Origin of the sequence: Bradyrhizobium sp. sBnM-33 (genome assembly GCF_032917945.1) — a bacterium.
Taxonomy (GTDB): domain Bacteria; phylum Pseudomonadota; class Alphaproteobacteria; order Rhizobiales; family Xanthobacteraceae; genus Bradyrhizobium.
In genome coordinates this window covers 170,645-283,434 of the sequence record NZ_CP136624.1, presented here as the reverse complement: position 1 = coordinate 283,434, position 112,790 = coordinate 170,645, and the positions used below count along the sequence as shown (strand labels likewise).

Sequence of the window (112,790 nt, the reverse complement as noted above, 5' to 3'; positions counted from 1 at the left end):
CAAGACCCACGCCGAACTCGGCATGACCGGCGAGATCGTGATCGAGTAGCGCCGTTTAGGGTATCTCGTACACCACCATCTTGTCGGCGATGCCGCGCAGTGCCGCTTCCTTCTGGATCGGCCGGATCGCCTCCTTCGCCAGGATCGTGGCCACAGCGGGCGATTCGATCACAGGCCCGGTGATGTGGATCTCCCGCGAGGTCGACAGGCTTTGCACCCGTGAAGCGATGTTGACGGTCTGGCCGAAATAATCCTGCCGTTCGTTCAGCATCACCGCCAGGCAGGGGCCTTCGTGAATGCCGATCTTGACGATCAGGTCCTCCCGGCCGCGCTCGGCATTCAGCGTCGCCATTGCCGCCCGCATGCGCAGGCCCGCGACGATCGCATGTTCCGGCCTGATGAAGGTCGCCATCACCGCATCGCCGATCGTCTTCACGACCGCGCCCTTTTCTGAAGCGATGATTTCGAGCAGCGCGTGGAAATGCGCCCGCACCAGGTCGAAGGCGGCGAGATCGCCGACCCGCTCATAGAGCGCGGTGGAGCCCTTGAGGTCCGTGAACAGGAAGGTCAGCGAGGTGATCTTGAGGCGCTGATCGACGTTGAGATTATCCGCCTTGAAGACGTCGCGAAAAGTCTGGTTGGACAGCATCCGCTTGGCGGTCAGGATCGGCTTGCGCTTGCCGAGCAGCTCATGGAGCGTGTCGTTGGCGACCCAGACCGCGGGCAGCACTCGGTGGTCGGTCTGGTTTTCGAGCGACAGCCGTAGCGGTCCCGGCCGCATCACCGTCGAGCCCGTGGGCGCCTGCAGCTTGTTGAAGACGATCGAAAACTGTTGCCGCTCGCGGGTCGGCTCGCCCTGTACATCGAAGAAATGCGCCGAATGCGTTACCGGCTCGAACACGATCACGAATTGGTTGGGCAATTGCAGCGACAGCACCGCCTTTTCGCCCGCCGGCAGTTCGATCGCTTCGAGCGAAACCTCGTCGATCAGTCGCTTGATCGATTCCTCGCTCAGGTCCATCCCCGAGCTCCAGAACATCTGGCGGTTATATTCCCAGATCGGCAGCGTGTTGGGATCGTGTGCGGCAATGCGCCTGACGCGCGGGCTGACCGTGAAAGCGACCTCGACGCGGTCGTCGACTGATGCTTCGTAACCCTGGGCGCACAGCGCGCAATTATAATCGTCGTGGCGGAGGGATTTCAGGGTATTGTGCGCACCGAGCACGCCACCGCAGCCGGGGCACAGCACATTCCAGGTGAGATCGAACAGCCCGAGCCGCGCCGAATGCAGGAAGGCCGAGATGACCTTTTCCTCGTCGAGCCCGTAGCGCGCGGCAAAATCCAACAGGTTGATCCGGTTGAGCTCGCGGTCCTCGCCCTTGGCGATCAGTTGCGAGATGGCGTCGACCACCGCCGGATCGGCGGTCTGCTTCAAGACTGCGAACTGGGCCTGGGTATCGCTCATGCTGACAACCTAGATGACGCTCCCGCGGCGACTGCGCAAGGTGCGTTTCCTTCTCTGACGCATTTTCTTCGCGCTCTCCGGCAATCCCGGATCAAAAAAAGACTACCGGGGCGTGATGACAAATATCGGCGAACGGTCGGGCTGCGTCGTCACCACGCCGATCGGCATCACCGGCTCCTTGTCGAACAGCGTGACGCGAAACGCGCCGATCATCTTCGCCAGCGCCAGCGTGGCTTCAACCAGCGCAAAATGCGCGCCGATGCAAACGCGGGCGCCGACGCCGAACGGCAGATAGGCGAAACGATCGGGCGGCGTTCCCGTCATGAAGCGGGACGGGATGAACGCGCTCGGATCGCGCCAGAGTTTCTCGTGCCGATGCAACAGCCACGGCGCGATCAGGACAATGTCCTTCTTCTTGACCGGCAGGCCGGCGATCTTATCCGGCCCAATCGCCGCGCGTGCGATCAGGAACGCCGGCGGATAGAGCCGCATGGTCTCATCGATCACCGCGCGGGTAAATTTCAGCCGCTCGATATCGAACGCGTCATTGATCGTCGCGCCCTGCACTTCGCTCGCCACCTGCTCCTGCGTGGCAGGATCGAGCGCCAGGAGATAGAGCGCCCAGAACAATGCGGTCGCCGTCGTATCATGGCCGGCGAGAATCATGGTCGCGACCTGATCGCCGAGTTGTTCGTCGGTGAAGGCCTCGCCGGTTTCCGGATCGCGCGCGTCGCCCATCAGGTCGAACAGGTCGCACGCCGGCCCGCCCTGTTGCTTGCCGGCGGCGCGGCGTTCGGCCATCAGCATGCCGACAAACGCGGTCCATCGCTTGCGGAAGCGGCTGCGTGCAATGTCCTGCGGGCTTGGCCAGCTCAACGGCAGCAGCAGATCGAGGAAATGCGGGCGCGCCAGCCGCTCGCCATATTCCATCACGAAATCGCGCAAGGCGGCGCCATGGCGATCCATCCCGAACGAGAACATGGTGCGTCCGGCGATCTCGAGCGCCATCCGTTGCATCGCCTCACGCAGGTCGACGTGCCCATTGCTGGCGGCTCTGAGCTTGGCGACCGTTTCGTCGATCGCCGCCAGCATGTGCGGAACGAGCGGCATTACCGCGCGCGGCGTGAACGCCGGCGCCAGCGTGCGGCGCTGATGCTTCCACGCGCGTCCTTCGGCAATCAGCAGGCCTTCGCCGAGGATTGGACGCAGCACCCGGATGCCGGCTGGCGTGCGCGTATAATTCTCGTAATTGTCGACCAGCACATGCTTGATCGCATCCGGCGCGTTGAGAATGAACGTGCTGCGTCCGAAGAACCGGCCCTGGACGATATCTTCCTCATAGGCCCGCTGGCCCCAGCTACCGATCGGGCTTTCGCGGATCGCCTTCATCCGCCCGAACACGGTCATGTCGTCGGGCGCCCGCGGCGGGCTCGGCGGCACCAATGGAGCTCGCGCAACCGTCATGTCGTAGGTCTCGGCTATGCTCATCGGCGCCACTCTCGTAGCCCGGATGAGCCAACGGGTCGCGCGAAATGCGCGCCCGATGACAGGCTCCACGATATCCGGGACCAACGCCCCCGCATATCGCTTCGCTCATGCGGGCTACGGCTCCAACTATGTATTCGATCCGGGCGCCACAAAGGCGCACCCGTCAGGAAACAGCTAATAAGTCAATTCGGCAACCGCAATCCGGTTCTCGGAGGCCGGCCAAGCCCGTGCCACGATCCGCTCGGTGTTGAAGATGGTCACGACGGGCCTGCCGACCTCCGACGCCGGAAGCCGCAAGGTGGTGACCGAATCGGCTGGCACGCCTGATTTCACGTCCTTTGGCTCCTTGCCGTCGATCAGCACCACATCGCGTGGCAAGCCGAAATAGCCCCGCGGGCGCGACATCAGGACCACCGCCCCCGCACCGGCATCGGCCGTTCCGAGCGGGCGTGCGGCGCGCAGATGCACAATCTCGGAAGAACGCGGAAACGGCGAGCGATAGATGTGCGTCGTGGTCGAACCGGCCGATGTCAGCACGATTTCCAGATACCAGGTCGGCTCGACCTGCGCCGGACCCCAGCGGCCATCGGCGCCGGTCTGCGAAGAGTGGATCAGGCCGCCGAGCCGTTCACCGGTCTCGGCAGAGACGCGATAGATTTCGACCATTGCGCCAGCCACAGGGCGGTTGGTGACGACGCCCCCCGGCGAGCCCGTCACAAGTCCGCTCAGTTTGACGTCAGCTTCCGGCACGATCTCGATGCGTGACGGCTCTACGCCAGCGATAAATTTATAGATCTCGCGAAACGCGCGCGGATGAAAGGCGACTTCGCGGTGATCAAGCGCGCCGAGCACCAGATTGGTCGCGCCCTTCAGCGCAGGACCATCTGATGTCACGCCGGTCGGCGTGCCCGGCTTGCCGACGAAGCGTCCGTCGGGTTGCGCATATTTATCGTTGCCGTCGCTGCGCAAAGTGAGAAACGCCGTGCCCGGCGTCGCCTCGCTGTCGCCTTCATTCAGGCCACGCAAAAATGGGCCGCGGCCGTTGAACTCGTTATTGATGCCGTCACCCCAATCATAGATGCCGTGATTGGGAACGCCGCACAGCACGGCATGGCTCACATCAGCTCCGCCGCCATTTCTGATGTAATTGCGGATCGAATAGCCGCCGCGCGAATTACCGACCAGGGCGATGCGCGCGGCGCCGGTACGACGCTGCAGTTCCTTGACGGCCTCGCCGAGCTCGCGGCGCTGGTCTTCGGTCGAGGAACGGTTCGGTTGCTCCACTTTGTCGTCACTCCGCGCCAGCGGGTCGGTGAAATTGATCGCCAGCACTCGCTCGCGCGGCACGCCATTCGATTCCATTCGCCACAGCGTCGTGATCCAGAGCGCCGCATGGTCGCCATTGCCATGCACAAACAGGATCGGCGGAACGGCTGCAGGCGCGGTCTGCGCCCGCGCCTGCAGACCGAGGAGCGGAAGACCGCCCGCCAGCAAGGGCAACGCTCCGGCACTCTTGAGGATCAACCGCCGCGACAGCCGCATTCCGAAACCTCCCGTTGCTTTTCAATACCTTAGCTGTGCGATAGCACCCCCGATAGTGCTGCTTCGACTGGACAGGCCGGGGCTTTCGCAGGCATCACCTTACATTCGAACGGAATCAAGCCGGTGACAAAACGCCAACGGAACCGATCATGACCGACCAGCCGAAACGTTCGCGTCTTGCGACTGACGGGATCGCAGCGCCGTTGCGGCACGCGGTGTTCCGGCGGATCTGGCTCGCCAGCCTCGTTTCCAATCTGGGAATTTTGATCCAGGGCGTCGGCGCGGCCTGGGCGATGACGCAGATGACTTCTTCGGCCGACAAGGTCGCGCTGGTGCAGACCGCGCTGATGCTGCCGGTCATGCTGATCTCGATGCCCGCCGGCGCTATCGCCGACATGCACGACCGCCGCATCGTCGCGCTGGTCTCGCTCGGCATTGCTCTTGTCGGTGCAACCGCGCTCACGGTGCTGGCGTGGCTCGGCCTCGTTACGCCGAACATCCTCTTGGCGCTGTGCTTTGTCGTCGGCAGCGGCATGGCGCTGTTCGGGCCGGCCTGGCAGGCCTCGGTGAGCGAGCAGGTACCGGCGGAGACACTGCCGGCGGCGGTCGCACTCAACGGCATCAGCTACAACATTGCGCGCAGCTTCGGTCCGGCGATCGGCGGCATCGTGGTCGCCACATCGGGCGCCGTGGCCGCGTTTGCCGTCAATGCGGTGCTGTATCTGCCGCTGATGGTGGTCCTGTTTCTGTGGAATCGCGCCAACGAGCCGTCGCGCCTGCCGCGCGAACGGCTCAACCGCGCCATGGTCTCCGGCGTGCGTTACATCACCAATTCGCCATCGATCAGGATCGTGCTGACGCGCACGCTGGTCACCGGCATCATTGGCGGCTCGGTCTCGGCGCTGATGCCGCTGGTCGCCCGCGATCTCCTGCATGGCGGCGCGCAAACCTACGGCATCATGCTTGGCGCCTTCGGCATGGGCGCCGTGTTCGGCGCGCTGAATATCGGCGAGGTCCGCCGGCGCATGAGCGGCGAGGCCGCGGTGCGCGCCTGCGCGATATCGATGGCCGGCGCGATCGCGGCGGTCGCCCTGAGCACCAACGCGGTCCTGACGGCGATTGCGCTCGTGCTCGCCGGCGCGGTGTGGATGCTGGCGGTCGCTCTGTTCAATATCGGCGTGCAGCTTTCAGCGCCGCGCTGGGTTGCGGGCCGCTCGCTGGCGGCTTTCCAGGCGTCGATCGCTGGCGGCATTGCGGTCGGAAGCTGGGGCTGGGGACATCTCACCGACCTTGCCGGCGTGGAGATCGCGCTCCTGGTTTCGGCCGGGCTGATGCTGATCTCACCCCTGCTTGGCATCTGGCTGCGCATGCCGCCGGTCGGCGCGCGCAACGAGGATGCCACCGAACTGCTTGCCGATCCCGAAGTGCGGCTGTCGCTCACGGGGCGCAGCGGACCGCTGGTGGTCGAAATCGAGTATCGCGTCGCGCAGGATAACGCGCGCGCGTTTCACAATGTGATGCAGGAAGTGCAGCTCAGCCGCCAGCGCAACGGCGCCTATGGCTGGTCGATCGCGCGTGACATCGGCGACCCCGAATTATGGACCGAGCGCTACCATTGCCCGACCTGGCTCGATTATCTGCGCCAGCGTAACCGTGCAACGCAGTCGGAGCGCGCCCTGCACCAGCGCGCGATCGACTTTCATCTCGGGCCGGAGCCGATCCGCGTCCGCCGCATGCTGGAGCGGCCGTTCGGCTCGGTCCGCTGGAAGGAAGATACCCCCGACCGCGCCGCCAACGAGGTCTTGCCGGTAGTCGCAACCGCAGCAGGCAGCAGCACCTGATCAATCGGTAAGGGCGACGCGGCGCGGCTATTGGGCGCAGAATGGCGCGGGAATAAATCAGCCCAACTTGATTCAGCGTATTGCCGACACCGCGCCACCAATTTCCTGCGACTAAAGTGCAAGACGCCGGCGCGCATTCGCCCCGCCGAACGCGACAGGTCCTGCTTCGCGCCTGCGAAATGGCAACGTTGCCCTGCCACTTGAGCGATTCATAAGGAGCACGCGCACTTCCCGCTTGCCAAAATGCCGCGCAAGCCTTTGACTTGTCGTTGAGACAAACAAGCCTGCGGCGACAGCGGGCGACATCTCAACCGGGAGGAACTCATGAGCAAGCGTAGCGATACAAAAACGACGCGGCGCCGTTTCCTGACGGCAGCGGCCGCCGGCGGTGCGGCGATTGCGATGCCACAAGTCAGCCGGGCGCAGACGGCGACCCTGAGGATGCAGGGCTCGTGGGGCAAGGCCGACGTCTTCAACGAGATGGCCGAAGATTATGTGAAGCGCGTCAACGAGATGGCGGGCGGCCGGTTGCGCATCGACTATCTGGTGGGCGGCTCGGTCGTGCACCCGTTCCAGGTATTCGACGGCGTGCATGGCGGCCAGATCGACGCGGCACATACGGTGACAGTTTACTGGTACGGCAAGCACAAGGCCGCATCGCTGTTCGGCACCGGGCCGGTGTTCGGCTTCAATGCCAACGAAGGTCTTGGCTGGATTCACAACGGCGGTGGCAAGGAGCTGTTCGAAGAACTCCAGACCCAGATCATGAAGGTCAACATCAAGAGCTTCTTCGCAATGCCGATGCCGACCCAGCCGCTCGGCTGGTTCAAGAAGCCGATCACCAGCGATGCCGACCTGAAGGGGCTCAAGTACCGCACCGTGGGTCTGGCCGCCGACCTGTTCCAGGTGATGGGCGCCTCTGTCGCGCAGCTTCCGGGCGGCGAAATCGTGCCGGCCATGGAGCGCGGCGTGATCGATGGATTCGAGTTCAACAACCCGACATCGGACCGGCGCTTCGGCGCGCAGGACGTCGCCAAGAACTACATGTTGGGCAGCCACCATCAGGCGACGGAATACTTCGAGATCATGTTCAACCGCACGAAATACAATGCGTTGGCGGCCGAGCAAAAGGCGATCCTGCAGTATGCTGCAGAGGCAGTCTCTTCCGCCAACGAATGGAAGGGGATGGACTACTACTCCAAGGACCTGCAGGAACTGATCAACAAGGACAAGGTCAACGTTCAGCGGACGCCCAAGTCCGTGTTCGATGCGCAGATCAAGGCATGGGACGGCTTGATCGCCCAGCTCGGGTCGGATCCATTCATGAAGAAGGTGATGGATTCGCAGAAGGCATGGGTGCGCCGCGTGGTTTACTACAACATGACCAACGCAACTGATTACCGTGGCGCCTTCGAGCATCACTTCCCGGGTGTGCTCAAGGTTTGACGAGCTCGCGGCGCTTGATCGGCGGTACGAATAATGGGCGGCGCGGTTGACGCGCCGCTCAGCCAGCAACTGGGGGACATCCGGATGTGCGATTTACAGCGAGTTCAACTCGCATGAGGAAGTTTCTGTTTTTCATCGATGAACTCAGCACCTGGGTCGGCAAGGCGTTCGCCTGGCTGATTCTCGTCCTCACGCTCGGAGTCAGCTACGAGGTGTTCATGCGCTACGTGCTGCGTGCGCCGACCACCTGGGCGTTCGACATCAGCTACATCACCTATGGCGCGATGTTCCTGATGGCCGGCGCCTATACGCTCTCGCGCAACGGCCATGTGCGTGCCGACGTGGTCTACCGCCTCTGGTCACCGCGCACCCAGGCGACGATGGACCTCGTTCTCTACATTCTGTTTTTCCTGCCGGCGATCGCAGCGCTGATGTATTCGGGCTGGAATTATGCCGATATGTCGGTTCGCTTCCGCGAAGTCAGCATCTTCAGTCCGGCTGGCGTGCCAGTATTTCCGCTGAAGGCGCTGATCCCGATCACGGGCCTGCTCCTGCTTCTGCAAGGCTTCGCTGAAATCATTCGCTGTGTGCTGTGCATCCGCACCGGCCAATGGCCACAACGCCTGCACGACGTTGAGGAAACCGAGAGCCTGATCATCCGCGAGCATCAGCAGCAGCAGGCTGCGGTGGAGCCGAGTGAGAAGGGAGCTGGCGCATGACCGACCCTCAACTCGGCATGCTGATGCTGGGGCTTTTCATCTTCATCATCATGCTCGGCTTCCCGATCGCCTTCACGCTGATGGCGATGGGCGTCTCGTTTGGCTACTATGCCTACTACACTCCCGGTCAGGAGTTCTTCCAGAACCGCATCTTCACGCTGCTGGTGCAGAAGACGTTCGAGGTCACGTCCAGCGACGTGCTGGTCGCGGTGCCCTTGTTCCTCTTCATGGGCTATCTGGTCGAGCGCGCCAATATTCTCGACCGCCTGTTCTACTCGCTGCAACTGTCGATGAAGAACGTGCCGGGCGCTCTGGCGGTGGCCACGCTGATCACTTGCGCGATGTTCGCCACCGCCACCGGCATCGTCGGCGCCGTTGTCACGCTGATGGGGCTGCTGGCTTTGCCCGCCATGCTGCGAGCCGGCTACGACACCAAGCTGTCGGCAGGCGTGGTCTGCGCCGGCGGCTGCCTCGGCATCCTGATTCCGCCGAGCATTCTCCTGATCGTCTATGCGGCCACCGCCGGCGTTTCGGCGGTCAAGCTTTATGCGGCCGCGTTCTTTCCGGGGTTCCTGCTGGCTCTGCTCTACATCCTTTATGCGATGGCGCGCGCGATCATCAATCCCGCGCTCGCACCGAAGCTGCCGCCCGAGCAGACCAACGTGCCGATCTCCACGGTGATCTGGGCGCTTGCCACATCATTCCTGCCGCTCGCGCTCCTCATCGTCGCCGTGCTCGGCGCGATCCTGTTCGGGCTGGCGACGCCGTCCGAGGCGGCTGCCGTAGGCGCCCTCATGAGCATCGTTCTGGCGGCCGCCTATCGTTCGCTCAACTATACGATGATGCGCGAATCGGTATATCTGACCGTGCGCGCGACCGCGATGGTCTGCTACCTCTTCATCGGCTCATGGACGTTTTCCGCGGTGTTTGCCGTCCTTGGCGGACAGACGGTGGTCGAACAGTTCTTCGCCTCGATGAACCTGTCGCCGATCCAGTTCCTGCTGTTGACTCAGGTGATCATCTTTCTGCTCGGCTGGCCGCTGGAATGGACCGAGATCATCATCATCTTCGTGCCGATCTTCCTGCCGCTGCTTCCCAACTACGGCATCGATCCGATCTTCTTCGGCATCCTGGTCGCACTGAACACGCAGACCGCGTTCAATACGCCACCGGTTGCGATGGCCGCCTTCTACCTGAAAGGCGTGGCACCGCCCGAGGTGAAGCTCACCGACATCTTCTCCGGCGCGCTTCCCTTTGTCGGCCTGGTCTTCTTGACCATGGCACTGGTCTACATCTTCCCGGAAATTGCGTTGTGGTTGCCCAGCTATCTCTACGGATCGCGGTGAGCCAGTCCGGTAAAGCGCTGAAAGGGTGCGCATGAGTCTCAATGCGCTCGGGCTTGCGGAAGCGGCGGCCGGCATCCGCGACGGTCGGCTCAGCTCAGTGGAGCTCGTCGCCGACTGCTTGAAACGCATCGACGAGGCCGATCGCGACATCGAGGCGTGGGCATTCCTCGATCGCGACTACGCGATGCGGCAGGCCGAGGCTGCCGACGACCGCCGCAAGCAAGGCAAGGCCACAGGCCCGCTGCATGGCGTGCCGTTGGGCATCAAGGACATTTTCGATACCGGCGACATGCCGACGGAGTTCGGATCAAGCCTGTGGGCGGGACGCACGCCGCGCCGCGATGCAGTGGCCGTGGCGCGGCTGCGGGCGGCAGGAGCCGTGATCCTCGGCAAGACGGTGACGACCGAGTATGCCTATTTCAATCCGGGCAAAACCCGAAATCCGCATAACCCGGATCACACGCCGGGCGGATCGTCATCGGGCTCCGCCGCGGCGGTTGCGGCGCTGATGGTGCCGGGCGCCATCGGCTCGCAGACCAACGGGTCCGTGATCCGCCCCGCCGCCTTCTGCGGGGTGGTTGGCTTCAAGCCGACACACGGTCTCATTCCACGGAGCGGCGCGCTACTGCTATCGCGGGCACTCGATCATGTCGGCGTGTTTGCGCGCTCGGTCGACGACGCAGCACTGCTGGCGCAGACGCTTGCGGGTTTCGACGAGGAAGATCCGGATACGCGCCCCCTTGCCCCTCCCCGCTTTGTCGACTTGGCGGCAAGCGAGCCGCCATTGCCGCCGCGGTTCGCTTTCGTGCGCTCGCCCGCGTGGAAGCACGTCGAGCAGGTGACGACGGAGGCGTTTGCCGAACTGGTGGAGGCGCTGGGCGAGCACGTTTCCGAAGTCGAGGTCGGCCCGAGCTTCGACCGCGCCATCGAGATGCACCGCACTGTCATGGAAGTGGAGATGGCGCACAACCTGCATCGCGATTTCGAGCAGGGGGGCAAGTCCCTGAGCAAGATGCTGCGCGCGCTGATCGAGCGCGGGCGCCAGGTTTTGGCCGTCGACTACACCCGCGCCTTGGCCGGCAGCGCGCCGCTCAACGCGGCGCTCGACGGCGTGTTTGACGAATACGACGCGATTCTGACTCCGTCTGCACCGGGCCCGGCGCCGCGCGGCCTCGACAGTACCGGCAACCCCGTGTTCTGCTCAATGTGGACTTATCTCGGGACGCCGGCGGTGACGCTGCCGCTGCTGCAATCGGAAAGCGGCCTGCCCATTGGCGTGCAGTTGGTCGGGCGCCGCGGCAACGATGCGCGGCTCCTGCGGACGGCCAACTGGCTAATCAATACTCTCGGAAAACGCGGCCGCGGCACAGCCGCGCCTGCCAAGACCAGTGCCAAGACCAATGCGCGTCGCGCGAAAACAAGGAGCGGCCGATGACGAATTTCATCACCGGACTGATCGGCGTTGCCGGCGTCTGCGCGTTTCTCGGCATCATGCTCTGGTGGATCAAGGCGGTGCCGCTGATCGTCATCTGCGTGTTGGTGATGGCACTACTGAGTTACGATTTCTACCAATCGCTCCGCACCAACGGGAACGGCACGGGCTAAGCCGCGACTGCGGGCTCTACTGCCCGGCGCTCGTCAGCTTCTGCTGGCAGGCCTTGCTGATCCGTGAGCGGTTCTGCTTCAGGCAGGCGAGAATGACCTGATCGCCAGCCTGCATCTGCGCCCGGCAATACCGCGAGACGTCCCGCGCGCACTCGTCATGCCCCTCTTTTTTTTGTGTTTGCGCCGACGCGCTTGAGGCCATCAGGATCAGGGGAATGACGAAAAGGATCTTGGTCATTTGCTATGCCTTCACACCAGAGAAACGCAATCAGGGCGTTCTATAGCGTTTTCGAGCGAGGTTGGAACCGGTTCGCGTCAAGAAAACGCATCAAAACAGGAATCCAGTCCGCCAAAATCCAAGCCGCACGCATTTGTGAACGCTCAAATGGCCCAACCGTTCGCGTTGTGAACGCCGCGAAACGAAAAACGCCTGCGTCGCATCGACGCAAGCGTTTTCGGAGCCGCCGAAGACCAGGGGTTACTGCGCGGCGAGCTTGCCCTTCTTCGCCCCGAGATCGCGATCCATGACGGTGCGGCAGCCCGCGCTCAGGTCGGCGCGATGCTTGATCATGCAAGCGGTGATCTTCGGAATATTCGGGATTTCCGAGCTGCAGAGGCGGAATGCGTCGCCGGTGCACATCTGCTGCGCTTCAGAGCTGAAGGCAAAGCTCACGGTCGAGGAAGCGGCGGCGAAAGAGGTGGTCAAGGCCAGCACTAGACTGACCTTGCGAACGGCATTGAAGAACACTGCGGTCATTGTCGGCTCCTGTTGGCTCGGCAAGCGAGCCCGTTGTTGATGTCAGGAGCATGCGCCGGGAACTGCGGGCCGACTGTGACTGACCTCACTCGCGCATAAGGCGCTCATCTCCTTCGTCTAGAGCCTTTTCGGTTCTGATTGAATCAGAACCGGGCTCTAGATTCTTGTTTTGACGCGTTTTCTTGACGCGAACCGGTGTCCACTTCGCTGAAAAACGCTCTAACCGGCGCTTGTTCGCGAGACGTTAAGACATTGTTGGCATTAATGGCCCGTTGCGTGTGTGTACCCCGAGTATGTGGAAAGAGTAGCGATGCGTAATGCGTTGGGCCTGATGCTGGCCAGTGTAGTGACGGCGCTGGTGATCACCGGCGTTTGGTTCTGGACCTCCTCGCCGCGAGCCGATGCGGCTGCACCCCAAACCGTCGCCGCCCGTGCGGCCGAGCCGGCACCCGCCGCAGCCAGGCCCGCACTGCGGGACGACGTCGAGACCACGGCCTCTCTCTCGAAGCCGGCCCCTGCCCCCGTGCCGATTCCCGCAGCCCAGCCGGCGCGATCGGCCTGCGCCAATCCCGACGCACTCGGCGTCAGCCGTACCGTCGTGATCGACACCACCGGCGGCCCCGGCTTCGGCTTCCTGCAATACAAGCAGTTCGACTTCCTGACCGACAAAGAGGTCGTGCTGACCTTCGACGACGGCCCGTGGCCGACCACGCCCGCCGTGCTCAAGGCGCTATCGGATGAATGCACCAAGGCCGTGTTCTTTCCGGTCGGCAAGCACACGACATATCATCCGGAGATTCTCAAGCAGGTCGCGGCCGCCGGCCACACCATCGGCTCGCACACCTGGTCGCACACACATCTCGACGGCAAAAAGCTGACCGAGCAGCAGATGAGAGAAGAGATCGAGAAGGGTTTTAGCGCCGTGAAGATGGCGCTGGGCACGGCTCCCGCGCCGTTCTTCCGCTTCCCGGGGCTCGCGCACACGCAGGCCGCGCTCGGCTATCTCGGCACGCGCAACATCGCGATGTTTTCAGTCGATGTCGATTCCAACGACTTCAAGTCTTCCGGTCCCGACCAGGTGATCCAGAACGTCATGACCAAGCTCGACAAGCAGGGCAAGGGCGTCATCCTGATGCACGATCTGCAGAAGAGCACGGCGCAGGCCTTGCCGACGCTGCTGCGCCGCCTCAAAGCCGGCGGCTACAAGGTCGTGCAGATGAAGGCCAAGGAGCAGCTCGAAACCCTGCCCGAATATGACGCGATGCTGGTCAAGGACCAGAAAATGCCGGCGGTCGCCAGCCGCCCGATCAGCAGCGTGGTGCAGACGGTTTCGCAGTAAGCCGACAGGCTCAGGCATCATTCAACAAAAGCGCGCCCTCGGAATAGTCCCGAGGGCGCGTTTTGCTTTGGCATTTTTACCAATAGATCCCGTGGCGATGCAGCTCGCGGACGATGCGCGCTTCGATCCAGTGGTGCTTGCGGCGCGGCTTCATACTCCTGGACATTGAGGCCGTTCTCCGGAACGCGGGCCTCGCGGGCGCCGCGTTCACGGACGCAGCCGCGGCGGGCCGATATACCCTGGCCGCCTTGGGCGTGGCCGTCTTGTTCGTGTCAGTCCTGAGTGTCTCAGCCTTCGGTGTCTCAGCCTTGTGCTCGATCGCCGGCCGCTCAACATATTTCGGCGGTTCCGGCGGCTGCGGGGCTTCAGCGGTTTTCGGCGCATCGACGGCCTTCGCGGGCGCCTGCTCGATGCCACCCAGCGACAAGCTCCGATCCCCAGCCTGAGCCGCGGCGGATGCCAGAACGAATCCTGCGATGAGAATGAGTTTACGCATGTTGGTGTCTCCCCTTGAGGTCGAGGCAGAGACTAGGCCAGGCACGCGGTCCTTTATGTGAGACAGGTCACGCAAACGCATCCGCCAACGAGCGCCCATCGTTCAGGAAATTTTCTGAAAAAGCGTGGTGCCGCAAACAGGACTCGAACCTGTGACCCCGTCATTACGAATGACGTGCTCTACCAACTGAGCTATTGCGGCGGACCGAAGCGGCGTTCCGGGGTGAGCCGCGAACGCCCGCACCTGATATCGGGCAGCGCCCCGATTGGCAAGAAAAACGGGCCTAGCTGCCGCCCCATCGTGACAAAAATCCCCGCCAGCCGCCGGCCTGGGCCTTGGGCGGGGCGATTTGTTCCGCGAATTCGTCCGCTGGGCCGTCCTCGTCGATGCCAGGATCGTCGGGGGCTCGAATGAGGGGGATCACGGCGGGAATCGGGGTTGGAACCGTCTTTGGAATATCCTGGCGGGAACGGAACAGCGGCGCCGGTTGGCTTGGTGCCGGCTCGGCCGGCTTCGGCGGGGCTGGCTCCGGCGGGGCTGGCTCGGGCGTCGGAGCGGTGACCGCTTCCGGGCGGGTGGCCTCGGCCGGAGCCGCTTCCATGCCAGCAGCCGCCGGCGGCACATTGTCCTGCGCGGCGGGCGGTTCGGGCGTGACGGGAGCAGTGGGCTCGGCGGGCTGCTCGTCCACGGCCCCAGGCGGCGCAATCACGACGGCGCGGCGCGGCGTCGCCAGCATGGCTTCTTCGAACGGGGAGGATTCAATCGCGGCGCCCTTGTCAGACGGCAGCGCCGCGACAGGCGTCTGCCATTGAAAGGCATCGAGCCGCCCGGTGACGGGGGAAACCGGCCGCCACCGGTCGCTGACATAACCGTCGGCGGTCCAGGCCGGATCGTGCAGCGCGCGCACCGCGCGCAAGGTCCAAGCGCGCGCGCGGCCGCTATCGCCATGCTCGGTGCGCTCGATCTCGGCCATCAACAGCGCGACGCGCTGTGTCGGCTGAGCGATGAAGGGCGCCAGCGCCTCGCGCGCTTTGGTAAATTCGGAGGCGTCGATCGCGGCGCGCGCAATCGCCAGCGCGCCCTCGATATGGCCCGGTGTTTTCGCCGCCAGCGTCTCGACCCGCACCAGCCGTTGGCGTGCGGAATCCCCCAACTTCACATGGGCATAGGCATCGGCCAGATCCGGATGCGGTTGCGCCAGCCACGCCGTCTCGACGAGACGCATCGAACGCCGCACCTGGTGCGCTTCGCTCTCGAACTTGCTCGCCAGCACCGCGGCGGGCACCAGAGTCGGCGCCAGCTTGACCGCTTCCATCACGCTCTCGCGCGCCAGATCGCGATCGACCTTTTCGAGCTCGAGCGCGCGTGCAGTGAGCAGCACGCCGCGCTGCCGGCGATAGGTCGCCTTGTCGATCAGCCCGGCCGACTGATTGTTGTCGAGGATCTTTAGCGCGCCGGCCCAGTCGCCCTTGGCGCAGCAGAAGCCGAGCACGGCGTGCGAGGCCCATGACGACGATGGCGACAGCTTTAGCGCCTCCTCGGCGAGCATGACCGCGGCGACGGGATCGTCGGCGCGCTGCGCCTCGATGAACAGGCCGCGCAGACCCAACAGCCGCGTGTCTTCACGCTCGGCCATGGTGCGGAAGGCGCGCTGCGCGCCCTCGCGGTCGCCGTCGAGCTGCGCCGATTGCGCATGCAGCAGCAGGGCCAGCGGATCATGCGCCGCGTGCTTTCGCGCGGCATCCGCGTGAATGCGGGCAGCCGCGGAATCGCCATGGCCGATCGCGAGCAGGCCTTGCGTGATCGCATGCCGGCCGCGGGCCTGACGACGTTCGCGCCGGTTGCGGCGGATACGTTGCGGCGTGCGCCACAGGCCGCGCAGGATCGCCCACAGCATCATTGCCGCGACGACGACAATGCCGAGCCCCAGCACGAACACCGGCAGCGTGGTCTGCACGCGATAGCCGCCCCATGACAGCACGACATCGCCGCTCTGCTCGGCAATCCAGGCCGCGCCCGCTGCACCGAGCGCGATCAACACCAGGAACAGAATGATCCGGATCATCGAAATCCTTATTGCGCCGGTTTGGCGAGCACAGCCATGGCATCGGCTGCAAATTGACGGGATGCGGCCAGCGCAGCGTTGCGCGCATCGGCCCGTTCGAGCCACTCTTGCGCCGCGGCGCGATCGGCCGGCTCCAGCGTCTTCAATTCCCGCCGCGCCTCGTTGAAATCATTGCGCAGCGCAGCCGCCGTAATCCGCGCCACCACGGCGCCGCGGTCCGTGCCGGCGGTATCGGTGCGTTCGATCTTGACCAGCTTGGCGGCGCCCGCCTGCAGACGGTCGACGATGCCGGTGCCGGTGGTGGCGGCGCTCTGTTGGGCCGGCAACAGTTTTGGCATCAGCGCCAGCAGTTCCGTGCTCAGCTTGCCGGCGTTCGGCACGCCGTTCTCCGCAAATTGATCGAGCGGCCTTAACGCTTCGGGATTGGGCGCCAGCGCCTTGGCTGCGGCGAGCGCCGTCGGATAGGGATCGCCGATCCGGACCAGCACATCGAGCAGCGCTGCCGATACCACACGGCGCAGCGGCATATCATCCGCAGGTTTGGCGTCGGCCGTCGTGTCGGCAAGCTTGCTGCCTTGTTGCGCGATCTCGGCGCTCTGCGCCCGCATCTGGCTCTCGATCTTGGCGATGCGTTCGGCAAACGCGCTGAGATCAGGCGACACGGTGCCGTCGCCACGCGGCGCCGACTTCACCTCGTTGATGGCAGATGCCAGCTTCTCGCCTTGCGCGCGTACCGCCGCGACTTCACCGCGCAGCGTCGCGACGGATTTTTCAAGTGCCTCAGTGCGCGCGGCAGCGGCGGGATCAGCTACGGGTTTGCCCACCTTGGATTCGAGGCCGGCGATGCGCGCGGTCAAACCGTTGATGGCGGCGGCGTTGAGCTGCGCGGTCTGCGATACGGAGGCTGGCTGAATCGCGGGCCAGCCTAGCATCCAGCCGACGCCGATCACCAGCGCTGCCGCGGCCGCGCCGGAAACCGGCGCGATGACCCAGGGTGAGACAGGCCGGGACGGCGGCTCCGCCACCCGGGACTCCTCAACTGGAGGCTCCCCAACCGGCGCTTCGGCGATCTCGGGCGCGGGTTCAGCCACAGGTTCGGATGGCGCCTCGCCAGAATTCCTGGTTTCGCTCGATACTTCGGAGGCATCGAGATCGATGGTCGGCGGCTCACGCTTCGGCCGACCCGATTCGGGCAACGATCCAGTGTCTTCGGGCCTGTTATCGACCATCACAGCGGTTCCCTTGAGGTAGTTAGATGCCGGAACTTAGTAGAATCGAGACGTCTTAGAGCATGATCCGGCCGTGGCGGCACCGGTTTTCCGATTAGACCATGATCAGACTTAAAGATTAGGACCCGATCGAGCCTGCAACGCCCGGTCCAGCGCCTCGAACAGGGCGTTTTCATCCGGCGAAACCGCAGTCGTGACCTGGGTCGCGCCGGCATCCCGCAACACCGCGGCGACGCCTGCCGAAATGCAGCACTGCGGCAGCGCCAATGCCGAGATTTCGACACCGCCGAAGCGCGCCGCCTCCAGAAACGCACGCGCGCTGCGCCGCGAGTAATGCAGCACGGCTTCGACCTCATGCGCCACGAAAGCGTCACATACTTCGGGCGGCAGGCTGGGCACGGGCACCATCCGGTAGGTGGTATGCGTCACCACCGTAAAACCCTTTTCGCCGAGTTCACCGGCAAGGTCGCGCGCGAGATCGGCGCCGGCAAGGTACAGTATCGGGCTCGCCTTCTTCAGTTGCTTCGATTTCGCGCTCGCCAGCACCAGATCGCGCAACGCGCCGGCGTCGCCCTTTGAGGCGATCACTTCGCCGAACCCCGCATCGCGGGCCGCCGCCGCGGTATTTTCTCCGACCGCGAACAGCGGCAGTTTGAGAAGCCGGCTGTCGGCAAGATGGGGCACGATGGCGCGCAGCGCGTTGGCGCTGGTGGCGATGACGGCGCCATAGGTCGCGTCCGCATCGTCCTGGAACGGCACCGGCTCGAACCGCAGCATCGGCGCGCGCAGCACGTCGACCCCTCGCGCGCGGAGGGACTTCTCCGTCATCTCATCATCCGGACTTGGTCGCGTCACGAGAACGGCCATATTTCAGATCTCCGCCAAACCGGTTTCGGGCACGCCCAGGCGATTGCACGTTGCGACCTCGTAGTGCTACCCGGTTACGGAAGCGTTGTTTTTGGCGATAGCGCAAGGGTTCAAATTGGACAACGACAAGCCGATGCTGGTGCTGGGTATCGAGACCACCTGCGATGAAACCGCAGCCGCCGTGGTCGAGCGCCAGCGCGATGGAAGCGGAAGGATTCTATCCAATATCGTGCGCTCGCAAACCTCGGAACACGCTCGGTTCGGCGGCGTGGTGCCGGAGATAGCGGCGCGCGCCCATGTCGACCTGCTCGACGGGATCGTCAGCCAGGCCATGAAAGATGCCAATGTCGGCTTCGCGCAATTGTCAGCGGTCGCGGCCGCCGCAGGTCCCGGCCTGATCGGCGGCGTGATTGTCGGCCTCACCACCGCCAAGGCCATCGCGATGGTGCATGACACCCCGCTGATTGCGGTCAATCATCTCGAAGCGCACGCGCTGACACCGCGGCTCACTTGCGCGCTCGCCTTTCCCTATTGTCTGTTTCTCGCCTCCGGCGGTCACACCCAGATCGTCGCCGTGGTCGGCGTCGGCAAATATGTGCGGCTCGGCACCACCGTCGACGACGCGATGGGGGAGGCTTTCGACAAGGTCGCGAAGATGTTGTCGCTGCCCTATCCGGGCGGGCCGGAGGTCGAGCGCGCGGCGGGAAGCGGCGACGCCAAACGTTTCGCCTTTCCGCGGCCGATGCTCGGCCGGCCGGATGCGAATTTCTCGCTGTCGGGATTGAAGACGGCGGTTCGCAATGAGGCCAACCGCTTGATGCCGCTGGAGCCGCAGGATGTCAGCGACCTCTGTGCCAGTTTTCAGGCCGCGGTGCTGGAATCGACCGCAGATCGGCTGAGCGTCGGCTTGAGACTGTTTCACGAGCAATTCGGCCCGCCCCGCGCGCTGGTCGCCGCCGGCGGCGTCGCGGCCAACCACGCCATTCGCGGCGCGCTGCAGGATGTCGCCTCGAAGGCGCAGACCACGCTGATCATTCCGCCGCCTGCGCTCTGCACCGACAACGGCGCCATGATCGCCTGGGCCGGCGCGGAGCGGATGGCGCTGGGATTGACCGATACGATGGATGCGCCGCCGCGCGCGCGCTGGCTGCTCGACGCCAACGCAACCGCGCCGGCCGGCTTCGCCAACACGCGCGCAGGATTCTGACATGACGTCCTTCAATTCCGTCGCGGTGATCGGCGCCGGTGCCTATGGCACCGCGCTCGCCTGCGCCGCGGTGCGCGCCGGCCGCAAAGTCGTGCTCTATGCGCGAAGCGCCGAAAGCGCCGCGCAGATGCAGACGACGCGAAAGAATCCAAAATTATCCGGCGTGAGCCTCGACAGCACTATCGGCGTCACGGCCGATATCGCGGCCGCGGCGCGCGCGGACATCGTCCTGCTTGCGACACCTGCGCAAAGTTTGCGCGAAGCCGCTACAACACTTGCGCCGCACGTCGAACCGAAGACACCCGTCGTCGCCTGTGCCAAGGGAATCGAGCGCGGCACCCACAGGTTCATGACCGAGATCATCGCCGAGACCATACCGGATGCAATCCCTGCAATCCTGTCGGGACCGAACTTCGCCGATGATGTGGCGCTAGGCCTTCCAACTGCCGTGACGCTTGCCGCAAGAGATGAAAAGCTGGCGAGCTTTCTGGTGCAGGCGCTGGGCTCGTCGACCTTCCGGCCCTATCACACCTCCGATGTCCGCGGCGTCGAGATTGGTGGGGCGGCCAAGAACGTGCTGGCGATCGCAGCCGGCATCGTGGTCGGCCGGCAGCTCGGCGCCTCGGCGCTGGCCGCGCTGACCACGCGCGGCTTCAGCGAGCTCGCGCGCCTCGGCCGCGCCTGCGGCGCGCGCGGCGAAACGCTGGCGGGCCTGTCGGGGCTCGGCGATCTGATCCTGAGCTGCTCCAGTCCGCAGTCTCGCAATCTGGCATTCGGTATCGCGCTTGGGCGCGGCGAGCCGCCGAACCGCGACAAGCTCGCCGAAGGCGAATTCACCGCGCCGGTCCTGATCGAACTGGCAGCTTCGCAGAACGTCGATATGCCGGTATCAAATGCGGTCGCGGCGATCCTGAGCGGCAAGGTGACGATCGACGCGGCGATCGAAGGCCTGCTGACGCGGCCGTTCAAGGCGGAGGAATGATTTCTCCTGGTCATGCCCGCGCTTGCCGCGGGCATCCACGTCTTGGATAATGGCCTCGGAAGGAAGACGTAGATGGCCGGGACAAGCCCGGCCATGACGAGAGATGGTGGGCGTCATGAATTACTGGTTGGTGAAATCCGAACCCTCGAGCTGGTCATGGGACCAGCAGGTCGCGAAGGGCGCCAAGGGTGAAGCCTGGACCGGCGTGCGCAATTTCACCGCGCGGCAGAATCTGGTGAACATGAAGAAGGGCGACAAGGCCTTCTTCTATCACTCCAACGAGGGCAAGGAGATCGTCGGCATCGCCGAGGTCATCAAGGAGGCCTATCCCGATCCGACCGACAAGACCGGCAAATTCGTCTGCGTCGACATCAAGGCCGACAAGCCGTTGAAGACGCCGGTGACAATGGCCGCGATCAAGGCCGACAAGAGGCTCGCCGACATGGCGCTAGTGAAGTATTCGCGACTGTCGGTGCAGCCGGTCACGGCCGAAGAGTGGAAGCTGGTCTGCAAGATGGGCGGGCTGTAGCGCGCTCTTACTTCCCCTCTCCCCTTGTGGGAGAGGGTGGATCGAATGAGCGTCAGCTCATTCGAGACGGGTGAGGGGTCTGTCTCCGCGGAAAGAACCCCATCCGGCGCTTCGCGCCACCTTCTCCCATAAGGGGAGAAGGAAGAACCGGGGCGGATGCACGAGGTTGTCATTGCCGGGCTTGACCCGGCAATCCATCGTCTCAGAAGAATCCTTTTTGATGGATGCGCGGGTCAAGCCCGCGCATGACGAGGCGCGTTACGCCACCGCCGCGGCCACCACCACCTGCGCCAGCAGCGCCTCGCGCTTGGCTTGCGTGCGATAGCCTTTCATCGTCGCGGCAAAGCGCTCCAGGATGCCGTCTTCGAACGCGGTGACAATGGTGTCGTGGACATAGCTCTTGCGGCAGATCGCCGGCGTGTTCGACAGTTCGTCGGCCGCGGCGCGCACGGCTTCGAGCACCTGCTTCTTGCGGCCGCGGGCGCTCGCTGCCGGTGAAATCCGCGACAACGATTCCAGCACCACGGCCGATGCCATCAGCGTGCGGAAATCCTTCAGCGAAATCTTGATGCCGGCGATCTCGCGCAGGAACGCATTCACCGTGGTGGTCGAGACCGCGCGAACCGTGCCGGAATTGTCGCGGTACTGGAACATGCGCTTGCCCGGCACGGTGCGCAGGATGCCGATGGCGCGCACCAGCTTGGCCGCATCGCACTCCTTGCGGACGGCCTTGCCGCCCTTGGCCTTGAAGGTGAGGACCAGGGTGTCGTCTTCCAGCACGACGTTCGACTTCAATAGCGTGGTGGCACCGCGGGTGCCGTTGAGGCGGGCATAGGATTCATTGCCCGGACGGATCGCTGTGCGCGCGATCAACTCGATCACGGCCGAGAGCGCGAACTCGCGCGTCGGCTCGTCGCCGGAAAGATAGGCCGAAACTTTCCGACGGATCTTCGGCAAGGCCGCCACCAGCCGCGCCAGGCGATGGGCCTTGCGGTGCTCGCGGACCTTTTCCCAATCGGCATGGTAGCGGTATTGCAGCCGGCCCGCGGCATCGATGCCAACCGCCTGCAGGTGCGAATTCGGGTCGGCCGAATAGCGCACTTCGCGATAGGCCGGTGGCACCGCCATCGAATGAAGGCGTCGGATCGTCCCGGCGTGGCGGATCTGCGTGCCATTGGCGCGAATAAATGAGTAACTTTTCCCGCGCTTGATACGGCGGATGGTCAGGCTGTTTTGACCGCCGAGTTTGAGGCCAAGTTCCTGTGCCAGCGCTTCGACGGAGGCGATGATGTGCGGCTTTGCCGCGGATGACTTGGGCAGTTCCTTCGGCAGTTGCCCAAGCGCTTCGGCCAATGCAACGGCGGGATCGGCGGAAGCGGGCCGCGTAGCCTCGAAATTCTGCTGATCCATCATGTCCGTTGTCGCCTTACTCCGCCTGTTTCGCCGGTAATGCCGTTTGTTGTGGCTTGTTCCGGGAGGCCGTCGGCCCCGGGGTGGCCATTTAGGGGGTAACGGACCACTTTGCGAGTCCCTATTCCGTCATTTACGGTTATAAGATACCGTTCATGGGAGCCATTCCGTCGATAACGTTGATTTCGCCCTGAGCAGACCTGCGAAAATGGTCTGACCTTGATCCGCGACAAGGCCGGGAACCGGCTGGCCGACCAAGGTCGCAGACGTTCCGCCTTGTCCGGGCATCATCCCGCGACGCATAATCGCTGCAACAATCAGGGACGACTTGTGGCCGCCGAGCATCCGGCCGCAATGAGTGGGAGGAAAAGATGTCCGAGAAGATTTACGACGTATCCGCCGATTGGGCTAAACGTGCCTACATCGATGACGCCAAGTACCGCGAAATGTATGCCCGCTCGGTCTCGGACCCCAACGGCTTCTGGGCCGAACAGGCCAAGCGCATCGACTGGATGAAGCCGCCCCACAAGATCGAAAACGTCTCCTTCGCCCCCGGCAACATCTCGATTAAATGGTTTGAGGACGGGGTCCTGAACGCCGCCTGGAACTGCATCGACCGCCATCTCGACAAGCGCGCCAACCAAACCGCGATCATCTGGGAAGGTGACGACCCCTCGCAGTCCAAGCACATCACCTACCGCCAGCTGCATGACGAAGTCTGCAAGATGGCCAACATCCTGCGCACGCGGAACGTCAAGAAGGGCGATCGCGTCACCATCTACCTGCCGATGATCCCGGAAGCGGCCTACGCGATACTGGCCTGCGCGCGGATCGGCGCCATCCATTCCGTGGTGTTCGCCGGCTTTTCGCCCGACAGTCTCGCCCAGCGCATCACCGATTGCCAATCCAAGGTGATCATCACCGCCGACGAAGGATTGCGCGGCGGCAAGAAGGTGCCGCTGAAGGCCAATGTCGACGCCGCGATCGAGAAAGCGGGTGGCGTCGATTGGGTCGTCGTCGTCAAGCACACCGGCGCTGCCGTCGACATGAATCCAACGCGCGATTTCTGGCACCACGAAGTGGCCAAGCTGGTGACGACGGAATGTCCGTGCGAGCACATGCACGCAGAAGACCCGCTGTTCATTCTCTATACGTCGGGCTCCACCGGTCAGCCGAAGGGCGTGCTGCATACCACGGGCGGCTATCTCGTGTTCGCGTCGATGACGCATCAATACGTGTTCGACTACCACGATGGCGACATCTACTGGTGCACCGCCGACGTCGGCTGGGTCACCGGCCACAGCTACATTCTCTATGGGCCACTGGCGAACGGCGCCACCACGCTGATGTTCGAGGGCGTTCCGAACTATCCGGACAATTCGCGGTTCTGGAATGTCATCGACAAGCACAACGTCAACATCTTCTACACCGCGCCGACCGCGATCCGCGCGCTGATGCAGGCCGGCGACGGTCCCGTGCAGAAGACCTCGCGCAAGAGCCTGCGTCTGCTCGGCTCAGTCGGCGAGCCGATCAATCCGGAAGCATGGGAATGGTATCACCGCGTGGTCGGCGACGGCCGCTGCCCGATCGTCGACACCTGGTGGCAGACCGAGACTGGCGGCATTTTGATCACGCCGCTGCCGGGTGCGACCAAGCTGAAGCCAGGCTCTGCAACGCGGCCATTCTTCGGCGTGGTGCCCGAAATTGTCGATGCCGACGGCAAGGTGCTCGAGGGCGAATGCACCGGCAATCTCTGCCTGGCCAAATCCTGGCCGGGGCAGATGCGCACGGTCTATGGCGACCATGCGCGTTTCGAGCAGACCTATTTCTCGACTTACAAAGGCAAGTATTTCACCGGCGACGGCTGCCGCCGGGATGCCGACGGCTATTACTGGATCACCGGCCGCGTCGACGACGTCATCAACGTATCCGGCCATCGCATGGGCACGGCCGAAGTCGAGAGCTCGCTGGTGGCGCACGCCAAGGTGTCGGAAGCGGCCGTGGTCGGCTATCCCCATGACATCAAGGGTCAGGGCATCTACGCCTATGTGACGTTGATGGCCGGCACCGAGCCGACCGAGGAGCTGCGGAAAGAGCTGGTCGCCTGGGTGCGCAAGGACATCGGCCCGATCGCGTCCCCCGACCAGATCCAGTTCGCGCCGGGCCTGCCGAAAACCCGCTCCGGCAAGATCATGCGCCGCATCCTGCGGAAGATCGCTGAGGATGAGCCCTCCAGCCTCGGCGACACCTCGACGCTCGCCGACCCTGCCGTGGTCGACGACCTCGTCAAGAACCGGCAGAACAAGAAATCGGCGCCGGCGTAAGGCTGGCGCACCTCACGTCTCTAGCTTTGGCATCGGAGACGCCCAAGCTCCCACGTCGTCATGGCCGGGCTCGTCCCGCCCATCCACGTTTTGGTGCGGAGAGCAAGACGTGGATGCCCGGGACAAGCCCGGGCATGATGAGTTTGTGGGCCTATCAGGGAAGACTGAAGCAGCAGGACCCGCGACAACCCGCCGTGCTCACGCGCTTGTCAGTGGCGGGCCCGCCTCCGCGGGCATTTCGCCGCCATGTGTTGTTTTCCGGTCATTTACTTTATTTCGAACATTTTCTTTGTTCCGCCCTCGAAACCAGTCTCAAGGGCCGACGGTGAAACCGGTCGGTGAGTTCGCGCGACTAACAATCGTCGGCGAGACCGCGAGACGCCAAGGCTGCGAACGCCACGGCTTCGACCGCCAAGGTTTTCGAACGCCAAGGCTTGAAAGGACACTTGAAGGCCCCCGAGAGGGGCGGGCAAAGTGGAGCTGGGGAATGTCGAAGAGGATTGCGGTGGCGCTGGCTGCCACCATCGGTGCGAGCATTGTGATGTCCTCGGCGGCGCAGGCGCGGCCGGAACTGGTCGATGTCAGCGGCGATTACGCGCCGGGCACCATCGTGGTGAAGACCCATGAGCGACGTCTCTACCTCATTCTCGAGTCCGGACGCGCCATGCGCTACCCGGTCGGGGTCGGCAAGGCCGGCAAGCAGTGGTCGGGCACCACAAAGATCGACGGCAAGTATCTCAACCCGGCATGGTCGCCGCCGAGTGAAGTCAAACGCGACAAGCCTGACATGCCCGACGTGATTCCCGGCGGCTCGCCGCGCAACCCGATGGGCGTCGCGGCGATGACGCTGGCCGGCGGGGAGTATGCCATTCACGGCACCAACGTGCCGGGCTCGGTCGGGGGCTTCGTATCCTACGGTTGTATCCGCATGCTCAACGACGACATCGCTGATCTCTACCAGCGCGTGCCAATCGGAACCACCGTGACCGTCACGCGCTGATCGGCTGAACGATTGAATCGTAAGAGCCGCGCGGTCGCGCGGCTTTTTCATTTCATTTGGATAAGGGTTGGCTTGCGTTCGCACACCAGCCGTTGCGATGACCGCCGCCATAAGGGCGCGCGTGACCTGCCGCCAGCATCGTGCTCGAAATATTTGCGGTGTGCCTCGTCGCTGCGTCGGCGACAACCCGGCCGGAATATTTGTCCGGCCCGATATTCGAAATGGTGACTCCGCCGTCGCCGAGCAATCTGCGCAACGCGCCCGTCGCAGCCTCTGCCATCTGCAGTTCCTGTGGACAGGATGCCTGCAACTCGGGCGCATCGATGCCGCGCAGGCGAATGCGCGTGGTGGGCTCGAGACCCGTTTCCAAATGAACGCGCGCCTCGAAGGTGTCGCCATCGATTGTGCGGATCACATCGACGGAATAGCGCTGGTTGGAATTTCCGGCGCGTTTCCACACCATCTCGGCATCGCGCGCCGCCTGGCTGTCGGCTGAACTCGGCAACAACCGCCGCACCCAGTCCCGCACCGGCAGCGTCGTCGCCGACGCCACGCAAAGCACGAATACCCACGGCAGCGCTGCCGAAAACCAGCGGCGAAAAAGACCCCGGCGCGGGGTCCGGTATGCATTCGTTCTCTCGTATGGGGGCATGTTCCCGACTAAGAGCTGAGTCGGGTCGTCCGGCAAAGGCCCAGTGCCTATTCTTGGCCCTCAAAAATCCGACGCGATTCCTTTGCGCTCCCAATCGCCGTAGCGGGTCGGTTCCGGTCCCTTCGGACCCTGGAATTCCTTCTGCTGCGGCGTGGCGCTGGCCGCGGCGGCCTTGCGGCGCGCTTCGGCCTCGGCGAGCGCGCGCTCGGCCGCGGGCGTCAGCTTCTTGCGTTCCGCAACCGGCGCGGGGGATGAAGAATTGTCTGTCATCGCAACTTCTCCCATAGCACGGGATGGGCGCACAGATGACATCACAATCGAGAAATTGTCTGTGGCGATTCTTACATTTGGCATATTCGCATGCCAAATGAGCGTTTCATTTCCTTGGCATGAGCCGAAACCTTTCCGCCTTCCGAGACATTGCTGCTTCATGCCCCCTTCAAGATTCGCAGTACCTTCAGAAGTGCCCGGCCTCGCGGCGCGGCGGATCGCGGCTGACATTCTCGACGGCGTGCTGCACAAGCATCGCACCCTCGACGATCAACTCGACGGCACGGGCGCTCATCCCGGACTGAAAACGCTCGCCGATCGCGACCGCGCGTTGATGCGGCGGCTGGTGGCGACGATCCTGCGGCGGCTCGGCACGCTCGGCCATGTGCTGTCGCGCCTGCTCGATCGCGGCATTCCGACCGATGCGCCGCGGGCACAGAGCGCGCTTCTGATCGGCGCGGCGCAGATTCTCTGGATGGACGTGCCCGATCATGCCGCCGTCGATCTCTCGGTACGGCTGGTGCAATCGGACCGCCGCGCCGCAAAGTATGCCGGCCTCGTCAACGCCGTGCTGCGCCGTTGCGCCCGTGAGGGACAACCGCTGATCGAGGAAATCAAGTCGCAGACGCTTGATGTTCCGCCATGGCTGCTCGCGCGCTGGATCGGCGCCTATGGCGAGACCACCGCGCGGGAGATGGCGCGCGCCATCGGCCACGAGCCGTCGCTTGACATCACTGTGAAGGCGGACGCAGCGCAATGGGCGAGCCGCCTGCATGGCGAAGCCTTGCCGACTGGAACCGTGCGCACGCTGCTGCAGGGTTCGGTGACCATGCTGCCCGGTTTCTCCGAGGGACAGTGGTGGGTACAGGACGCCGCCGCCGCGCTGCCGGCGCGGTTGTTCGGCGATGTCGCCGGCAAGAGCATCGTCGACCTCTGCGCCGCGCCCGGCGGCAAGACCGCGCAGCTCGCGCACGCCGGCGCGCGCGTCACCGCGGTCGATCGCTCGCCGGGGCGCATGGCACGGCTGCGCGACAACCTGGCTCGGCTTTCGCTCCAGGCCGATGACGTGGTGACCGATGCGGTCGAATGGCAAGGCAATGGCGGTTACGACGGCGTGCTGGTGGATGCACCATGCACCTCCACCGGCACCATCCGCCGTCACCCCGATGTCGCTTGGCTGCGTCAGGAAGCCGACATTGCGGCGCTATCCGCGCTACAGAAACGGTTGCTGCAAAAGGCGGTCGCGCTGCTCAAGCCGGGCGGGACGCTGGTCTATTGCACCTGTTCGTTGGAGCCCGAGGAAGGTGAGCAGGCGGTCGCGTCCCTGCTCGCTACCGAATCGGGCGTGCGTCGCGCCCCGATCGAGGTGGACGAAGTTGCGGGCCTCAGCGAAATCGTGACCGCAAGCGGCGATTTGCGGACCCTGCCCTGTCATTTGCCCCATGCCGACCCCCGACTCGGCGGGCTGGATGGATTTTACGCGGCGCGACTGGTAAAAACCTGATTTTAGACCGGAATCTTCCCGCCTTCGAGTGATTCGTCCCTCTTCAAGATGGTGCCTTACCGGCGTTTCCGGATTAAAAGGATTCGTCAGAATACCCCTCCCTCCTTAAAGCCAAGGCACGGCGTGTCGGTCGCTCAACGCAGACGCATCTCGACGCTTATCATGAGCCGCTCGGCGCGGACCGTGATCGCGCGCGCGACCGGCGCAACGGTGGCGGTATCGCGGCTGTGGCCCGGCCGCGCCGACCGGCTGATCATCGCCCCGCATGACCTGCGCACCGCCGACGCCACCCGCGCCGCGGAAATCTATGCCGGCCGCTTCGTGTTCGCCGGCAAAATCGTTACCTGCCATGGCCGCTCGGTCTTCGATCTCGAGCCGCCGTCGGAAGATTGGGAAGTCGCGCTGCTCGGCTTCGGCTGGCTGCGGCACCTGCGCGCCGCCGACACCGCGCTGACCCGCGCCAATGCCCGCTCGCTGGTCGATGACTGGATCTCAAATCCGGCGCGCAAGCGGCCGCTCGAACGCCGCCCCGACGTGCTGGCCCGCCGCGTGATCTCGCTGTTGTCGCAGGCGCCGCTGGTGCTCAGCGACACCGACGGAAAATTCTATCGCAAATATCTGCGTGGGCTGACCCGCGAAATTCGATATCTTCGCTACACGATGCTCGACATCGCCGACGGTGTGCCGCGGCTGCAGGTCCTGATCGCGTTGTGCTACGCCTCGCTGTGCCTGGCCAATCAGGCGCGACACATCCGCTCCGCCACGCGGCGGCTTTCCGACGAGTTGCAGCGCCAGATCCAGCCCGATGGCGGGCACATTTCGCGCAACCCCGGCGCGCTGGTCGAACTGCTCAGCGATCTCCTGCCCCTGCGCCAAACCTTTGCCGCCCGCAACATCGCGCCGCCGCCCGCGCTGTTGAATGCGATCGACCGCATGATGCCGATGCTGCGCTTTTTCCGTCATGGCGACGGCAGCTTTGCACTGTTCAACGGCATGAGCAGCGCGCCCTCGGACCTGGTGGCGACGCTGCTCGCCTATGACGACACGCACGGCGTGCCGATGGCGAACATGCCGCATACCGGCTTCCAGCGGCTCGACGCCGGCACCACGACTGTGATCATCGATACCGGCCCACCGCCTCCGCCGAATGTCAGCCAGGAAGCGCACGCCGGATGTCTCTCGTTCGAGCTGTCTTCCGGGCCGAGCCGGATCGTGGTCAATTGCGGGATGCCCTCGACCGGCCGGGATAATTGGCGCACGTTTGCGCGCAGCACCGCAGCGCATTCGACCCTGACCTATCACGACACGTCCTCGTGCCAGTTCGTTGAATTGTCGGCGATGAAGCGCCTGCTGCAGGGCGCGCCGGTCGTCAGCGGTCCGGCCAACGTGGAAAGCTACCGCGAGTCGGTGGCCGACGGCGATCTCCTGACCACCTCGCATGACGGCTATCTCGCCCGCTTCGGCGTCGTGCATCGCCGGGTGCTGATGATCTCCCATGACGGCGCAAGACTCGACGGCGAGGACACCGTTTCGCCGGCGCCGGGGACGCGCATCAAGGGCGGCGATACCGATTTTGCCCTGCGGTTTCACCTGCATCCCGCGGTGAAGGCCAGCCGCCTCAGCGATGCGCGCGGCGTCATGCTGGTATTGCCCAGCCGCGACGTCTGGACCTTCGAGGCGCTCGACGACAAGGTCGATCTCGAGGACAGCGTGTTTCTGGCCGGCAATGACGGCCCGCGCCGCACCGCCCAGATCGTGATCCGCCAGGATTCCCGCCACGCCTCCTCGGTCCGCTGGAGCTTTGTCCGATCGAGCACGTCGGCGGGCGCGACCGCCGCCCGGCGTCATGCGCGGCGCGAGCCGGAATTGCCGCTCTGAGCCCCTTCCCGGCCAGATCTCCACACCCGGATTTGGCGCCTTCTGGCGGTTTCATGGCCGGCCAAACCATGCTACCGGGCTGGCCTTAACAGCCAGGAATCCAGCCATGACCGACCATCCGCGCCGTGTGACCCGCGCCCTGTTGTCCGTTTCCGACAAGACCGGCCTGATCGAATTTGCCAAGGCATTGGCCGGACATGGTGTCGAGCTCGTCTCCACCGGCGGCACCGCGAAGGCAATCGCGGCGGCCGGACTGCAGGTCAAGGACGTCTCGGAGCTGACGGGCTTTCCGGAAATGATGGACGGCCGGGTCAAGACGCTGCATCCGAAGGTGCATGGCGGTCTGCTCGCGGTCCGCGACAACAAGGAGCACGCCGACGCCATGAAGGCGCACGGCATCGCGCCGATCGATCTGCTCGTCGTCAACCTCTATCCGTTCGAGGCGACCGTCGACAAAAGCGCCAGTTACGCCGACTGCATCGAGAATATCGACATCGGCGGGCCGGCGATGATCCGGGCGGCAGCCAAAAACCATGACGACGTCGCCGTCGTCGTCGAGGCGCAGGACTATCAGGCCGTGCTCGACGAACTCGCCGCTAACAAGGGCGCAACGACACTCGCGTTACGCCGCCGCCTCGCCGCAAAAGCCTATGCGCGCACTGCCGCCTACGATGCTGCGATCTCGAACTGGTTTGCTACTCAGCTCAAGGACAACGCGCCGGATTTCCGCGCCTTCGGCGGCCGGCTGCTCCAGTCCTTGCGCTATGGCGAGAACCCGCACCAGACCGCGGCGTTCTATGCGACACCCGACAAGCGGCCCGGCGTCTCCACCGCGCGCCAGTTGCAGGGCAAGGAACTGTCCTACAACAACATCAATGATACCGATGCGGCCTACGAATGCGTCGGGGAGTTCGATCCGAAGCGCACGGCGGCCTGCGTGATCGTCAAGCACGCCAATCCCTGCGGCGTTGCGGAGGGACCCGATCTCGTCACCGCCTATCGCCGCGCGCTGGCCTGCGACTCGACGTCGGCCTATGGCGGCATCATCGCAGTCAACCGCACGCTGGATGCGGAGGCCGCGCGCGCTATCATCGGCATCTTCACCGAAGTTATCATCGCGCCCGACGCCACTGAAGAGGCGATCTCAATCATCGGCGGCAGGCGCAGTTTGCGCCTATTGCTCGCGGGCGGTCTGCCCGACCCGCGCACGGTCGGCCTGACCGCCAAGACGGTCGCCGGCGGCTTGCTTGTGCAAAGCCGCGACAATGCCGTGGTCGAAGACATGGACATCAAGGTCGCGACCAAGCGTGCACCGACCGACGCCGAACTGCGCGATCTCAAATTCGCCTTCCGCGTCGCCAAGCACGTCAAGTCGAACACCATCATTTACGCCAAGGATCTCGCCACTGTGGGCATCGGCGCCGGCCAGATGAGCCGGGTCGATTCCGCGCGCATCGCCGCCCGCAAAGCGCAGGATGCTGCGGCCGAAATGAAGCTTGCCGAACCGCTGACCAAAGGCTCCGTTGTCGCATCCGATGCGTTCTTCCCCTTCGCCGACGGCATGCTGGCATGCATCGAAGCCGGCGCAACGGCGGTGATCCAGCCCGGCGGTTCGATGCGCGATGAAGAAGTCATCAAGGCCGCCGACGACCACGGCATCGCCATGGTGTTCACCGGCGTCAGGCATTTCAGGCACTGAGCGACGAACACGCTCCACCAGTCGTTCCGGGCTCGCTCCGGGCTCGCATTCGCGCGACCCGGTGGCTCGCAATGACGATGTGGCGCAGCGACGGCGACAAATCCAGGTGTCGGGCAAATCACTTCTGATTTTCCGAAATCGTGTCAAGCCCAGGAATCAAAAATATTTCGCTTAACGTGCGAGGCAAATCAGTCGCATAACTCCGCCGTCTCACCCATTGAGGGGCGCTCGCGATCGTCACGAACGTGCGGTGAGATGCGATGGACGCGAATGGCGCACAAGACGTAGGCGCCCGACGCGTACGGTGAAGTCGTGTGGTCCTGATGTCGCGGTGCTGGCATTAAGTCCCAGGAGAAGCGAAGCTTCTCGGGGGCGACGGTGGCAAAAGAGCCGTTCGCCGGGGAGAGCACGAAGTAAGCCGTAAAGCCATTGCGCAGGGAAGGCCGGGATGCTCCCGCTGTACCTGTATGCTCGTGTGCGTGTTCTTTTGCGCACGTTGCACACGAGACCGCGGGTGCGGCGCGCACCCGGTCTTCCCTGCGCCCTCTGAATGAGAGGGCGGGAAGTTGAGAGAAAAACTCGGGCACAGTGTGTCGCGAGATCGCGAACTCATATTCAGTCGTCATCACCCGTGAAAGCGGGTGATCCAGTATTCCAGAGACGTTCGTGATTGAACTGATAAGCCGCGGCGTACTGGATCCCCCGCCCGCGCGGGGGACGACGAGCCGATCCAATCGCTCGCCCTCACTCCCTCACCCGCGCCAGCAGCGCGAGGCCCGCAACGAAAAACACCACCAGCAGCGCCATGCCGGCCTTCTGGCTTGCGGTGACGGCCGTGACCGTGCCGATCAGAAGCGGGCCGATGAACGAGGTCACCTTCCCGGTCAGCGCAAACAAACCAAAATATTGCGCGATGCGATCCTTCGGCGCGAGGCGGATCAGAAGCGTGCGCGACGCCGCCTGCAGCGGGCCGCCGGCCGCGCCGATCAGGCATCCGAGTACGAGATAGGCGCGCTCGGCGGCGCCGGAAAACAGTGCGCCGCCCGGAGCTGGTGGGACGACCTGCACGAACAGGATCGAATCCTTGTCGACCAGCAAGATCGCGGCGAGCGCAACCAGCAGGATCGAGAGACTGCCGGCGATGACGCGCTTGGGTCCCAGCCTGTCGTCGAGCTTGCCGCCGAGCCAGGCGCCAAAGGTGCCCGCGATTGCCAGCAGAATTCCGAACGTCCCGATCTGGATGGTGTGCCAACCGAACGTGCCGGCGGCATAGATGCCGCCGAACGCAAACAGCGACACCAGCCCGTCGGTATAGATCATGTTGGCGAGCAGAAACGTCGCCATCGATTTCTGCTTCGGCAATTCGCCGAGCGTTCGCCTGAGCCCGCTCAATCCTTCGCGCAACGCCTGGCGGATCGGGCGCTTGGCCGGATAATCCGGTGTGAACAGGAACATCGGCGTCACGAAAATGATGAACCAGATGCCGGTCAAGGGACCGGCGATGCGATCACCCTGATGCGTGGCCGGATCGAGACCGAACAACGGCGCCAGGCCGAACAGTGTACGCCCGGTCTCGGGACTGGCCGCCAGAAAGCCGAGCACCAGGATGAGGCTGAGGATACCGCCGATATAACCGGTCGCCCACCCGGTGCCGGACAGCCGCCCGATTCTGTCCGGCGGCACCAGCGTCGGCATCATCGCGTTGTTGAAGACGGTGGCGAATTCGACACCGATGCTCGCAATCGCATAGGCCAACAACAGCGGCGGGATGACGCTGGGGTCACCCGGCTTTCCGAACCACATCAGGCAAGAGCCGATCACCAAAAGCGACCCGAAGCCGGCGATCCACGGCTTGCGGCGGCCGCTGGCGTCGGCGATGGCCCCCAGCACCGGCGACAGCAGCGCGATCATCAGACCGGCGGCGGCGGTGGCGAATCCCCACAGCGCCTGCCCGCTCGCAGGATCCGGCGCGACGAAGCCCGCGAAATACGGCGCGAAGACAAACGTGGTGATCAGCGTGAAATAAGGCTGCGCGGCCCAATCGAAGAAGATCCAGCTCACGACCGCGGCGCGGCGCGGATACGCCTGCGGAATCTCGGCGCCAACTGCCTCGGAAGCGATCACCGCCATGTCGGATATTTCCTTCAAAACTCTCGCGAAGCGTTTTGCGTGCCGAATTCAAACCCATATAGCATGCGTCACCAACGCTGGCGCTGTTGCCCACGCGCCACACAGGCTCAAACTGCGGCGGATTTTCGATGACGATCTTTCCAATCAGCCGGCGCAAGGCGATTGCCGCAATCGCGCTGATATTTGCCTTCGGCGCGACCGCCTTTGCGCAGGAACGCCGCTCTTATTCGCCCTCGGACCTCTCCGCCGTTCGCTCCATTCCAGCCGAGCACGGCATGGTGGTCGCCCAGGAAAGGATCGCGGCAGAAGTCGGCGCCGACATTCTCCGGCGGGGCGGCAATGCGGTTGATGCCGCGGTCGCCACCGGCTTTGCGCTTGCCGTCACGTATCCGCGCGCCGGAAACATCGGCGGCGGCGGCTTCATGGTGATCCATTCGGCCGAGCGCAATGAGGACGTCGCCATCGACTATCGCGAGACCGCACCGGCCGCAACCACGCGCGATATGTTTCTGGGACCGGATGGCAAGCCCGATACCGACAAGTCGCGCAATTCCGCGCTCGGTATCGGCGTGCCCGGCACGGTGGCCGGATTGGCGCTGGCGCTGGAGAAGTACGGCTCCGGCCGCTTCACGCTCGCGCAAATCCTCAAGCCCGCCATCGAGCTCGCACGAGACGGTTTCGTGATCGCCGACGACACCGCCGACACGCTGCCGGACATGTATCGCCGGATGGCGCGCTGGCCGAACTCGGCCAAGGCGTTCTCCCGCGACGATGGCACGGCGCTGCGAGAGGGCGACCGCCTGGTTCAGGCCGATCTCGCGGCAACGCTGTCGGCGATTGCCGAGCAGGGACCGCGCGGATTTTATGCGGGGCCGGTCGCCGAACGGCTGGCAAAAGCCGTGCGCGATGCCGGCGGCATCATGACGGCAGATGATCTCAAATCCTACGAGGCCGTGATCCGCAAGCCCGTGCGCGGAAACTATCACGGCTACGATATCGTGTCGATGCCGCTGCCCTCGTCCGGTGGCACGGTGCTACTGGAGGCGCTGAACATTCTCGAAGGGTTTCCGATGGCGGACATGAAGCAAGGCTCCGCACCTTCGCTGCATCTCATGATCGAGGCCATGAAGCGCGCTTACGCCGACCGGGCGCGGTATCTCGGCGATCCCGCCTTCGTCAACGCGCCGGCGAATCTCCTGATCGCGAAGGACCACGCGGCAAAGCAACGCGCCAGCATCGACCTTGCGCGCGCTACGCCCGCTGACGCGTTGTCCGTGAGCCCGCCGCGCGAGGGCAGCAACACCACTCATTATTCCGTCGTCGACTCCGGCGGCAATGCCGTCAGCAACACCTATACGCTGAATTTTTCCTATGGCGTCGGCCTCGTCGCCGATGGCACCGGCGTGCTGCTCAACAACGAACTCGACGACTTCACCGCAGCACCCGGCGCGGCGAACGCATTCGGCCTGGTCGGCTTCGAAGCAAATTTGCCGGGCCCCGGCAAAAGGCCGCTGTCGTCGATGTCGCCAACCATCGTGCTGAAGGACGGCAAGCCGGTGCTGGTGACGGGTTCGCCGGGCGGCAGCCGCATCATTTCAGCCGTGCTGCAGGTCGTGGTCGACGTGCTCGATTACAAGATGGACGTCGCCGCCGCCGTGGCTGCACCCCGGCTGCACCATCAATGGATGCCGGATGTGGTGCGCGTGGAGCGCGGCTTCCCGCAGGAAACGCTGGATGCGCTAAAGGAGAAGGGCCATCAAGTGATCGAGCCGCTCGGCCAGACCTCGGCCAATTCGATCGCCGTCACGCCCAGCGGCCTGCTCGGCGCCCCCGATCCGCGGACGAGAGGCGCGGCGGCGGTGGGGCAGTAAGCGTTGGGATAATGAGGCACACTCGTGAGGGACGTAGATTGTAAGGGACGCACGAGTAGAAGGGTTCCCTCCCCCCTTGCGGGGGAGGGTTAGGGAGAGGGGTACCACTTGCTCCGCTGCTCGACGCATAGCATGGACAAGGCTCTCGGCTTCGCCGATCGCTTCGCGACGTTATTGATACAGGGTCGCGTCGTGTCTGCCGTCCGAGTGTGTGGCTACCCCTCTCCCCAACCCTCCCCCGCAAGGGGGGAGGGAGCCGTTCGTTCGTGCGTCCATAACTGGAGGCTCTCGTCATGACATCCCTCAAAGGCAAGACGTTGTTCATCTCGGGCGCCAGCCGCGGCATTGGGCTGGCGATTGCGCTTCGCGCCGCGCGTGATGGCGCCAATGTCGCGATTGCGGCGAAGACCGCTGAGCCGCATCCGAAACTCAAGGGCACGATCTACACCGCGGCGGAAGAAATTCGCGCCGCCGGCGGCAAGGCGTTGCCGGTGCTGTGCGACATCCGCGACGAGGCGCAGGTGATCGCGGCGATCGAGCAGACCGTCGCCGAATTCGGCGGCATCGATATCTGCGTCAACAACGCCAGCGCCATCAGCCTGACCAACTCGCAAGCAACCGACATGAAGCGGTTCGACCTGATGATGGGGATCAATACCCGCGGCACGTTCATGGTGTCGAAATACTGCATTCCGCACCTGAAGAAGGCGGAAAACCCGCACATCTTGATGCTGTCGCCGCCGCTCGACATGAAGACGAAATGGTTCGAGCATTCGACCGCCTATACGATGGCAAAATTCGGCATGAGCATGTGCGTGCTGGGCCTGTCAGGCGAGTTGAAATCCGCCGGCGTCGCCGTCAACGCGCTATGGCCGCGCACCACCATCGCCACCGCCGCGGTCGGCAACCTGCTCGGCGGCGAAGCGATGATGCGCGCCAGCCGCACGCCCGAGATTATGGGCGATGCCGCGCACGCGATCCTGACCAGGCCGGCGCGGGAATTCACCGGGCAGTTCTGCATCGACGACAAGGTGCTGTACGCCTCCGGCGTCAGGGATTTCGAGCACTACCGCGTCGACCGGTCCGTGGCGCTGATGTCGGATTTCTTCGTTCCCGACGACGACGTGCCGCCGCCCGGCGTCACCGTGCAGGCGCTGCCCTCGGTTGGGGCGGCGCAGACGTCGCGATAGGCGCCTGGAGGAGCAGCCGTGAAGCGGTCAGCGCCCAACCACATACGGCCCGCCCTTCTCGAGGGCGCGCGCATAGGCCGGCCGCGCGTGGATGCGTTCGAGAAACGCCATCGCTTTGGGATGGCCCTGCTCCAGCCCGCCGCGCGCCGCGGCGGCTTCCAGGGGAAAGCTCATCTGGATATCGGCGGCGGTGAATTCGTTACCCGCGAACCATTCGCTCTTACCGAGCTCGCTCTCCCAATAATCCATGTGCTGCTTGAGTTGCGGATTGACCAGGGTGGTCAGCGCCGTATTGGAGACCTTGCGCACCAGCGGCCGCAGCAGCGCGGGCGCGCGCTTCGGCATCAGCGTGAACAGCAGCTTCAGAAGCAGCGGCGACATCGCGGAGCCTTCCGCATAGTGCAGCCAATAGGTGTAGCGCAGCCGCTCCGGCGTGTTCGGCGGCGGGATCAGCCGGCCGTTGCCATAGGTGCCGACGATGTATTCGCAGATCGCGCCGGATTCGGCGATCGTATTGCCCTTGTCGGTAATAACGGGCGATTTGCCGAGCGGGTGAATGGCGCGCAGTTCCTTCGGCGCGCGCATGTCCGGCTGGCGCTGATACCGGACGATCTCGTAAGCGACGCCGAGCTCTTCGAGAAGCCAGAGCACGCGCTGGGAGCGCGAGTTGTTGAGATGATGAACCGTCAGCATGGCGTCCCCCCAAGGTTGGCGTGGCGTTGGTGCCAGCCGGGGAATGGAAAGTCGAGATGGGCTTGAGCCAAGTCTCCATATTTACCCGGGCGATATTGACACGGTTAATCTACCCGGGTAAATATGCCGTAGAAAATCCAGAGTACCTCGAATGGCCGACACGTCCCGCCCCCTGTTCACAGCCTTCATCGGCCCGCAACGCCTGGCAGCCGGCCCGCTCGCCGAAGTCGCGCTGGCGGTCATGCAGGCTTCCCGCAGGCCTGCGGTGCTGCCGATCATCATATTCAGCGACGCGACTGGCCAGCCGATCGATCTCGACCTTCGCGGGACCGAGGGCGACGTTATTGCCCGCCTGCCGCAACCGGCCTCGCCTCCGGATGTCGAAGCCGATGAGGCTGCGGCGACTGAGCCGCGCGGACGGGGGCGGCCCAAGCTCGGCGTGGTCGCGCGCGAGGTGACGCTGTTGCCGCGCCATTGGGAATGGCTCGGGGCGCAGCCCGGCGGAGCGTCGGTCGCGCTGCGCAAGCTCGTCGACGAGGCGCGCCGCGCCAATGGCGATGCGGATCGCGCCCGCGCGGCAAGGGACGCCGCCGATCGCTTCATGTCCGTGATGGCCGGCAATCTCGCCGGCTTCGAGGAAGCCTCGCGGGCGTTGTTCGCCGACGACCGGCGGCGCTTCGTCGCTCTCGTCGCCGGCTGGCCCGACGATATCCGCGACCACGTCGTCAAGCTCGCCTTCAGCGATCGCGCCGAGCCATAGGCGCGATCGGCCTTCAGCCGAAACTTCCAACACCTCTCGCCTGCCCCGCCTTCCAGAATATTACGATCATCATGATACTGTGGACGCGCCGACTGCCTTGCGCCACAATGCGCCAAAACATCCAAGGAGACGCCGTGAGCTCAAATCCGCAATTCCTGTTCGATTTCGGCAGCCCTAACGCCTTCCTCGCCCATGAAGCGATCCCGGCGATCGAAAAGCGCACCGGCGTGAAGTTCGAATACGTCCCGATCCTGCTCGGCGGCATCTTCAAGGCCACCAACAACAAGTCGCCCGCCGAAACGCTCGCCGGCATCAAGAACAAGCGCGAATTCCACGCGCTGGAAACCGAGCGCTTCGTGAAGCGCTTTGGGGTCAAGCCCTACGTCTGGAACCCGTTCTTCCCGGTCAATACGCTGAACCTGATGCGCGCGGCGGTGGCGGCCCAGTTCGAGGGCGTGTTCGAGAAATATGTAGATGCTGCCTTCCACCACATGTGGGTCGAGCCAAAGAAGATGGATGACCCCGAGGTCGCGGCCAAGGCGCTGGCCTCGTCCGGGCTCGATGCCGCCAGGCTGCTGGCGCGATCGCAGGATGCGGATGTAAAGGCCAAACTGATCGAGAATACGCAAGACGCGGTCGAGCGTGGCGCGTTCGGCTCGCCGACGTTCTTCGTCGGCAAGGAAATCTTCTTCGGCAAGGAGCAGCTTCGCGAAGTCGAGGAAATGATTTCGGGTAAATAGCCGCCCCGATCAGACCACATGGTAGGCGAATGGTGAGTGGCGAATAGCGAATAGTTGGGAGTAGATTGCAGCCGGCATCTTCCTACTCGCCGTTGGCTACTCGCAATTTGCCCATTCCAAAATCAAAAAAGGAAAGTTGATCCATGCGTATTCTCGTGGTCGGCGCCGGCGCCATCGGCGGCTATTTCGGCGGCAGGCTGCTTCAGGCAGGAAACGACGTGACGTTCCTGGTGCGGCCGAAGCGCGCTTCCGAGCTCGCAAGCGCAGGTCTTGTCATCAGGAGTCCCGCCGGCGACGTGACGCTCAACAGCCCGCCGACCGTGCAGGCCGACAAGCTCACCGAGGCATTCGAGGTTGTGCTGTTGAGCTGCAAGGCCTTCGACCTGGAAGATGCGATCAAGTCTTTTGCTCCTGCGGTCGGGCCGCAAACCGCAATCATCCCGCTGCTCAACGGCATGCTGCACCTCAAGGTGCTGGACAAGAAATTCGGCGCCGACCGCGTGCTCGGCGGTCTCTGCGCGATCGCGGTGACGCTCAACGAGGCCCGCGAAGTGGTCCAGCTCGCGCCGCTGCAGTCGCTCAATTTCGGCGAGCGCGACGGCTCGATGTCCGAGCGGGTGCGTGCGATTGCAAAAGTGTTCGAAAGCGGCAAATTCGGTGCCGTGGCCAGCGAACACATCATGCAGGACATGTGGGAGAAGTGGGTTTTCCTCGCTTCGCTGGCGGCCTCGACCTGCCTGATGCGCGCCTCGGTCGGCAACATCCTGGCGGTCGCCGGCGGCAAGGATTTTCTGCTCGGCATGCTCGATGAATGCAGCGCGATTGCAAAGGCGTCGGGCTACGAGCCGAGCGGACCATTCTTCCAGCGCACCAGCGGCTTGTTGACCACCGAGGGCTCGCCGATGACCGCCTCGATGTTCCGCGACATCAAGGCGGGACTGCCGGTGGAGGCCGATCATGTGATCGGCGATCTCGTCGCGCGCGCCGACGCGGCGAAGATCCCGGTGCCGAAGCTGCGCATCGCCTATACGCATCTGAAGGCATATGAGAAGCAGCGGGGCTAGTTGGACCCGTAGCCCGGATGAAGCGCAGCGTAATCCGGGGACGTTCGTTCGCGTTGTTCGAGTTAACCCGGGTTGCGCGGAGCCTGTCATCGGGCGCGCATTCGCGCGACCCGTTGGCTCCACCCGGGCTACGCCGCGTCAGAGATACGCGAGATAGTGCGCGAGCGCCTCGATCTCTTCCTCGCTGAGGGAATAGGCGACATCCGTCATCGCAGCCATCGCGCCGCCGGATCGCTCTCCTGATTTGTACTCGCGAAGCGCCTTTACCAGATATTCCTCGCGCTGGCCGGCGACGCGGGCGACCCCCTTGGTGCCGGCGTAGCTATCGGTGTGGCACGAGGCGCAGCGCCGGCCGGCGGCCGCCTGCGCGCCCTTTTTGGAGAGATCGGGGTTTTCGTCAGGCTTGGGCGCTTTCGGGGGTTCGAGCGAAGCGTAGTAGGCGCCGAGGTTGCGAATATCCTCATTGCTGAGCTGTTCGACGATCGGCTGCATCTGCTCGTTCTTGCGAGTGCCGGCACGAAAGAACACGAGCTGCCACTGGATGAATTGATCAGGCTGCGCCGCCAGCGAGGGAATGTTCTCGATCTGCGAAATGCCGCCCTCGCCATGACAGCCGACGCACAGCTCGGCTTTCGCCTTGCCGGCGGCGATATCGGCGGCGTGGGCGAGCGGCACGCAAATCATGAGCGCCAGCAGCGACCCCATCAATGCACTTCGCATTTTCAACTACTCTCCGCCCTGTGCATCAAACAACAAAGGCTGCGGCCACCCGTTCCCCGGGCAAACCGCAGCCTCGGCCACGTCAAATCCTACTTCTTGGTGTAGCTGATGCGATAGATCGCACCGGCCCAATCGTCGGACACCAGGATCGAGCCGTCCTTGTCCAGCAAGATATCGTTCGGACGGCCGAGATAGCCCTGGTCGCCTTCGAGCCAACCGGAGGCAAAGAGTTCCTGCTTGGCGTTCTTGCCGTCGGCATCGACGATGACGCGCTTGATCCGTGCGCCCTGATACTTATGCCGATTCCAGGAGCCGTGTTCGGCGATCAGAATATTGTTCTTGTACTCGGCCGGGAATTGATCGCCGGTATAGAACTTCATGCCGAGCGGCGCGACGTGCGCACCCAGATTTACCACGGGCGGCGTGAATTCCGAACACTTGTGACCCATCGCGAATTTCGGGTCCGGCATATCACCCTGGTGGCAATAGGGATAGCCGAAATGCTCGCCGATCCTGGAGATCATGTTGAGCTTGTCGCTCGGCATGTCGTCACTGATCCAGTCACGGGCGTTCTCCGTAAACCAGTATCGCCCGCTGCGTGGATCGATGTCGCCGCCGACGCTGTTCCGGACGCCGAGCGCCCAGATCTCGGCATTGCCGGTCTTGGGATCGACGCGGCGGATCTGCGAAAGGCTGGTCGGCGGAATGCCGATGTTGAAGGGAGGTCCGAACGGCAGATAGAACCAGCCATCCTTGTCGACGGTGATGTATTTCCAACCGTGGGCGATGTAGGACGGCATGTCGTCATACACCACCTTGCCGGCGCCGAGGTTGTCGAGATTGGCCTCGGCATTTTCATATTTGATCAGCTTGTCGACCGCGATGACGTAGAGCGCGCCGTCGAGAAAGGCGAGGCCGGTCGGCATCTTGAGGCCCTTGAGAATGGTCTTGACCTCTTTCTTGCCGCCATTGTCCTTGATCGCATAGACATTGCCGAGGTCGAACGAGCCGACGAACAGCGTGCCCTTGTCGCCCCAGGCCATCTGCCGCGCTGACAATACATTTGATGCATAGACTTCGATCTTGAAGCCGTCCGGCAGCTTGATCTTCTTCATCATGGCCGCCAATTCCGCGTCCGAGGCGCCGGTCGGCGGCCCCGACGGCGGAGCGAGACCCTTTTGCTCCTCGGTCTCATCACCGAGGAACCAGTCCGGTGGCGGGTTAGTCCAGAAATCCTTGGTGCCGGACTCGTATTTCTTCAGGACCTTCTGTTGCGCGCTGGCCTGGCTGATCCCCGCGACAACGAGGATGGCTGCGAGCGCAAGAATAGATCGATTGAAAGCCGATTTCATCACGTCGCTCCCCTATGCAGCCTGGCGGCTGCGCCTGTTACTATTTTCAAAGTTCGAGAGGCGAATTTGGTCTGGTGAAGTAGGACAGACTGAAAAATGGTAGCACATCCGCTGCCCGAGAGAAGCGCGTGCGGCGCGGCTCTGTCCGACCAAGGCAAATTGTGAGACGGATTGCCAAGCCGCGCGTTCAATCCGCTTTTGCGCGCGCTGCATCGCAATATTCGTATTGAGCTTACGCGCCTCTCTGCTGCAAGACGCACGAGTGGGCGGCGTTCCACATCAAGTAATCGCGTGCATGTCGGCCCAAGTGACCTCGAGTGATAAACGAACAACGCAATTGTGGCCCATTTCATACGGGAGTGGATGAATCCGTGAGAGAATCCCGTCCTGACAAAATGTCTGTCTCCCCCTCCGCCGGGTTTGAGCGAGCGTCCGTATGGCCAACAAGCGGATCATCCTGCTCTCGGACGGCACCGGCAATTCCGCCGGCAAGGTCTGGCGCACCAATGTCTGGCGCGTTTTCGAATCGCTGGACCTGACGAGTTCGCAACAGATTGCGTTCTACGACGACGGGGTCGGCACCTCCTCCTTCAAGCCGTTTGCGATCCTGGGCGGCGCCTTCGGTTTCGGGCTGAAGCGGAACGTGCTCGACATCTACAAATTTGCCTGCCGCAACTACCGCTCGCATCTGGACTATCTGGCGCTTGAGGCTGCCGCTGCGAAGGCCGAGGATCGCGAGGAGAGATACGGCCCCTGGCAGAGCGACGACATCTTTGCATTTGGATTCAGCCGGGGCGCCTTCACCATCCGCGTAGTCAACGGACTAATTTGCGAACAGGGCCTGGTGAAGTACCAGACCGAAGAAGAGCTTGATCGAAAGGCCGCCGCGGCCTACCGGGCGCACCGGGCAGAGACGTTCAAGTCGCAGTTTCAGGTCGAATGGGCATTTCGAAAGCTGCGCAACCTGTTCGTATCAGCCAAGCACGACAAGAACGAGCGCCCGGTCGATCACATCGGCTTTCTCGGGCTTTGGGATACTGTCGCCGCCTACGGCCTGCCCATCGACGAAATGACCCGCGGCGTCAGCCGCTATCTCTGGCCGCTCGAACTGCCGGACCGGCAGCTTCATCCGTTGGTGCGAAAGGCGTGTCACGCGCTTTCGCTCGACGATGAGCGCACCACGTTTCATCCGCTGCTGTGGGACGAGAGTCCGGAGACCGTTGTCACCGGCACCCGGAAGACCAGTTCGGAACGGATCACGCAGGTCTGGTTCGCCGGCGTGCATTCCAATGTCGGTGGCGGATATCCGGACGACTCGCTCGCCCATGTGTCGCTGACCTGGATGTTATCAGAGGCGCGCAGCCGCGGGCTGACCTTGAAGGCAGCGCCGGGAGCCGACCCCGACGCCTTTACGCGGGTGCGGTCGACCCAGGACAAGGACGGCCGCATCTACGATTCCCGCAACGGGCTCGGAGGTTACTACCGCTACGGGCCACGGAGCGTAGCCGCGCTGTCGGATACGAAATTCTCAGACGACAAGCGCGATTGCGTGAAGATCGCAATGCCGAAGATCCATGAAAGCGTATTCGACCGGATCTCCGTCGATGCGCATCTCTATGCACCGGTCTCACTGCCGCCGGTCTATGAAATATTGACTTACGACGAGAGGATCGTCGCCCCCGACAAGCTGACCGTTCCGTCGGGCAGACCGAAATATGAGAGCCTGGCCACCGCTCGTCAGCGTGAGTTGACCCAGGAGCACGTCGTCGGAAGTTCGATCTGGCGGCGACGCATCATCTATTTCCTGACCGTCATCGCGTCGCTCTATTTGCTGACCTATCCGCTTACATCCACCGCGCCGGCCGCCGCCGAATTCACCACGCCGTTGCGGCCGCTCTCCGACCTCATTCGGATGGTCGGGCTCGCCTTGCCGGGCGCGGCCTCACGCTGGATCAATGCCTATGCGAGGGAGCCGCTCTGGTTTGTGCTGTGCGCCAGCCTTGTCGCACTGCTGCTATGGTTGAGCGCCAGCCTTAAGGACCGCATCACCGACCAGATGCGCCGCGCGTGGCGGGTGAGCCTTGCAAAAGTCGACCTGCACCGCGGCGAATCCAAACCCAGGTTCGGCCTGAGCACATCGCAAATGGTCGTGCTGGCTGGCCTGCTTGTTGTCGCGCTCTATCCGCTACCGGGCTGGACCGGCTACAGCTTGCCAAAGCTGTCTGCCTCGCCGCAGACCTTCATCGACCGGATAACCCATCCCTATTTCCAGTTCTTCGCCGTTGCCATCCTGGTCACCATGTTGCTCCGCGACAGGACAATCGCGCGCTTCAGACTGAAGGACGCCTACCGGCGACTGCTCACCAACATCAAACTCAAGGTCGCGCCAGCATTCTTTGCGGTTTTCTTCCTGGTCGGCGGCATGGCTTTCGCCAGCCACTATCTTTTCAACATCCGCGACAGCCTTGGCCACGTCTGCCAGCCAGCGGAAAAGCCAATCACGCTAGAGGTGTGCGACCCCGACGATATGAAGCTGTGCAAGCGGGCGTCTGACGGAAGCTTCCCTAGCACCTGCACGTCGGCGGCGTGCCGCGGGATCGATCTCGCCGCATTCAATACCGCCAACCTCTGCACGCCCGCGGGCGTCATGCTCGAGAGACGCGGACATTATCAGTTCATCCTGGAGAAAGATGGCGACTGGTCGTTTCTCGGCACGCCTTCGGGCCCGGGTGGAATGCCGCTGCGCGCATTCCTTCCCAACTGGAAGAAGGACGGTGTGACCGATCCGACCGTTCCACTGGGCCGATTCGCTTTACTGGCGGCAGCTTATCCGCTCAAGCGAACGCTCGACCGGCCCTTTGGCCACGTTATCCTGCGCTACGGCGAGACCGGCAATGAGGAGAACTTCATCGATGGCGAGCCGACGAACGGCCGTATCGAAGAGAAATTCAGGGCGACCCGGGACGGGCAATTGTTCGTCTATCTGAACCAGCCGGTCAGCGGCATCTTCCCAGGCCTGTTTGGCGGGGTGAACTCAGGCAAGGCCAGGATCTGGGTCTACCGCATTCCGAGGTGAGCCTGCCGAGGGCGCATCCGGTTTGCCCCGCACCGCAAACGAACGGCCGCCAAATGGCGGCTGTCGTTGGGATCCAGTGTTTGCCGATTTTAGAAATCTGGAGCGGGCGAAGGGGCTCGAACCCTCGACCCCGACCTTGGCAAGGTCGTGCTCTACCACTGAGCTACACCCGCATCCGAGATGGCGGCGATCGCTCGCCGTCAACGGCAGACCTATGCCAAATGCGGGCTGCGAATGCAACAGTCCGCACACGGTCCGAAGCTTTTCCGGATAATCCGATTTCTTTAACAATAGGCTCGAATCCGTCCGAAACAACGCCAAAATGGAATTTGTCGGCCTTCGGGCCATCGCCGGGAACCAGAAATCATCTGTCGGCGCGCGATCGCCCGGTTCGCGGCGGCTGGCCCTCCGCCCGACCAGCCGTTTCAGAACGCCGGCCGGAGCGGACGCACCCCTTCATTCCTACATGTTCCACGGTCGGCATAGTTGGCAGAGAGCGGCAAAGTCGGAACCAATTGATTTTTGCGGCCAAGCCGCCATCTAGCGAACGAGAACTTGGGTCCGGACCGTGCTAGAAACCAGCCGGACCCGCAGCCGATATTCTGCGTTCCTTTTCGAGACACCAGGCGAGGATACCGTGACGATAGTTGAGCAGGGCGGCGGCCCGGCGCCGCAGGCAGCACCCGATCTGATCAAGGAGACGACCACCCAGACCTTCGTGAAGGATGTCATCGAGGAATCGAAGCGGCAGCCGGTGCTGATCGACTTCTGGGCGCCTTGGTGCGGTCCCTGCCGTCAGCTCACACCGGTGCTGGAAAAGGCGGTTCGGGCCGCCAAGGGTAAGGTCAAACTGGTCAAGATGAATATCGACGAGCATCCGGCCATTCCGGGCCAGATGGGCATTCAGTCGATCCCGGCGGTGATCGCTTTCGTGGGCGGCCAACCCGCCGATGGTTTCATGGGCGCCGTGCCGGAGAGCCAGGTCAACGCCTTCATCGACAAACTCACCAAGGGTATGACGGCGCCGGGCGAACCCAACATCGCGGAAATCCTGCAAGAGGCCGAGGCTGTGCTGGCGGAAGGCGACCCTGCCGCCGCAGCCCAGATCTATGCCGAGGTGCTCGGCTTCGATGCCACCAATATCGCGGCGCTCGCGGGACTGGCGAAGTGCTACGTGACGACGGGTGCGGTCGAACAGGCCAAGCAGACCCTTGCGATGGTGCCGGAATCGAAGCGCAATGATGCCGCCGTCAAGGCGGTGCAGGCCTCGATCGACCTTGCCGAGCAGGCGCGGTCGGTCGGCCCGGTGACCGAGCTCGAACAAAAGGTCGCCGCAAACCCGCTCGACCATCAGGCGCGATTCGACCTGGCGACCGCGCTCAATGCGCTCGGCAAGCGCACGGAGGCAACCAACCAGTTGCTGGAAATCGTCAAGCGCGACCGCAAGTGGAACGACGACGGCGCGCGCAAGCAGCTCGTGCAGTTCTTCGAGGCGTGGGGCGGCGCTGACGAAGCAACTGTCGAGGGACGCAAGCGGTTGTCGACGATCCTTTTCTCGTAGGGCTACTCCACACGCGTGGACCATGGTTTTGTGAAGAGAACACACGCCAAGCCAACGAACTGACCGGGACTGCAGATGCCGATCAATGCCGAATACCGCGGACCCGGCGAGCTTCCCGAAATCATTCCGGTGTTTCCGTTGCCGGGCGCGCTGTTGCTGCCGCGCGGCCAGATGCCGCTCAATATTTTCGAGCCACGCTATCTGGCGATGGTGGATGACGCGCTACGCGACGGCTACCGGCTGATCGGGATGATCCAGCCGGACATTTCCCACACCATAGACGAGGCCAGGCCGGCGCTGTTCCAAGTCGGTTGCGTCGGCCGCATTACCCAGCTCGCCGAATCCGGCGACGGCCGTTACATCCTTGAATTGACCGGGGTCGCCCGCTTCAAGGTAGTCGAGGAAATCGCAGCACTGACTTCGTACCGGCAATGCAAGGTGGATTTCTTCCCCTATGCTGACGATTTCGTCGCGCGCAAAGGCGAGGAGGAAGTCGACCGCACGGCGCTGCTCGACGTGCTGAACGATTTTCTCACGGCCAACAATCTGAAGGTGGATTGGGAAGGTATCGAGAGCGCGCCGAACGAGGCGCTGGTCAACGCGCTCGCGATGATGTCGCCCTATGGTCCGGCGGAGAAGCAGGCGATGCTGGAGGCGCCCGACCTGAAAACCCGCGCCGAGATCCTGATCGCGGTGACCGAAATGGACCTCGCCAAGAAGCGCACCAGCGGCGACACAGGGCTGCAGTAACCCTCTAGTACCCCGCCACCGCGAGCACGACGACGGCGCCAAGGGCTTTCCAGCCGAAGCCGCGGCCGCGCGACCACCACGCATTGGCGGCGGCGGCAAAAGCGTAGACCGCGACGATCGTTGCGACGATCCAATGCCGCGCGCTCTCCGATCCAAACGAGGGCGCGGCAATCAGCAGTACGCCGCCGCCGATCCAGGCCACCGTACCCGCCTGCCATACCAGGCGGATGAGGGTGCGCAGGCTTTCGGGCTGAATGGTCGCCCTGGCGAACACCTTGGTTTCCCCGAGCACGCCGTGAATCAAGGCCACCGCTATGCCGGCAACGCCGGCGCATTGCAGAATGAGATCGCGCATCGATAACGTCTCCATACAGCACTGTATGGTTATGCGGCGCATTCTGGTGCTTGTCAATACAGTGGTGTATGGTGTTCGCGGAACCCGGCATGAGCGATCAACTATCGGCAAACGACTGGCTCGATCAGGGCCTGAAGACGTTGGCGACCCATGGCTTCACGGCGCTGAAAGCGGAACCTTTGGCCAAGACGATGGGAGTGTCGCGCGGCAGCTTCTATTGGCATTTCGCCGATATCGGCGCGTTCCATGCCGCCGTCCTGGCGCGTTGGCATGAGGTCGCGGCCGAGCAGATCATCGCCGATGTCGAGGCGACCTCGAAGGACGAGAACCCGCTCGCGCTGCTGCTGCGCCGCGTGTTCGGCGAACGGCTGATGCTGGAACGGGCGGTCCGCACCTGGGCGAGCGTCGATCCCGCCGCCCGCGCCGCCGTGCAGGCGATCGACCGGCGCCGGCTCGGCTATGTCGAAGGTCTTCTGATGCAATCCGGATTGTCGACGGATGTGGCCCGCGCCCGGGCGCAAATCCTGTATTGGGCATTTCTCGGCTTTGCGCTGTCGGATCAGCCATTGCCGAAGGCACGACAACAGGCCGTGGTCGACGAATTGGTACGGATGTCAGCGTCATGACACCTCGCGATTTGGTATGCTAAGGACTACGCCTATCTGGAGACAGCAAATGACAGCCCCGCCCGAACGCCTCGACGGCACCGTCGATCCAAAGTTGCTGGAGATCCTGGTCTGTCCGGTGACCAAGGGTCCGCTCGAATTCGATTCGAGCCGGCAGGAATTGATTTCGCGTTCCGCCAAGCTCGCCTATCCGATCCGCGACGGCATCCCGATCATGCTGCCGGAAGAGGCGCGGAAGATCGAGTGATAGCAGACGTCTCCGTAGCCCGGATGGAGCGTAGCGCAATCCGGGGTCTTTCAACTCGCGCGTTCCCGGATTTCGCTTCGCTGCATGCGGGCTACGACAAGAGAAACTACAGCGCCTCGCCCTTCAACAGCCGCGGCACCTCGCCCGACAATCCCGCCGCCTGGCGGATGAACAAATTCTTCAGCGGCGGCGCGCGATCGACGAGGCCGAGGCCGATATCGCGCACGGTGCGCAACAGCGTCGATTCGTTCGAGAACAGAAAATTCAGCGAGTTGGTCGCAACTCCCATCGCCATGGTGTCGAACCGCCGCCAGCGCTGGTAGCGGTCGAGGACATCGGCCTGCCCGGGATCAATGCCGAGCCGCGCCGCGTCGACCACGACTTCGGCCAGCGCCGCGACGTCCTTCAGGCCCATGTTGAGCCCCTGCCCCGCGATCGGATGAATCACATGCGCGGCGTCGCCGACCAGCGCTAGCCGCTCGGCGACGAATGAGCGCGCGACGAAATAGCCGAGCGGAAACGCGCGCGGCTTGTCGAGCGCCTTGATCTCGCCGAGATGCAACCCGAAGCGCTTCTCGAGCTCATCGTGGAATTCGGCTTCGCCAAGCGCGGTGATGCGCGTGGCTTCGCTTCGGGTCTCGGTCCACACCAGCGACGAGCGCTTTCCGCTCAGCGGCAGGATCGCGAACGGACCCGCCGGAAGAAAATGCTCTTCGGCGCGGCCGTGATGATCCCGCTCATGGCCGACAGTGACGACGATGCCGGATTGATCGTAGTCCCAGCCATGGGTGGCAATGCCGGCGCGCTCGCGCAGTCTTGAGCGCGCGCCGTCGGCGGCGACCAGCAGGCTTGCCTCGATGACAGCGCCGTCGGCGAGCGTCACCGTGACGCCATCGGAACGTGAATCGTAGGTCGAAACGGCGGTAGCCTGGAGATCGATGCCTTCGGCCTCGGCGCGCTCTACCAGCGCATCGATCAGCCGGCGATTGTCGACCATGTGGGCAAACGGCTCGCCGGGCTCGACATCTCCGGCAAACGTCAGGAACACCGGGCGCGTCGCGTCATCCAACCTGGAATCGGTGACGACCATGTCGAGGATGGCTTGCGAATCCGACACCTGATTCCAGACGCCGAGCGTCTCGAAAAGCCGCCGGCAGGCGGCCACAATGGCGGTCGCGCGTGGATCGCGGCTCGGCCGCACCCCGAGTGCGGGATCGGCGACGACGACGGGAATCTCCGCGCCAAGGCCCTGGCGGAGCGCCAGCGCCAGCGCCAGCCCTGCAAAGGCGCCGCCGCAGATGACAATACTTCGCTGTGTCGCCATGCGATCCGTACCTGGTTACGCCCTCAGACCAGACTTGCTACCTGATAATAGCTGGGCGAAACAGGGCCGAGAAACAAGGTCCTTAACCAGACCGTCATTCCGGGACGCGCGCTAGCGCGAACCCGGAATCCAGAGGTTTGGCACGGGATTCCGGGTTCGCCTCTTCGAGGCGCCCCGGAATGACGGCGCCTCCACGAATTGAAAGCACCACCATGTCCAAAGGCCTGATTGACCTGATTTCCATTCTCGATCTGGAGCCGCTCGAGGTGAACCTGTTCCGCGGCAACAGCCCGAAGACCAGCTGGCAGCGGGTGTTCGGCGGACAGGTGATCGGGCAGGCCATGGTCGCGGCATGTCGCACTGTCGAAGGCCGCCTGCCGCATTCCATCCATTGCTATTTCATCCTGCCCGGCGATCCGCAGATTCCGATCATCTACGAGGTCGAGCGGCTGCGCGACGGCAAGAGCTACTCGACAAGGCGCGTCACCGCGATCCAGCACGGCAATGCGATCTTTTCCATCATGGTTTCTTTTCATGCCGAGGAGGAAGGTGAGTTCAATCATCAGGACAAGATGCCTGATGTGCCGCCCCCGGAGAAACTCACGGCGGAGGAAGTGGCAAAACAGCCGATGTTCCGGGAGATGCCGGAATTCATCCGCCGCTATTACGAATCCGACCGGCCGATCGAACTGCGTCCGGTCGAGCTCGGCCGCTATTTCGGCCAGAAGATCGACGACGGGCGCATCCATGTCTGGATCCGCACCGCGGCCAAGTTGCCCGACGATCCGGCTCTGCACATGTGCGCACTGGCCTATGCATCGGACTTCTCGCTGCTCGACGCAGTGATGGCGCGCTACGGCCGTACGCTGTTTGACAAGCGCATGATGCCGGCGAGCCTCGACCACGCGATGTGGTTTCACCGGCCGTTCCGCGCCGACGAATGGTTGCTCTACGCGCAGGATTCGCCGAGCGCGCAGGACGGCCGCGGATTGACCCGCGGCCTGATCTTCAAGCCGGACGGCACACTGGTGGCGTCGGTCGCCCAGGAAGGCTCGGTGCGCCAGCGCAAGTGAGGGGGCGGGCGCGTTAGGCGTTCGCCAGCGTTCCGCGCTCGGCCAGCGCGAATTGCGACGCGTACCAGCGCGCGTACCAGGCCAACATCCACGGGATCGGAATGATAAAGATGCAGGCGATCACAAACACGAGGGTTCGCCACAACACTTCCAGTCCGGACGCGGTGAAGATGACCTCGCGATGCGTGCCGTCGATGTTGCGGCCGATCCAGCGCATCCAAGCCGTGACCACCCAGGCCCAGCCGACGATGGTAATGAAGGACACATACAACAGGACATGCCAGCCGACATAGCCCAACGCGCTGCCGTTGAAGGCGATCGGAAGTGGCTGGCCGTTGGAGCTCAGATTCGAAGCAACCCAGCGAATGACCATCCAGGACAGCACGGCCTGTATCGGAATCGAGAGGTATTGCAGGTAATAGAGGTCGGCCGAGCCCACATAGGTCAGAATGCCGATCGCAATGAAGACGTACCAGATGTCGAGCGGCTGGCCGTCGAAGGCGACGTTTGGTCGGCCCGGCACGTAAAGCCGGGAAAAGATCCAGCGATAGAACCATGTCGCAACCCAAGGCGCCGGAATCACCAGCACCATGCCGATGATGAACACAAGGCTGCGCCCGAGGAGCTCCCACAGGCCGACATCGATCGACAGCGCACCGCCGCCGTAACCTCCACCTGCAGCCTTAGCTGGGCCACCGGGTTGCGCGAAAGAGGGCGGGCCTGATCCGCCGGGGATCATCCCCGGAATTTCTCCTGCCCGCTGCCAGCCCGACATTCCCTCGGTCCAGACCAGCGTATCCGCCCCGACCATGCCGCGGGTAATGAGGTCACGAAGCTGGCCCTCCGGATAAGGGCCCTGTTGCTGGCCGTTGGCTGCATAAAACCACGATCGGTTCGACATTTTATTTCCTTGAGCCGTGGAAAATGGAGGTAGCCGGCGGGCGGCTGGGGGTGAAACCGCATTTTGGCGGACGGTACAGGTGCCTGTACAGTGATCGAGGTCACCAGCTCGAAATGTTTTCCCCTTCTACCTGCAACTTTTTTGTGCCATTTGCCCAGAAAGATGCCAGATTTGCGTCGGCGGTCCGCCGTCGGGGCACACAGCCTGTCGCGTGCTCAAGAAAATACCCCAGAGAAATGAAGGCCTGACCATGAAGCTCGTCGTCGCGATCATCAAACCTTTCAAGCTTGACGAGGTACGTCAGGCGCTGACGGCCATCGGCGTCCACGGCATGACGGTGACGGAGGTCAAGGGCTACGGCCGCCAGAAGGGCCACACCGAAATCTATCGCGGCGCCGAATATGTCGTGAACTTCCTGCCCAAGCTCCGAATTGAAATCGCGGTCGCCTCGGATGTTGCGGAGAAGGCGGTCGAGGTCATTACCGCGAACGCGCGTACCGGGCAGATCGGCGACGGCAAGATCTTCGTCACGCCGATCGATCATGCGCTGAGAATCCGCACCGGCGAGACCGATAGCGACGCGCTCTGAGACATCACGGAATTGAAGGCGCGGCAGCAACGAAGCTGAACGCGCGAAGCCAAGAAACGGCAACGAAACGACAACAGGCCGGGGGAATTTTATGGGGGCAGCATCGTATCGTGCAGCAGGCAATGCTGCGCTCATTACTCTTGCGGCGAGCTTCGCAGTCATCACGCCGGCGCAAGCCGAGACGTCCAGCATCAGTGCCGCCGACACCGCGTGGATGATCGTCGCCACCGCGCTGGTGCTGATGATGACGATACCGGGCCTGGCGCTGTTCTATTCCGGCATGGTGCGCAAGAAGAACGTGCTGGCGACCATGGCGCAGAGCCTCGCCGCCGTCGCGATCATCTCGATTCTCTGGGTGGCCTTCGGCTACTCGCTCGCCTTCGTCGGCGACGGCGCCTGGATCGGCACGCTCGATCGCTGGTTTCTGATCGGCATGACGATGGAAAGCGTCAATCCGGCGGCGAAGACGATTCCGGAAGCGCTTTTCATGCTGTACCAGATGACGTTTGCGATCATCACGGTGGCGCTGGTGGCGGGCGCGGTGGCCGACCGGATGCGTTTCTCGGCCTATCTCCTGTTCTCTGTCGGCTGGTTCATGTTCGTCTATGTGCCGCTTGCGCACTGGGTATGGGGCGGCGGTTTCCTTGCCACCATGGGCGTGCTGGATTTCGCCGGCGGCCTCGTCGTGCATCTTTCCGCCGGTGTTGGCGGACTGGTTGCCGCGACGGTAATTGGCCGGCGTCACGGCTATGGCAGCGAGAATCTCGCGCCGTTTGATCTGTCGCTGGCCGTGATCGGCACCGGATTGTTGTGGGTTGGCTGGTTCGGCTTCAACGGCGGCTCGGCGCTGGCCGCGAATTCGCGTGCGGTCATGGCGATCACCGCGACCCATCTGGCCGCCTGTGCCGGCGCGCTGACATGGGGAGCGATCGAATGGGCGACGCGGCGCAAACCGTCGGTACTCGGCATGATATCGGGCGCGATTGCGGGCCTCGGCACAATCACGCCAGCCTCCGGATTCGTTGCGCCGTGGCATGGCGTCTTGATCGGCGTCGTCGCGGGAACCCTCTGCTTCTGGGCCTGCACGTGGCTCAAGCAGCGCCTCAAGTATGACGACTCGCTCGACGTGTTCGGCGTTCACGGCATTGGCGGATTGACCGGCACATTGCTCGCCGGGGTCTTCGCGGTGAACGCGATCGGGGGCACTGCCGGCCTGATCGAGGGCAATGCTCAGCAGGTACTGACCCAGCTTTATGGCGTCGCGGTTACCCTCGTCTGGTCTGGCGGCATTACCTTTCTCCTGCTCAAGCTAGTGGGCGTGTTCGCGCCCCTGCGGGTATCGTTGCAGCAGGAGCTGGAAGGCCTCGACATCTCGCAGCACGGCGAAGCCCTGCAATAGGCCACCCACCTTATTACCGTTTTCTTGCCCTGCTACTGAGCACGATTGCGCCGGCAGTCGGGCCCTGCTCATGATTTGAGCAGGCCTGACTAAGCTTTGGGCGCGACGGAATGGCGCAGGAAGGTGCAATTCCCGCAAACGGCGAAAAGGTCCGGATTCATAATCTGTTAGGGCACGATCGCGATCTGGCACGGCATTTGATTCTATTGGTCCCGGCTGTGCCCGCGTAGTGAACATCTCCGCGTGGTGAACCTCAGTCGAGAACGCCCGGTCCGCTGACCCGGGCCCAAGCGGGGACCAAGACCCATGAAAATTGTTATGGCGATCATCAAGCCATTCAAACTCGAAGAAGTCCGGGACGCCCTGACCGCCATTGGCGTTCACGGTCTCACGGTGACGGAAGTCAAAGGTTATGGCCGCCAGAAGGGCCATACGGAAATCTATCGTGGCGCCGAATACGCCGTGAGCTTCCTGCCCAAGATCAAGATCGAGGTCGCGGTCGCTTCGGACCAGGTCGACAAAACCATCGACGCCATCACATCGGCCGCCAAAACCGGACAGATCGGCGACGGCAAGATCTTCGTCATCAACCTCGACCACGCGGTCCGCATCCGCACCGGCGAGGCAGATGCCGCGGCCCTCTGATTTCGCGCACAAACCTTACCACTTAGGAGTAAATTCAAATGACGTTCAAACGTCCCCATGGCGCGGGACTGGCGGCCCTCGCAGTCGGCCTGTTCGCCGCGACCGCTGCTTACGCCGAGCCAACCGTCAACAAGGGTGACAACGCCTGGATGCTGACGTCGACAGTGCTGGTGCTGTTGATGACGATCCCCGGCCTCGCTCTGTTCTACGGCGGTCTCGTCCGTTCCAAGAACATGCTCTCGGTACTGATGCAGGTTTTCTATACCGTCTGCATCGTCGTCCTGCTCTGGGCGCTCTACGGCTACAGCCTCGCCTTCACCGGCGGTTCCGACTTCATCGGCGGCTTCTCGAAGGCCTTCCTGATGGGCGTGACGACCGATTCGAAAGCGGCGACCTTCAGTGTCGACGCCAACATCTCCGAGCTTATCTATATCTGCTTCCAGATGACGTTCGCGGCAATCACCCCCGCCCTCATCGTCGGCGCCTTCGCCGAACGCATGAAGTTCGCCGCGATTGCCCTGTTTGTTCCGCTCTGGGTCACACTGATCTACCTCCCGATCGCACACATGGTTTGGTATTGGCCGGGACCGGACTTGATCACGGACGCAGCCAAGGCGCTTGCCGCAGCGACTGACGGTGCGGCGAAGACCGCGGCGCAGGCCAAGCTCGACGAGATCAACGCCGATGCCGGCTGGATCTTCAAGAAGGGCGCGATCGACTTTGCCGGTGGCACCGTGGTGCACATCAATGCCGGTATCGCCGGTCTGGTCGGTGCGCTCCTGATCGGCAAGCGCGTCGGCTACGGCAAGGAGCTGATGGCTCCGCACTCGCTGACCATGACCATGATCGGCGCTTCGCTGCTCTGGGTCGGCTGGTTCGGCTTTAACGCCGGATCGAACCTCGAAGCCTCTGGCGGCGCCGCACTTGCCATGACCAACTCCTTCGTTGCGACCGCAGCGGCGGCGATGGCCTGGATGTTCGCGGAATGGATCGTCAAAGGCCACCCTTCCGTGCTCGGCGCGTTGTCGGGCGCGGTGGCGGGTCTCGTGGCGGTCACGCCTGCGGCCGGCTTTGCTGGTCCGATGGGCGCGATCGTGCTCGGTCTCGTGGTCGGCGTCGTCTGCCTGTTCTTCTGCACGGTGGTGAAGAACTCGCTCGGCTATGACGACTCGCTCGACGTGTTCGGGGTCCACTGCGTCGGTGGCATCGTCGGCGCGCTCGGCACCGGCATCCTGGTGAATCCGGCGCTTGGCGGCACCGGCGTCATGGATTACGTCGCCGGCAAGATCGCCGACTACGACTTCGTCGCCCAGATGACCTCGCAGCTGTGGGGCGTCTGCACCACGCTGGTGTGGTCGGGCATCGGCTCGGCAATCCTGTTCAAGGTCGTCGATGTGATCGTCGGGCTGCGCGTCAACGTCGAGACCGAGCGTGAAGGCCTCGACGTCACCGAGCACACCGAGCGCGCCTACAACATGTAAGTTCTCCCGGGGTGCGATCCTTCCAGGGTCGCATCCACAACTCCGGTTCGGGCACATACCCGGCAATGCCCTGACCGTTGAGGGGCTCCAGCGCAAGTTGGAGCCCCTTTCTTTTTGTGCTCGCCTCGCCCGAAAAGTGCTTGCTGCCCGGGGGCGGTCGGACGCTGGGGCTATTGTTCGCGTTCTGGTGTGATCAGCTCGAGCGTGGGGAAATAGGTTCGGTAGCGCTTTGCATCGCGTGTCAGAAGCGGTAGCTGTTCGACAGCGGCGTGAGCGCCAATGAAGAAATCCGCCAGCACGCCAGTACGAAGCCCCCCGGCGCTGCGGTACCGCAGGTAAGCTTTGCCAGCGAGAAAGAGAGCGGCGCGCGGGATCGTCGCCAAGTCGATGTCCAAATTGCGGAGCATCGCGTCCACGCCTTCGACCGTCGCGTACCGTGTCGATATCTCGGAATAGATGACGTCATTGATGACAAGCGGCCCGGAGGAAGCTGCTTGTTCGAGCTGTTCTTGCGCCCAGTCCGCCCATACCTCACCGTCGGTGATGACATCCAGGAGGACATTCGAATCGACGAGCGTCATTCCGGTTCGCCACGCAAGAGAGCCATCAACTCATCGGTCGTCATGCCCGGCCCAGCCGACCCGCGCGCCTTGGCAAACCTGCTGGGCGGCCGAGGCCCATCGGCTTTCTCGATCACCACGCCGCCATCGGCACTACGACGGAAATCGATCTGACTGCCGGGCTGAATGCCCAAATAGTCGCGGACTCGTTTCGGAATCGTCACTTGGCCCTTGCTCGTAACCGTCGTTGCCATGGGAACCTCCTCTGGCCTTGGTAATACCTAGTGAAAATATGGTAATACTCCGCAAATTGTCCAGACCAGCCGATGGTTAATCGCGTCTTAACCTCGCCGTATCTATGGTGGTTTGATGGGTTTCCGGGGCTCGCTTGAGTCCCTTTGACCGTTTTGAAAGTGCTGGCGTTTCAGACATGGCAATGACCGCCTCTTCCGGCGTGGCGCAAGGCGCCGGCAGTGCAACTCCTGCCGGTCAGGCCGAACGCTCGCCGTTTTTGCGCACAACCGAGCTGCTGGCGCCTTACCAGCCGGCCAAGCCATTGATCACGCTCTCATTAGGCGAGCCGCAGCACCCGGTTCCGGACTTCGTCGGGCCGGTGCTGGCGAAACACATTGCAGAGTTCGGCCGCTATCCATTGGCTAAGGGCATCGAGCCGTTCCGGCGCGCCGCCGCCAACTGGCTTTCGACCCGGTTCCAACTCCCTCGCCCGATCGACCCCGAGAGTGAAATCCTGGTGCTGAACGGCAGCCGGGAGGGGCTGTTTTTCGCGGCGATCACGGCCGCCCGTTATGTTGGCCCGCGCAAGGGCAGGCCCGCGATCCTGATGCCCAACCCGTTCTATCCGGCCTATGGCGCAGGCGCCCGCGCCGCAGGCTGCGAATTGGTCTACCTTCCGACCACGCTCGCCAACGGATTCCTGCCGGATCTCGACACGCTCGACGAGGCGACACTGGCCCGAACCGTTGCGATGTTCATTGCCTCGCCCGCCAACCCGCAAGGCGCGGTCGCTTCGCGCGACTACTTCACGCGGCTGAAGAAGCTTGCCGATGCCTACGGCTTCATGATCCTGAGCGACGAGTGCTATTCGGAAATCTACACCAGGCAGGCGCCGGGCAGCGCACTCGAATGCGCCGGGCCCGACTTTGCCAATGTCGTTGTGTTCCAGTCGCTGTCGAAGCGCTCCAATCTTCCCGGCATGCGCGTCGGCTTTGCCGCCGGGGATAACAAGTTCCTCGCCGCCTTCCATGAGTTTCGCAACGTCGCGGCGCCGCAAGTGCCGGTGCCGCTGCAACACGTCGCGGTCGCCGCCTATAGCGACGAGACGCATGTCGAAGAAAATCGTCGCCTGTATCGCATCAAATTCGATCTTGCCGACCAGATTCTCGGCAGCCGCTACGGCTATGTCCGGCCGGCCGGCGGATTCTGCGTCTGGCTCGATGTATCCGAACGCGGTGGCGATGAGGCGGCGGCGGTGAAACTCTATCGGGATGCGGGTGTCCGTGTGATCCCCGGAAGTTATTTGTCGCGTCTGCAGAATGACGGCTTCAATCCCGGCGCGGGCTACATCCGCCTGGCGCTGGTCTCCGATAGTGAATCAACGGCCGAGGCATTGCACCGGCTGGTCGAAACTCTGGATTAATCGCAGGGCCTTAATGAGCATGCCAGCGATCGAACGTGTCATTCCCCTGGTCGGTCATCTGCCGGTCTCGATCCGCGAGGCCTTGGCGCGGCGGCTGCGCGAGCTTGCCGGCCTCAGCCTGATCGCGCTGTCCGGCGTGGCGGCAGCCGCGCTGATGACGTGGTCGGTGCAGGACCCGAGCCTGAGCCACGCGACGTCGCGTCCGATCCGCAATGTTCTCGGTTATCCCGGCGCGATCGGCGCCGATCTGTTGATGCAGATTCTCGGGCTCGGCGCGATCATGCTGATCCTCCCCGTCGCAGTGTGGGGCTGGCGCATGCTGACGCACCGCACCTTCGACCGCGAAGCGTTGCGCCTTGGGTGCTGGATTCTCTGCACGGTGATCGCGGCAGGCTTTGCAAGTTGCTGGCCGCATGGCGGGGCGTGGGCGCTGCCGACCGGCCTTGGCGGCGTCGTCGGCGACGCGCTGGTGCGTGCGCCCGCCGTCGTGTTCGGCCCGGCCGGCTTCACCTATCGTCTTGTGCTCGGCATCATCCTGTTTGCGGCGATGGCTGCGGCCTTTCTGTTTGCCAGCGGCTGGGGCTCGCGCCCGAAAGAGGAAGAGCTGACGCCGATCGAGGACGACGACGCGCCCTTTGTTGAAGAAGAGGATCGCAGTTCGGTATCGCTCGGATGGGTGTACCATGCCCTGATGAGCGCAAAGGCTCGGCTCGTATGGCTGATGGGCACGGCCTACCGGTCGCTGGTGTCGAGTTCGCCGCCGCCTCGCAAGTCCTCCTTCGAACGTCAGGAACCGAGCCTCGGCGGCCGTGCCGCACCGGCATTGGCCCCGCAGCAAGAGGAATTCGAGGAAGAAGAGGAAGAGGAGGACGAGGAAGTGCCGGCCGCGCGCGCTCCGCGCAAGAAGCCGGCACCGCGCGCAGCGGCGAAGAAATCCGACAAGTTCGAACTCCCTTCAGTCTCGATGCTGACGGCGCCGAAGGCGTCGGACCGGCAGCCGCTCAGCAAGGCCGAACTGGAGGCCAATTCGCGCGCGCTGGAAGGCGTGCTCGGCGATTTCGGCGTCCGCGGCGAGATCGTGAAGGCCAATCCCGGCCCGGTCGTGACGCTGTACGAACTCGAACCGGCGCCCGGCATCAAATCCTCGCGCGTCATCGGTCTTGCCGACGACATCGCCCGCTCGATGAGTGCGCTCTCGGCGCGCGTCGCCGTGGTTGCCGGCCGCAATGCCATCGGCATCGAGCTGCCGAATGCGCATCGTGAAAAAGTTTATCTGCGCGAATTGCTGACCACAAAGGACAGCAACGAGTCGACGGTGAAGTTGCCGCTCTGTCTCGGAAAAAACATCGGCGGCGAATCCATCATCATCGATCTGGCGCGTACGCCGCATATGCTGATCGCGGGCACCACCGGCTCCGGCAAATCAGTCGCCATCAACACCATGATTCTGAGCCTGGTCTATCGCCTGAGGCCGGATCAGTGCCGCCTGATCATGGTCGATCCCAAGATGCTCGAGCTCTCCGTCTATGACGGCATCCCGCATTTGCTGACGCCGGTCGTGACCGATCCGAAGAAGGCGGTGGTGGCGCTAAAATGGGCGGTGCGCGAGATGGAGGAGCGCTACAAGAAAATGGCCAAACTCGGTGTGCGTAACATTGACGGCTATAACCAGCGCCTTGTGGAAGCCAAGGCCAAGGGCGAGGAGCTGACGCGCACGGTGCATACCGGCTTCGACAAGGAAACCGGCAAGGCAATCTACGAGGAAGAAAAGCTCGAACTTGAGCCGCTGCCCTATATCGTCATCATCGTCGACGAAATGGCCGACCTGATGATGGTGGCCGGCAAGGACATCGAAGGCGCGGTGCAGCGCCTGGCGCAGATGGCGCGCGCCGCCGGCCTGCACGTCATTCTCGCGACGCAGCGTCCATCGGTCGACGTCATTACCGGCACCATCAAGGCTAACTTCCCGACCCGCATCGCATTCCAGGTCACGTCGAAGATCGACAGCCGCACTATTCTCGGCGAGATGGGCGCCGAGCAACTGCTCGGTCAGGGCGACATGCTCTATATGGCCGGCGGCGGTCGCATCAGCCGCGTGCATGGACCATTCGCTTCAGACGAAGAAGTCGAGAAGGTCGTGCGTCACCTCAAGACGCAAGGCGCGCCCGAGTATCTGGAAGCGGTGACTGCGGAGGAGCCGAGCGAGGAAGACGGCGCGGTATTCGATTCCACCGGTATGGGCGGCGATGGTGGCGGCGACCTGTTCGCGCAGGCGGTAGCGATCGTCAAGCGCGACCGCAAGGCCTCCACGTCCTATATTCAGCGCCGGCTGCAAATCGGCTACAACCGCGCCGCCTCGCTGATGGAACGAATGGAACAGGAAGGCATCGTTGGCCAAGCGAATCACGCCGGCAAACGCGAAATTCTGGTCGAGGAGGAAGAGGGCGGATTCTAAAGCGATGAAGATGGATTCGGCGCAACGATTTCACGGAAAAACGATATCTCCTTTGGTCGAAAGCGCGATAAACTGGCCGGCAGCGGGATGCCTCGTCGAATAGAGATCCGAAATATCTGATGACACAACAACCCACCCATCGCGGGCTGCGCTCCGGACTGGCCCTTTTGATCGCCACATCCATCGCCGGCTTCGCGACATCGGCTCTCTCGCAGACTGTGCCGGTTCCAAAGCCCGCGCCCAAGGCCCGCGACGGCAATGTGCAGATGAGCGCACAGGAAAAAGCGCCGATGACCACCGGCGCGACCCAGGCGCCGCCGAATCCGGTGCTTCCGGACCCGCGCCGCAATGTCCCGGCCAATGTTTTTGCAACCTTCGATGCCAACCAGAAGGCGCAGGCTGCGCGGGTGAGTTCATATCTATCGTCGCTGCAGACGCTGGTCGGAAATTTCGTCCAAGTCGGTCCTGACGGCAGCAGGACCAAGGGCGATTTCTACATCCAGAAGCCGGGCAAGGTACGTTTCGAATATGACGACCCGAGTCCCATCGCGATTATCGCCGATGGCTCGTCGCTGGCCGTGCGCGATCGCAGGCTCGCGACCCAGGACATCTACCCGCTGTCGCAAACGCCGCTGCGTTTCCTGCTGTCGGACCGGATCGATCTGTTGAAGGACACCAATGTCGTCAACGTCACGGCGGATGACGTTTACATCAGCGTCACCATCGAGGAGAAGCAGGCCCTGATCGGCACCAGCCGGCTGATGCTGATGGTTGGGGTCAAGGACGGCCAGCTCAAGCAATGGACGGTAACCGATCCGCAGGGCTACGACACCACGGTTGCGGTCTATAATCTGGACTCGTCCAAGAAGGTCGATCCCGGCCTGTTCAAAATCGACTTCACCAACTACACCACTCCGGCGAACTGAGCGGCGCGCTCTCATTCTTTCATTAGGATGCATGGGTGGGCACGGCGCAAATGCGCCTTTGTCCATCCTACGAAATTCCACCTGTGGACAAAGCGCGCGACGTCGTCATGAACCGTGGTAAGACACGGCTCTCATGCGTTTTTCCCTGACGACGTGGAATATCAATTCGGTGCGCCTGCGCATCGATATCGTCGCCAAATTCCTCAAATCGGCGCGACCGGATGTGCTGTGCCTGCAGGAAACCAAATGTATCGACGATGCTTTTCCGCTGAAGCGGTTCAAGCGTCTTGGCTACGAGCATGTCGCGCTGAACGGGCAGAAGGGCTATCACGGCGTCGCCATCGTCTCGAAACTGCCCTTCGACACCACCGACATCAGAACCTTCTGCGAAAAGATCGATTCGCGTCACATCTCGGTGGCGTTCGGCGAGAAGGCCCAGCTTACAAAGCCGCTGGTGCTGCACAATTTCTACGTTCCAGCCGGCGGCGACATTCCCGATCCCGTTCTCAATCCGAAATTCGATCACAAGCTGAAATTTCTCGACGAGATGAAGGCCTGCGAACCGCTGCATCCGCGCGGTGACGACCGGCATATCCTGGTCGGCGATCTCAACGTTGCACCACATGAAAACGACGTGTGGTCGCACAAGCAGCTTCTAAAGGTCGTCTCGCACACGCCGATCGAATGCGAAAAGCTCCTGGCCGCGCAGGCCCATGGCGAATGGTTCGACGTCGCTCGCGAGCGGATCCCGCTTTCCGAAAAAGTCTATACGTGGTGGAGCTACCGCGCTGCCGATTGGACCGTCGGCGATCGTGGCCGTCGGCTGGACCACATCTGGGTCTCGCGCGCACTGAAGGACGCTGTCAGCGATTTCAAGATTACCCGCGATGCGCGCGGCTGGGAGCGTCCATCGGACCACGTGCCGGTCACGGTGACGCTGGAGGTGTAGCGATCAAATACTCAGCTTGGCGCCTGCCATCAGAATATCGCTGGCGAGCTGGCTGGTCCGGGTGGCGAGTTCGTCGCGCAGGCGGCGCGCCGCGGCAGGGTCGCTTTCGAGCACGCGCTGAAACAGGCTGCGTGATACCCGGATGACCGAGGAATGATCAAGCGCGACCGCGCTGGACGGCCGTTTCATGGCCACGATCAGCGCCAATTCGCCGATCAGGGCCCCGGGTCCCGCAACGACTTCAGCGCCGCCGTCTTCGACACGGAACGATCCGCGCTGCACGATATAGCCTGCATCCGCGTCGTCGCCGGCATTGAACAGATAATCGCCGGGTGAGAAATCGCGCTGCTCCGAGCCGATCGCCAGCATGCGTAGCGCCGCCGTCCCCAACAGGCGCAGTGTCGGGACCCGCTCAAGCAGGGCTACATCATCGTCGATCGACATGGACCGTTGACCGGGATGCGCGAGAATTACGAATCGTGGCTGCGAATCGTATCACGGCACCAGTTTGTAGCCACCGGCTTCCGTCACCAGGATTTCCGGATTGGCCGCATCTTTCTCGATCTTCTGCCTGAGACGGTAGATATGCGTTTCCAGCGTGTGCGTGGTAACGCCCGAATTGTAGCCCCAGACTTCCTGCAGCAGCGTCTCGCGCGACACCGGCAACTGGCCGGCGCGATACAGGAAGCGCAGGATCGCGGTTTCCTTCTCGGTAAGCCGCACCTTTCTGGCATTGGCGGCAGTCAGCATCTTGGAGCCGGGCCGGAAACTGTAGGGGCCGACGGAGAATACCGCGTCCTCGCTGGCCTCGTGCTGGCGGAGCTGCGCCCTGATTCGGGCGAGCAGCACGGCGAACCGGAACGGTTTTGCGACGTAATCATTGGCCCCTGATTCGAGCCCCAAAATAGTGTCCGAATCGGTATCGTGGCCGGTCAGCATGATGATCGGCGCCTTGAAGCCGCCTTTGCGCAGGCTGCGTACGACTTCACGTCCGTCAGTATCGGGCAAGCCGACATCCATCAGCACCAGGTCGGGGGAATTGGCTTTGGCGGCGCTGGCGCCCTTGGCGCCGGTATCGACTGCGGAGGCTTCGAATTCCTCATGCAGCGACAATTGCTCCACCAACGTATCGCGCAGATCGGTGTCGTCATCCACGATCAGGATCTTGCGGGCATTGGGCATAGGATACGATCCTCTTGAGGCAGGCGGCGGGACACAAGCGAGAGTGTCTCAAGCCGGGTCTTGGTCGATAACAACCTGATTCGCGGGCAGACTTCACAAGCAAGTCGGGTCATCAGGCACTGATTCGCATTGAGGTAGGAGATTGTTACAGTTTCACAAGCCGAACCGCAGTCTATCCCAGATTTGAGCCGCGTTTGGATGAATGTCCTGTAATGCCGCCAATTAGAGCAGCTGAGGGGGCAAGCAACCCCAAGATTCGGGCATTGGCATGAAAAGTAACGCTATTTCAAGCACTTATGAGACAGATGCGCGTGATCGGCCGCTGGCGGCAGCCCGGGTCCGCAGGGCTGCCGGCGACCCCTGCCGGGGCTGGCTAACGGCGGACGGCTGGACCGTACCGGTGGCACTTGGCCGCGGCGGCATCCTCGCCAACAAACGGGAGGGCGACGGCGGCACTCCCCGAGGCATCTATCATCCGCTGCAATTGTGGTGGCGTGTCGACCGCCATCCCCGGCCGCGGACCTATCTGCCGGTCCGGCCGATCCGGCCCGAAGACGCCTGGTGCGAGGACCCGCAGGACCGCCGTTATAACCAGCCAATCCGTCTGGTCCGGGACCAGGCTGGTGACCGGCTGACGCGCGAGGATCACCTCTACGACTTCATCGTCGAAATCGATCACAACAGCGCGCCGCGAATTGCCGGCCGTGGCAGCGCCGTGTTCCTGCATCTGGCGCGGACCAATTTCTCGCCGACGGCGGGATGCATCTCGATGACGAAATCCGCCATGCTGCGGCTGTTGCGGCGGATGGGACCGCAGACGAAAATCATGATCGGCTGATGGGGAATCAAACAATGCTCGACAGGCACGCAATAACGGCCGCATCAAAGACCCTGCACGACCACTGGCGCGCCGGCACCAAATTATCCGGCCTCGACGAATCGCTGCGACCGCGCGACCGCATTGAGGCCTACGCGATCCAGGCGGGAATCGAAAAATACTCGTCCGATATTTTGTTCGGCTCGAAGATCGCGGCGACCAGCGAGGCCGGACAAAAGCACATCAACGTCGACGGCCCGATGGCCGGGCGCATTCTGGCCGAGACCGTCGTCCCCGACGGCGGAATGGCTTCGATCGCAGGCAACGAAATGCGCGTCGCCGAACCCGAATTCGCCTTTCGCATGCGCGTGGATCTGCCGGCGCGCTCCACGCCCTATACGACGCAGCAGGTGCTCGATGCGATCGACACTCTGCATCCGGCCATCGAAATTCCGGATTCGCGGTTTCAGGATTTCGTCAGCGCCGGTGCCGAACAGATCATCGCCGACAATGCCTGCGCACATCTGTTCGTGCTCGGGCCTGCCGCAACAGCCGATTGGCGTTCAAGGGACCTCGTCGAGGAACGGCCGGTCATCACGATGCGCGGCCAGCAATTCGTTGGCCACGGCAAGAACGTGTTGGGCGATCCGCGCATTGCGCTGACCTGGCTCGCCAACGAACTGCGCCAGCTTGGCGTGACGCTGAAGGCAGGCCGGATAGTCACCACCGGGACCTGTCATGCACCGCTGCCGATTCAATCAGGAGATTTCTGCGCGGTCGATTTCGGATCGCTCGGAAAAGTGTCGGTGGGATTCAAGTAGCTTTCTCGACGTCATTGCGAGGAGCGACAGCGACGAAGCAATCCATCCGTCCGCAGATTGAAAGAATGGATTGCTTCGCGGAGCCTGTCATCGGGCGCGCATTCGCGCGACTCGTTGGCTCGCAATGACGAAATTACCGCGCGCCAAAAATCGCGGAGCCGACACGCACATGCGTCGCGCCCATCTGGATCGCGACTGCAAAATCGGCGCTCATGCCCATCGACAGATTTTTCAGCCCGTTGCGCGCAGCGATCTTGGCGGTCAACGCGAAATGCGGTGCCGGCGCCTCGTTGACCGGCGGAATGCACATCAAGCCGGAAATGACCAGACCGTATTTGTCGCGGCAGCTCGCGATGAAGGCATCTGCCTCGCCGGGCGCGATGCCGGCCTTCTGCGGTTCCTCGCCGGTGTTGATCTGAACGAACAATTCCGGACGCTTGTTCTGCGAGTTGATTTCCTTGGCGAGCGCTTCGCAGATGCTGGGACGGTCGACCGAATGGATGGCGTCGAATAGCGCCACGGCTTCCCGCACCTTGTTGGATTGCAGCGGCCCGATCAGATGCAGCGCAATCCCGGGGTGGGCAGATACCAGCGGCGGCCATTTCGCTTTGGCTTCCTGTACGCGGTTTTCGCCGAACACGCGCTGTCCGGCATCGATAACCGGCGCAATCGCCGTTGCATCAAACGTCTTCGATACCGCGATCAGCGTCACCGATGTGCGCTCGCGGCGCGCTTCCTTGCACGCCCGCGCGATGTCTTGCTCCACCTGAGTCAGGCCATTTGGTAAAGACTTGGTTAGCGGTGTCGCCATCTCTCTCGCGTCATGTCCTGATTTCGATCGGAAATTTTACGGCATTTCCTCGAATTTTACCAAGTTCGAGAAAGGCTTTTTGAACCCTTCGCACTACCATGCCGTGTCGGGGGCATGATGTCTGGCGTCAGTTTCAACCGCAATCGCGTCAAACTCAAGAAGCTTCTCGGAATCCGGGCGCGACTTGCGCTGCTCGCCTTGATGCTGGTGGCGCCCTTGATGCTGGAACGGGTCCGTTCGCTCGAAGACGCGCGCGCCAAGCAGATCGCGATGGCTTCGGAGGAATACGCCAACATCACGCTGCACACTGCGGAGACCCAGCGCCAGATCGTCTCGTCGGTTGAAACGATGCTGAAATCGGCCGCCTATATCCGCGCCTCCAGCGGCATCGGACGCAGTTGCGAAATCCTGCGCGCCAGCCTGCCGACCAACCTGCCCTGGATTCGCAGCATCATGATCGTCAGCAGGGAAGGCGTGGTGCAGTGTTCGACACTGAACATGCTGGTCGGGCTCGACATCGGCGATCGCGAATATTTCAGGAAGGCGCAGCAAACCCGCGGCTTCGTTTTCAGCGACTATCTGTTCGCCAGAATGACGAACAAACCGATCCTGATGGCAGCCTATCCGGTGGCCGCGATCAATCCGGAAGAAGACGCGGTGGTAGTCGCCGGCATCAATCTCGACTGGATGTCGAAGATCATGGCCAAGCTCGGCGGACGGCCGGGTATTTCGGCGCTGCTGGTCGATGGCGCCGGTGTCGTGCTGGCCGCGCCGGCTGACGGGGCCAGTATGATCGGCAAGCCGCTCAACAACGTGCCACTGCTGACGGCTATCGCGCACAAGGCGCTCGTTTCCGACACCCCGACGGGTTCGCTATCCTTTACCGCAGCCGACGGCTCGCAACGCGCGATCAGTTTCGCGCGCATACCCGGAACGCAATCACGCCTGATCGTCAGCATCGACGAGGCCAAAATCACGGCGGCGATCAACCGCGATATCCGCACCGCCTATCTGCAGCTCGGACTGGTCTGCCTGTTCGTGCTGCTCGGCGCGCTGATCGGCGCGGAAAAGCTCATCATCAACCCGATCGAAGTCATGACCGGCATGGCCAGGCGGTTCGGCGAAGGCGACTGGTCGGCCCGCGTCTCGCGCAGCCGCCTGCCGTCGGAGTTCATGCCGCTGGCCCGCGCCTTCAACGCCATGGCGACGCAACTCAGCCAGCGCGAGCGCGAGCTCGTTGCCACCAACGACCGGCTCACCGTGATGGCGTCGATCGACATGCTCTCCGGCCTCGCCAACCGTCGCGGCTTCCAGAGCCGGCTCGATTTCGAATGGATGAAGGCGCAGCAGTATCATAGCGAGCTGTCGCTGCTGATGATCGATGTCGATCACTTCAAGCTCTACAACGACACCTATGGGCACCCGGAAGGCGACGCCTGCCTCACCCGGATCGGCGAAGCGCTGGCCGGCATCGCCGCCGACAATCTGGGCTTTGCCGGCCGCTATGGCGGCGAAGAGTTCTGCTTGCTGCTGCCGAACACCAGCCCGCAAAAAGCGTTGGAGGTCGGCGAAACCGTGCGTGCCACCGTTCAAGGCCTCGGCCTGCCGCATATCACCTCCAGCCACCGCACCGTCACCGTCAGCGTCGGCGTGGCCGCGACGCTTCCGAATGAGGCTCAAACCCCCGGCGACCTGATCGAGGCGGCGGACGCCGCCCTCTATGCCGCCAAGCACCGCGGCCGCAACACCGTGGTCGAGCACGGATTTGCCAAGCTGGTGGACGAGGCGGGGATCGCGATGGCCGGGTGAGCGGACGCTCCATGCCGTCGGCCAAAACGCCCCATCCCACTGTCCCAACCCGTTGACCCCGCAGCCGCTTTTGTGGCCTAGTCCGCCGTCCTCTGGACGGGACCCGAATCCACAAAAAGCCCTGCGATTCCATGACTTCCGAACGTTACAACGCCCGTGATTCCGAGCCGCGCTGGCAACGCCAGTGGGACGAAAAGGCGATTTTCGCCTCGAAAAACGACGATCCGCGGCCGAAATACTACGTGCTCGAGATGTTCCCCTACCCGTCCGGGCGCATCCATATCGGGCATGTCCGGAACTACACGCTGGGCGACGTGCTGGCCCGCTTCATGCGCGCCAAGGGTTTCAACGTGCTGCACCCGATGGGCTGGGACGCGTTCGGGCTGCCGGCCGAGAACGCCGCGATCGAGCGCAAGGTCGCGCCAAAGGCGTGGACCTACGACAACATCGCCGCGATGAAGAAGCAGTTGCGGTCGATCGGGCTGTCGCTCGACTGGTCACGCGAGTTCGCGACCTGCGATCCCGCCTATTACAAGCATCAGCAGAAGATGTTCCTGGACTTTTTGCGCGCGGGGCTGGCCGAACGCGAGAAGCGCAAGATCAACTGGGACCCGGTCGACATGACCGTGCTCGCCAACGAGCAGGTGATCGACGGCCGCGGCTGGCGCTCGGGCGCTGTCGTCGAGCAGCGCGAGATGAATCAGTGGGTCTTCAAGATCACGAAATACTCGCAGGAACTGCTGGACGCGCTTGATAGCCTGGACCGCTGGCCCGACAAGGTACGCCTGATGCAGCGCAACTGGATCGGCCGCTCCGAAGGCCTGCTGATCCGCTTCGCGCTGGACCCCGCCACGACGCCGGCCGGCGAGACGGAGCTGAAGATCTTCACCACGCGCCCCGACACGCTGTTCGGCGCAAAGTTCATGGCGATCTCGGCCGATCATCCGCTGGCGCAGGCGGCGGCCACGAAGAACCCAAAGCTCGCCGAGTTCATCGCCGAGGTGAAGCGAATCGGTACCGCGCAGGAGATCATCGACACCGCGGAGAAGCAGGGCTTTGACACCGGCATCAAGGCCGTGCACCCGTTCGACCCGAACTGGAAACTGCCGATCTATGTCGCGAACTTCGTGCTGATGGAATATGGCACCGGCGCCATCTTCGGCTGCCCCGCGCACGACCAGCGCGACCTCGATTTCGTCAACAAGTACAATCTCGGCAATACGCCGGTCGTCTGCCCGGAAGGCCAGGACCCGAAAAGTTTCGTGATCACCGACACCGCCTATGACGGCGACGGCCGCATGATCAATTCCCGCTTCCTCGATGGGATGACTACCGACGAGGCCAAGGAAGAGGTTGCCAAGCGGCTGGAAAAGGAAATGCGCCCCCTCCCTAACCCTCCCCCGCAAGCGGGGGAGGGAAGGATGGAGGCCGTCGGCGAGCGGCAGGTGAATTTCCGCCTGCGCGACTGGGGCATTTCGCGCCAGCGCTATTGGGGCTGTCCGATCCCGGTGATCCATTGCCCGAGATGCGACGTGGTGCCGGTCCCCGACGACCAGTTGCCGGTGACGCTGCCGGAGGACGCGACCTTCGACAAGCCGGGCAATGCGCTCGACCATCATCCGACCTGGAAGCACGTCACCTGCCCCAAATGCGGCGGCAAGGCGCAGCGTGAGACCGACACCATGGACACCTTCGTGGATTCGTCCTGGTATTTTGCGCGGTTCACCGATCCCTGGAATGAGAAGGCGCCGACCACACCTGATGTCGCCAACCGGATGATGCCGGTCGACCAGTATATCGGCGGGGTCGAGCACGCGATCCTGCATCTCTTGTACAGCCGCTTCTTCACCCGCGCGATGAAGGCGACCGGCCACATCAGCATGGACGAGCCGTTCGCCGGCATGTTCACGCAAGGCATGGTGGTGCACGAGACCTACCAGAAGGCCGATGGTACCTATGTTACGCCGGCCGAGGTGAAGGTCGAGACCGGCGGTAATGGCCGCCGTGCCACGCTGCTCGACAGCGGCGAGCAGGTCACTATCGGCGCGATCGAAAAGATGTCGAAATCGAAAAAGAACACGGTCGATCCCGACGACATCATCGCGACCTATGGCGCCGACGTGGCGCGCTGGTTCATGCTGTCGGACTCGCCGCCGGATCGGGACGTGATCTGGAGCGACGAACGCGTGCAGGGTGCCTCACGCTTCGTGCAGCGGCTGTGGCGGCTGGTGAATGAATCGGCCGAAATCGCCAAGATAGCCCCGGCCGCGCGGCCGGCCTCGTTCGGGGCGGATGCGCTTGGCTTGCGCAAGGCGGCCCATGGCGCGCTCGACAAGGTGTCAGCCGGGATCGAGCGGCTGCATTTCAATGTCTGCCTCGCCCATATCCGGGAATTCACCAATGCGCTGGCCGAGGTGCTGGGCCGTGAGGGTAAGCCGGCGCCGGACCTGGCCTGGTCCGTCCGCGAGGCCGCAATCATCCTGGTTCAATTGTTCGCGCCGATGATGCCGCATCTGGCCGAGGAGTGCTGGCAGGTGCTGGGGCAGTCCGGGCTGATTTCGGAGGCCAACTGGCCCCAAATCGAACGCGATTTGCTGGTTGAAGACACCGTGACGCTGGTGGTCCAGGTCAACGGTAAGAAGCGGGGTGATGTTACCGTGCCACGGGTCGCCCAAAATCCGGAAATTGAGGCTGCCGTTTTGGCGCTCGATGCGGTAAAACTCGCCCTCGGCGGCAAGACCGTCCGCAAGGTAATCGTAGTTCCCATGAGGATCGTGAATGTCGTTGGCTAGGACCCGGATCGCCGTTCGGCTCATCGCCGTCGCCGCTCTGGCGGCGGTTACGGCCGGCTGTTTCCAGCCGATGTATGCCGAACGTACCGACGGCAAGCCCGGCTTGCGCGAAAAGCTGATGGGCGTGGAAATCCCACCGGTCGAGAAGAATAACGCCTCGCGGGAAGCCCGAATTCAGGTTGAGATCCGCAATGCCCTGGCGTTCAAGCTCTACGGCAACGCCACCGGCATGCCGCCGACGCACCGGCTGGTACTGCGCTTTAACACCTCGCGGTCCTCGCTGATGCTCGATCCAGCCACCGCGCTGCCATCGAGCGAAAATGTCGGCATCGACGCACAGTACAATCTGATCGACCTCGCCACCAACAAGTCGGTCATGACGGGCACGACTTTCTCCCGCGTGTCCTATGACGTCCCCGGCCAGTTGCAGCGCTTCGCCCGCGCCCGCGCCTTCCGCGACGCCGAGGACCGCGCCGCCAACGAGATCGCGGAAAACATCCAGACCCGGCTCGCGTCCTATTTCTACGCCGGCACCTGATGTTCCGTCATTCCGGGGCCGTGCGAAGCACGAACCTGGAATCTCGCACAGCAATCTCTGGATTCCGGGCCCAGGCGAAGACGCATGCCCGGGAATGACGCCAAGAAAGGTCCGTCGTGGTCGCGCTCCGCGGAAAAGACATCGACGCTTTTCTCGCCCGGCCTGATGCCGGCCGCCCCATCATCCTGCTGTACGGCCCCGATGCCGGCCTCGTGCGCGAGCGCGCCGATGCGCTGATCGCGTCGGCGGTCGACGACCCCAACGACCCGTTTTCGCTGGTGCGGCTGGACGGCGATGAGCTGGCCGCCGAGCCGTCGCGGCTGGTCGACGAGGCCATGACGATCCCGATGTTCGGCGGCCGGCGCGCGATTCGCGTGCGTGCCGGATCCCGCAGTTTCGCCAGTGGCGTCGATACGCTGGCCGATTCGCCGATTAAGGATTGCCGCATTGTCATCGAGGCCGGCGAGCTGCGCCCCGAATCGCCGCTGCGCAAAGCCTGCGAGCGCGCCAAGACCGCAGTCGCCATCGCCTGCTATCCCGACACCGAGCGCGACCTTGCCAGGCTGATCGAAGAGGAATTGCGGACTTCGAATTTGCGCATCGCTGCGGATGCTCGCGCGGTGCTGATGTCATTGCTCGGCGGCGACCGCCAGGCCTCGCGCAACGAGCTCCGCAAGCTCGCGCTCTATTCCCACGGCAAAGGCGAGATTGCGCTCGACGACGTCATGACCGTGGTGTCCGATGCGTCCGAGCTAAAACTCGACCCGATCGTGGATGGCGCCTTTGCCGGCAAGCCGGATTTGGTCGAAAGCGAATTCGCCAAGGCGATGGTCGCCGGCACCTATCCCGGCGTGATCATCTCGGCCGCGCAGCGCCAGGCAGCATGGCTGCACAAATCGGCGCTCGCGGTTGCTGAGGGAACGCCCGTGTCGACCTTGCTCGAAAGCGGCTATCCGCGCCTGCACTTTTCCCGGAAGGGCGCCGTCGAAATCGCACTGCGCAATTTCAGCGCGGCGCGGCTGGCCCCCATTATCGATCAGCTCGGAACCGCCGCGCTCGACATGCGCAAGCAGGCCTCACTCGCGTCAGCGATCGCGCTGCGCACGCTGCTCTCGATCGCGGCGAATGCCAAGCGAAGGGGGTGAGGAAGGTGTCTCAGATCGTCATTGCGAGCGAAGCGAAGCAATCCATAGCGCTGCAAGTGGAGGAATGGATTGCTTCGTCGCTGTCGCTCCTCGCAATGATGGGGTGGACGGCCCCCGAACGGCATCGATGTGCCAGACTGGCGATGCTGAGTCGAACCAGACAAGGGGACCGTCCATGACGAAGATTAGCACGATTGGGTTGGATCTGGCTAAGAACGTGTTTCAGGTTCACGGGATTGATGCATCGGGAAGGGTTGTGCTGAGGCGGCAGCTCAGGCGGGCTGCCGTAGAGAAGTTCTTTGCGGGGTTGCCACCGTGCCTGGTTGGCATGGAGGCTTGCGGGAGCGCACATCATTGGGCCCGGGTGATCAGGCGCTATGGCCATGAGGTGCGACTGATGCCGCCGGCCTATGTGAAGCCCTACGTCAAGCGCAACAAGAACGACGGCCGGGATGCGGAAGGTGTCTGCGAGGCAGTGGGCCGGCCGACGATGCGCTTTGTTCCGGTGAAGAGCGTCGAGCAACAGGCCACGCTGGCGGTTCATGGCACACGTGCCTTGCTGGTTCGCCAGCGGACGATGGTGGCAAACGCCTTGCGGGCAGCGCTGAGCGAGCTCGGGATCGTGGCCGCGCAAGGACATCAGGGGCTGTGTGAGCTGATGGCCAAGCTTGAGGAGCCGAGCGAAGAGATTCCGGAGATGATGCGATGTGCTCTGTTGATGCTGGCGCAGCACTGGCAGGCGCTCAATGCCGATGAACGCGTGCTTGAACGGCAGATCGCGAAGGCTGCCAGATGCGATCGGGACGCGCGCCGGCTGATGGAAGTCCCAGGCGTCGGCCCGATCATCGCCAGTACGGTGTTGGCCAAAGTGCCCGATGCGAAGGTGTTTCGCTCCGGTCGGGACTTCGCCGCCTGGATCGGGCTCACCGGCAAGGACCACGGTACTGGCGGCAAGCATCGCCCAGGGCGTATCTCCAAACAGGGAGATCGTATGTTGCGCGCGCTGCTGATCAGCGGAGCCAGCGCCCATCTGCGGCAGCAAAAGAGGCGCGGCGTCAGCGACCCGTGGCTGCGCGATCTTTTGGCGCGGCGGCCTTACAAGGTCGCCATGGTGGCGTTCGCCGCTAAAGCCGCGCGCATCCTCTGGGCCATGCTGAGCAAAGGAGAAGTTTACCGAGACCGCGCGAGCGCGCCGGCTGCTGCCTAGTTGAAGGGCGACAGCCGCCGCGCTCGCGCTCATCCCTATCGGAAGGGCAATTAAGGTGTGATGGCAAATGGTCAGGAAACCAGGATCGAAACACTCCGACACGTCATCGCGCGTCACAGCGCGCCGCAATGATTGGAATTCGATCCGCGATCTCCATCAGGGCCCGCGGTCAATGGCCGCTTCTCGAGGCCGTATACATGACCGCTCCCCGATCCATTGCCGAAGCACCAAAAAGCCCTTGCCGAGAGGGGGCCGTCCATACATGACGTAGAGGGACCCTATCAGCCGCCCCTCTCCAGTCTTCGCATCACCTCGTCGAGTTGCTCGAGGTTGCGGTAGCTGATCTGGACGGAGCCGCCGGGGTCGCGGTGGTTGACGGTCACGGTGAGCCCGAGCGCGTCGCTGACGCGCTTCTCCAATGCGATGGTGTCGGGATCCTTGGTCTTGCCGCCGCCCCTCGCCTTCTGCGGCTTGCGCTCCGGCACGCCCTCTTCATGGGCGAGCGCCTCGGTCTGACGCACGTTGAGGCCTTCGGCGACGATGCGCTTGGCGGCCGTCAGCGGATCGGGCACGCTGATCAGCGCGCGGGCGTGACCGGCCGACAATTCGCCGCTCGCGATAAGGACCTGCACTTCCGTCGGCAGTTTCGTCAGCCGCATCATGTTGGCGACGTGGCTGCGGCTCTTGCCGACTTCCTTGGCGATGTCTTCCTGGCTGCGTTTGAATTCGTCGGCCAGCGCGTGATAGCCTTGCGCCTCTTCCATCGCATTGAGGTCTTCGCGCTGCACGTTCTCGATGATCATGATCTCGAGCGCGTCGCTGTCGCTGACGTCGATGGGGACGATCGGCACCTCATGCAGGCTGGCGAGTTGCGCGGCGCGCCAGCGGCGTTCGCCGGCGATGATCTCGTAGCGGTCCTGCGCCCCCTTCACCGGCCGCACCACGATCGGCTGGATTACGCCGTGCTGCTTGACGGAGGAAGCGAGCTCGCCGAGTTCGGCATCGGAAAACGTCCGGCGCGGGTTGCGCGGATTTGGTTTCAAGAATTCGATCGGGACCTTGCGCTGATTGCGCGGCCGTTCGACATGCGCGGCCTCGCCGCCGACATCCCCGATCAGACTTGCGAGACCACGACCCAGTCGCGAACGCGTTTCGTCGGCCATCGCCGCCAACTCCCTAGGATTCACTTCAGTACTCCGGAACAAAGTTGGTTGATCTTGCTGTCATTCCGGGCGCGTCGTCAGACGCGAACCCGGAATCTCGACGTTGCTTTGTCACTTCGAAATTCCGGATCAATCCGCTCGCGCGAATTGTCCGGAATGACGTCGTTCACACTAATGCGTCCTCAGCTCGCGCTCGCGCTGGATCACTTCCGTTGCAAGCTTGAGATACGCTTCGCTGCCGACGCATTTAAGGTCGTAGACCAGGACCGGCTTGCCGTAGGACGGCGCCTCGGAGATGCGGACGTTGCGCGGGATCATGGTGTCGTAGACCTTGGAGCCCATGAACTGCCTGACGTCGGCGACCACCTGGTTCGACAGGTTGTTGCGCGAGTCGAACATTGTCAGCACAATGCCGTGGATTGACAGGTTTGGATTGAGCGTCGAGCGCACCTGCTCCACCGTCTGCAGCAATTGCGACAGACCTTCCAGCGCGAAGAACTCACACTGCAGCGGCACCAGGATCGCGTCCGACGCCGCCATCGCGTTGACGGTGAGAAGATTGAGCGACGGCGGGCAATCGATCAGCACATAGGTGTAGTCGGTGTCCGGCGCCGCGTTCTTGTTCAGCGCCGCGATCGCGTCGCGCAGGCGGAACGCGCGGCCCGGCGTGGCGCCGAGTTCGAGCTCGAGGCCCGACAGATCCATGGTCGAGGAGGCGATGTGCAGTCGCGGCACCGCGGTGGCAACCACGGCATCGCGCAACGGCGCTTCACCGATCAGCACGTCGTAGGTCGAGCAGTTGCGGTTGCGGCGATCGATGCCGAGGCCCGTCGAGGCGTTGCCCTGCGGATCGAGATCGACGATCAGCACACGCTCGCCAATCGCGGCGAGTGCAGTGCCTAGGTTGATCGCTGTGGTAGTCTTCCCGACGCCGCCCTTCTGGTTGGCGAGCGACAGGATGCGTGGATGAGGCGGCGGAGTTGGTTCCCTATCCTCTTGATATAATTCATCTAATTCGGTCATGCCCGATCGCCATGTGTGATCGCGGAGGGGTTGCGCCGCTCGATGCGATCGAGTTCGACGATCCAGCCGTGCCCGCCCGTTCGGCTGGAATGGAATCGCGGTTCAATATTCCAATATTTGGTGGTCTCGGTCAATTCGGCCTCTACATCTTGACCCTTGAGAAACAAAGCTTTTGCGCCTTCTGTCACAAACGGCTCCGCGAAACCGACAAGCTGATGTAATGGAGCCAGCGCCCGCGCGGTGACGCAATCGACGCGGCCACCGATTCTATCCACAATATCCCCGATTCCCGCCAAATGCACGGTCGCAGCAGCGGATGTCACGCGGACTGCCTCGCGCAGGAAGGCCGCCTTTTTGGCGTTGCGCTCTACCAAATGGACATTAGCGCTCGGAGTCTCGGCCAATGCGCAAGCAAGCACCACGCCGGGAAAGCCTCCACCGCTGCCGAGATCGACCCAGATTTTTGCAGACGGCGCCAGATCGAGGAGTTGCAGCGAATCGGAGATGTGCCGCGTCCAGAGATTCGGAAGCGTCGACGGCGCCACGAGATTTGTTTTGGTCTGCCATTCGATGAGAAGCTCGACGTAGTGATTCAGCCGTACCTCTGTTTCACGTGAAACGGGGGTGAGGGCCAGGGCTGCGGCCTTATCGGAGGGCAGGGCTTGAGAGAAGCTGGGAGCGGCGGCCTTCGCCATCATGGTCTCGCTGAGCGCGGCAATCGCGGGGTGGATAGAGCGTAGTGATACTCATCAATTGCCGGAGCATCCGGCGATGGGTATCGCTCCGCTCCACCCATCCTACATCGACGTTTCACGTGAAACAGATTCTTTACGCTATCGCCTTCGCACTCTTCCGCCGCGCCTCGCGACGCAGATAGGCCGCCAAGATACCCAGGGCCGCCGGCGTCAGACCATCCAGCCGACCCGCCTGCCCCACCGTCCGCGGCCGCGCCGCCTTGAGCTTGGAGCGCGCTTCATTGGAAAGCCCGGGCACGTTCGCATAATCGATGCCGGTCAAGACCAACCCCTCGTCTCTCCGGAAGGCATCGACGTCGGCGGTCTGGCGCTTGAGATAGACATCGTATTTGGCGTCGATCTCAAGGTGCCCGGCGATAGAAGGATCAATACCCGAGAGCTCCGGCCAGATAGCGCGCACGGTCGTCCATTCGATCTCAGGGTAGGCCAGCAACTCGAAAGCCGAGCGGCGATGGCCATCCCGGTTGAGCGCAAGGCCATGCCTAGCCGCTTCGTTCGGAGTGATCGTCAGTGACTTGGCCAAAGCCTTGGCGGCATCCAGCGCTGCCATCTTGTCGCGATGGTGCTCCGAACGCGCCTGCCCTACGCAGCCCAAGGCAATACCCTTGTCCGTCAGACGCTGGTCCGCATTGTCGGCTCGGAGCGTCAGGCGGTATTCGGCGCGCGAGGTAAACATCCGATATGGCTCGGTGATGCCGCGGGTCACGAGGTCATCAATCATCACCCCGAGATAACCGTCAGCGCGATCGAACACGATCGGACCGGCGCCGCCCGCCATCAGCGCAGCGTTCAGACCGGCAACGATTCCCTGGGCCGCAGCCTCTTCGTAACCGGTCGTCCCGTTGATCTGCCCGGCCAGGAAAAGACCCGGCAGGCGCTTGGTCTGCAGCGTCGGCTCCAGCTCGCGCGGATCGACGTGGTCGTACTCGATGGCGTAACCCGGCCGGACCATCTTCACCCGTTCAAGCCCGGGAATGGTCGCGAGGATCGCGAGCTGGACTTCTTCCGGCAGCGAGGTCGAGATGCCGTTGGGGTAGACCGTGGAGTCGTCGAGCCCCTCCGGCTCCAGGAAGATCTGGTGCCCGTCGCGGTCGCCGAACCGGACGATCTTGTCCTCGATCGAGGGACAATAGCGCGGGCCGCTGCTCTTGATCTGCCCGGAATACATCGGCGAGCGATGCACATTGGCCCGGATCACCTCATGGGTGGCCTGGGTCGTCCGGGTGATCCCGCACTGGATCTGCGGCGTCGTGATCCGATCGGTCATGACGGAGAATGGCTCCGGCGGATCGTCGCCGGGCTGCATTTCAACCGCTGACCAGTCGATCGTCGTGCCATCGAGCCGCGGCGGCGTGCCGGTCTTCAACCGCCCAAGTGTAAAGCCAGCGCGCTCGAACGAGGCCGACAGCCCCATCGCAGGCGCCTCCCCGACCCTACCCGCCGGCCAATTCTTTTCGCCGAGATGGATGAGCCCGCGCAAAAAGGTCCCGGTCGTGATAACCACAGCGCCTGCCGAAAGCTGCCTTCCTTCGACCAAGCGAATTCCGGTGACCCGGCCGCTCGAGACGATCAACTCGTCCGCCTCGCCCTCGATCACGCTGAGATTGGCGGTCTCACGGATCGCGAACTGCATGGCCGCAGCATAAAGCTTGCGATCTGCTTGGGCGCGGGGTCCGCGGACGGCCGGACCCTTGCGGCGATTCAGCATCCGAAACTGGATCCCGCCAGCGTCGGCCACCCGGCCCATCAGGCCGTCGAGAGCATCGACTTCGCGCACCAGATGGCCCTTGCCGAGGCCGCCGATCGCGGGGTTGCAGGACATCGCCCCGATGGTCGCAAAACGATGGGTCACCAAAGCAGTCTTCGCACCCATCCGCGCGGCCGCGCTCGCGGCCTCGCAGCCGGCATGGCCGCCGCCAATAACAATGACGTCGAAGGACTCTGCTTGGAAAATCATGCCGCGACTTCTATCGCGGAGTTGGAAAACTCGGAAGAAAGAATTGCTCGATCGACTAGGGTGCGATGTTTCACGTGAAACATACCGGAACCGGGGAACCGTTTCACGTGAAACAAAGGGGCAGAGATGGGTTACTTGCCTACACAGAACTCTCGAAAAATGACGTCGAGAATGTCTTCGACATCCACACGCCCCAACAGCCGTCCCAACGAATGGGCTGCAATGCGCAATTCTTCAGCCGCCAGTTCCTCACCCTGCCCAACTACCGCCAAGGAACGACGCAACGCCACTACGGCATCTTCCAATAACTTCCGCTGCCGCGTCCGTCCGATCAGGCCCGCCTCGCTGCTGCCAAAGTAACTTTGGGCGAAACCGATCAGAGCGCCAATCAACTCCGGCAGCCCGTCGCCCCGGCTCGCCGAAATCTGGAAACTTCGTTGGCCTGGTTTCTCGGCCTCGGCCAATGGCCGAGTCGCATCTTCGAGATCGACTTTGTTTCGCACGCGCCAAACTGGCGCATCCCAATCGTGGTCGATCGCTGCCCTCGGCGAGTCGGCAAGCCACAGCACAAGATCCGCATCCGCAGCGCGGGCCCGGGCGCGACGAACCCCCTCCTGCTCGACCGGATCGTCCGTCTCTCGAATCCCGGCGGTATCGATCACGGTTACCGGATAGCCATCGAGATCGAGCTGCACCTCAATGATATCGCGCGTGGTGCCGGCGTGCGGCGAGACGATCGCGACCTCCCGGCGCGCGAGCTGATTCATCAGCGTCGACTTGCCGACATTCGGCGGTCCGGCGATTGCCACGACGAGCCCATCGCGAAGCCGCTCACTCCGCCCCTGCCCCGCCAAGACTTCCTCGATCTCGGCCAACAGCGCTTCGACCTTCGCCAACGCCGGCGCGATCAATTCTGCCGGTATGTCGCCCTCGTCCGAGAAATCGATCCCGGCCTCGATCAACGCAGACGCTTCGATGATCCGTGCGCGCCAGTCGCGTGCTCTGTCGCCGAGCAATCCCTTCAATTGGCGCAGCGCCTGGCGCCGCTGCCGATCGGTATCGGCATGGATGAGATCGTCTAGGCCTTCCGCCTCAGTCAGATCGAGCTTGCCGTTCTCGAAAGCACGCCGGGTAAATTCGCCGGGCTCGGCCGGTCGAACGTTTTCGAATGCGGACAGCGCCGCAAACAAAGCAGCCAGCACCGCGCGCCCGCCATGGACGTGAAATTCCGCGACGTCTTCTCCGGTCGCACTGGCGGGACCCGGAAACCACAACACCACCGCATCGTCGATCGGCCGCTGGCTGACATCATGGAGGAGCGCTCGCGTGGCCATTCGCGGCGCCGGCAATTTGCCGACCAGTGCCGTCACGACCTTCCCGGCCTGCGGACCCGAAACGCGTACCAAGGCAATCGCGCTCGGTGGCCGGCCCGACGACAGTGCAAAAATGGTCTGATCCCGCGGATGCATGGCCTATTTGTGCGGGTGGCTTTGAAAAGGCAACGCCATTCAATTTGGGGCTTGAGCGCGCGAGCCATACCGCTCGCCTGCTGCGAACGGATGCGGCAGGAATGCTGCAACATCTGGCGAGGCGCCCTCACCCAAGCGCCGGACCTATATAAACTATATAAAATTCAATGCTTTAAATGGTTAACCAACCGCTAAGACCGATTTCCCATGCTGCATTCGCACCGCAGCAACGACCGCAACAAAAAAGGGCGCCCCACGGTGCGAGGCGCCCTTCCCTTGGCCTGATTGATGGCTCAGGTATTCATGGAGTCAAAGAACTCGGCGTTGTTCTTGGTGTTGCGAAGCTTGTCGAGCAGGAAGTCGATCGCGTCCATGGTGCCCATCGGATTGAGGATCCGGCGCAGCACGTACATCTTCTTCAGGAGCTGCGGATCGGTGATCAGCTCTTCCTTGCGGGTGCCGGAGCGCGAGATGTCGATCGCCGGGAAGGTCCGCTTGTCCGAGACCTTGCGGTCGAGAATCAGTTCGGAGTTACCGGTGCCCTTGAATTCTTCGAAGATGACTTCGTCCATGCGGCTGCCGGTGTCGACCAGTGCGGTCGCAATGATCGTGAGCGAACCGCCCTCCTCGATGTTGCGCGCTGCGCCGAAGAATCGCTTCGGCCGCTGCAATGCGTTGGCATCGACACCGCCGGTCAGCACCTTGCCGGATGACGGCACCACGGTGTTGTAGGCGCGGCCCAGACGCGTGATCGAGTCGAGAAGGATCACGACGTCGCGGCCGTGCTCGACCAGGCGCTTGGCTTTCTCGATCACCATCTCGGCGACCTGGACGTGGCGCACCGCCGGCTCGTCGAACGTCGACGACACTACCTCGCCCTTCACCGAGCGCTGCATGTCCGTGACTTCTTCCGGACGCTCGTCGATCAGAAGCACGATCAGATAGCACTCTGGATGATTGGCGGTGATGGAGTGCGCGATGTTCTGCATCAGCACGGTTTTGCCGGTGCGCGGCGGCGCCACGATCAGGGCGCGCTGGCCCTTGCCGATCGGGGCGACGATATCGATCACCCTTGCGGAAAGGTCTTTTCGCGTCGGGTCTTCGAGCTCGAGACGGAAGCGCTGATCCGGAAACAGCGGCGTCAAATTGTCGAAATTGACCTTGTGCTTGGACTTTTCCGGATCTTCGAAATTGAGCGTGTTGACTTTCAACAGCGCGAAATAGCGTTCGCCTTCTTTCGGGCTGCGAATATGGCCTTCGATGGTGTCACCGGTGCGAAGGCCGAAGCGGCGGATCTGCGAGGGCGAGACGTAGATATCGTCGGGGCCGGGCAGGTAGTTAGCGTCGGGCGAGCGCAGGAAGCCGAAGCCGTCGGAGAGAACCTCGACGACGCCTTCGCCGATAATGTCGATTTCCTGAATCGCGAGCTGCTTGAGAATGGCGAACATCAGCTCCTGCTTGCGCATGGTGCTGGCGTTCTCGACCCCGCTCTCTTCGGCGAACGTAACGAGCTCGGCCGGCGTTTTCGATTTGAGGTCTTGGAGTTTCATTTCCCGCATTGGGGTGGTCCTGTGGAGTGTATTTTAAGAAGGGTGCGAAGCTGGCTTTGGGAAAAGCCGGACACGAAAAATGGAAGGTCCGCAGGTCTAAGCAAGGAAAGCGCCGGTGAGGCTTCAAACCTGATGCGGCGGCCGGTCCGTTGAAGGAGCCGGAACGCAGCCACATCCGCCTGCGTGGGGTGGGATTTCGACAATATAGAAAATCGGCTGCCGCTTCGCAAGCAGGTGAGAAACCTACCGACGCATGAAAAGGCGCCCTAGAACGGCTTCACGATCACCAGGATGACAATAAAAATCATCAGGGCGGTTGGTACCTCATTGATAATACGATAGAATTTCTGACTTCTGGTATTCCGGTCGGCGGCGAAATCCCTAACCCAGCGGGAAAAAAAGCCGTGGAGACCCGACAGGATGACCACCAGCGTCAGCTTGGCGTGAAACCAGCCGGACGTGTACCAATGTCCGCTCCAGGCCATATAGAGCCCGGCTAGCCAAGCGATGATCATCGCGGGGTTGATGATCACCTTCAGCAGGCGCCATTCCATCGCTTTGAAGGTTTCGGACTGCTTCGATCCGACCTCGGCTTCGCAATGATAGACGAACAGCCGCGGCAGATAGAGCATGCCGGCCATCCACGAGATGACGGCGATCACATGCAGCGCCTTGATCCACGGATAGGCCGTGATCGTGATCCACTCGTACATTGGAGCCGCCCTGATCCCCGGAACGTTTCGATCTTCTCCAGCGTTGCGAAGAAACTCCGCCAGCATGGGACGCAAGACATATCCGCAAAGCACCGCTTCCCTAAACTAATAATTTTAGAATCTTAGGTTTGAGTCTAAGTGACGGTGATTAGGACTCATACAAAACCGTCCAGCCACTTTGCGAGGCTTGTTCACATCCATCACCAATTCGGGCCAAATACCGGATCGTCCTGATAACACCACGTGCATCAGTCGCTTGCGATGTTTTGTGGTCAGCTTATCAAGAGACAAATCCACATCTTCTCACTATCATGGTCGCGAGGCGGTGGACTTGTCCTCGCGTGAGGCCCTGTGAAGAAACCAAGGGTTTTCCCGAAGGCGACGATCCAGGGCTCGCCATCTCGGTTATGCTCCACAGGATTCACAGGAATACACAGGGGTTCTGGTGCCCACTACCGGCAACTATTTTCATCTTCATCTGGTCTCGGACTCGACTGGCGAGACGCTGATCACGGTGGCGCGCGCGGTCGCCGCGCAGTACGCCAACGTGACGGCGGTCGAACATGTCTATCCGCTGGTGCGCAGCCAGAAGCAGCTCGACCGCGTACTCGACGAGATCGAGGAAGCACCGGGCATCGTGCTTTTCACATTGCTGGAAAAGGATCTGGTCGCCCGGCTGGAAGCCAAGTGCAGAAACATCAACATACCGAGCCTCTCCATCATTGGGCCGGTGATGCAGTTGTTTGAGGCCTATCTGGGCGCGGCGACGACGGGCAGGGTAGGCGCCCAGCACGTTCTGAACGCGGAATATTTCAAGCGCATCGATGCCCTGAACTACACTATGATGCATGACGACGGGCAGCACGTCGAAGGCCTGGAAGAGGCGGATGTCGTACTCGTCGGCGTATCACGCACCTCGAAGACGCCGACGTCGATCTATCTCGCCAACCGCGGCGTCCGTACCGCGAACGTGCCGCTGGTCCCGGGCATTCCGCTGCCGCACCAACTGGAGACACTGAAAAAGCCGTTGGTCGTCAGCCTTCATGCGACGCCGGAACGGTTGATCCAGGTCCGGCAAAATCGCTTGCTGAGCATGGGCGCCGATACCCCCAACGATGATTACATCGATCGTCAGGCGGTGGCCGATGAAGTAGCCTATGCGCGAAAGCTGAGCGCCAGATTCAGTTGGGCGCAGCTCGACGTGACACGGCGTTCGATCGAGGAAACCGCCGCGGCGGTGCTAAAATTGTTCACCGATCGCCAGCGGCAGCGGCTTGCCGAGTGACGCAGCCGAGATGACCATATGGCGTGGACAATATCCGCTGATTCTCGCCTCGCAAAGCCGCGCGCGGCAGATGCTGCTTGCCAATGCCGGCATTTCGTTCGACGCTGTTCCTGCCGATATCGACGAACGATCCGTGCAGAAGAACTCAGGCCTTTCCGCACCCGGTGAAATCGCGGGCCTCTTGGCGCGCGAGAAGGCGTGGTTCGTATCGTCGAAAAATCCGGGACGTTACGTCGTCGGAGCCGATCAGACGCTGGCTTTGGGAAACCGGCTGTTCAGCAAGCCGGCTGGCCGCGCACAGGCCGCAGATCAATTGCGGCTGCTTGCCGGCCAGACGCACGAGCTGCACTCCGCCGTTGCGGTTGCCCGTGACGGCAAGCTAGTGTTTTCCGACGTGAGCATTGCCAGAATGACGATGCGGCGCTTGGGCGAGAGCGAGATCGAAGCCTATCTGGATCAGGCCGGGCAGGCGGTCACCACCAGCGTAGGCGCTTATCAGCTTGAAGGGCTAGGGGTGCATCTATTCGAACGGATCGAAGGGGACCATTTCACCATTCTCGGCCTGCCGCTGTTGCCGCTACTGGCGTTCCTGCGCGGCGAGGGTTTGCTCAATGTGTAGAATCATTACTTTGGTAACGGCGACCTGATGCGGATTCTGGGACTCACCGGCTCGATCGGGATGGGGAAATCCACCACCGCAAAACTGTTCACCGAGGCGGGCGTGCCGGTTTACGACGCCGACGCAGCCGTTCACAAAATTTATGAAGGCGAGGCGGCGCCCGCGATCGAAGCCGCGTTTCCCGGCACGACGGTGGAGGGCAAGGTCGATCGCGCCAAATTGTCCGCCAAGGTGGTGCATGACCCTGCTGCCATCAAGCGGCTCGAGCAGATCGTTCACCCAATGCTCGGCGCGTCCCGCCAGAAATTCCTCGATGAGGCCGAGCGGTCCGGCGCGCCGGTTGTCGTGATGGACATCCCGCTGTTGTTCGAAACCGGCGGCGAGAAACGCGTCGATGCGGTGGTCGTGGTCACGACCGATCCGACAACCCAACGCGAGCGAATTTTGGCGCGCGGCACCATGACATCGCAGGCGCTCGACGCCATTCTGGCGCGGCAGTTGCCCGATGCCGAAAAGCGCAAGCGCGCGGATTTCGTGGTGGATACATCGCATGGGCTGGACCCGGTGCGCGCACGGATCCGCGACATTCTGGCCGAGGTGGTTAAGATGCCGCAACGGCGAACCTGATTCGCCGAAGCTTTCGGTCTCTCACATCCATGCGCGAAATCGTTCTCGATACCGAAACCACAGGCCTCGATCCGCTGCGCGGCGATCGGCTGGTCGAAATCGGCTGCATCGAGATTTTCAACCGCATGCCGACGGGACAGACGTTTCACCGCTACATCAATCCCGAGCGCGACATGCCGGCCGAAGCCTTTGCTGTGCACGGCCTGTCGACCGAGTTCCTTGCGAGCAAGCCGCTGTTCACCGAAGTGGTCGAGGAGTTCCTGGAGTTCATCGGCGACGCGCCGCTGGTGATCCACAACGCCTCGTTCGACATCAGCTTCATCAATGCCGAGCTTGACCGCATCAAGCGGCAGCCGATCTTGCGCGATCGGTTGGTGGACACGCTGCTATTGGCGCGCCGCAAGCATCCCGGCGTGTCGAACCGGCTGGACGATCTCTGCTCGCGCTATGCGATCGACAATTCCCGCCGCACCAAGCACGGCGCGCTGCTCGACGCCGAACTCTTGGCCGAGGTCTATATCGACCTGATCGGCGCGCGGCAGTCGCAACTGATTCTGGCGTCGGAAACCCGCATCACGGTAACCAGCGGAATCGGCGATACGCCACGCCGGCAGCGCGAAATACCGCTGGCGCCGCGAATCACCGACGAAGAGCGCGAGGCCCATCGCGCCTTTATCGCTACATTGGGCGACAAGCCGATCTGGAACGATTTTCTACCGGCAGCGGTCTAGCGGCGGACGAGCCGCCGCTTGTTTTAGCTCGGCTTCGCGCCGGCAGCGGCCTGCGCCGCAGCCTGCCGCTCCATATTCTGGCGGTACAGGCCGACGAAATCGACGGGATCGAGCATCAAGGGCGGGAAGCCACCGTCGCGCACCGCGGTTGCGATGATCTCGCGCGCGAACGGGAACAACAGCCGTGGGCATTCGATCATGACCAGCGGATGAAGCTGTTCCTGCGGCACGTTGACGATGCGGAACACGCCCGCATAGGCGAGTTCGAAGCTGAACATCACCTTGCCGGCATTTTCAGCCTTGCCCTCGATCGAAAGCGTCACTTCGAACTCGTTTTGCGCGAGATTATTCGCCGAAACATTAATCTGAATGTTGATTGCCGGCTGCTGCTGTTGCGGCTGCAGCGAGGAGGGCGCGTTCGGATTCTCGAACGACAGGTCCTTGGTGTACTGGGCCAGCACGTTGAGCTGGGGAGGGGCCTGTTCGGGAGGCGCGCCGTTGCCGTTGGTCATGAAATCTCTCCTGAAGCGCTCGCGAGCGCGGCCCGGGTTCGTCTGAGAATGCGTTTTCCGGGCGAGTGGCTATCATAGCCCCGGCTCATTCCACAAGGACGACGGCTCGGCGGCAGACCTGCGCGGCCGCCAATTGTGGCGGATATGCCTAATACCGCCCCGCCAGCCGCGCGAAATGTGCCCTAAATAATTGAATGCGCGTGATTTCCGGCCACGATCGGGTTTCCCCTCGCCACCAAAACGCGCTACAATTAGCCCGCGCCAAAACGCGCCATTGGCCGGGCGCAGTTTCATGCCTACATGCTGCAGTCTCGATCGGTGATGTAATCTCTGCCGTTCTCAGGGAAATCTCATAAGAGAGCTTCTCACCAGGGAACGCTCGACCGCCGGGCCCGTTGCCGGCGTTGGAACCAGAAAGCGAATACGACGTGGATATTTACACCATCATCTTCCTGGCGCTGGCGGTCTTCATCTTCCTGCGCCTGCGCAGCGTCCTCGGACAGCGCACCGGGAGCGAACGGCCGCCCTATGATCGCGCCGCTCCCAACGTCGTCCAGCGTACGCAGGACAACAACGTCGTTCCCATGCCGGGTACCGTCATTGATCAGGCGCCGCTGGCGCCGAATGCCGATATTGCGCCGGCCGATCGCTGGAAAGGCATTGCCGAGCCGGGCACGCCGCTCGCCGCAGGCCTTGACGCCATTACCGCCCAGGACTCCTCATTCGATCCCCGACACTTTCTCTCCGGCGCTCGCAGCGCCTACGAGATGATCGTGCTGGCCTTCGCCAATGGCGACCGCCGAGCGCTGAAGGATCTCTTGTCGAGCGAAGTCTATGAGAGCTTCGAGGCCGTGATAAAGGATCGCGAGAAGCACGAGCAGAAAACCGAAACGCGGTTTGTTTCGATCGACAAGGCCGAGCTGGTGAGTGCGGAAGCCCGCGACCGCGCGGCGCAACTGACGGTTCGCTTCGTGTCGCAGATGATTTCGGTCACACGCGACAAGACCGGCGCCATTGTCGATGGCAACCCCGATAAGGTCGCCGATATCACCGATGTCTGGACTTTCGCCCGCGATACGAGTTCTCGCGATCCGAACTGGAAGCTGGTTGGCACTGGAAGCGCGGGCTAAGACGCGGAGCCTTACGGGGCTTGCGCTGGGCGTGCTCGCTTTGGCGTGCTCGATCGCACCATCGGATGCCGCAGCAGTGCGCCATTCACCTTCGCAAAAGCCTTCCCATCTGCCGCCCGTCCGTCACCTGCCATATCCACAGCTCGAACTGCCGTTTCAGATAAACGGGGGCCAGTATGCGCCCGTCGCCTGGACCGAGATCGCGGGTTGGAGCGAGGACGATCATCTCGCCGCCTACAAGGCATTTCGCACGAGTTGCAAGCCGATAGCGGCGCAGCAAAAGCCGCCGGCCGATCCAAAGGCACTCGGCACGTCGCTCCGCGATCCTTGCCGCATCGCCAGAGGCCTCGAACTATCCGATGGCGTGAAGGCGAGGGCCTTCTTCGAGGCGCACTTTCTTCCCTTGCGCATTTCGCGGCTTGGCGAAGGCGAGGGCTTTGTTACCGGCTATTACGAACCAATCGTCGACGGCTCACGGACCGAGAACGAGGTCTACAAAGTGCCGGTCTATCGCCGGCCGTCGAACCTGTTCGTCCGTGGCACCACACAGAGCTCGGCCGGCCTGCCGAACAAGGGCCAGGTGTTTCGCAAGATCGGCCGCCGCAAGCTGGTGCCTTACTACGATCGCGCCGAAATCGAGGATGGCGCGATTGCCGGCCGCGGCCTCGAAATCTGCTGGCTGAAGGACCAGACCGACCTGCTGTTCTCGCAGATCCAGGGCTCGGCGCGGGTCAGCCTCGACGACGGCTCCACCCTTCGCATCAATTACGATGCGCACAACGGCTTCCCCTATACGCCGGTCGGCCGCATCCTGATTGAGCGCAACATCATCCCCAAGGATCAGATGTCGATGCAGAAGATCCGGGACTGGATGGAGCAGAATCCCAACGAGGCCGACGAGCTGCGGCGGCAGAACAAGTCCTACGTCTTCTTCCGCGAGGTGCAGCTTTCCGATAAGGACGAGGCGGTCGGCGCCCAGGGCGTGCCGTTGACGCCGGGCCGGTCAATCGCGGTCGACAAGTCACTGCATGTCTATGGCACGCCTTTTTTCATCGAGGGCGAACTGCCGATCGAATCAGAGCGATCGAAGACATCGTTTCGCCGCCTGATGATTGCGCAGGACACCGGCTCCGCCATCGTCGGCCCCGCGCGTGCCGATCTCTACTTCGGCGCCGGCCTCGACGCCGGCAAGGTGTCCGGCCGCCTCCGCCACAATGCCCGCTTCGTGATCCTGGTGCCGAAGAGCCTTGATCCGGTGGCGCGTGGCCGCAAGATGCCGGTGCCGGACGAGCGGCCGTCGGCGATGATCGCAAAACTGTTCCCGCAAACCGATCCGTTGAAGGATGCGTCCAAGGATCCGAAGAATGCCGGAAAGCCGTCCGATGTTACGGCGGCGACCAACGCCAGGCCCGCGATGCAGGCGACGACATCGTCTGCAGCCGGGCCCTCGCCAGCCCCAGCCGTCCAGGCTGCCGTAGCAGAGCCAGTACCGCTTCCAGAACCGCGGCCGAACGTTGAAGCGGTTTCGGCAAAGCCACAGCCGCGTCATCTGCGCCGATATCGCCATCATCGATGAAACGCCGGTCGCCGAGTTTGATTCCCGACCTGCCGGAGCCGCCGCGCCGCAAGCGCGGCCTGAGTGAAGAGGAGCGCGCGCTGTGGGAGAGCGTCGCCAAGCAGGTCAAGCCGTTGCGCAAGCGGCACCGCGTCTCGAAGCCGTCGGCTGCTCCAGCGGAAGCCGAGCACAAAATCGCTCAGAAACCCGCCGCTTCACCGAGGCATGTGGCGCCGTCGCGAATGGTTGCGCCTTCAAAGCCAGAACCCCCGCCGCTGGCGCCGATCGGCCGTCGCGAGCGGTCGCATCTGTCGCGTGGTCGCAAGGAGATCGATGCAAGGCTCGACCTGCACGGCATGACGCAGACACGCGCGCATCGCGCGCTGTTCGGCTTCCTGCAGCGCGCCCATCATGACGGGCTGAGCTTCGTGCTCGTCATCACCGGCAAGGGCAAGGTGGGTGCTGACTCCGAGCGCGGTGTGCTGCGCCGTCAGGTGCCGCAATGGCTTGGACTACCGGAATTCCGCGCGCTGGTGGTCGGTTTCGAGGAAGCTCATATCGGCCATGGTGGCGAGGGTGCCCTGTATGTGCGGGTGCGACGGGCGCGTTTCTAATCTCGCTTGAGCGTTTTGCAGCGAAAGCTTGCCCCGAACGGCGGACGTTGCCGGCTACAAAATAAACCGGCTCAGATCCGAGTTCTTGGCGAGGTCGCCGATATGCTTCTGCACATAGTCGGCATCGACCTTGATGGTCTCGCCATGGCGGTCCGGCGCGGCGAATGAAATCTCGTCGAGCACGCGTTCCATCACTGTCTGCAGCCGCCGCGCGCCGATGTTTTCGACCGTCGAATTGACGGCGACGGCGATATCTGCCAGCGCATCGATCGCGCCATCGGTGATATCGAGCGTCACGCCCTCTGTCTGCATCAGTGCGACATATTGCTTGATCAGCGACGCTTCCGGCTCGGTCAGGATGCGGCGCATGTCGTCGCGGGTCAGTGCTTCCAGTTCGACGCGGATCGGCAGGCGGCCCTGCAATTCCGGCAACAGATCCGAGGGCTTGGCGATATGAAACGCGCCCGAGGCGATGAACAGGATGTGGTCGGTCTTGACCGCGCCGTGCTTGGTCGTGACGGTCGTTCCTTCGATCAGCGGCAGCAGGTCACGCTGCACGCCTTCGCGCGAGACGTCGCCGCCAAGACGGTTTTCGCGCACGCAGATCTTGTCGATCTCGTCGAGGAACACGATGCCGTTGTTCTCGACCGCCGCGATCGCTTCCAGCACGAGCTGATCATTATCGAGCAGCTTGTCGGACTCTTCGTTGACGAGAATCTCGTGCGAGCCTTCAACCGTCAGCCGGCGGGTCTTGGTTCGCCCACCAAGTTTGCCAAAAATGTCGCCGATCGAGATCGCGCCCATCTGCGCGCCCGGCATCCCCGGAATCTCAAACATCGGCATGCCGCCCGAGGATTGAGTCTCGATCTCGATTTCCTTGTCATTGAGCTCGCCGGCGCGCAGTTTCTTGCGGAAGGAATCGCGGGTTGCCGGGCTGGAGGCCGGTCCGACCAGCGCGTCCAGCACGCGTTCCTCGGCGGCCAGTTGCGCGCGGGCCTGCACATCCTTGCGCTTGCGCTCGCGCACCTGCACGATTGCGACCTCGACGAGGTCGCGGATGATCTGCTCGACGTCGCGGCCGACATAACCGACTTCGGTGAATTTCGTAGCTTCGACTTTGATGAAAGGCGCGCCGGCCAATTTCGCCAGCCGTCGCGCAATCTCGGTCTTGCCGACGCCGGTCGGCCCGATCATCAGGATGTTTTTCGGCAGCACTTCTTCGCGCAAGTTGCCGGTGAGCTTCAGCCGTCGCCAGCGATTGCGCAGCGCAATCGATACCGCGCGCTTGGCGTCGGCTTGGCCGACGATGAAGCGGTCGAGTTCGGAGACGATTTCACGGGGAGAAAAGTCGGTCATAGGTCCCTAGGTAGGTGTCCAATGTTGCGAGAGCAAGCGGGTACGCGAGGCTGCTAAATGATCGGCGGGCCACCCTGCCACAGCTTGATCGTCTCGAAGGGGTGAATCAGCATGATAATGTTGAGCGTCAGATTGTCGCGAATATGGAGCGTCATCACCAGCTCGAACAACATCGCAAGAGCGACGGTGACTGCCACGGGAAGTTTCCTCGCCAGCAGAAAGCCACCGATCATGAAGAGCATATCGGAAATCGAATTGATGATGGTATCGCCAAAGTAATCCAGCGAGATCGTCCCGGCGCGGTAGCGGTTGATGATCCAGTCGGAATTCTCGACCAGTTCCCAGCCGCCTTCGACCAAGATGGCGAGCATCAGGCGGCCCTGCCAGGCCAAGCGCGGGAACGCGACGACGGCCGCGCCGTAGAACAGGAAGCCGTGCAGGATATGCGATAGCGAATACCAGTCGGCGATGTGCTGGGAGTTCTCCGAACTCAGCACGACGCCATGCCAGAGCTTGACGTAACCGCAGGCACAGATCGGCAGGCGCCCCATCCCGTACAGGATGGCAGCTTGCGCTGCGAGGATGCCGGCTGCGATCAACGTCCAATGCCACGGCGAAAGCACACGGATGACCGGAGCGTTGTCGAGACTGCTGGTGGAGGTCATACGTTGCGGACCATCAATAAGGCGGGACCATCAGGAGTATCGACCATACCAGCTTTTTCAAAGCCCGCCTTCGCATAGGCACGTACAGCCCGGGCGTTGTCCGGATCGGGATCAGTGACGATGCGTGGCGCGCCGCGCCTCAACCGGTCCTCGACGAAGGCCCGGATGAACGCCGAACCATGGCCACGCCCGATCATGCCCGGCTCGCCGATGAAAAGGTCGATGCCGCGGGTGCCGCGCGGATGTTCGCCAAAGCCCGAATTCCACGCCGTCAGCTCATAGCACTGCAGGTAGCCGAAATCGTTACTTCCCGCCGAGACGATGAACTGATCCATCGCCGGTTCATCGAGATCGCCGCTGACCAGTTCATATTGTTCAGAGGGATCGCCCCACCATTCGCGCACATGCGGCCGCGCGAGCCACTGCCGGATCAACGGCAGGTCGGCCACAATCATCGGGCGGAAGACATATTCCGGCGCCATGGACCGGCGGCTCCCCTCAGAGCGTTTCGATCGTGACGTTCCGGTTGGTGTAGACGCAGATGTCGGCGGCGATATCGAGCGCGCGGCGCACGATGGTTTCGGCGTCCTTTTCGGTGTCGACAAGCGCGCGGGCGGCCGCCAGGGCATAGTTGCCGCCGGAGCCGATCGCCATCACACCCGCTTCCGGCTCCAGCACGTCGCCGGTGCCAGTCAGCACCAGCGAGACGTCCTTGTCGGCGACGATCATCATCGCTTCCAGCCGGCGCAGATAGCGGTCGGTTCGCCAGTCCTTGGCCAGTTCGACCGCCGCGCGGGTCAATTGCCCGGGGTATTGCTCAAGCTTGCCCTCCAGCCGCTCGAACAGGGTAAAGGCGTCGGCGGTGGCACCGGCGAAGCCGCCGATCACGTCGCCCTTGCCGATTTTCCGGACCTTTTTGGCGTTGGCCTTGATGACGGTCTGGCCGATCGAGACCTGGCCGTCGCCGCCGATTACCACCTTGCCGCCCTTGCGGACCGTCAAAATCGTGGTGCCGTGCCAGATCGGCAGGTTGTTTTCAGATGCTTGCATGAATTGTCCTCGTTCCCGTCAGATTTAGGGGTTGAGGGGAGGGGTTACAATCGCGCCGTTTCACCCCGAATCCGGTCACCATGGGCCGAAGTTCAGCCCTTCAAACGTCATCCCGCAGTAGCGAAGGTGATATCCGCCTGTTAAAAGAGCCGCGTTTTCGGCCCCAAGCGGCCCAAGGGAAGCAGTTTTCATGCGCACAGCGTCCATCAAGCGCAAGACCAAGGAAACCGACATCGAGGTCGCGGTAAACCTCGACGGCACGGGCGTGTCCGAGGTTTCGACCGGCATCGGCTTTTTCGATCATATGCTCGATCTCCTGGCCCGGCATTCCCGCATCGATATCACGGTGAAGGCGGATGGCGACCTCCATGTCGACCACCACCACACCACCGAGGACGTCGGCATCGCGCTGGGCCAAGCCGTCAAGCAGGCGCTCGGCACGATGGCCGGCATCACCCGCTATGCCTCGATCCACATGCCGATGGATGAGACGCTGTCGCGCGTCGTGATCGATATTTCGGGCCGGCCGGTGCTGGTGTTCAAGGTCGATTTTCCGCGCGACAAGGTCGGTCAGTTCGACACCGAGCTGGTGCGCGAATGGTTCAACGCCTTCACCATCAACGCCGGCGTGACTTTGCACGTCGAGACCCTATATGGCGAGAACAGCCATCATATCGCCGAATCCTGTTTCAAGGGTCTGGCGAGGGCGCTCCGTGCCGCTGTTGCGATCGATCCGCGCGCGGCGGGCGAAGTGCCTTCCACCAAGGGTCAGCTCGGCGGCTGATTCTCGTTCGCGTCTCGCGGCCGGAGAGCTACGATGCGGGTTTATACAGTGCATGCCCCCGTGGGTGACGGCGCCGACTTGGCGGCAGCCGATAAATTCGTCTTCGTTCGCGACGGCTTCCATTTCTGGGCTGCGGTTGCGAGCGTGATTTGGCTGCTCTGGCATCGGCTTTGGCTGGCATTGATCGGCTGGATCATTCTGATAGTTGCGATCCACCTCGGGATGTCGGCGCTCGGCGCCAGCCGCGGCACGATCTTCATCGTTGACGTCCTGATCGCCATTCTGATGGGGCTCGAAGCGGCGAGCCTGCGGCGCTGGACACTATCTCGGCGCAAATGGCGCCAGCTAGACGTCGTCGTCGCCGACGACCAGGAAGCGGCTGAGCGCCGCTTCTTCGAGCGCTGGGCTGCTAGGCAGCGTGGCTTCACCAATGACCAGTACGCGATTGATCGCGGCGCACCGCCGCCAACCCGCAACATTCCGGGCCAGTCGTTCTCCAAACCGCCGCCGCCGTTGCCGCAAGGCGGAATCATCGGTTTGTTTCCGGAGCCGGGAGGGCCACGATGACCGTTGCGATCATCGATTACGGCTCCGGCAATCTTCACTCGGCGGCAAAGGCCTTCGAGCGCGCCTCGCGGGGCATGGAAGAGCCGCAGAAGGTCATGGTGACGCGCGATCCTGATATCGTGTACCGCGCCGATCGCATCGTGCTGCCCGGCGTCGGCGCCTTCGCCGATTGCCGCCGCGGTCTCGACGCCGTGGATGGTATGCTGGAAGCCATGACCGAAGCGGTTCGCGTCAAGGCGCGGCCTTTCTTCGGGATCTGCGTCGGCATGCAGTTGATGGCGACGCGCGGCAAGGAGCACGTCACGACCAACGGTTTCAACTGGATCGAGGGCGACGTCGAGAAGATTTCCCCGCGCGAGGAAAATCTGAAGATTCCCCACATGGGCTGGAACACGCTCGACCCTATCCGTGAGCACCCGGTGCTGGAGCGCCTGCCGCTCGGACCGAAGGGCCGCCATGCCTATTTCGTGCATTCGTATCATCTCAACGCGTCGAACGAAGCGGACGTGCTGGCACGCGCCGATTACGGCGGGCCGGTGACCGCGATCGTCGGCAAGGACACCGCCGTCGGCACGCAGTTTCACCCCGAGAAGAGCCAGCGTTTTGGTCTGGCCCTGATCTCGAACTTTTTGAAGTGGAAGCCGTGATCCTCTTTCCTGCCGTCGACCTGAAAAACGGCCAATGCGTGCGCCTCGAGCAGGGAGACATGGCGCGCGCGACCGTGTTCAACCTCGATCCCGCGGCGCAGGCGCGCGCTTTTGCCGAGCAAGGGTTTGAATATCTCCACGTCGTCGATCTCGACGGTGCCTTTGCCGGCAAGCCGATGAACGCGCGGGCGGTCGAGGCGATGCTCAAGGCGGTCACCATGCCGGTGCAGCTTGGCGGCGGCATCCGTGATCTCAAGACTGTGGATGCCTGGCTCGACAAGGGCATTGCGCGCGTGATCATCGGCACGGCGGCGGTGCGCGATCCGGAACTGGTGAAGGGTGCGGCGAAAAAATTTCCCGGCCGCGTCGCGGTCGGACTCGACGCGCGCGACGGCAAGGTTGCAGTGGAAGGCTGGGCCGAGACCTCGCAGGTGACCGCGCTGGAAATCGCGCAGCGGTTCGAGGATGCCGGCGTCGCGGCCATCATCTTCACCGATATCGCGCGCGACGGCTTGTTGAAGGGCCTCAACCTCGATGCCACGATTGCGCTCGCAGAACGCATTTCCATTCCCGTGATTGCGTCCGGCGGTTTCGCTTCGATCGAGGACGTCAAGGCGCTGCTCGAGCCGCGCGCCAAAAAGCTCGGCGGCGCCATTGCCGGCCGCGCGCTCTATGACGGCCGGCTCGATCCTGCCGCAGCCCTGACGCTGATCCGCAACGCGCGCGCCGCGGCGGCCTAGGAGATTTCGCATGTTCAAGGTCCGCGTCATCCCCTGTCTCGACGTCAAGGACGGCCGGGTGGTCAAGGGCGTCAATTTCGTCGATCTGCGCGACGCCGGCGATCCCGTCGAGGCGGCGATTGCATATGACGCCGCCGGCGCCGACGAATTGTGCTTCCTCGACATCACCGCCACCCACGAAAACCGCGGCACCATGCTGGATGTGGTGCGGCGCACGGCGGAAGCCTGTTTCATGCCGCTGACGGTCGGCGGCGGGGTGCGCACCATCGAGGATATCAAGACGCTGCTGCGCTTCGGCGCCGACAAGGTCTCGATCAACTCGGCCGCCGTCTCTAACCGTGAATTCGTCAAGCAGGCGGCGGAAAAATTCGGCGAGCAGTGCATCGTGGTCGCGATCGACGCCAAGCGGGTCAAGCGCGGCGGCGGCTCGGACCGCTGGGAGATTTTTACCCATGGCGGGCGCAACTCCACCGGGATCGACGCGATCGAATACGCGCAGGAAGTGGTGTCGCTCGGCGCCGGCGAGATCCTGTTGACCTCGATGGACCGCGACGGCACGCGGCAAGGCTTCGACCTGCCACTGACGCAGGCCGTCGCCGACAGTGTTCCCGTACCGGTTATCGCCTCCGGCGGCGTCGGCAATCTCGACCACCTCGTCGACGGCATCCGCCAGGGCCACGCCACCGCGGTGCTGGCGGCCTCGATATTCCACTTCGGCGAATTTACCATACGCCAAGCCAAGGAGCATATGGTGCGCGCCGGGCTGCCGATGCGGCTCGATCCCTGACGACTCCATGTCACAAAAGTGCTAAGTCCTTGTCCGGGACGGCGACCCGGACTTTGGTCGGGCGCGAGTGTTGAGTTCGGTTGATGTCGCGTTTCACGATCCACGATTTGGCCGCCACCATCGATGCACGGGCCGCATCGGGAGGAGAGGCGTCCTACACCCGCAAATTGCTCGACAGGGGCGCCGAGCACTGCGCCAAGAAGCTGGGCGAGGAAGCGGTCGAGACCGTGATCGCAGCGATCGAGAACGACCGTAGCCACCTGATTGCCGAAAGCGCCGACCTGCTGTTTCATTTGCTGGTGTTGTTGAAGTCGCGGGGCGTGAAGCTCGAAGAGGTCGAAGCCGCGCTGGCGCAGCGGACGTCGATGTCCGGGCTTGAGGAGAAGGCATCGCGCAAGCGCGATTGACCGAGAGGACGGCGCATGGATATCCGGGCTCCCGACCAACAATACAATCCCTACCGCATCTTCACGCGCGAGCAGTGGGCGCGGTTGCGCGACGACACGCCGATGACGCTGGAGCCGGGCGAATTCGAGCGGCTGCGCTCGATGCACGATCGCCTCGACCTGCAGGAGGTCGAGGACATCTACCTGCCGCTGTCGCGCCTGTTGTCGATCTACGTCGATGCGACCCACCGGCTCTACCAGGCGCAGCGCCAGTTCCTCGGCATCCGCGACCGCAAGGTGCCCTACATCATCGGCGTCGCTGGTTCGGTCGCGGTCGGCAAATCGACCACCGCGCGCGTGCTGCAGGCGCTGCTGGCGCGCTGGTCGCCCCGGCCCAGGGTCGACCTAGTGACAACAGACGGCTTCCTGTATCCCAATGCTGTGCTCGAGCGGCAGGGGTTGATGCAGAAGAAGGGCTTTCCCGAGAGCTACGACCTGCCGATGCTGCTGGCGTTTCTTTCCGATATCAAGGCCGGCCGCCGGCCGGTGCGCGCGCCGGTCTATTCGCATCTGGTCTACGATATCGTGCCGAACGAGTGGATCGAGGTCGATCGCCCGGACATCCTGATCGTCGAGGGCGTCAACGTGCTGCAGACCGGCCGACTGCCGCGCGACGGCAAGGCGGTGCCCGTGGTGTCCGACTTCTTCGACTTCTCCGTCTATATTGATGCCGAAGAGCCGGTGCTGCGCGAATGGTATGTGCGCCGTTTCCTTGCGCTCAGGGACACCGCGTTCCACGATCCCAAATCCTACTTCCATCGCTACGCGGTGCTCTCCGACGAGGAAGCCACCGCGACCGCGATCGCGATCTGGGAACGCACCAACCTCGCCAATCTCGAGGACAATATTTTGCCGACCCGGCCGCGCGCGACGCTGATCCTGAAAAAGCGCGCCGATCACCTCGTCGAGACGGTGGCGCTGCGGCGGCTGTAGTGTCGTAGGGTGGGCAAATGCGCCCTTGCGCCGTGCCCACCATCTATCCGATCGGTGGCTGACATGGTGGGCACGCTTCCGCCTTCGCTCGTTGAGCTACGGCGGACGGGGTCGCTTTGCCCACCCTACAAATCCTTCAATGCCTCACGCCGCCATGTGCCGTGACGCGATGAGCCCGGCAAGCGCCTCGGCGAGTTTTTCGCGGTCGAGCGGCTTGATCAAGAATCCGTCCATGCCGGCTTCGAAGCAGGCGTAGCGATCTTCCACCAGCGTGTTGGCGGTGAGCGCAAGGATCGGCGTCCGGCTGCCCGGCTCGCCGGATTCAAGGGTACGAATCCGCTTGGTGGTTTCGATGCCGTTGAGCTGCGGCATCTGGATGTCCATCAGGACGAGATCGTAGGGGCTGCCGGCGGATTTCGCCGAGAGCCAGGACTCCAGCGCCTCGGCGCCGTCGGTGGTGATGACGGCGTGATGGCCGAGCCGGCCGAGCAGCGATCGGATCAACAGCGCATTGATCTGGTTGTCCTCGGCAACCAGGATCGACAGGCCCTTGGCCGACGGCGCGGCCGGCGTCTCGCTCGGGTCGATGGCCGGATCCAGACTGGGCGCGGCCACTTCAGGCGCAGCCGTCAGGCGGGCCGCGAGCGAGGCCGCGCGCAGCGGCTTGACCAGATAGCCGGTGAGGGCGGAAGTGGCGGACGGTTGCATTTCGTGCCGCGTCGCCGGCGTGAACATCACGATGCGCTGGGTGGCATGAAGGCGGGCGGCATCGCCAAGCCGTTCGATTTCGGCCAGCCCCAGCGCGTGATCGATCAGCACCGCGTGCCAGGCGCGCTCGGGCAGCAGGGCCTCTGCGACGTTGATGTCTGATACCATGCAGGTCTGCCCGCCCCAGCGCTGCAGCCGTCGCGCGGTCAGCGAGGCCTCGATGCTCGCGGGCGAGACCAGCATGATCGAGTGGCCGGAAAGATCCGGCGCCGCAAATGAGATTTGTTCGCCGCCCGCGGCGGCAAGGGGAAGCGACACTTCGAATGTCGAGCCGATGCCCGGCGTGCTCTCCAGCGTGATGCGGCCGCCCATGCGCTTGACGATGCGGTCAGAGATGCTCAAGCCGAGACCGGTGCCGCCGTAGCTGCGAGCGATCTTTTCGTCGGCCTGCTCGAACTCGCGAAAGATCCGCTCGCGCGCTTCGGGAGCGATGCCGATACCGGTGTCGCGCACCAGGAAGCTGATTTCATTGGGCCAGATACCGGGCTCGACGATCAGGGCGACACCGCCGGTCGAGGTGAACTTGATCGCGTTGCCGGCGAGGTTGAGCAGTACCTGCCTCAAGCGCGCCGCGTCGCCGATCACGTGCGTCGGCAGCCGCTCGTCGACATAGGCGGCCACCTCGATCTTCTTGGCTTCCGCACGCGGCGCCAGCAACTCGGTGATGTCCTCAATTAGACCCGACAATGCGAACGGGCGATGTTCTAGATCGATCTTGCCGGCCTCGATCTTGGAATAATCCAGCAGTTCCTCAATCAGCGAGAGCAGCGCGTCGCCGGAGGTCTTCACCGCCTTGACGTAGGTCGCCTGTTCCGGCGTCAGCGGCGTATCCATCAACAGGCCGCTCATGCCGATGATGCCGTTGAGCGGCGTGCGGATCTCGTGGCTCGCCATCGCGAGGAAGCGCAACTTGGCGCGGCTTGCCGCGTCCGCCTGGTCGCGGGCCTCGGTCAGCGCGCGTTCGCTCTCGGTGCGGTCGGTAACGTCGCGGCCGACGCTTTGCATTTCCGCTCGCTCTCCGGCGTCGTTGCGAACGAGCCCTTCGCGCCACGCGATCCAGCGCGGGCCGAGCGGTCCCTCGATCCGCTGGTCGTGAACGCGGGTGCCGTTCGGTTCGAGCGCAGTATCGCCCTGTTCGAGAACGGTAAGCCTGAAGCGGCTGCCGATCAGCGCGTCGCGCGGCATTTGCGCCAGCTCGCAATAGGCATCATTGGCGTAGGTGATGCGGCCCTCGCCGTCGCGCAGAACGATCAGATCGCCCTGCGATTCGAATAGCCGCCGGGTACGCTGCTCGGCTTCCTGCAATTCCCAGTTCCGGTCGGCCAACGCTTCGTTATGCAGCGCGACCTTGCGCATCTTCTTGCGCAACAGGCGGAGCCGGACGCTGAAGGTGGCGAGCGCGACGCAGGCGATCGCAAACAGGAAGGCGACGCCGATCGCGAAAGAGTGCGGATCATAGCCGGAATTTTCTGTCTTGGCTCCGGCGATGAAGCCAAAGGCACCGCCGAACACGACCGAGAAGATCATGAAGGAGCGCAGCGCGAAGGTAAGCCAGGGATGACGGCGGCCGAAGCGGCGAAAGCGAAGTTTGATCCGGAAAGTCCGCCCCATCGCCAATAACCCTAAGCTTGCTGCTTGAATTGAACCGGCCTGGTTCGCCGCCTCTCTCGGGCAGACGATGCGTCGCCGATGTTGCAAAGTGCTTGAGGCTCCCAGCGCATGACGGGCCGCGATGAGAACAGGGTGAATGAAAGGTTAACCGAGCATGGTCCGGAAAAGTGGGAACCGGTTTTCCGAAAAGACCATGCTCCAAACCTACAGCGACGCCGCTTCGATGCGGTGGCGCTCGCCGCGAGCGCCGACGATCAGGGCGGCGGCATCGAGCAGCGAAAAGCTCTTCGATGACACGAAGATGCGGTAGTCGGCCGGTCCATCCCTGGAAAGATAGATCACGGGATCGGAGCCTGATGGATGGCGGGAGATGGCGACCAGAAGCGGCGGCGCATTGCTCTCGCAGGCGCCGGCTTCGGCCGTTTCGATATCGTCGATCACCGTGAGGTCGGCCGCTTCCGCGTTGTCGGTAATCTGCACCCGCACCGTCGCGCGGCCTGGATCGCCGGTGAAACTGACGTGCCGGTGCGCCTGCCAGGAGAGGGTGGCGATCTGGACGGAAGTGCCTGATGTTTCGATGCAGGGCCGCGGACCGGCCAAAAATTCGCCGCGCGCGAACAGGGCGACGATTGTCAGCGGAATCACCGAGGCCAGGATATTCAAACGCAACATGACACGCTACTCGCTCACCATAAGCCCGCGACATGGGACTTATGGTTGGCAGAGGGTAAAGGAAACTAGTTACCGCCGGGTTGACGCGAGTTGTTTTTTGTGGCGGCGGCATCCTGGTCGCGAGTGAGGCGAGAGATTCGACGTCGCTTGGCCGGCCGGCGGCCGCGGACCTCCGCCGCGCGCCGCAAATCCTCCGCCAGCGCACGATACGAAAGCGCCTCCGCCAGATGCAGCCGGCCGATCTTTTCCGCACGGTCGAGATCGGCGAGGGTGCGGGCGACGCGCAGCACGCGGTGATAGCCGCGCGCAGTCAGCTTCATGGTTTCGGCGGCGTCGCGCAAAAATTTTTGGCCCTGCGCATCTGGCTGCGCGATCGTTTCCAAAAGCGAGGCCGGGGCTTCGGCATTGGTGCGGATATGCGGCATGCCCGCCGCCGCATAGCGCGCGAGCTGGATGTCGCGCGCGGCGGCGACGCGGGCTGCGACTTCCGCCGAGCCTTCGGAAGGCGCGGCAGGATCAGGTCGGCGGCGGTGACCGCCGGTACCTCGATGCGCAGGTCGATGCGGTCCATCAGCGGGCCGGAGATGCGCATCTGGTAGTCCGCGGTGCAGCGGTCGACCGGTGCGCGCCTGCAGGAATAGCCGGGATCGTAGGCTTGGCCGCAGCGGCACGGGTTCATGGCCGTGACCAGCATGAAGCGGGCCGGATAGGTAACGCGGTGGTTGGCGCGGGAGACCGAGACCTCGCCGTTCTCCAGCGGCTGGCGTAGCGAGTCCAGGACGCGCGGATCGAACTCCGGCAGTTCGTCGAGAAACAACACGCCCTGATGCGCCAGCGAAATCTCGCCGGGTTTTGCACGCAGGCCGCCGCCGGTCAGCGCAGCCATGCTCGCGGAATGATGCGGTGCGCGGAACGGCCGCCGCGCGGTCAGCGCGCCGTCGCGGATTTCACCGGCGACGGAGGCGATCATCGACACTTCCAGAAGTTCAGATGGCGACAGTGGCGGCAGGATCGAAGGCAGCCGCGCCGCCAGCATCGACTTGCCCGCACCGGGCGAGCCGATCATCAGTAAATGGTGTCCGCCGGCCGCCGCGATCTCCAGCGCACGCTTGGCGCTTTCCTGGCCCTTGATATCGCGCAAGTCCAGATGGGTCGCTTCCGGCTCGTGCACCTTCGGCTGCGGCCGCGACAGCACCTGCGTGCCTTTAAAATGGTTGGCGATCTGGACCAGCGACTTGGCCGCGATGATCTGGATGTCCGGGCTCGCCCAGGCCGCTTCCGTTCCGCATGCCGCGGGACAGATCAGCCCCTCCTCGCGCGCATTCGCGCCGATTGCCGCGGGCAACACGCCCGCAACGGGCGCGATCGAGCCGTCGAGCCCGAGTTCGCCTAGCACGGTAAAGCCGTTGAGCGCATCCGGCGGGATCGCGCCGATCGCAGCCATCAGGCCGAGCGCGATCGGCAGATCGTAATGGCTGCCTTCCTTCGGCAGATCGGCCGGCGCCAGATTGACGATGATCCGCCGCGCCGGCAGGGCCAGCCCCGAGGCGATCAGCGCCGAGCGCACCCGCTCGCGCGCCTCCGACACCGCCTTGTCGGGCAGACCCACAATTGCAAACGCCGGTAGTCCAGGCGCGACCTGCACCTGGACGTCGACCGCGCGGGCCTCGATCCCCTCAAAAGCTACGGTAGATACCCGCGCAACCATGCTGCCCCCCCGCCACGCAATCGAAGGTAGCGGGGAACCGGAGGGCAAGTCAAGAACATTGAGAGAACATTATGCGCGTTGGGGGCCTATCAGCTAGCGCTCCGTTCGCATGTATGGGCTCTGCTCGGAAACAAGCTTCAGCGCAGGATCGTCGGCGAGAACGCGTACTGCCTCTGACTTTGCAGGGTTCTCATTCTCGGGATTTCCCCGGACGCTCCACACGGCGAGCCAGACGACGAGCATTCCGGCGCCGATCGCTACCATGTCTTTGGTCATCTGCCGGGCCTCCAAACTGGGTGCCAATCGGCCGAGATATTATTTCGGATTGGGCTGCTGGTCCTGTGGCCGGACGCTCATGTCGCTCTCGGGCATCTTGTCCCGGCCCTGATCCTCATTGTCGTCTCTCCTGCCTAAGGTAGACGTTCCGCTACCGCCGGGATTGGATGTACTCGAGCCGGTGGTTGCGTTTGGCGCAGCGCGGGGGGTTTGCCGAACTGGCGGCGGGATCGCCGGTCGTGGATCCTCGCCCGCTGGGGGAACCTTGTGCCAAGGCGAACGCATAACTGCCAAGCAGTGCGCTCAGGATGATCGCGATCCGCTTCATGGTGCTTTGCTCCCTGAGGAAAGACCAATTTCGGCGAAGCGCGATGGTTCCTAAGACATGGTTGGGGAGCTCAATTCAGCTTCCCCGCCGCAATCGCCGCCGCACTACCCTGCGGCTGCTCCAGCATCTTCAGCGCTGCATCCAGCCCGTTGCGCAAATTGGCGGCCGCGTTGGCGCTGCAGCGGATGCGGCCGGAGGAGATGAATTTCACTTCGGTCGAACCATCCGGCTTCGGCACCAGGATGCGAGTCGCGAGTTCGACCTCGATCGCGCCGTTCATGGTGCCGTAGGCACCGACGATGTCGAAATAGACCACCGGAGCCATGGCTCCAGTGTCCTCATAGATGAGATCGGGTTTGGCGGGCGGTTGTTCGGCCAATGGGAGACTCCGTGATCGTTACGTCGTGATTCGCTGATCAAGGCTTACGCAAACGAAGGCGTATCCCTAGCGCTGCGTGCTGGCCGGGCGACGTCCGGGGCGGACCAGCCGCCCCGGAAGACTGAGCCGTTCAAAGCTGCATGTTCATCGGCTCGGGATAATACCTGAAACCGTCGCCATTCTTGGCGACGTGGCCGTAGCCGGGCCAGGCGAAGTGATAGGACATGACCGGGATCTTCTGGGCGGCCAGCATGTCCAGCATCTTCACCCGCGAGGCGGCCGCTTGCTTCGGGTCGGTGTCGTAGGCGAATTCCATCCGCGGTTTCTCCAGCAAGAGCACCGCGTGATGCGAGAGGTCGCCGAGGAAGCAGAACGATTTGCCCTTCGAGCTCACCATGTAGATGGTGTGGCCGACGGTGTGGCCGGGCGCTGCGAGCGCGGTGATGCCGGGCAAGAATTCCTGGTTGTCCTTGATGAAGACGATGCGGTCGCGTACCGGCAGCAGATTCTTGCGGGCGTGGATCACAAAATCCTTTAAAGGACTGCCGAGCTTGCCTTCATCGGTCCAGAAATCGAAATCGCTCTGGGCGATGTAGACCTGCGCGTTCGGGAATAGCGGCTTGTCGTCGGCGCCGACCAGGCCGCCGATGTGATCGATATGCGCGTGCGAGCACACCACGGCGTCGATATCGCTCGGCTTGATGCCGGCCGCCATCATGTTTTTCTGCTGCTGGCCGGTGGTCGGGCCAAATGCTTTTAACGTGCCCATGCCGGTATCGAACAGGATCAGTCTGTCGCCGGTATTCACGATCGGCGAATTCTGCTCGAGCACGACGTTGTCCGGATTGAGGAAGTTGTCGGACAGCATCTTCTTCACTTCCTCTTTCGGCACGCCGGTAAACGTGCCGGAGGGATCGCCGAGCGGAAGCGGGCCATCGGAGACGACGGTCACTTCGGCGTCGCCGAGGATGAAGCGGTGCCAGTAGGGCGCCTGCGTGCCGAGCTTCGGCGCCTTGGCCAGCGCGCTGCCGCCGAGCATCGTTGAAGCGCCAAGACCCATTCCGAGTCCTGCGCCGAGCGCAAGCAAAGACCGTCGCGAAAAATTCGTCGTCATGCGTCTTCCTCCACTAATTTACTGATTGCAGTACGTGCCCGGACGGATTCATCCGCAGGCGCAGGCTGCGCCCGCTCGCTGAAATTGGCAAGTGGGCGGAGACGGCACAACAGGGATGTGAAAATGCGATGACGCGATGCGGCGTTATTTGGTGGCCGCGCTTGTTCTCGATGGTATCCCAGATTTTTCCGGCAACACAGACTGCGTAGCTACAGCGACGATGACATCGCGCAGGCCCGCGGTGCGCCGTATCGCGTAGAGCCGTTGTTGCAGGAGAGGATTTCGATGATTACCGCATCGACAGCTACCAATCGTAGTAGTCGTACATCCACTCCCTTGGGTATCGAGGCCGCGCTCTCGCTTGTGGCGGCGACCGCTCTGGTTTGCGCAAGGTCGGAGCCGGCTGCGTCGGGGGCGCTGACGTTTTCGGCGGGTTCTGCTCGGATACCTTCGCGAGCGCACGTTTCATCTCTTCCTGACTCGCCTTCAGCTCCCCAATGGCTTTTGAATTGTCGCTGACCATTTGTTGCTGGTTCGCCTTGAGCTGTTCGATGGTTCGCTCCAGATTCGCGAGGTCGCGCGCGATCGTTTGCAGCAACTGAGTCTGATCAGGAGGCGGCGCGGTAGTTGGCGGCGGCGCGTCTTGCGGTGGTGCGGCCTGAGCCAAGGTTATTGTTTGCGGTGGTGATGCTTGCGGTGGTGCTGCCTCCGTCGCGGCCAGTTGAACGGTAGACGGCGCGGGCTGTGCGGGAGATGGCGGGTCTTCCGGCGGCGATGATGGCGCTGAAACGAGCTGCGGCGCCCAACGGGCGACAACCAGCTTGGCTCCGTCGCCATAGGACGCCTGCAAAACCAGGGCGGACACAATGATGCACGCCGCCACGGGCAAGGCGACGAGGGTTCGGAGCGCCAGCCTTCCTGGCGGTGATTGCGGGCCAGGTTCGGCCGAGGGCGATTGCGGGCCAGGTCCGGCCGAAGGCGAATGCGAGGCCTCGCGCTCCATTTTTGCAAGCTGTTCAGTTAGACGCGCGAGTTGCTCATCCGCGCTCTTGATCTGTTCGTGGGCGTGCGCGAGCCGCTCATCGGCGCCCGTGACCAGGGCATCGTGGGGTCCTGTTTCTTTCGGTGTAGGTGTGGAGTTCATTGGCGTTTCCTTTCCGTCCAATGTCATCCGAAGGTGGCCGGTCGAGCATCCGGCAGCGCTCCGTGCAGTCTTGCCCAAAGAATGGCCGCATGATGGTAGAATATGGAATCACAAGGCGATAGCGTCCTGCAATCCAGCGGGACCGCTCCCGGCGCAGCAGAACGGCGCCGCGGCTCTCCTCCTCGGTTCCAACCGGCCGGCAGGAGGCGCACGCAACTCATCCGGCCTTAGTCCGGTCGCGTATGAGCGCGCTGCGCATGAGTCGCTGGACAGGTCGCGAGGGGAAGTTATTTCCCGGCGCGCTTCTTCTCGATGGTATCCCAGATCTTTGCAGCGACATCCGGGCCGTTGAGACGCTGGATGGCGCGGATGCCGGTCGGCGACGTCACGTTGATCTCGGTGAGGTTGCCGTCGATCACGTCGATGCCGACGAACAATAGCCCGAGCTCGCGCAGCGCAGGTCCCAGCGTGTCGCAAATCTCGCGCTCGCGCGGGGAAAGCTCGGTCGCCTGCGCGGCGCCGCCGCGCACCATGTTGGAGCGGAGGTCGTCGGGGGCGGGGACGCGGTTGACGGCGCCGGCGAATTCGCCGTCGACCAGGATGATGCGCTTATCGCCGTGCTTCACCTCAGGGAGGAAGCGCTGGATCACCCAGGGCTCGCGGAAGGTGACCGAGAAGATGTCGAACAGCGAGCCGAAATTCATGTCCTGCGGCATGACGCGAAACACGGCGGCGCCGCCATGACCGTGCAGCGGCTTCATCACCACGGCGCCGTGCTGGTCGCGGAACGAATTGATCTCGTCGAGGTCGCGCGAGATCAGCGTCGGCGGCATTAGCTGCGGAAAGTTCATCACGAACAGCTTTTCCGGCGCGTTGCGCACGGAAGCCGGATTGTTCACCACCAGCGTCTTGGGGTGAATGCGCTCGAGGAAATGCGTCGAGGTGATGTAGGCCAGGTCGAAGGGCGGGTCCTGCCGCAGCAGGATGACGTCGAAGGCTTCGAGCGGCTCGCGCTTGGGCTCGCCGAGCGTGAAATGGTCGCCGATCTCGTCGCGCACGGTGAGGTGCTGCACCGGCGCCGCCAGCTCCTCGCCGCGCAGCGAGAGCTTGTCCGGGGTATAGTATGAAATGCTGTGGCCGCGCTTTTGCGCTTCCAGCAGCAGCGCAAAGGTTGAATCGCCGCGGATGTTGATACGCGCGATGGGGTCCATCTGGACGGCGACATTCAGTTTCATGAGTGAGGTCCGGGTCTCTGGAGGGAATCTTAAGCGCTGGCGTCGAATGCCGCTAACAGATGGCGTGGCAGATGCCGCGGCGCAATCAGGACGGCGTCAAAACGGAGCTCGAATTCGGCATGCTCGGGATGCGCCATCAACCAGGCTTGGGCGGCGTCGATGATGCGGGCCTGCTGGCGCGGCGTCACGGCATAGGCGGCATCATCAAGGCTGGCTCTGGCCTTGACCTCGACGAAAGCCACGAGATTGCGCTTCCTCGCCACCAGGTCGATCTCGCCATAGGGCGTGCGGAAGCGCTTTGCGAGAATGCGGTAGCCCTTGGCCATCAGGTAGGCGGCGGCGCGGCTTTCGGCGGAAAGCCCGGTGCGAAAGGCAGCGACCCGCTCGGGCGCGGCGAGCTTTGGCCCGACGTCGGGCGGCGTAGTGCCGTCAGTCTTCGCCATCGCCGCCTCTTACCTCTTTCGCAAGCTCCAGCGCGCGGGCATAGACCTCGCGCCGCGGGCGCCCCGAAAGCTCGACCGCATGCGCGACGCTATCCTTGACGCTTTCGCGCGCCAGCGACGATCGCAGCAGGTCGTCGAGGTCGTGCTGCGTCATGACGTCGGCGTCCTTGTGCGGCTGGCCGATCACGAGCACGAACTCGCCGCGGGTTTCCAGCGTGTCGGCCGTCCTTGCCAGTTCGGCGATGGGCGCGCGCTTGATGTCCTCGTGCAGCTTTGTGAGTTCGCGGCAGATCGCGGCGTCGCGCCCGGGCATGATCTCGGCGAGGTCGGCGAGCGTTTCCTGCACGCGGTTGCCGGATTCGAACATCACCAGCGTGGCATCGATTCTTGCCAATTCGGCCAGCCGCGTCCGCCGCGAGACGTGTCGGGCCGGCAAAAATCCCTCGAAATAAAATCGGTCGGTCGGGAGTGCCGCGACCGAAAGCGCCGTCAGCACCGAGGACGCACCGGGCACCGGGATCACGGCATGGCCGGCGGCAGAGACCTCACGCACCAGCTTGAAGCCGGGGTCGGATATCAGGGGCGTGCCGGCGTCCGACACCAGCGCGATGGAAGCGCCCTGCGCCAGCCGCTCCAGGATTTTCGGCCGTGCCATCGCCGCGTTGTGCTCGTGATACGGTTTGAGTTCTGCCGAAATTGCGTAGCGTTCGATCAGGCGGCGGGTGATGCGGGTGTCCTCGCAGGCGATGATGTCGACGCCGGCCAAAGTCTCCAGCGCGCGCAAGGTAATGTCGCCGAGATTGCCGATCGGGGTTGCCACCAGATAGAGGCCAGGACGCGGTTTCGGTACATTCAGAATGTGGCCGCCAATCGAAAATGTTCTGTTGCCCGAACCCGGTTCGGTATCAGACCCGTAGTTGGAGCTGGGCTTTGCGCGCATAATGGCAATCTAAAGGGGTCTTGGTGCAAGCGCTATATCCGGCGGGATGGGAGACAGGGCGGAAGTTCCCGGCGGCCTGCAATGTCCGGCGGGCCCGTAATGCTTTTGTTTTGGTTAACTAATCCTCGACAATATTGCAGAATCCCGCATTCAGGTTCAGTAGCGGTTCAGGTGCCTCGGCCCAGAAAGCCGGAATCCTGGCCGACGGCGGTCGGTCAAGAGAAGAGACAAGATGGTAGGCCCGCTCAATCGTAAGCCTGGATCGTCGGATCCTCGGCCGTCAGGACCGACCCGGCGGACGGCGGTCGGACTCATTCTCGGCGCGCCATTGCTCGCTGCTTGCAGCGGCGGCCAGATTTCGAACCCGTTCGGCCCGTCGGCGCCCGAGGGCCCCCCAGGCACGCAGCAACAGCCGCTTGCGGTCGGCACCGGGCAGGTCAAGGTCGGCCTCATCCTGCCGCTTTCGGCCGCCGGCAATGCCGGCGTTGCCGCGCAGTCGATGAAGAACGCAGCCGAGATGGCGCTGGCGGAATTCCAGAATCCGAACATCCAGCTTCTGATCAAGGACGACGGCGGCAGTCCGCAGGGCGCCCAGCAGGTCACCCAGCAGGCGCTCGGCGAGGGCGTGGAAATCGTTCTGGGCCCGCTGTTTGCGGCCTCGGTGCCGGCGACCGCGCAACTGACGCGCGCGCGGAGCATTCCAGTGATCGCGTTCTCAACCGATTCCAGCGTCGCCGGACGCGGCGTTTATCTGCTGAGCTTCCTGCCCGAATCCGACGTCAACCGGATCGTGGATTATTCCGCCAGCATCGGAAAGCGATCATTTGCGGCGCTGTTGCCCGACAACGCCTATGGCAATGTGGTGGAAGCGGCGTTCAAGCAGGCGGTCGGCCGCAAGGGGCGCATGGTCGCCTTCGAAAAATACACCGCCGATCGCGCCGGAGCGGCGCGGACGGTGGCGCAGTCACTCGGCTCGGCGGACGCGCTGTTCATCGCTGACGACGGCGAATCCGTCGTGGCGTCGGCGGAGGCCCTGACCGCGGCGGGCGCGAATTTGCGCAACATCCAGTTGCTCGGCACAGGCCTCTGGGACAATCCGCGCGTCTATGCGAGCGCGACGCTGCAGGGTGGGCTCTATGCCGCGCCGGATCCGTCGGGCTTCCGCGCCTTTTCGGAGCGCTACCGCGCCAAATACGGCACGGACCCCGTGCGCACCGCAACGCTAGCTTATGATGCTGTCGCGCTGGTTGCTGCGTTGTCGAAGCAGCAGGGCGGCCAGCGCTTTGCGCCGGAGACGCTGACCAACCCGTCCGGTTTCGCCGGCATCGACGGGCTGTTTCGATTCCGCTCCGACGGCACCAACGAGCGCGGCCTTGCGGTGATGAAAGTCGCCAGCGGCGGCAGCACGCCGGTCGCCGGATCGCCGAAGACTTTTGGGGCGTAGCTATTGTCGCGAACCGTAGCCCGGATGGAGCGAAGCGAAATCCGGGGTTAGGTCTACCGGCTCACGCGATGATCCCGGATTGCGCTGCGCTCCATCCGGGCTACAGCTTCCCGCTACGCCGCCAAATCCGCCACGACCGCATCAAGCACCGGGAAGCCGTCTTTCGTCACGCGCAGCCTGCCGTCGGCGTCGACGGAGATCGCGCCTTCCGCACGCAGGATGGCGATGCGGCTCGGATCGAGCGCGCGGCCTGACAGTGCCGCATAACGTTCGGGATCGATGCCTTCGGCGAGCCGCAAGCCCATCAGCAAGAATTCGTCGGCGCGTTCTTCGCTGTTGAGGTGGTCATCGGTGACGACGCCGTGGCCGTTGGCCTCGACGCGCATCAGCCAGGCCTCCGGGCGCTTCTCGGTCGCGGTCGCGTGTCGTGCGCCGTCGATGTCGAGGCGACCATGCGCGCCCGGCCCGATGCCGGCATATTCCTCGCCACGCCAGTAGACGAGATTGTGCTGGCATTCCGCGCCTTCGCGGGCGTGATTGGAAATCTCGTAGGCTGGCAAGCCATGATGCGCGCAGACTTCCTGCGTCACGTCGTACAGCGCACGCGCCACCGCCTCGTCCGGTGTCTTGAGTTTGCCCGCCGCATGCAGGCCGAAGAACGGCGTGCCTTCCTCGATCGTAAGCTGGTAGAGCGAGAGATGCTCGGCGGCTTCGGAAATCGCGAGCTTCAGTTCATCCGCCCACATCCGCGGCGTCTGGTCGGGGCGGGCGTAGATCAGGTCGAATGAATAGCGGTCGAACGCGGTGCGCGCGATCGCGACCGCATCGAGCGCCTCGCGTGCGGTATGCAGCCGTCCGAGCGCTTTGAGCGAGGCGTCGTCGAGCGCCTGCACGCCAAGGGAAACCCGGTTGACGCCGGCCGCGCGATAGCCGCGAAACCGCGTCGCTTCCACGCTGGTCGGGTTGGCTTCGAGCGTGACCTCGACATTGCCGGCGACGCGCCAGTGCCTTCCGATCGCATCCAAAATCGCGCCGACAGTCTGCGGCTGCATCAAGGAAGGCGTGCCGCCGCCGAGAAAGATCGATGTGACGGTCCGCCCCGGTGCGCGCGCCGCCGTGGTTTCGATCTCGCGCGCAAACGCGCGTGCAAAGCGTTGTTCGTCGATCGGTGCGTGGCGGACGTGGCTGTTGAAATCGCAATAGGGGCATTTCGACAGGCAGAACGGCCAGTGCACGTAGACGCCGAAGGCATTTTTGGGGCGGGGTCGCGCGCGACTAGCCAAGGCAGATCTCCGCCAGTTTGACGAAGGCCCGTGCCCGGTGCGACAGGCCAAGTCCGAACGGCGGCAGGCCGTGCTTTTCGATGGAAGTCATCTCGCCAAAGGTCCGCGTGTGCCCGTCGGGCAGGAATGCCGGATCATAGCCGAAACCGGCGGTGCCGCGCGGCGGCCAGACCAGGGTTCCGTCGGTGCGGGCCTCGACTTCTTCGAGATGCCCATCGGGCCAGGCGACGCACAGGGCCGAGACGAAATGCGCCTTGCGCTTTTCGGGCGTGGTCGCGCCGCGCTCCTGCAACAGGCGCTCGATCCTTGTCATCGCCGCCATAAAATCCTTGCCCTCGCCGGCCCAGCGCGCCGAATAGATTCCGGGCGCGCCATCGAGCGCATCGACCACGAGGCCGGAATCATCGGCAAAGGCCGGCAATTGCGCTGCTTTCGCCGCCGCGATCGCCTTGATCGCGGCGTTAGCCCGAAACGTCTTGCCGGTCTCTTCCGGTTCACTCAGGCCCAGCTCACCCGCGGAGATTGCCTCGACGCCATGCGGCGCCAGCAATTCCCGCATCTCGGCAAGCTTGCCGGGATTGTGGGTCGCGATCACGAGCCGGCCGGTGATTCGACGGTGCATGTGCGATCAGACTACGCGACGGCCAGCTTCTGCAAGTCCACCAGACGCGCGACACCCTTGCGCGCCAGTTCCATCAGCGCGAGGAACTCGTCTTGAGAGAACGGCGTCTTCTCGGCGGTGCCCTGCACCTCGATGATGCGGCCGTCGCCGGTCATGACGAAATTGGCATCGGTCTCGGCCTCAGAATCCTCGGCATAGTCGAGGTCGAGCACCGGCGTGCCCTGATAGATGCCGCAGGAGATCGCGGCGACATTGTCGCGCAGCACATCGGCTTTCAGCATGCTGCGGTTCTTCATCCAACCGATGCAGTCGGCCAACGCCACCCAGGCGCCGGTGATCGAGGCCGTGCGGGTGCCGCCATCGGCCTGGATCACGTCGCAATCGACCGTAATCTGACGCTCGCCGAGCGCTTCGAGGTCGACAGCTGCACGCAGGGAGCGGCCGATCAGCCGCTGGATCTCGACGGTGCGGCCGCCCTGCTTGCCGGCGGCGGCCTCGCGGCGGGTACGCTCCAATGTGGCGCGCGGCAGCATGCCGTATTCGGCGGTGACCCAGCCGCGGCCCTGGCCCTTCAACCAGGGCGGCAGCCGTTCTTCCAGGGTGGCCGTGACCAGCACATGGGTGTCGCCAAACTTCACCATGCAGGAACCTTCGGCATATTTGACCACGCCGCGTTCCAGCGACACGGGGCGCAACTGATCGGGCGCACGGCGGCTCGGCCGCATGGGGAATCCTTCCAAAATCGAGCGAAAATTCGTTCGCGGTGCTTGTAGGAGGGGGAACGGGCAGCGGCAAGGGTTTTTGCCTTGTTTCGGGGTAGAGGTTCGGTTCTGATCGATCAAAACCGAACCTCTACCTTGTTGTTTTGACGCGTTTCTCTACGCGAACCGGCGGCCACTTCGCTCGAAAACGCTATGCGAAGCGGACGCTTGTCATCGGCGCGCGAGATCGACAAATTAGGGGGATCAGGGAGTTAACAGTGGCCCACCACGATCCGATTGGCCTGATCGCGCCGCATGCGGGGCTCGCCCAGCTCAACGAGCGCTCGCGCGACATTTTTCGTCAAATCGTCGAGAGCTATCTTGCGACCGGCGAACCCGTCGGTTCGCGCAACATTTCGCGCCTGATCGCGGTGCCGCTGTCGCCGGCGTCCGTACGCAATGTGATGTCGGACCTCGAAGCGCTCGGCCTGATCTACGCGCCGCATACCTCGGCCGGCCGCCTGCCCACCGAACTCGGCCTGCGCTTCTTCGTCGACGCCTTGATGCA

106 protein-coding genes, 2 tRNA genes and 1 pseudogene (2 of these 109 running past the window's edge) are annotated in these 112,790 nt (G+C 63.2%); 58 read left to right on the top strand and 51 right to left on the bottom strand.

Features of this window, described 5'->3' with window-relative positions; all coding sequences use genetic code 11:
* Positions 1 to 49 carry the end of a hypothetical protein gene (locus tag RX328_RS01340; protein ID WP_213250720.1) on the top strand. The gene continues 428 nt to the left of window position 1, outside the view, so only the last 49 of its 477 coding nucleotides appear in the window; its start codon lies beyond the left edge, outside the window; it ends in the stop codon at positions 47 to 49.
* A gap of 6 nt (positions 50 to 55) precedes the next feature.
* Here the strand turns inward: RX328_RS01340 and RX328_RS01335 are convergent, their stop codons facing one another.
* The 3 genes from RX328_RS01335 to RX328_RS01325 all read right to left on the bottom strand — a co-directional run bounded on the left by RX328_RS01335 (position 56) and on the right by RX328_RS01325 (position 4,495).
* The gene (locus RX328_RS01335; RefSeq protein ID WP_213250719.1) at positions 56 to 1,465 is read right to left on the bottom strand and encodes an adenylate/guanylate cyclase domain-containing protein; all 1,410 of its coding nucleotides are present in this window, start codon (positions 1,463 to 1,465) and stop codon (positions 56 to 58) included.
* Between the two features lie 102 nt (positions 1,466 to 1,567).
* Positions 1,568 to 2,953, bottom strand: coding sequence for a cytochrome P450 (locus RX328_RS01330; RefSeq protein WP_213250718.1), 1,386 nt, complete (start codon positions 2,951 to 2,953; stop codon positions 1,568 to 1,570).
* 174 nt (positions 2,954 to 3,127) lie between these two features.
* Entirely contained in the window at positions 3,128 to 4,495 is a 1,368-nt protein-coding gene (locus RX328_RS01325) for a hydrolase (protein WP_213250717.1), read from the bottom strand.
* 149 nt (positions 4,496 to 4,644) lie between these two features.
* Here RX328_RS01325 and RX328_RS01320 point away from each other — a divergent pair, with 149 nt between their 5' ends.
* The 6 genes from RX328_RS01320 to RX328_RS01295 all read left to right on the top strand — a co-directional run bounded on the left by RX328_RS01320 (position 4,645) and on the right by RX328_RS01295 (position 11,452).
* Positions 4,645 to 6,336 (top strand): MFS transporter, encoded by a 1,692-nt coding sequence (locus tag RX328_RS01320; RefSeq protein ID WP_213250716.1) that lies wholly within the window; start codon positions 4,645 to 4,647, stop codon positions 6,334 to 6,336.
* A gap of 324 nt (positions 6,337 to 6,660) precedes the next feature.
* Positions 6,661 to 7,782 (top strand): TRAP transporter substrate-binding protein, encoded by a 1,122-nt coding sequence (locus RX328_RS01315; protein WP_213250715.1) that lies wholly within the window; start codon positions 6,661 to 6,663, stop codon positions 7,780 to 7,782.
* Between the two features lie 113 nt (positions 7,783 to 7,895).
* A complete protein-coding gene (locus RX328_RS01310) occupies positions 7,896 to 8,501 on the top strand; it encodes a TRAP transporter small permease subunit (RefSeq protein ID WP_213250712.1) in 606 nt (201 codons plus the stop codon).
* Entirely contained in the window at positions 8,498 to 9,847 is a 1,350-nt protein-coding gene (locus RX328_RS01305; RefSeq protein WP_213250709.1) for a TRAP transporter large permease subunit, read from the top strand. The genes RX328_RS01310 and RX328_RS01305 overlap by 4 nt, the downstream gene beginning before the upstream one ends.
* A gap of 31 nt (positions 9,848 to 9,878) precedes the next feature.
* The gene (locus RX328_RS01300) at positions 9,879 to 11,282 is read left to right on the top strand and encodes an amidase (protein WP_213250707.1); all 1,404 of its coding nucleotides are present in this window, start codon (positions 9,879 to 9,881) and stop codon (positions 11,280 to 11,282) included.
* A complete protein-coding gene (locus RX328_RS01295) occupies positions 11,279 to 11,452 on the top strand; it encodes a hypothetical protein (protein WP_213250705.1) in 174 nt (57 codons plus the stop codon). Before RX328_RS01300 ends, RX328_RS01295 begins: the two co-directional genes overlap by 4 nt.
* Before the next feature lie 16 nt (positions 11,453 to 11,468).
* Here RX328_RS01295 and RX328_RS01290 read toward each other — a convergent pair whose 3' ends face one another.
* Positions 11,469 to 11,690: a hypothetical protein gene (locus tag RX328_RS01290; protein WP_213250702.1), complete on the bottom strand. Its 222-nt coding sequence runs from the start codon at positions 11,688 to 11,690 to the stop codon at positions 11,469 to 11,471.
* 240 nt (positions 11,691 to 11,930) lie between these two features.
* Positions 11,931 to 12,209 (bottom strand): hypothetical protein, encoded by a 279-nt coding sequence (locus tag RX328_RS01285; protein WP_213250700.1) that lies wholly within the window; start codon positions 12,207 to 12,209, stop codon positions 11,931 to 11,933.
* Between the two features lie 310 nt (positions 12,210 to 12,519).
* Between RX328_RS01285 and RX328_RS01280 the strand changes: the two genes are divergently transcribed.
* Positions 12,520 to 13,548, top strand: coding sequence for a polysaccharide deacetylase family protein (locus tag RX328_RS01280; RefSeq protein ID WP_213250697.1), 1,029 nt, complete (start codon positions 12,520 to 12,522; stop codon positions 13,546 to 13,548).
* Positions 13,549 to 13,624: 76 nt separating this feature from the next.
* On the opposite strand, the gene RX328_RS01275 is transcribed toward RX328_RS01280, so the two are convergent.
* The 5 genes from RX328_RS01275 to RX328_RS01255 all read right to left on the bottom strand — a co-directional run bounded on the left by RX328_RS01275 (position 13,625) and on the right by RX328_RS01255 (position 18,205).
* On the bottom strand, positions 13,625 to 14,044 hold the full coding sequence (locus RX328_RS01275; RefSeq protein ID WP_213250694.1) for a hypothetical protein: 420 nt from the start codon (positions 14,042 to 14,044) through the stop codon (positions 13,625 to 13,627).
* A gap of 125 nt (positions 14,045 to 14,169) precedes the next feature.
* Positions 14,170 to 14,245: transfer RNA gene (locus RX328_RS01270), tRNA-Thr, on the bottom strand.
* A gap of 82 nt (positions 14,246 to 14,327) precedes the next feature.
* Positions 14,328 to 16,109, bottom strand: a complete 1,782-nt coding sequence (locus RX328_RS01265; RefSeq protein WP_213250691.1) for a heme biosynthesis protein HemY — start codon at positions 16,107 to 16,109, stop codon at positions 14,328 to 14,330.
* Between the two features lie 8 nt (positions 16,110 to 16,117).
* Positions 16,118 to 17,338: a COG4223 family protein gene (locus RX328_RS01260; protein WP_213250689.1), complete on the bottom strand. Its 1,221-nt coding sequence runs from the start codon at positions 17,336 to 17,338 to the stop codon at positions 16,118 to 16,120.
* 111 nt (positions 17,339 to 17,449) lie between these two features.
* Positions 17,450 to 18,205 carry a uroporphyrinogen-III synthase gene (locus RX328_RS01255; protein ID WP_213250686.1) on the bottom strand — a complete coding sequence of 252 codons (756 nt, stop codon included), beginning with the start codon at positions 18,203 to 18,205 and terminating at the stop codon, positions 17,450 to 17,452.
* Between the two features lie 133 nt (positions 18,206 to 18,338).
* Here RX328_RS01255 and tsaD point away from each other — a divergent pair, with 133 nt between their 5' ends.
* The 3 genes from tsaD to RX328_RS01240 all read left to right on the top strand — a co-directional run bounded on the left by tsaD (position 18,339) and on the right by RX328_RS01240 (position 20,923).
* Positions 18,339 to 19,412 carry a tRNA (adenosine(37)-N6)-threonylcarbamoyltransferase complex transferase subunit TsaD gene (gene tsaD / locus RX328_RS01250; protein ID WP_213251026.1) on the top strand — a complete coding sequence of 358 codons (1,074 nt, stop codon included), beginning with the start codon at positions 18,339 to 18,341 and terminating at the stop codon, positions 19,410 to 19,412.
* 1 nt (position 19,413) lies between these two features.
* Positions 19,414 to 20,394: an NAD(P)H-dependent glycerol-3-phosphate dehydrogenase gene (locus RX328_RS01245; RefSeq protein ID WP_213250683.1), complete on the top strand. Its 981-nt coding sequence runs from the start codon at positions 19,414 to 19,416 to the stop codon at positions 20,392 to 20,394.
* A gap of 115 nt (positions 20,395 to 20,509) precedes the next feature.
* Complete coding sequence (locus RX328_RS01240; RefSeq protein WP_213250681.1) at positions 20,510 to 20,923, top strand: EVE domain-containing protein; 414 nt, start codon at positions 20,510 to 20,512, stop codon at positions 20,921 to 20,923.
* A 258-nt stretch (positions 20,924 to 21,181) separates the two neighbouring features.
* Here the strand turns inward: RX328_RS01240 and RX328_RS01235 are convergent, their stop codons facing one another.
* On the bottom strand, positions 21,182 to 22,336 hold the full coding sequence (locus tag RX328_RS01235; RefSeq protein ID WP_213250678.1) for a DNA topoisomerase IB: 1,155 nt from the start codon (positions 22,334 to 22,336) through the stop codon (positions 21,182 to 21,184).
* A gap of 368 nt (positions 22,337 to 22,704) precedes the next feature.
* On the opposite strand from RX328_RS01235, the gene acs reads away from it, so the two are divergent.
* Together acs and RX328_RS01225 are read left to right on the top strand one after the other, a co-directional pair.
* Complete coding sequence (gene acs, locus RX328_RS01230) at positions 22,705 to 24,657, top strand: acetate--CoA ligase (protein ID WP_213250676.1); 1,953 nt, start codon at positions 22,705 to 22,707, stop codon at positions 24,655 to 24,657.
* A 487-nt stretch (positions 24,658 to 25,144) separates the two neighbouring features.
* Positions 25,145 to 25,657 (top strand): L,D-transpeptidase, encoded by a 513-nt coding sequence (locus tag RX328_RS01225; RefSeq protein WP_213250673.1) that lies wholly within the window; start codon positions 25,145 to 25,147, stop codon positions 25,655 to 25,657.
* 52 nt (positions 25,658 to 25,709) lie between these two features.
* On the opposite strand, the gene RX328_RS01220 is transcribed toward RX328_RS01225, so the two are convergent.
* Positions 25,710 to 26,309 (bottom strand): thermonuclease family protein, encoded by a 600-nt coding sequence (locus RX328_RS01220; RefSeq protein WP_213250670.1) that lies wholly within the window; start codon positions 26,307 to 26,309, stop codon positions 25,710 to 25,712.
* Between the two features lie 60 nt (positions 26,310 to 26,369).
* The gene (locus RX328_RS01215) at positions 26,370 to 26,579 is read right to left on the bottom strand and encodes a DUF1674 domain-containing protein (RefSeq protein ID WP_213250667.1); all 210 of its coding nucleotides are present in this window, start codon (positions 26,577 to 26,579) and stop codon (positions 26,370 to 26,372) included.
* Between the two features lie 160 nt (positions 26,580 to 26,739).
* Between RX328_RS01215 and RX328_RS01210 the strand changes: the two genes are divergently transcribed.
* From RX328_RS01210 to purH, 3 genes are all read left to right on the top strand, one after another.
* Complete coding sequence (locus tag RX328_RS01210) at positions 26,740 to 28,083, top strand: RsmB/NOP family class I SAM-dependent RNA methyltransferase (protein ID WP_213250664.1); 1,344 nt, start codon at positions 26,740 to 26,742, stop codon at positions 28,081 to 28,083.
* A 162-nt stretch (positions 28,084 to 28,245) separates the two neighbouring features.
* Positions 28,246 to 29,961 (top strand): heparinase II/III family protein, encoded by a 1,716-nt coding sequence (locus RX328_RS01205; protein WP_213250661.1) that lies wholly within the window; start codon positions 28,246 to 28,248, stop codon positions 29,959 to 29,961.
* A gap of 106 nt (positions 29,962 to 30,067) precedes the next feature.
* Positions 30,068 to 31,660 carry a bifunctional phosphoribosylaminoimidazolecarboxamide formyltransferase/IMP cyclohydrolase gene (gene purH / locus RX328_RS01200; RefSeq protein ID WP_213250658.1) on the top strand — a complete coding sequence of 531 codons (1,593 nt, stop codon included), beginning with the start codon at positions 30,068 to 30,070 and terminating at the stop codon, positions 31,658 to 31,660.
* A 744-nt stretch (positions 31,661 to 32,404) separates the two neighbouring features.
* Here the strand turns inward: purH and RX328_RS01195 are convergent.
* A complete protein-coding gene (locus tag RX328_RS01195; protein WP_213250656.1) occupies positions 32,405 to 33,790 on the bottom strand; it encodes an MFS transporter in 1,386 nt (461 codons plus the stop codon).
* Between the two features lie 128 nt (positions 33,791 to 33,918).
* On the opposite strand from RX328_RS01195, the gene ggt reads away from it, so the two are divergent.
* A complete protein-coding gene (ggt, locus tag RX328_RS01190) occupies positions 33,919 to 35,661 on the top strand; it encodes a gamma-glutamyltransferase (protein WP_213250653.1) in 1,743 nt (580 codons plus the stop codon).
* 293 nt (positions 35,662 to 35,954) lie between these two features.
* A complete protein-coding gene (locus RX328_RS01185; protein WP_213250650.1) occupies positions 35,955 to 36,851 on the top strand; it encodes an SDR family oxidoreductase in 897 nt (298 codons plus the stop codon).
* Positions 36,852 to 36,878: 27 nt separating this feature from the next.
* Here the strand turns inward: RX328_RS01185 and RX328_RS01180 are convergent, their stop codons facing one another.
* A complete protein-coding gene (locus RX328_RS01180) occupies positions 36,879 to 37,544 on the bottom strand; it encodes a glutathione S-transferase family protein (RefSeq protein ID WP_213250647.1) in 666 nt (221 codons plus the stop codon).
* Between the two features lie 151 nt (positions 37,545 to 37,695).
* Between RX328_RS01180 and RX328_RS01175 the strand changes: the two genes are divergently transcribed.
* The 3 genes from RX328_RS01175 (at position 37,696) to panE (ending at position 40,108) form a co-directional block, all read left to right on the top strand.
* On the top strand, positions 37,696 to 38,304 hold the full coding sequence (locus RX328_RS01175; RefSeq protein WP_213250644.1) for a DUF2239 family protein: 609 nt from the start codon (positions 37,696 to 37,698) through the stop codon (positions 38,302 to 38,304).
* A 134-nt stretch (positions 38,305 to 38,438) separates the two neighbouring features.
* A complete protein-coding gene (locus tag RX328_RS01170) occupies positions 38,439 to 39,044 on the top strand; it encodes a 2-hydroxychromene-2-carboxylate isomerase (RefSeq protein ID WP_312017986.1) in 606 nt (201 codons plus the stop codon).
* A 143-nt stretch (positions 39,045 to 39,187) separates the two neighbouring features.
* A complete protein-coding gene (gene panE, locus RX328_RS01165) occupies positions 39,188 to 40,108 on the top strand; it encodes a 2-dehydropantoate 2-reductase (RefSeq protein WP_213250639.1) in 921 nt (306 codons plus the stop codon).
* Positions 40,109 to 40,246: 138 nt separating this feature from the next.
* On the opposite strand, the gene RX328_RS01160 is transcribed toward panE, so the two are convergent.
* Positions 40,247 to 40,828, bottom strand: a complete 582-nt coding sequence (locus RX328_RS01160) for a c-type cytochrome (protein ID WP_213250637.1) — start codon at positions 40,826 to 40,828, stop codon at positions 40,247 to 40,249.
* Between the two features lie 89 nt (positions 40,829 to 40,917).
* Positions 40,918 to 42,180: a PQQ-dependent sugar dehydrogenase gene (locus RX328_RS01155; RefSeq protein ID WP_213250635.1), complete on the bottom strand. Its 1,263-nt coding sequence runs from the start codon at positions 42,178 to 42,180 to the stop codon at positions 40,918 to 40,920.
* A 436-nt stretch (positions 42,181 to 42,616) separates the two neighbouring features.
* Here RX328_RS01155 and RX328_RS01150 point away from each other — a divergent pair, with 436 nt between their 5' ends.
* Positions 42,617 to 45,256, top strand: coding sequence for a DUF2235 domain-containing protein (locus RX328_RS01150; RefSeq protein WP_213250632.1), 2,640 nt, complete (start codon positions 42,617 to 42,619; stop codon positions 45,254 to 45,256).
* Positions 45,257 to 45,354: 98 nt separating this feature from the next.
* On the opposite strand, the gene RX328_RS01145 is transcribed toward RX328_RS01150, so the two are convergent.
* A tRNA-Gly gene (locus RX328_RS01145) sits at positions 45,355 to 45,429 on the bottom strand.
* A 464-nt stretch (positions 45,430 to 45,893) separates the two neighbouring features.
* Here RX328_RS01145 and trxA point away from each other — a divergent pair.
* Both trxA and RX328_RS01135 read left to right on the top strand, forming a co-directional pair.
* The gene (trxA, locus tag RX328_RS01140) at positions 45,894 to 46,817 is read left to right on the top strand and encodes a thioredoxin (protein WP_213250629.1); all 924 of its coding nucleotides are present in this window, start codon (positions 45,894 to 45,896) and stop codon (positions 46,815 to 46,817) included.
* A 75-nt stretch (positions 46,818 to 46,892) separates the two neighbouring features.
* Positions 46,893 to 47,567, top strand: a complete 675-nt coding sequence (locus tag RX328_RS01135; protein WP_213250626.1) for an LON peptidase substrate-binding domain-containing protein — start codon at positions 46,893 to 46,895, stop codon at positions 47,565 to 47,567.
* A 4-nt stretch (positions 47,568 to 47,571) separates the two neighbouring features.
* Here the strand turns inward: RX328_RS01135 and RX328_RS01130 are convergent, their stop codons facing one another.
* Positions 47,572 to 47,922 (bottom strand): hypothetical protein, encoded by a 351-nt coding sequence (locus tag RX328_RS01130; protein ID WP_213250623.1) that lies wholly within the window; start codon positions 47,920 to 47,922, stop codon positions 47,572 to 47,574.
* 89 nt (positions 47,923 to 48,011) lie between these two features.
* On the opposite strand from RX328_RS01130, the gene RX328_RS01125 reads away from it, so the two are divergent.
* Both RX328_RS01125 and RX328_RS01120 read left to right on the top strand, forming a co-directional pair.
* Positions 48,012 to 48,548 (top strand): TetR/AcrR family transcriptional regulator, encoded by a 537-nt coding sequence (locus RX328_RS01125; RefSeq protein WP_213250620.1) that lies wholly within the window; start codon positions 48,012 to 48,014, stop codon positions 48,546 to 48,548.
* 49 nt (positions 48,549 to 48,597) lie between these two features.
* Positions 48,598 to 48,795, top strand: coding sequence for a Trm112 family protein (locus RX328_RS01120; RefSeq protein WP_213250617.1), 198 nt, complete (start codon positions 48,598 to 48,600; stop codon positions 48,793 to 48,795).
* 106 nt (positions 48,796 to 48,901) lie between these two features.
* Here the strand turns inward: RX328_RS01120 and RX328_RS01115 are convergent, their stop codons facing one another.
* Positions 48,902 to 50,119 (bottom strand): ubiquinone biosynthesis hydroxylase, encoded by a 1,218-nt coding sequence (locus RX328_RS01115; protein ID WP_213250614.1) that lies wholly within the window; start codon positions 50,117 to 50,119, stop codon positions 48,902 to 48,904.
* Between the two features lie 212 nt (positions 50,120 to 50,331).
* On the opposite strand from RX328_RS01115, the gene tesB reads away from it, so the two are divergent.
* Complete coding sequence (tesB, locus tag RX328_RS01110; protein ID WP_213250612.1) at positions 50,332 to 51,192, top strand: acyl-CoA thioesterase II; 861 nt, start codon at positions 50,332 to 50,334, stop codon at positions 51,190 to 51,192.
* 13 nt (positions 51,193 to 51,205) lie between these two features.
* On the opposite strand, the gene RX328_RS01105 is transcribed toward tesB, so the two are convergent.
* Positions 51,206 to 52,093, bottom strand: coding sequence for a DUF4339 domain-containing protein (locus tag RX328_RS01105; RefSeq protein WP_213250609.1), 888 nt, complete (start codon positions 52,091 to 52,093; stop codon positions 51,206 to 51,208).
* Between the two features lie 250 nt (positions 52,094 to 52,343).
* Between RX328_RS01105 and RX328_RS01100 the strand changes: the two genes are divergently transcribed.
* From RX328_RS01100 to RX328_RS01085, 4 genes are all read left to right on the top strand, one after another.
* Positions 52,344 to 52,682 carry a P-II family nitrogen regulator gene (locus RX328_RS01100; protein ID WP_108520132.1) on the top strand — a complete coding sequence of 113 codons (339 nt, stop codon included), beginning with the start codon at positions 52,344 to 52,346 and terminating at the stop codon, positions 52,680 to 52,682.
* Positions 52,683 to 52,773: 91 nt separating this feature from the next.
* Complete coding sequence (locus RX328_RS01095; RefSeq protein ID WP_213250606.1) at positions 52,774 to 54,081, top strand: ammonium transporter; 1,308 nt, start codon at positions 52,774 to 52,776, stop codon at positions 54,079 to 54,081.
* Between the two features lie 306 nt (positions 54,082 to 54,387).
* Entirely contained in the window at positions 54,388 to 54,726 is a 339-nt protein-coding gene (locus RX328_RS01090; RefSeq protein WP_008142813.1) for a P-II family nitrogen regulator, read from the top strand.
* Between the two features lie 38 nt (positions 54,727 to 54,764).
* Positions 54,765 to 56,207 carry an ammonium transporter gene (locus RX328_RS01085; RefSeq protein ID WP_213250604.1) on the top strand — a complete coding sequence of 481 codons (1,443 nt, stop codon included), beginning with the start codon at positions 54,765 to 54,767 and terminating at the stop codon, positions 56,205 to 56,207.
* A 170-nt stretch (positions 56,208 to 56,377) separates the two neighbouring features.
* Here RX328_RS01085 and RX328_RS01080 read toward each other — a convergent pair whose 3' ends face one another.
* Together RX328_RS01080 and RX328_RS01075 are read right to left on the bottom strand one after the other, a co-directional pair.
* Positions 56,378 to 56,788: a type II toxin-antitoxin system VapC family toxin gene (locus RX328_RS01080; RefSeq protein WP_213250602.1), complete on the bottom strand. Its 411-nt coding sequence runs from the start codon at positions 56,786 to 56,788 to the stop codon at positions 56,378 to 56,380.
* Entirely contained in the window at positions 56,785 to 57,021 is a 237-nt protein-coding gene (locus RX328_RS01075; protein WP_213250600.1) for an AbrB/MazE/SpoVT family DNA-binding domain-containing protein, read from the bottom strand. Before RX328_RS01075 ends, RX328_RS01080 begins: the two co-directional genes overlap by 4 nt.
* Positions 57,022 to 57,197: 176 nt before the next feature.
* On the opposite strand from RX328_RS01075, the gene RX328_RS01070 reads away from it, so the two are divergent.
* The 4 genes from RX328_RS01070 to RX328_RS01055 all read left to right on the top strand — a co-directional run bounded on the left by RX328_RS01070 (position 57,198) and on the right by RX328_RS01055 (position 62,754).
* A complete protein-coding gene (locus tag RX328_RS01070) occupies positions 57,198 to 58,424 on the top strand; it encodes an aminotransferase class I/II-fold pyridoxal phosphate-dependent enzyme (protein WP_213250598.1) in 1,227 nt (408 codons plus the stop codon).
* Positions 58,425 to 58,437: 13 nt separating this feature from the next.
* Positions 58,438 to 60,879, top strand: coding sequence for a DNA translocase FtsK (locus tag RX328_RS01065; protein WP_213250596.1), 2,442 nt, complete (start codon positions 58,438 to 58,440; stop codon positions 60,877 to 60,879).
* Between the two features lie 119 nt (positions 60,880 to 60,998).
* Complete coding sequence (locus tag RX328_RS01060) at positions 60,999 to 61,805, top strand: outer membrane lipoprotein carrier protein LolA (protein WP_213250593.1); 807 nt, start codon at positions 60,999 to 61,001, stop codon at positions 61,803 to 61,805.
* A gap of 133 nt (positions 61,806 to 61,938) precedes the next feature.
* Positions 61,939 to 62,754, top strand: a complete 816-nt coding sequence (locus tag RX328_RS01055; RefSeq protein ID WP_213250590.1) for an exodeoxyribonuclease III — start codon at positions 61,939 to 61,941, stop codon at positions 62,752 to 62,754.
* Positions 62,755 to 62,757: 3 nt separating this feature from the next.
* Here RX328_RS01055 and RX328_RS01050 read toward each other — a convergent pair whose 3' ends face one another.
* On the bottom strand, positions 62,758 to 63,198 hold the full coding sequence (locus RX328_RS01050) for a cyclic nucleotide-binding domain-containing protein (RefSeq protein ID WP_028348341.1): 441 nt from the start codon (positions 63,196 to 63,198) through the stop codon (positions 62,758 to 62,760).
* Positions 63,199 to 63,249: 51 nt separating this feature from the next.
* Positions 63,250 to 63,936 (bottom strand): response regulator transcription factor, encoded by a 687-nt coding sequence (locus RX328_RS01045; RefSeq protein ID WP_028348340.1) that lies wholly within the window; start codon positions 63,934 to 63,936, stop codon positions 63,250 to 63,252.
* 268 nt (positions 63,937 to 64,204) lie between these two features.
* Between RX328_RS01045 and RX328_RS01040 the strand changes: the two genes are divergently transcribed.
* Positions 64,205 to 64,774 carry a L,D-transpeptidase gene (locus tag RX328_RS01040; RefSeq protein ID WP_213250587.1) on the top strand — a complete coding sequence of 190 codons (570 nt, stop codon included), beginning with the start codon at positions 64,205 to 64,207 and terminating at the stop codon, positions 64,772 to 64,774.
* 14 nt (positions 64,775 to 64,788) lie between these two features.
* A complete protein-coding gene (locus RX328_RS01035) occupies positions 64,789 to 65,574 on the top strand; it encodes a 2-keto-4-pentenoate hydratase (RefSeq protein ID WP_213250585.1) in 786 nt (261 codons plus the stop codon).
* 133 nt (positions 65,575 to 65,707) lie between these two features.
* Here RX328_RS01035 and RX328_RS01030 read toward each other — a convergent pair whose 3' ends face one another.
* Positions 65,708 to 66,385, bottom strand: coding sequence for a YggS family pyridoxal phosphate-dependent enzyme (locus RX328_RS01030; protein WP_213250582.1), 678 nt, complete (start codon positions 66,383 to 66,385; stop codon positions 65,708 to 65,710).
* Positions 66,386 to 66,502: 117 nt separating this feature from the next.
* On the opposite strand from RX328_RS01030, the gene RX328_RS01025 reads away from it, so the two are divergent.
* The 5 genes from RX328_RS01025 (at position 66,503) to RX328_RS01005 (ending at position 73,876) form a co-directional block, all read left to right on the top strand.
* Entirely contained in the window at positions 66,503 to 68,194 is a 1,692-nt protein-coding gene (locus RX328_RS01025) for a diguanylate cyclase (protein WP_213250579.1), read from the top strand.
* 131 nt (positions 68,195 to 68,325) lie between these two features.
* Entirely contained in the window at positions 68,326 to 70,986 is a 2,661-nt protein-coding gene (gene leuS / locus RX328_RS01020) for a leucine--tRNA ligase (RefSeq protein ID WP_213250576.1), read from the top strand.
* Positions 70,973 to 71,524, top strand: coding sequence for an LPS assembly lipoprotein LptE (lptE, locus tag RX328_RS01015; protein WP_213250574.1), 552 nt, complete (start codon positions 70,973 to 70,975; stop codon positions 71,522 to 71,524). The genes leuS and lptE overlap by 14 nt, the downstream gene beginning before the upstream one ends.
* A gap of 116 nt (positions 71,525 to 71,640) precedes the next feature.
* The gene (gene holA, locus RX328_RS01010) at positions 71,641 to 72,669 is read left to right on the top strand and encodes a DNA polymerase III subunit delta (protein ID WP_213250570.1); all 1,029 of its coding nucleotides are present in this window, start codon (positions 71,641 to 71,643) and stop codon (positions 72,667 to 72,669) included.
* 175 nt (positions 72,670 to 72,844) lie between these two features.
* Positions 72,845 to 73,876, top strand: a complete 1,032-nt coding sequence (locus RX328_RS01005; protein ID WP_247510610.1) for an IS110 family transposase — start codon at positions 72,845 to 72,847, stop codon at positions 73,874 to 73,876.
* Between the two features lie 281 nt (positions 73,877 to 74,157).
* Here RX328_RS01005 and RX328_RS01000 read toward each other — a convergent pair whose 3' ends face one another.
* The 7 genes from RX328_RS01000 to hemJ all read right to left on the bottom strand — a co-directional run bounded on the left by RX328_RS01000 (position 74,158) and on the right by hemJ (position 82,506).
* Positions 74,158 to 75,039, bottom strand: coding sequence for a ParB/RepB/Spo0J family partition protein (locus RX328_RS01000; RefSeq protein ID WP_213252607.1), 882 nt, complete (start codon positions 75,037 to 75,039; stop codon positions 74,158 to 74,160).
* Positions 75,040 to 75,210: 171 nt separating this feature from the next.
* On the bottom strand, positions 75,211 to 76,062 hold the full coding sequence (locus tag RX328_RS00995) for a ParA family protein (RefSeq protein ID WP_213252604.1): 852 nt from the start codon (positions 76,060 to 76,062) through the stop codon (positions 75,211 to 75,213).
* Positions 76,059 to 76,757 carry a 16S rRNA (guanine(527)-N(7))-methyltransferase RsmG gene (rsmG, locus tag RX328_RS00990; RefSeq protein ID WP_213252602.1) on the bottom strand — a complete coding sequence of 233 codons (699 nt, stop codon included), beginning with the start codon at positions 76,755 to 76,757 and terminating at the stop codon, positions 76,059 to 76,061. Before rsmG ends, RX328_RS00995 begins: the two co-directional genes overlap by 4 nt.
* A gap of 133 nt (positions 76,758 to 76,890) precedes the next feature.
* The gene (gene mnmG, locus RX328_RS00985; RefSeq protein WP_213252600.1) at positions 76,891 to 78,774 is read right to left on the bottom strand and encodes a tRNA uridine-5-carboxymethylaminomethyl(34) synthesis enzyme MnmG; all 1,884 of its coding nucleotides are present in this window, start codon (positions 78,772 to 78,774) and stop codon (positions 76,891 to 76,893) included.
* A gap of 131 nt (positions 78,775 to 78,905) precedes the next feature.
* Positions 78,906 to 80,243, bottom strand: a complete 1,338-nt coding sequence (gene mnmE, locus RX328_RS00980) for a tRNA uridine-5-carboxymethylaminomethyl(34) synthesis GTPase MnmE (protein WP_213252599.1) — start codon at positions 80,241 to 80,243, stop codon at positions 78,906 to 78,908.
* A 293-nt stretch (positions 80,244 to 80,536) separates the two neighbouring features.
* Positions 80,537 to 81,802 carry a transcription termination factor Rho gene (rho, locus tag RX328_RS00975; RefSeq protein ID WP_028348326.1) on the bottom strand — a complete coding sequence of 422 codons (1,266 nt, stop codon included), beginning with the start codon at positions 81,800 to 81,802 and terminating at the stop codon, positions 80,537 to 80,539.
* A 257-nt stretch (positions 81,803 to 82,059) separates the two neighbouring features.
* Positions 82,060 to 82,506, bottom strand: coding sequence for a protoporphyrinogen oxidase HemJ (hemJ, locus tag RX328_RS00970; RefSeq protein ID WP_213252598.1), 447 nt, complete (start codon positions 82,504 to 82,506; stop codon positions 82,060 to 82,062).
* A gap of 445 nt (positions 82,507 to 82,951) precedes the next feature.
* Between hemJ and RX328_RS00965 the strand changes: the two genes are divergently transcribed.
* The 4 genes from RX328_RS00965 to dnaQ are packed head-to-tail and all read left to right on the top strand — an operon-like array spanning position 82,952 to position 85,768.
* Positions 82,952 to 83,791, top strand: coding sequence for a pyruvate, water dikinase regulatory protein (locus tag RX328_RS00965; protein ID WP_213252597.1), 840 nt, complete (start codon positions 82,952 to 82,954; stop codon positions 83,789 to 83,791).
* 10 nt (positions 83,792 to 83,801) lie between these two features.
* Positions 83,802 to 84,410, top strand: coding sequence for a Maf family protein (locus tag RX328_RS00960; RefSeq protein WP_213252596.1), 609 nt, complete (start codon positions 83,802 to 83,804; stop codon positions 84,408 to 84,410).
* Between the two features lie 27 nt (positions 84,411 to 84,437).
* A complete protein-coding gene (gene coaE / locus RX328_RS00955) occupies positions 84,438 to 85,037 on the top strand; it encodes a dephospho-CoA kinase (RefSeq protein WP_213252595.1) in 600 nt (199 codons plus the stop codon).
* A gap of 29 nt (positions 85,038 to 85,066) precedes the next feature.
* Positions 85,067 to 85,768: a DNA polymerase III subunit epsilon gene (gene dnaQ, locus RX328_RS00950; protein ID WP_213252594.1), complete on the top strand. Its 702-nt coding sequence runs from the start codon at positions 85,067 to 85,069 to the stop codon at positions 85,766 to 85,768.
* A 23-nt stretch (positions 85,769 to 85,791) separates the two neighbouring features.
* Here dnaQ and secB read toward each other — a convergent pair whose 3' ends face one another.
* Positions 85,792 to 86,280, bottom strand: a complete 489-nt coding sequence (gene secB, locus RX328_RS00945; RefSeq protein WP_213252593.1) for a protein-export chaperone SecB — start codon at positions 86,278 to 86,280, stop codon at positions 85,792 to 85,794.
* A 428-nt stretch (positions 86,281 to 86,708) separates the two neighbouring features.
* Here secB and RX328_RS00940 point away from each other — a divergent pair, with 428 nt between their 5' ends.
* From RX328_RS00940 to RX328_RS00930, 3 genes are read left to right on the top strand one after another with little or no spacing between them, the layout of a single operon-like run.
* Positions 86,709 to 87,410: a Tim44/TimA family putative adaptor protein gene (locus RX328_RS00940; RefSeq protein WP_213252591.1), complete on the top strand. Its 702-nt coding sequence runs from the start codon at positions 86,709 to 86,711 to the stop codon at positions 87,408 to 87,410.
* A complete protein-coding gene (locus tag RX328_RS00935; protein WP_249726565.1) occupies positions 87,388 to 88,986 on the top strand; it encodes a murein transglycosylase A in 1,599 nt (532 codons plus the stop codon). Before RX328_RS00940 ends, RX328_RS00935 begins: the two co-directional genes overlap by 23 nt.
* Complete coding sequence (locus RX328_RS00930) at positions 88,983 to 89,579, top strand: Smr/MutS family protein (protein WP_213252589.1); 597 nt, start codon at positions 88,983 to 88,985, stop codon at positions 89,577 to 89,579. The genes RX328_RS00935 and RX328_RS00930 overlap by 4 nt, the downstream gene beginning before the upstream one ends.
* Positions 89,580 to 89,633: 54 nt before the next feature.
* Here RX328_RS00930 and hslU read toward each other — a convergent pair whose 3' ends face one another.
* From hslU to hslV, 4 genes are read right to left on the bottom strand one after another with little or no spacing between them, the layout of a single operon-like run.
* Positions 89,634 to 90,935 (bottom strand): ATP-dependent protease ATPase subunit HslU, encoded by a 1,302-nt coding sequence (gene hslU / locus RX328_RS00925; protein ID WP_213252587.1) that lies wholly within the window; start codon positions 90,933 to 90,935, stop codon positions 89,634 to 89,636.
* A 53-nt stretch (positions 90,936 to 90,988) separates the two neighbouring features.
* Complete coding sequence (locus RX328_RS00920; protein WP_213252586.1) at positions 90,989 to 91,600, bottom strand: DUF2585 domain-containing protein; 612 nt, start codon at positions 91,598 to 91,600, stop codon at positions 90,989 to 90,991.
* On the bottom strand, positions 91,597 to 92,082 hold the full coding sequence (locus tag RX328_RS00915) for a GNAT family N-acetyltransferase (RefSeq protein ID WP_213252584.1): 486 nt from the start codon (positions 92,080 to 92,082) through the stop codon (positions 91,597 to 91,599). The genes RX328_RS00920 and RX328_RS00915 overlap by 4 nt, the downstream gene beginning before the upstream one ends.
* Positions 92,083 to 92,098: 16 nt before the next feature.
* Complete coding sequence (hslV, locus tag RX328_RS00910) at positions 92,099 to 92,650, bottom strand: ATP-dependent protease subunit HslV (protein ID WP_213252583.1); 552 nt, start codon at positions 92,648 to 92,650, stop codon at positions 92,099 to 92,101.
* A 190-nt stretch (positions 92,651 to 92,840) separates the two neighbouring features.
* On the opposite strand from hslV, the gene hisB reads away from it, so the two are divergent.
* The 7 genes from hisB (at position 92,841) to coaA (ending at position 97,554) form a co-directional block, all read left to right on the top strand.
* Positions 92,841 to 93,434 (top strand): imidazoleglycerol-phosphate dehydratase HisB, encoded by a 594-nt coding sequence (gene hisB, locus RX328_RS00905; protein WP_213252582.1) that lies wholly within the window; start codon positions 92,841 to 92,843, stop codon positions 93,432 to 93,434.
* 33 nt (positions 93,435 to 93,467) lie between these two features.
* Positions 93,468 to 94,001 carry a DUF2628 domain-containing protein gene (locus tag RX328_RS00900; protein WP_213252581.1) on the top strand — a complete coding sequence of 178 codons (534 nt, stop codon included), beginning with the start codon at positions 93,468 to 93,470 and terminating at the stop codon, positions 93,999 to 94,001.
* Positions 93,998 to 94,648, top strand: coding sequence for an imidazole glycerol phosphate synthase subunit HisH (gene hisH, locus RX328_RS00895; protein ID WP_213252580.1), 651 nt, complete (start codon positions 93,998 to 94,000; stop codon positions 94,646 to 94,648). The genes RX328_RS00900 and hisH overlap by 4 nt, the downstream gene beginning before the upstream one ends.
* Complete coding sequence (gene hisA / locus RX328_RS00890; protein ID WP_213252579.1) at positions 94,636 to 95,388, top strand: 1-(5-phosphoribosyl)-5-[(5-phosphoribosylamino)methylideneamino]imidazole-4-carboxamide isomerase; 753 nt, start codon at positions 94,636 to 94,638, stop codon at positions 95,386 to 95,388. Before hisH ends, hisA begins: the two co-directional genes overlap by 13 nt.
* A gap of 10 nt (positions 95,389 to 95,398) precedes the next feature.
* Complete coding sequence (hisF, locus tag RX328_RS00885; RefSeq protein ID WP_213252578.1) at positions 95,399 to 96,175, top strand: imidazole glycerol phosphate synthase subunit HisF; 777 nt, start codon at positions 95,399 to 95,401, stop codon at positions 96,173 to 96,175.
* An 83-nt stretch (positions 96,176 to 96,258) separates the two neighbouring features.
* Positions 96,259 to 96,582, top strand: a complete 324-nt coding sequence (locus RX328_RS00880; protein WP_213252577.1) for a phosphoribosyl-ATP diphosphatase — start codon at positions 96,259 to 96,261, stop codon at positions 96,580 to 96,582.
* Between the two features lie 15 nt (positions 96,583 to 96,597).
* A complete protein-coding gene (coaA, locus tag RX328_RS00875; RefSeq protein WP_213252575.1) occupies positions 96,598 to 97,554 on the top strand; it encodes a type I pantothenate kinase in 957 nt (318 codons plus the stop codon).
* A gap of 144 nt (positions 97,555 to 97,698) precedes the next feature.
* Here the strand turns inward: coaA and RX328_RS00870 are convergent, their stop codons facing one another.
* The 10 genes and pseudogenes from RX328_RS00870 to rsmI all read right to left on the bottom strand — a co-directional run bounded on the left by RX328_RS00870 (position 97,699) and on the right by rsmI (position 108,172).
* Entirely contained in the window at positions 97,699 to 99,933 is a 2,235-nt protein-coding gene (locus RX328_RS00870; protein ID WP_213252574.1) for a PAS domain-containing hybrid sensor histidine kinase/response regulator, read from the bottom strand.
* Positions 99,934 to 100,137: 204 nt separating this feature from the next.
* Positions 100,138 to 100,605: a hypothetical protein gene (locus tag RX328_RS00865; RefSeq protein WP_213252573.1), complete on the bottom strand. Its 468-nt coding sequence runs from the start codon at positions 100,603 to 100,605 to the stop codon at positions 100,138 to 100,140.
* Positions 100,606 to 100,778: 173 nt separating this feature from the next.
* Positions 100,779 to 102,313, bottom strand: a pseudogene (locus RX328_RS00860) (YifB family Mg chelatase-like AAA ATPase); the annotation flags it as partial.
* A 93-nt stretch (positions 102,314 to 102,406) separates the two neighbouring features.
* A complete protein-coding gene (locus tag RX328_RS00855) occupies positions 102,407 to 102,589 on the bottom strand; it encodes a hypothetical protein (RefSeq protein WP_213252572.1) in 183 nt (60 codons plus the stop codon).
* Positions 102,590 to 102,987: 398 nt separating this feature from the next.
* Positions 102,988 to 103,296 (bottom strand): hypothetical protein, encoded by a 309-nt coding sequence (locus RX328_RS00850; RefSeq protein ID WP_249726562.1) that lies wholly within the window; start codon positions 103,294 to 103,296, stop codon positions 102,988 to 102,990.
* A gap of 130 nt (positions 103,297 to 103,426) precedes the next feature.
* The gene (locus tag RX328_RS00845) at positions 103,427 to 104,410 is read right to left on the bottom strand and encodes an MBL fold metallo-hydrolase (RefSeq protein ID WP_213252571.1); all 984 of its coding nucleotides are present in this window, start codon (positions 104,408 to 104,410) and stop codon (positions 103,427 to 103,429) included.
* Positions 104,411 to 104,714: 304 nt separating this feature from the next.
* The gene (locus RX328_RS00840; RefSeq protein ID WP_213252570.1) at positions 104,715 to 105,575 is read right to left on the bottom strand and encodes a hypothetical protein; all 861 of its coding nucleotides are present in this window, start codon (positions 105,573 to 105,575) and stop codon (positions 104,715 to 104,717) included.
* A 266-nt stretch (positions 105,576 to 105,841) separates the two neighbouring features.
* Positions 105,842 to 106,789, bottom strand: coding sequence for a glutathione synthase (gene gshB, locus RX328_RS00835; protein WP_213252569.1), 948 nt, complete (start codon positions 106,787 to 106,789; stop codon positions 105,842 to 105,844).
* Positions 106,790 to 106,818: 29 nt separating this feature from the next.
* Positions 106,819 to 107,232, bottom strand: a complete 414-nt coding sequence (locus tag RX328_RS00830; RefSeq protein ID WP_213252568.1) for a YraN family protein — start codon at positions 107,230 to 107,232, stop codon at positions 106,819 to 106,821.
* The gene (gene rsmI / locus RX328_RS00825; protein ID WP_213252567.1) at positions 107,219 to 108,172 is read right to left on the bottom strand and encodes a 16S rRNA (cytidine(1402)-2'-O)-methyltransferase; all 954 of its coding nucleotides are present in this window, start codon (positions 108,170 to 108,172) and stop codon (positions 107,219 to 107,221) included. Before rsmI ends, RX328_RS00830 begins: the two co-directional genes overlap by 14 nt.
* Before the next feature lie 232 nt (positions 108,173 to 108,404).
* Here rsmI and RX328_RS00820 point away from each other — a divergent pair, with 232 nt between their 5' ends.
* Positions 108,405 to 109,616 (top strand): penicillin-binding protein activator, encoded by a 1,212-nt coding sequence (locus RX328_RS00820; RefSeq protein ID WP_213252566.1) that lies wholly within the window; start codon positions 108,405 to 108,407, stop codon positions 109,614 to 109,616.
* 113 nt (positions 109,617 to 109,729) lie between these two features.
* Here the strand turns inward: RX328_RS00820 and hemW are convergent, their stop codons facing one another.
* The 3 genes from hemW to rph are packed head-to-tail and all read right to left on the bottom strand — an operon-like array spanning position 109,730 to position 112,246.
* A complete protein-coding gene (gene hemW / locus RX328_RS00815) occupies positions 109,730 to 110,899 on the bottom strand; it encodes a radical SAM family heme chaperone HemW (RefSeq protein ID WP_213252565.1) in 1,170 nt (389 codons plus the stop codon).
* A complete protein-coding gene (rdgB, locus tag RX328_RS00810) occupies positions 110,892 to 111,521 on the bottom strand; it encodes an RdgB/HAM1 family non-canonical purine NTP pyrophosphatase (protein WP_213252564.1) in 630 nt (209 codons plus the stop codon). Before rdgB ends, hemW begins: the two co-directional genes overlap by 8 nt.
* A gap of 11 nt (positions 111,522 to 111,532) precedes the next feature.
* Positions 111,533 to 112,246, bottom strand: coding sequence for a ribonuclease PH (gene rph / locus RX328_RS00805; RefSeq protein ID WP_213252563.1), 714 nt, complete (start codon positions 112,244 to 112,246; stop codon positions 111,533 to 111,535).
* Between the two features lie 254 nt (positions 112,247 to 112,500).
* Between rph and hrcA the strand changes: the two genes are divergently transcribed.
* Positions 112,501 to 112,790: the 5' portion of a heat-inducible transcriptional repressor HrcA gene (hrcA, locus tag RX328_RS00800; RefSeq protein WP_213252562.1), read on the top strand. 799 nt of this gene lie beyond the right edge of the window; only the first 290 of its 1,089 coding nucleotides appear in the window; its start codon is at positions 112,501 to 112,503; the stop codon falls past the right edge of the window.

Coding starts and splice junctions, on each gene's coding strand:
- coaE (WP_213252595.1), top strand. CDS start 84,438: ATGCGGATTCTGGGACTCACCGGCTCGATCGGGATGGGGAAATCCACC.
- RX328_RS01090 (WP_008142813.1), top strand. CDS start 54,388: ATGAAAATTGTTATGGCGATCATCAAGCCATTCAAACTCGAAGAAGTC.
- hisF (WP_213252578.1), top strand. CDS start 95,399: ATGTTCAAGGTCCGCGTCATCCCCTGTCTCGACGTCAAGGACGGCCGG.
- RX328_RS01115 (WP_213250614.1), bottom strand. CDS start 50,119: ATGGCGACACAGCGAAGTATTGTCATCTGCGGCGGCGCCTTTGCAGGG.
- RX328_RS00855 (WP_213252572.1), bottom strand. CDS start 102,589: ATGACCAAAGACATGGTAGCGATCGGCGCCGGAATGCTCGTCGTCTGG.
- RX328_RS01060 (WP_213250593.1), top strand. CDS start 60,999: ATGACACAACAACCCACCCATCGCGGGCTGCGCTCCGGACTGGCCCTT.
- RX328_RS00865 (WP_213252573.1), bottom strand. CDS start 100,605: ATGTTGCGTTTGAATATCCTGGCCTCGGTGATTCCGCTGACAATCGTC.
- RX328_RS00915 (WP_213252584.1), bottom strand. CDS start 92,082: ATGGCGCCGGAATATGTCTTCCGCCCGATGATTGTGGCCGACCTGCCG.
- RX328_RS01195 (WP_213250656.1), bottom strand. CDS start 33,790: ATGGCGGTGATCGCTTCCGAGGCAGTTGGCGCCGAGATTCCGCAGGCG.
- RX328_RS01310 (WP_213250712.1), top strand. CDS start 7,896: ATGAGGAAGTTTCTGTTTTTCATCGATGAACTCAGCACCTGGGTCGGC.
- tesB (WP_213250612.1), top strand. CDS start 50,332: ATGTCCAAAGGCCTGATTGACCTGATTTCCATTCTCGATCTGGAGCCG.
- RX328_RS01135 (WP_213250626.1), top strand. CDS start 46,893: ATGCCGATCAATGCCGAATACCGCGGACCCGGCGAGCTTCCCGAAATC.
- hslU (WP_213252587.1), bottom strand. CDS start 90,935: ATGACCGACTTTTCTCCCCGTGAAATCGTCTCCGAACTCGACCGCTTC.
- RX328_RS01105 (WP_213250609.1), bottom strand. CDS start 52,093: ATGTCGAACCGATCGTGGTTTTATGCAGCCAACGGCCAGCAACAGGGC.
- rsmI (WP_213252567.1), bottom strand. CDS start 108,172: ATGCGCGCAAAGCCCAGCTCCAACTACGGGTCTGATACCGAACCGGGT.
- RX328_RS01300 (WP_213250707.1), top strand. CDS start 9,879: ATGAGTCTCAATGCGCTCGGGCTTGCGGAAGCGGCGGCCGGCATCCGC.
- RX328_RS01100 (WP_108520132.1), top strand. CDS start 52,344: ATGAAGCTCGTCGTCGCGATCATCAAACCTTTCAAGCTTGACGAGGTA.
- RX328_RS00900 (WP_213252581.1), top strand. CDS start 93,468: ATGCGGGTTTATACAGTGCATGCCCCCGTGGGTGACGGCGCCGACTTG.
- RX328_RS01260 (WP_213250689.1), bottom strand. CDS start 17,338: ATGGTCGATAACAGGCCCGAAGACACTGGATCGTTGCCCGAATCGGGT.
- rph (WP_213252563.1), bottom strand. CDS start 112,246: ATGCGGCCGAGCCGCCGTGCGCCCGATCAGTTGCGCCCCGTGTCGCTG.
- RX328_RS01235 (WP_213250678.1), bottom strand. CDS start 22,336: ATGATGGATCAGCAGAATTTCGAGGCTACGCGGCCCGCTTCCGCCGAT.
- RX328_RS01125 (WP_213250620.1), top strand. CDS start 48,012: ATGAGCGATCAACTATCGGCAAACGACTGGCTCGATCAGGGCCTGAAG.
- RX328_RS01050 (WP_028348341.1), bottom strand. CDS start 63,198: ATGTCGATCGACGATGATGTAGCCCTGCTTGAGCGGGTCCCGACACTG.
- RX328_RS01205 (WP_213250661.1), top strand. CDS start 28,246: ATGAGCCGCTCGGCGCGGACCGTGATCGCGCGCGCGACCGGCGCAACG.
- RX328_RS01065 (WP_213250596.1), top strand. CDS start 58,438: ATGAGCATGCCAGCGATCGAACGTGTCATTCCCCTGGTCGGTCATCTG.
- RX328_RS01275 (WP_213250694.1), bottom strand. CDS start 14,044: ATGCGTAAACTCATTCTCATCGCAGGATTCGTTCTGGCATCCGCCGCG.
- RX328_RS01075 (WP_213250600.1), bottom strand. CDS start 57,021: ATGGCAACGACGGTTACGAGCAAGGGCCAAGTGACGATTCCGAAACGA.
- RX328_RS00995 (WP_213252604.1), bottom strand. CDS start 76,062: ATGACCGAATTAGATGAATTATATCAAGAGGATAGGGAACCAACTCCG.
- RX328_RS01085 (WP_213250604.1), top strand. CDS start 54,765: ATGACGTTCAAACGTCCCCATGGCGCGGGACTGGCGGCCCTCGCAGTC.
- RX328_RS01325 (WP_213250717.1), bottom strand. CDS start 4,495: ATGCGGCTGTCGCGGCGGTTGATCCTCAAGAGTGCCGGAGCGTTGCCC.
- RX328_RS01255 (WP_213250686.1), bottom strand. CDS start 18,205: ATGGCCGTTCTCGTGACGCGACCAAGTCCGGATGATGAGATGACGGAG.
- RX328_RS01045 (WP_028348340.1), bottom strand. CDS start 63,936: ATGCCCAATGCCCGCAAGATCCTGATCGTGGATGACGACACCGATCTG.
- mnmG (WP_213252600.1), bottom strand. CDS start 78,774: ATGATTTTCCAAGCAGAGTCCTTCGACGTCATTGTTATTGGCGGCGGC.
- RX328_RS01095 (WP_213250606.1), top strand. CDS start 52,774: ATGGGGGCAGCATCGTATCGTGCAGCAGGCAATGCTGCGCTCATTACT.
- mnmE (WP_213252599.1), bottom strand. CDS start 80,243: ATGCATCCGCGGGATCAGACCATTTTTGCACTGTCGTCGGGCCGGCCA.
- RX328_RS01055 (WP_213250590.1), top strand. CDS start 61,939: ATGCGTTTTTCCCTGACGACGTGGAATATCAATTCGGTGCGCCTGCGC.
- lptE (WP_213250574.1), top strand. CDS start 70,973: ATGTCGTTGGCTAGGACCCGGATCGCCGTTCGGCTCATCGCCGTCGCC.
- hisH (WP_213252580.1), top strand. CDS start 93,998: ATGACCGTTGCGATCATCGATTACGGCTCCGGCAATCTTCACTCGGCG.
- RX328_RS01035 (WP_213250585.1), top strand. CDS start 64,789: ATGCTCGACAGGCACGCAATAACGGCCGCATCAAAGACCCTGCACGAC.
- RX328_RS00930 (WP_213252589.1), top strand. CDS start 88,983: ATGAAACGCCGGTCGCCGAGTTTGATTCCCGACCTGCCGGAGCCGCCG.
- RX328_RS01000 (WP_213252607.1), bottom strand. CDS start 75,039: ATGGCCGACGAAACGCGTTCGCGACTGGGTCGTGGTCTCGCAAGTCTG.
- RX328_RS00880 (WP_213252577.1), top strand. CDS start 96,259: ATGTCGCGTTTCACGATCCACGATTTGGCCGCCACCATCGATGCACGG.
- RX328_RS01290 (WP_213250702.1), bottom strand. CDS start 11,690: ATGACCAAGATCCTTTTCGTCATTCCCCTGATCCTGATGGCCTCAAGC.
- RX328_RS01025 (WP_213250579.1), top strand. CDS start 66,503: ATGTCTGGCGTCAGTTTCAACCGCAATCGCGTCAAACTCAAGAAGCTT.
- RX328_RS01265 (WP_213250691.1), bottom strand. CDS start 16,109: ATGATCCGGATCATTCTGTTCCTGGTGTTGATCGCGCTCGGTGCAGCG.
- RX328_RS01225 (WP_213250673.1), top strand. CDS start 25,145: ATGTCGAAGAGGATTGCGGTGGCGCTGGCTGCCACCATCGGTGCGAGC.
- RX328_RS01330 (WP_213250718.1), bottom strand. CDS start 2,953: ATGAGCATAGCCGAGACCTACGACATGACGGTTGCGCGAGCTCCATTG.
- RX328_RS01155 (WP_213250635.1), bottom strand. CDS start 42,180: ATGAAATCGGCTTTCAATCGATCTATTCTTGCGCTCGCAGCCATCCTC.
- RX328_RS01005 (WP_247510610.1), top strand. CDS start 72,845: ATGACGAAGATTAGCACGATTGGGTTGGATCTGGCTAAGAACGTGTTT.
- RX328_RS01030 (WP_213250582.1), bottom strand. CDS start 66,385: ATGGCGACACCGCTAACCAAGTCTTTACCAAATGGCCTGACTCAGGTG.
- RX328_RS01240 (WP_213250681.1), top strand. CDS start 20,510: ATGAATTACTGGTTGGTGAAATCCGAACCCTCGAGCTGGTCATGGGAC.
- RX328_RS01305 (WP_213250709.1), top strand. CDS start 8,498: ATGACCGACCCTCAACTCGGCATGCTGATGCTGGGGCTTTTCATCTTC.
- RX328_RS01175 (WP_213250644.1), top strand. CDS start 37,696: ATGGCCGACACGTCCCGCCCCCTGTTCACAGCCTTCATCGGCCCGCAA.
- leuS (WP_213250576.1), top strand. CDS start 68,326: ATGACTTCCGAACGTTACAACGCCCGTGATTCCGAGCCGCGCTGGCAA.
- RX328_RS00830 (WP_213252568.1), bottom strand. CDS start 107,232: ATGGCGAAGACTGACGGCACTACGCCGCCCGACGTCGGGCCAAAGCTC.
- RX328_RS01040 (WP_213250587.1), top strand. CDS start 64,205: ATGAAAAGTAACGCTATTTCAAGCACTTATGAGACAGATGCGCGTGAT.
- RX328_RS00920 (WP_213252586.1), bottom strand. CDS start 91,600: ATGACCTCCACCAGCAGTCTCGACAACGCTCCGGTCATCCGTGTGCTT.
- RX328_RS01185 (WP_213250650.1), top strand. CDS start 35,955: ATGACATCCCTCAAAGGCAAGACGTTGTTCATCTCGGGCGCCAGCCGC.
- RX328_RS01220 (WP_213250670.1), bottom strand. CDS start 26,309: ATGCCCCCATACGAGAGAACGAATGCATACCGGACCCCGCGCCGGGGT.
- RX328_RS01160 (WP_213250637.1), bottom strand. CDS start 40,828: ATGCGAAGTGCATTGATGGGGTCGCTGCTGGCGCTCATGATTTGCGTG.
- RX328_RS01210 (WP_213250664.1), top strand. CDS start 26,740: ATGCCCCCTTCAAGATTCGCAGTACCTTCAGAAGTGCCCGGCCTCGCG.
- RX328_RS00870 (WP_213252574.1), bottom strand. CDS start 99,933: ATGGGGCGGACTTTCCGGATCAAACTTCGCTTTCGCCGCTTCGGCCGC.
- RX328_RS01150 (WP_213250632.1), top strand. CDS start 42,617: ATGGCCAACAAGCGGATCATCCTGCTCTCGGACGGCACCGGCAATTCC.
- secB (WP_213252593.1), bottom strand. CDS start 86,280: ATGACCAACGGCAACGGCGCGCCTCCCGAACAGGCCCCTCCCCAGCTC.
- RX328_RS01215 (WP_213250667.1), bottom strand. CDS start 26,579: ATGACAGACAATTCTTCATCCCCCGCGCCGGTTGCGGAACGCAAGAAG.
- rdgB (WP_213252564.1), bottom strand. CDS start 111,521: ATGCACCGTCGAATCACCGGCCGGCTCGTGATCGCGACCCACAATCCC.
- hemJ (WP_213252598.1), bottom strand. CDS start 82,506: ATGTACGAGTGGATCACGATCACGGCCTATCCGTGGATCAAGGCGCTG.
- tsaD (WP_213251026.1), top strand. CDS start 18,339: ATGCTGGTGCTGGGTATCGAGACCACCTGCGATGAAACCGCAGCCGCC.
- panE (WP_213250639.1), top strand. CDS start 39,188: ATGCGTATTCTCGTGGTCGGCGCCGGCGCCATCGGCGGCTATTTCGGC.
- RX328_RS00820 (WP_213252566.1), top strand. CDS start 108,405: ATGGTAGGCCCGCTCAATCGTAAGCCTGGATCGTCGGATCCTCGGCCG.
- hslV (WP_213252583.1), bottom strand. CDS start 92,650: ATGCAAGCATCTGAAAACAACCTGCCGATCTGGCACGGCACCACGATT.
- rsmG (WP_213252602.1), bottom strand. CDS start 76,757: ATGGCGAAGGCCGCCGCTCCCAGCTTCTCTCAAGCCCTGCCCTCCGAT.
- RX328_RS01130 (WP_213250623.1), bottom strand. CDS start 47,922: ATGCGCGATCTCATTCTGCAATGCGCCGGCGTTGCCGGCATAGCGGTG.
- RX328_RS01320 (WP_213250716.1), top strand. CDS start 4,645: ATGACCGACCAGCCGAAACGTTCGCGTCTTGCGACTGACGGGATCGCA.
- hisB (WP_213252582.1), top strand. CDS start 92,841: ATGCGCACAGCGTCCATCAAGCGCAAGACCAAGGAAACCGACATCGAG.
- RX328_RS00845 (WP_213252571.1), bottom strand. CDS start 104,410: ATGACGACGAATTTTTCGCGACGGTCTTTGCTTGCGCTCGGCGCAGGA.
- RX328_RS01315 (WP_213250715.1), top strand. CDS start 6,661: ATGAGCAAGCGTAGCGATACAAAAACGACGCGGCGCCGTTTCCTGACG.
- RX328_RS01285 (WP_213250700.1), bottom strand. CDS start 12,209: ATGACCGCAGTGTTCTTCAATGCCGTTCGCAAGGTCAGTCTAGTGCTG.
- purH (WP_213250658.1), top strand. CDS start 30,068: ATGACCGACCATCCGCGCCGTGTGACCCGCGCCCTGTTGTCCGTTTCC.
- gshB (WP_213252569.1), bottom strand. CDS start 106,789: ATGAAACTGAATGTCGCCGTCCAGATGGACCCCATCGCGCGTATCAAC.
- acs (WP_213250676.1), top strand. CDS start 22,705: ATGTCCGAGAAGATTTACGACGTATCCGCCGATTGGGCTAAACGTGCC.
- RX328_RS00960 (WP_213252596.1), top strand. CDS start 83,802: ATGACCATATGGCGTGGACAATATCCGCTGATTCTCGCCTCGCAAAGC.
- RX328_RS01295 (WP_213250705.1), top strand. CDS start 11,279: ATGACGAATTTCATCACCGGACTGATCGGCGTTGCCGGCGTCTGCGCG.
- RX328_RS01280 (WP_213250697.1), top strand. CDS start 12,520: ATGCGTAATGCGTTGGGCCTGATGCTGGCCAGTGTAGTGACGGCGCTG.
- coaA (WP_213252575.1), top strand. CDS start 96,598: ATGGATATCCGGGCTCCCGACCAACAATACAATCCCTACCGCATCTTC.
- RX328_RS01070 (WP_213250598.1), top strand. CDS start 57,198: ATGGCAATGACCGCCTCTTCCGGCGTGGCGCAAGGCGCCGGCAGTGCA.
- RX328_RS01180 (WP_213250647.1), bottom strand. CDS start 37,544: ATGCTGACGGTTCATCATCTCAACAACTCGCGCTCCCAGCGCGTGCTC.
- ggt (WP_213250653.1), top strand. CDS start 33,919: ATGACGATCTTTCCAATCAGCCGGCGCAAGGCGATTGCCGCAATCGCG.
- RX328_RS01245 (WP_213250683.1), top strand. CDS start 19,414: ATGACGTCCTTCAATTCCGTCGCGGTGATCGGCGCCGGTGCCTATGGC.
- dnaQ (WP_213252594.1), top strand. CDS start 85,067: ATGCGCGAAATCGTTCTCGATACCGAAACCACAGGCCTCGATCCGCTG.
- RX328_RS01120 (WP_213250617.1), top strand. CDS start 48,598: ATGACAGCCCCGCCCGAACGCCTCGACGGCACCGTCGATCCAAAGTTG.
- rho (WP_028348326.1), bottom strand. CDS start 81,802: ATGCGGGAAATGAAACTCCAAGACCTCAAATCGAAAACGCCGGCCGAG.
- RX328_RS01080 (WP_213250602.1), bottom strand. CDS start 56,788: ATGACGCTCGTCGATTCGAATGTCCTCCTGGATGTCATCACCGACGGT.
- RX328_RS01335 (WP_213250719.1), bottom strand. CDS start 1,465: ATGAGCGATACCCAGGCCCAGTTCGCAGTCTTGAAGCAGACCGCCGAT.